This window comes from Lysobacter capsici (genome assembly GCF_018732085.1).
In the GTDB taxonomy this organism is placed as follows: Bacteria; Pseudomonadota; Gammaproteobacteria; order Xanthomonadales; family Xanthomonadaceae; genus Lysobacter; species Lysobacter capsici_A.
The window spans coordinates 4,878,370-4,993,712 of the sequence record NZ_CP076103.1 but is presented as its reverse complement, the minus strand read 5'-3'; the positions used below and the strand labels follow the sequence as shown (position 1 = coordinate 4,993,712).

Annotated in this window: 98 protein-coding genes, 1 tRNA gene and 3 pseudogenes (2 of these 102 only partly in view); 66 read left to right on the top strand and 36 right to left on the bottom strand. The window is 66.7% G+C overall.

Going from position 1 to position 115,343, the window contains the following annotated elements; all coding sequences use genetic code 11:
• Positions 1-292, top strand: the final stretch of a protein-coding gene (locus KME82_RS20800) for a haloacid dehalogenase-like hydrolase (protein WP_215495693.1). 467 nt of this gene lie to the left of the window's left edge; 292 of the gene's 759 nt are visible here — the last part of the coding sequence; the start codon falls outside the window, past its left edge; its stop codon occupies positions 290-292.
• Between the two features lie 603 nt (positions 293-895).
• Here KME82_RS20800 and KME82_RS20795 read toward each other — a convergent pair.
• Both KME82_RS20795 and crp read right to left on the bottom strand, forming a co-directional pair.
• Positions 896-1,357, bottom strand: a complete 462-nt coding sequence (locus tag KME82_RS20795; protein WP_215495692.1) for a global regulator CLP-associated N-acetyltransferase — start codon at positions 1,355-1,357, stop codon at positions 896-898.
• A gap of 6 nt (positions 1,358-1,363) precedes the next feature.
• Positions 1,364-2,029 carry a cAMP-activated global transcriptional regulator CRP gene (gene crp, locus KME82_RS20790; protein WP_056106010.1) on the bottom strand — a complete coding sequence of 222 codons (666 nt, stop codon included), beginning with the start codon at positions 2,027-2,029 and terminating at the stop codon, positions 1,364-1,366.
• 241 nt (positions 2,030-2,270) lie between these two features.
• Here crp and speD point away from each other — a divergent pair, with 241 nt between their 5' ends.
• Positions 2,271-3,065, top strand: a complete 795-nt coding sequence (gene speD, locus KME82_RS20785; protein ID WP_036104904.1) for an adenosylmethionine decarboxylase — start codon at positions 2,271-2,273, stop codon at positions 3,063-3,065.
• A 586-nt stretch (positions 3,066-3,651) separates the two neighbouring features.
• On the opposite strand, the gene coq7 is transcribed toward speD, so the two are convergent.
• Positions 3,652-4,293, bottom strand: coding sequence for a 2-polyprenyl-3-methyl-6-methoxy-1,4-benzoquinone monooxygenase (gene coq7 / locus KME82_RS20780; protein WP_046657872.1), 642 nt, complete (start codon positions 4,291-4,293; stop codon positions 3,652-3,654).
• Positions 4,294-4,512: 219 nt separating this feature from the next.
• A complete protein-coding gene (locus KME82_RS20775) occupies positions 4,513-5,685 on the bottom strand; it encodes a (Fe-S)-binding protein (protein ID WP_215495691.1) in 1,173 nt (390 codons plus the stop codon).
• A 180-nt stretch (positions 5,686-5,865) separates the two neighbouring features.
• Between KME82_RS20775 and rplM the strand changes: the two genes are divergently transcribed.
• From rplM to KME82_RS20760, 3 genes are all read left to right on the top strand, one after another.
• Complete coding sequence (gene rplM, locus KME82_RS20770) at positions 5,866-6,294, top strand: 50S ribosomal protein L13 (protein ID WP_215495690.1); 429 nt, start codon at positions 5,866-5,868, stop codon at positions 6,292-6,294.
• A gap of 9 nt (positions 6,295-6,303) precedes the next feature.
• Positions 6,304-6,696, top strand: a complete 393-nt coding sequence (rpsI, locus tag KME82_RS20765; protein ID WP_036104896.1) for a 30S ribosomal protein S9 — start codon at positions 6,304-6,306, stop codon at positions 6,694-6,696.
• A 66-nt stretch (positions 6,697-6,762) separates the two neighbouring features.
• Positions 6,763-6,837 (top strand) — tRNA-Gln (locus KME82_RS20760).
• A gap of 407 nt (positions 6,838-7,244) precedes the next feature.
• On the opposite strand, the gene KME82_RS20755 is transcribed toward KME82_RS20760, so the two are convergent.
• Entirely contained in the window at positions 7,245-7,739 is a 495-nt protein-coding gene (locus KME82_RS20755; protein ID WP_215495689.1) for a GNAT family N-acetyltransferase, read from the bottom strand.
• 350 nt (positions 7,740-8,089) lie between these two features.
• On the opposite strand from KME82_RS20755, the gene KME82_RS20750 reads away from it, so the two are divergent.
• Together KME82_RS20750 and KME82_RS20745 are read left to right on the top strand one after the other, a co-directional pair.
• A complete protein-coding gene (locus KME82_RS20750) occupies positions 8,090-8,641 on the top strand; it encodes an ECF-type sigma factor (RefSeq protein ID WP_215495688.1) in 552 nt (183 codons plus the stop codon).
• Positions 8,642-8,689: 48 nt separating this feature from the next.
• Entirely contained in the window at positions 8,690-11,473 is a 2,784-nt protein-coding gene (locus KME82_RS20745) for a protein kinase domain-containing protein (protein ID WP_215495687.1), read from the top strand.
• A 503-nt stretch (positions 11,474-11,976) separates the two neighbouring features.
• On the opposite strand, the gene KME82_RS20740 is transcribed toward KME82_RS20745, so the two are convergent.
• Positions 11,977-13,944 (bottom strand): peptidoglycan DD-metalloendopeptidase family protein, encoded by a 1,968-nt coding sequence (locus KME82_RS20740; RefSeq protein WP_215495686.1) that lies wholly within the window; start codon positions 13,942-13,944, stop codon positions 11,977-11,979.
• Between the two features lie 480 nt (positions 13,945-14,424).
• Between KME82_RS20740 and KME82_RS20735 the strand changes: the two genes are divergently transcribed.
• Positions 14,425-15,411, top strand: coding sequence for a fumarylacetoacetate hydrolase family protein (locus KME82_RS20735; RefSeq protein ID WP_215495685.1), 987 nt, complete (start codon positions 14,425-14,427; stop codon positions 15,409-15,411).
• Positions 15,412-15,505: 94 nt separating this feature from the next.
• A complete protein-coding gene (maiA, locus tag KME82_RS20730) occupies positions 15,506-16,168 on the top strand; it encodes a maleylacetoacetate isomerase (protein WP_215495684.1) in 663 nt (220 codons plus the stop codon).
• Between the two features lie 240 nt (positions 16,169-16,408).
• Here maiA and KME82_RS20725 read toward each other — a convergent pair whose 3' ends face one another.
• Positions 16,409-17,524 (bottom strand): PilT/PilU family type 4a pilus ATPase, encoded by a 1,116-nt coding sequence (locus KME82_RS20725; protein ID WP_036104874.1) that lies wholly within the window; start codon positions 17,522-17,524, stop codon positions 16,409-16,411.
• Positions 17,525-17,622: 98 nt separating this feature from the next.
• Here KME82_RS20725 and KME82_RS20720 point away from each other — a divergent pair, with 98 nt between their 5' ends.
• The 19 genes from KME82_RS20720 to KME82_RS20630 all read left to right on the top strand — a co-directional run bounded on the left by KME82_RS20720 (position 17,623) and on the right by KME82_RS20630 (position 40,431).
• Positions 17,623-18,003 carry a DUF4398 domain-containing protein gene (locus KME82_RS20720; protein ID WP_215495683.1) on the top strand — a complete coding sequence of 127 codons (381 nt, stop codon included), beginning with the start codon at positions 17,623-17,625 and terminating at the stop codon, positions 18,001-18,003.
• The gene (locus KME82_RS20715) at positions 18,000-18,647 is read left to right on the top strand and encodes a hypothetical protein (RefSeq protein WP_215495682.1); all 648 of its coding nucleotides are present in this window, start codon (positions 18,000-18,002) and stop codon (positions 18,645-18,647) included. The genes KME82_RS20720 and KME82_RS20715 overlap by 4 nt, the downstream gene beginning before the upstream one ends.
• An 815-nt stretch (positions 18,648-19,462) precedes the next feature.
• Positions 19,463-19,678, top strand: a complete 216-nt coding sequence (locus KME82_RS20710; RefSeq protein WP_031371506.1) for a YdcH family protein — start codon at positions 19,463-19,465, stop codon at positions 19,676-19,678.
• Between the two features lie 603 nt (positions 19,679-20,281).
• Positions 20,282-21,652 carry a pyridoxal-phosphate dependent enzyme gene (locus KME82_RS20705; protein ID WP_215495681.1) on the top strand — a complete coding sequence of 457 codons (1,371 nt, stop codon included), beginning with the start codon at positions 20,282-20,284 and terminating at the stop codon, positions 21,650-21,652.
• Positions 21,653-22,195: 543 nt separating this feature from the next.
• Positions 22,196-23,383 carry a cystathionine gamma-synthase gene (locus KME82_RS20700; protein ID WP_215495680.1) on the top strand — a complete coding sequence of 396 codons (1,188 nt, stop codon included), beginning with the start codon at positions 22,196-22,198 and terminating at the stop codon, positions 23,381-23,383.
• A gap of 48 nt (positions 23,384-23,431) precedes the next feature.
• Complete coding sequence (locus KME82_RS20695) at positions 23,432-24,796, top strand: glycosyltransferase family 4 protein (RefSeq protein WP_252255449.1); 1,365 nt, start codon at positions 23,432-23,434, stop codon at positions 24,794-24,796.
• Positions 24,797-24,839: 43 nt separating this feature from the next.
• Complete coding sequence (locus KME82_RS20690) at positions 24,840-25,634, top strand: ABC transporter permease (protein ID WP_215495679.1); 795 nt, start codon at positions 24,840-24,842, stop codon at positions 25,632-25,634.
• Positions 25,631-26,887: an ABC transporter ATP-binding protein gene (locus KME82_RS20685; protein WP_215495678.1), complete on the top strand. Its 1,257-nt coding sequence runs from the start codon at positions 25,631-25,633 to the stop codon at positions 26,885-26,887. Before KME82_RS20690 ends, KME82_RS20685 begins: the two co-directional genes overlap by 4 nt.
• A gap of 40 nt (positions 26,888-26,927) precedes the next feature.
• Positions 26,928-28,346 (top strand): methyltransferase domain-containing protein, encoded by a 1,419-nt coding sequence (locus KME82_RS20680; RefSeq protein WP_215495677.1) that lies wholly within the window; start codon positions 26,928-26,930, stop codon positions 28,344-28,346.
• Positions 28,343-29,245, top strand: a complete 903-nt coding sequence (locus KME82_RS20675) for a GDP-mannose 4,6-dehydratase (protein ID WP_215495676.1) — start codon at positions 28,343-28,345, stop codon at positions 29,243-29,245. Before KME82_RS20680 ends, KME82_RS20675 begins: the two co-directional genes overlap by 4 nt.
• A gap of 3 nt (positions 29,246-29,248) precedes the next feature.
• Entirely contained in the window at positions 29,249-30,223 is a 975-nt protein-coding gene (locus KME82_RS20670) for a GDP-mannose 4,6-dehydratase (protein WP_215495675.1), read from the top strand.
• 70 nt (positions 30,224-30,293) lie between these two features.
• Positions 30,294-32,588, top strand: a complete 2,295-nt coding sequence (locus KME82_RS20665; protein ID WP_215495674.1) for an ArnT family glycosyltransferase — start codon at positions 30,294-30,296, stop codon at positions 32,586-32,588.
• Positions 32,578-35,679 carry a glycosyltransferase gene (locus KME82_RS20660; RefSeq protein WP_215495673.1) on the top strand — a complete coding sequence of 1,034 codons (3,102 nt, stop codon included), beginning with the start codon at positions 32,578-32,580 and terminating at the stop codon, positions 35,677-35,679. The genes KME82_RS20665 and KME82_RS20660 overlap by 11 nt, the downstream gene beginning before the upstream one ends.
• The gene (locus KME82_RS20655; RefSeq protein ID WP_215495672.1) at positions 35,676-36,206 is read left to right on the top strand and encodes a hypothetical protein; all 531 of its coding nucleotides are present in this window, start codon (positions 35,676-35,678) and stop codon (positions 36,204-36,206) included. The genes KME82_RS20660 and KME82_RS20655 overlap by 4 nt, the downstream gene beginning before the upstream one ends.
• A 131-nt stretch (positions 36,207-36,337) precedes the next feature.
• Positions 36,338-37,540 (top strand): glycosyltransferase family 2 protein, encoded by a 1,203-nt coding sequence (locus tag KME82_RS20650; protein ID WP_430538747.1) that lies wholly within the window; start codon positions 36,338-36,340, stop codon positions 37,538-37,540.
• The gene (locus KME82_RS20645) at positions 37,533-37,895 is read left to right on the top strand and encodes an EamA family transporter (protein ID WP_215495671.1); all 363 of its coding nucleotides are present in this window, start codon (positions 37,533-37,535) and stop codon (positions 37,893-37,895) included. The genes KME82_RS20650 and KME82_RS20645 overlap by 8 nt, the downstream gene beginning before the upstream one ends.
• Before the next feature lie 18 nt (positions 37,896-37,913).
• Complete coding sequence (locus tag KME82_RS20640) at positions 37,914-38,777, top strand: class I SAM-dependent methyltransferase (protein ID WP_252255853.1); 864 nt, start codon at positions 37,914-37,916, stop codon at positions 38,775-38,777.
• 36 nt (positions 38,778-38,813) lie between these two features.
• Entirely contained in the window at positions 38,814-39,671 is an 858-nt protein-coding gene (locus KME82_RS20635; RefSeq protein WP_215495669.1) for a GNAT family N-acetyltransferase, read from the top strand.
• A gap of 25 nt (positions 39,672-39,696) precedes the next feature.
• Entirely contained in the window at positions 39,697-40,431 is a 735-nt protein-coding gene (locus tag KME82_RS20630; protein ID WP_252255852.1) for a PIG-L deacetylase family protein, read from the top strand.
• Positions 40,432-40,544: 113 nt separating this feature from the next.
• Here the strand turns inward: KME82_RS20630 and KME82_RS20625 are convergent, their stop codons facing one another.
• Positions 40,545-41,486, bottom strand: a complete 942-nt coding sequence (locus KME82_RS20625) for an electron transfer flavoprotein subunit alpha/FixB family protein (protein ID WP_215495667.1) — start codon at positions 41,484-41,486, stop codon at positions 40,545-40,547.
• Complete coding sequence (locus tag KME82_RS20620; protein ID WP_056105948.1) at positions 41,486-42,232, bottom strand: electron transfer flavoprotein subunit beta/FixA family protein; 747 nt, start codon at positions 42,230-42,232, stop codon at positions 41,486-41,488. Before KME82_RS20620 ends, KME82_RS20625 begins: the two co-directional genes overlap by 1 nt.
• Before the next feature lie 437 nt (positions 42,233-42,669).
• On the opposite strand from KME82_RS20620, the gene KME82_RS20615 reads away from it, so the two are divergent.
• Positions 42,670-43,266: a hypothetical protein gene (locus KME82_RS20615; RefSeq protein ID WP_215495666.1), complete on the top strand. Its 597-nt coding sequence runs from the start codon at positions 42,670-42,672 to the stop codon at positions 43,264-43,266.
• 35 nt (positions 43,267-43,301) lie between these two features.
• On the opposite strand, the gene KME82_RS20610 is transcribed toward KME82_RS20615, so the two are convergent.
• The gene (locus KME82_RS20610; RefSeq protein WP_215495665.1) at positions 43,302-44,129 is read right to left on the bottom strand and encodes a D-hexose-6-phosphate mutarotase; all 828 of its coding nucleotides are present in this window, start codon (positions 44,127-44,129) and stop codon (positions 43,302-43,304) included.
• A gap of 150 nt (positions 44,130-44,279) precedes the next feature.
• Between KME82_RS20610 and KME82_RS20605 the strand changes: the two genes are divergently transcribed.
• Complete coding sequence (locus KME82_RS20605) at positions 44,280-45,692, top strand: mannose-1-phosphate guanylyltransferase/mannose-6-phosphate isomerase (RefSeq protein ID WP_215495664.1); 1,413 nt, start codon at positions 44,280-44,282, stop codon at positions 45,690-45,692.
• A 393-nt stretch (positions 45,693-46,085) separates the two neighbouring features.
• Here KME82_RS20605 and KME82_RS20600 read toward each other — a convergent pair whose 3' ends face one another.
• Complete coding sequence (locus KME82_RS20600; protein ID WP_215495663.1) at positions 46,086-46,997, bottom strand: ATP-grasp domain-containing protein; 912 nt, start codon at positions 46,995-46,997, stop codon at positions 46,086-46,088.
• The gene (locus KME82_RS20595) at positions 46,948-47,526 is read right to left on the bottom strand and encodes a hypothetical protein (RefSeq protein ID WP_215495662.1); all 579 of its coding nucleotides are present in this window, start codon (positions 47,524-47,526) and stop codon (positions 46,948-46,950) included. The genes KME82_RS20600 and KME82_RS20595 overlap by 50 nt, the downstream gene beginning before the upstream one ends.
• Before the next feature lie 117 nt (positions 47,527-47,643).
• On the opposite strand from KME82_RS20595, the gene KME82_RS20590 reads away from it, so the two are divergent.
• Together KME82_RS20590 and KME82_RS20585 are read left to right on the top strand one after the other, a co-directional pair.
• Entirely contained in the window at positions 47,644-48,381 is a 738-nt protein-coding gene (locus KME82_RS20590) for a CoA transferase subunit A (protein ID WP_215495661.1), read from the top strand.
• Between the two features lie 183 nt (positions 48,382-48,564).
• Positions 48,565-49,197: a CoA transferase subunit B gene (locus KME82_RS20585; protein ID WP_215495660.1), complete on the top strand. Its 633-nt coding sequence runs from the start codon at positions 48,565-48,567 to the stop codon at positions 49,195-49,197.
• A gap of 188 nt (positions 49,198-49,385) precedes the next feature.
• Here KME82_RS20585 and KME82_RS20580 read toward each other — a convergent pair.
• A pseudogene (locus tag KME82_RS20580) lies at positions 49,386-50,798 on the bottom strand (electron transfer flavoprotein-ubiquinone oxidoreductase); the annotation flags it as partial.
• A 115-nt stretch (positions 50,799-50,913) separates the two neighbouring features.
• A pseudogene (locus KME82_RS20575) lies at positions 50,914-51,153 on the bottom strand (NAD(P)/FAD-dependent oxidoreductase); the annotation flags it as partial.
• A gap of 240 nt (positions 51,154-51,393) precedes the next feature.
• Here KME82_RS20575 and KME82_RS20570 point away from each other — a divergent pair.
• Entirely contained in the window at positions 51,394-51,984 is a 591-nt protein-coding gene (locus tag KME82_RS20570) for an alpha-ketoglutarate-dependent dioxygenase AlkB family protein (protein ID WP_215495658.1), read from the top strand.
• An 18-nt stretch (positions 51,985-52,002) separates the two neighbouring features.
• Here the strand turns inward: KME82_RS20570 and KME82_RS27225 are convergent, their stop codons facing one another.
• From KME82_RS27225 to KME82_RS20540, 7 genes are all read right to left on the bottom strand, one after another.
• Complete coding sequence (locus tag KME82_RS27225) at positions 52,003-52,320, bottom strand: DUF6053 domain-containing protein (protein ID WP_430538859.1); 318 nt, start codon at positions 52,318-52,320, stop codon at positions 52,003-52,005.
• A 150-nt stretch (positions 52,321-52,470) separates the two neighbouring features.
• Entirely contained in the window at positions 52,471-53,658 is a 1,188-nt protein-coding gene (locus KME82_RS20565; protein WP_215495657.1) for a glycoside hydrolase family 16 protein, read from the bottom strand.
• 195 nt (positions 53,659-53,853) lie between these two features.
• Positions 53,854-54,561: an ABC-type transport auxiliary lipoprotein family protein gene (locus KME82_RS20560; protein ID WP_215495656.1), complete on the bottom strand. Its 708-nt coding sequence runs from the start codon at positions 54,559-54,561 to the stop codon at positions 53,854-53,856.
• Positions 54,562-54,632: 71 nt separating this feature from the next.
• Positions 54,633-55,562 carry an MlaD family protein gene (locus KME82_RS20555; RefSeq protein WP_215495655.1) on the bottom strand — a complete coding sequence of 310 codons (930 nt, stop codon included), beginning with the start codon at positions 55,560-55,562 and terminating at the stop codon, positions 54,633-54,635.
• A 34-nt stretch (positions 55,563-55,596) separates the two neighbouring features.
• Positions 55,597-56,481, bottom strand: coding sequence for a CPBP family intramembrane glutamic endopeptidase (locus KME82_RS20550; RefSeq protein ID WP_215495654.1), 885 nt, complete (start codon positions 56,479-56,481; stop codon positions 55,597-55,599).
• Positions 56,478-57,347 carry an ABC transporter ATP-binding protein gene (locus tag KME82_RS20545; protein WP_215495653.1) on the bottom strand — a complete coding sequence of 290 codons (870 nt, stop codon included), beginning with the start codon at positions 57,345-57,347 and terminating at the stop codon, positions 56,478-56,480. The genes KME82_RS20550 and KME82_RS20545 overlap by 4 nt, the downstream gene beginning before the upstream one ends.
• 85 nt (positions 57,348-57,432) lie before the next feature.
• A complete protein-coding gene (locus tag KME82_RS20540; RefSeq protein WP_215495652.1) occupies positions 57,433-58,554 on the bottom strand; it encodes an ABC transporter permease in 1,122 nt (373 codons plus the stop codon).
• A gap of 186 nt (positions 58,555-58,740) precedes the next feature.
• Between KME82_RS20540 and KME82_RS20535 the strand changes: the two genes are divergently transcribed.
• A complete protein-coding gene (locus KME82_RS20535) occupies positions 58,741-59,991 on the top strand; it encodes a threonine/serine ThrE exporter family protein (RefSeq protein WP_215495651.1) in 1,251 nt (416 codons plus the stop codon).
• Positions 59,992-60,156: 165 nt separating this feature from the next.
• On the opposite strand, the gene KME82_RS20530 is transcribed toward KME82_RS20535, so the two are convergent.
• The 3 genes from KME82_RS20530 to KME82_RS20520 form a co-directional block, all read right to left on the bottom strand.
• Entirely contained in the window at positions 60,157-60,543 is a 387-nt protein-coding gene (locus tag KME82_RS20530) for an H-NS family nucleoid-associated regulatory protein (RefSeq protein WP_215495650.1), read from the bottom strand.
• 501 nt (positions 60,544-61,044) lie between these two features.
• Positions 61,045-62,766, bottom strand: coding sequence for a proline--tRNA ligase (locus tag KME82_RS20525; protein ID WP_215495649.1), 1,722 nt, complete (start codon positions 62,764-62,766; stop codon positions 61,045-61,047).
• A 243-nt stretch (positions 62,767-63,009) separates the two neighbouring features.
• The gene (locus KME82_RS20520; protein WP_215495648.1) at positions 63,010-63,528 is read right to left on the bottom strand and encodes a DUF4124 domain-containing protein; all 519 of its coding nucleotides are present in this window, start codon (positions 63,526-63,528) and stop codon (positions 63,010-63,012) included.
• Between the two features lie 110 nt (positions 63,529-63,638).
• Here KME82_RS20520 and pssA point away from each other — a divergent pair, with 110 nt between their 5' ends.
• From pssA to KME82_RS20495, 5 genes are all read left to right on the top strand, one after another.
• Entirely contained in the window at positions 63,639-64,430 is a 792-nt protein-coding gene (pssA, locus tag KME82_RS20515; protein ID WP_046657840.1) for a CDP-diacylglycerol--serine O-phosphatidyltransferase, read from the top strand.
• On the top strand, positions 64,427-64,858 hold the full coding sequence (locus KME82_RS20510; protein WP_215495647.1) for a hypothetical protein: 432 nt from the start codon (positions 64,427-64,429) through the stop codon (positions 64,856-64,858). The genes pssA and KME82_RS20510 overlap by 4 nt, the downstream gene beginning before the upstream one ends.
• A complete protein-coding gene (rimI, locus tag KME82_RS20505; protein WP_215495646.1) occupies positions 64,855-65,346 on the top strand; it encodes a ribosomal protein S18-alanine N-acetyltransferase in 492 nt (163 codons plus the stop codon). The genes KME82_RS20510 and rimI overlap by 4 nt, the downstream gene beginning before the upstream one ends.
• 219 nt (positions 65,347-65,565) lie before the next feature.
• The gene (locus KME82_RS20500) at positions 65,566-67,080 is read left to right on the top strand and encodes a catalase (RefSeq protein WP_430538858.1); all 1,515 of its coding nucleotides are present in this window, start codon (positions 65,566-65,568) and stop codon (positions 67,078-67,080) included.
• 466 nt (positions 67,081-67,546) lie between these two features.
• Positions 67,547-68,095 carry an ankyrin repeat domain-containing protein gene (locus KME82_RS20495; protein ID WP_252255446.1) on the top strand — a complete coding sequence of 183 codons (549 nt, stop codon included), beginning with the start codon at positions 67,547-67,549 and terminating at the stop codon, positions 68,093-68,095.
• A 493-nt stretch (positions 68,096-68,588) separates the two neighbouring features.
• Here KME82_RS20495 and KME82_RS20490 read toward each other — a convergent pair whose 3' ends face one another.
• The 4 genes from KME82_RS20490 to KME82_RS20475 form a co-directional block, all read right to left on the bottom strand.
• Entirely contained in the window at positions 68,589-68,858 is a 270-nt protein-coding gene (locus KME82_RS20490; RefSeq protein WP_215495644.1) for a hypothetical protein, read from the bottom strand.
• 1,430 nt (positions 68,859-70,288) lie between these two features.
• Positions 70,289-73,051, bottom strand: coding sequence for a valine--tRNA ligase (locus KME82_RS20485; RefSeq protein ID WP_215495643.1), 2,763 nt, complete (start codon positions 73,049-73,051; stop codon positions 70,289-70,291).
• Positions 73,052-73,248: 197 nt separating this feature from the next.
• Positions 73,249-73,674 carry a DNA polymerase III subunit chi gene (locus KME82_RS20480; RefSeq protein WP_215495642.1) on the bottom strand — a complete coding sequence of 142 codons (426 nt, stop codon included), beginning with the start codon at positions 73,672-73,674 and terminating at the stop codon, positions 73,249-73,251.
• Between the two features lie 200 nt (positions 73,675-73,874).
• Positions 73,875-75,347 (bottom strand): leucyl aminopeptidase, encoded by a 1,473-nt coding sequence (locus KME82_RS20475; RefSeq protein ID WP_096415671.1) that lies wholly within the window; start codon positions 75,345-75,347, stop codon positions 73,875-73,877.
• A gap of 304 nt (positions 75,348-75,651) precedes the next feature.
• Here KME82_RS20475 and lptF point away from each other — a divergent pair, with 304 nt between their 5' ends.
• Together lptF and lptG are read left to right on the top strand one after the other, a co-directional pair.
• A complete protein-coding gene (gene lptF / locus KME82_RS20470; protein WP_215495641.1) occupies positions 75,652-76,734 on the top strand; it encodes an LPS export ABC transporter permease LptF in 1,083 nt (360 codons plus the stop codon).
• Positions 76,731-77,831 (top strand): LPS export ABC transporter permease LptG, encoded by a 1,101-nt coding sequence (gene lptG, locus KME82_RS20465; RefSeq protein WP_215495640.1) that lies wholly within the window; start codon positions 76,731-76,733, stop codon positions 77,829-77,831. Before lptF ends, lptG begins: the two co-directional genes overlap by 4 nt.
• A gap of 228 nt (positions 77,832-78,059) precedes the next feature.
• On the opposite strand, the gene KME82_RS20460 is transcribed toward lptG, so the two are convergent.
• Positions 78,060-78,554: an RDD family protein gene (locus KME82_RS20460; RefSeq protein WP_215495639.1), complete on the bottom strand. Its 495-nt coding sequence runs from the start codon at positions 78,552-78,554 to the stop codon at positions 78,060-78,062.
• A 143-nt stretch (positions 78,555-78,697) separates the two neighbouring features.
• On the opposite strand from KME82_RS20460, the gene xerD reads away from it, so the two are divergent.
• From xerD to KME82_RS20365, 19 genes and pseudogenes are all read left to right on the top strand, one after another.
• Positions 78,698-79,645: a site-specific tyrosine recombinase XerD gene (gene xerD, locus KME82_RS20455; protein ID WP_215495638.1), complete on the top strand. Its 948-nt coding sequence runs from the start codon at positions 78,698-78,700 to the stop codon at positions 79,643-79,645.
• 202 nt (positions 79,646-79,847) lie between these two features.
• Positions 79,848-80,738, top strand: a complete 891-nt coding sequence (locus KME82_RS20450) for a DsbC family protein (protein WP_215495637.1) — start codon at positions 79,848-79,850, stop codon at positions 80,736-80,738.
• Positions 80,739-80,892: 154 nt separating this feature from the next.
• Positions 80,893-81,771, top strand: a complete 879-nt coding sequence (locus KME82_RS20445) for a DsbC family protein (protein WP_215495636.1) — start codon at positions 80,893-80,895, stop codon at positions 81,769-81,771.
• Between the two features lie 171 nt (positions 81,772-81,942).
• Positions 81,943-82,410, top strand: a complete 468-nt coding sequence (locus tag KME82_RS20440) for a hypothetical protein (RefSeq protein WP_215495635.1) — start codon at positions 81,943-81,945, stop codon at positions 82,408-82,410.
• Positions 82,411-83,570: 1,160 nt separating this feature from the next.
• Positions 83,571-87,417 (top strand): annotated as a pseudogene (gene purL / locus KME82_RS20435) (phosphoribosylformylglycinamidine synthase).
• 146 nt (positions 87,418-87,563) lie between these two features.
• Complete coding sequence (locus tag KME82_RS20430) at positions 87,564-89,807, top strand: hypothetical protein (protein WP_215495634.1); 2,244 nt, start codon at positions 87,564-87,566, stop codon at positions 89,805-89,807.
• Between the two features lie 494 nt (positions 89,808-90,301).
• Positions 90,302-91,984 carry a type II secretion system ATPase GspE gene (gene gspE / locus KME82_RS20425; RefSeq protein WP_215499153.1) on the top strand — a complete coding sequence of 561 codons (1,683 nt, stop codon included), beginning with the start codon at positions 90,302-90,304 and terminating at the stop codon, positions 91,982-91,984.
• A gap of 116 nt (positions 91,985-92,100) precedes the next feature.
• Positions 92,101-93,318, top strand: a complete 1,218-nt coding sequence (gene xpsF, locus KME82_RS20420; RefSeq protein ID WP_215495633.1) for a type II secretion system protein XpsF — start codon at positions 92,101-92,103, stop codon at positions 93,316-93,318.
• A gap of 326 nt (positions 93,319-93,644) precedes the next feature.
• Entirely contained in the window at positions 93,645-94,091 is a 447-nt protein-coding gene (gspG, locus tag KME82_RS20415; protein WP_215495632.1) for a type II secretion system major pseudopilin GspG, read from the top strand.
• 115 nt (positions 94,092-94,206) lie between these two features.
• Entirely contained in the window at positions 94,207-94,680 is a 474-nt protein-coding gene (gene xpsH / locus KME82_RS20410; protein WP_252255444.1) for a type II secretion system protein XpsH, read from the top strand.
• 56 nt (positions 94,681-94,736) lie between these two features.
• Positions 94,737-95,168: a type II secretion system protein XpsI gene (gene xpsI / locus KME82_RS20405; RefSeq protein ID WP_215495630.1), complete on the top strand. Its 432-nt coding sequence runs from the start codon at positions 94,737-94,739 to the stop codon at positions 95,166-95,168.
• Positions 95,165-95,863 carry a prepilin-type N-terminal cleavage/methylation domain-containing protein gene (locus KME82_RS20400; protein ID WP_430538746.1) on the top strand — a complete coding sequence of 233 codons (699 nt, stop codon included), beginning with the start codon at positions 95,165-95,167 and terminating at the stop codon, positions 95,861-95,863. The genes xpsI and KME82_RS20400 overlap by 4 nt, the downstream gene beginning before the upstream one ends.
• On the top strand, positions 95,863-96,786 hold the full coding sequence (locus KME82_RS20395; RefSeq protein ID WP_215495629.1) for a general secretion pathway protein GspK: 924 nt from the start codon (positions 95,863-95,865) through the stop codon (positions 96,784-96,786). Before KME82_RS20400 ends, KME82_RS20395 begins: the two co-directional genes overlap by 1 nt.
• Entirely contained in the window at positions 96,783-97,967 is a 1,185-nt protein-coding gene (locus tag KME82_RS20390) for a PilN domain-containing protein (protein WP_215495628.1), read from the top strand. Before KME82_RS20395 ends, KME82_RS20390 begins: the two co-directional genes overlap by 4 nt.
• A gap of 25 nt (positions 97,968-97,992) precedes the next feature.
• The gene (gspM, locus tag KME82_RS20385; RefSeq protein ID WP_215499151.1) at positions 97,993-98,691 is read left to right on the top strand and encodes a type II secretion system protein GspM; all 699 of its coding nucleotides are present in this window, start codon (positions 97,993-97,995) and stop codon (positions 98,689-98,691) included.
• Positions 98,681-99,490 carry a general secretion pathway protein GspN gene (locus KME82_RS20380; protein ID WP_215495627.1) on the top strand — a complete coding sequence of 270 codons (810 nt, stop codon included), beginning with the start codon at positions 98,681-98,683 and terminating at the stop codon, positions 99,488-99,490. Before gspM ends, KME82_RS20380 begins: the two co-directional genes overlap by 11 nt.
• 9 nt (positions 99,491-99,499) lie before the next feature.
• Positions 99,500-101,737, top strand: coding sequence for a type II secretion system secretin GspD (gspD, locus tag KME82_RS20375; protein WP_215495626.1), 2,238 nt, complete (start codon positions 99,500-99,502; stop codon positions 101,735-101,737).
• Between the two features lie 437 nt (positions 101,738-102,174).
• Complete coding sequence (locus tag KME82_RS20370; protein WP_215495625.1) at positions 102,175-103,014, top strand: glycosyltransferase; 840 nt, start codon at positions 102,175-102,177, stop codon at positions 103,012-103,014.
• A complete protein-coding gene (locus KME82_RS20365; RefSeq protein ID WP_252255442.1) occupies positions 102,998-103,885 on the top strand; it encodes a glycosyltransferase family 2 protein in 888 nt (295 codons plus the stop codon). The genes KME82_RS20370 and KME82_RS20365 overlap by 17 nt, the downstream gene beginning before the upstream one ends.
• A gap of 456 nt (positions 103,886-104,341) precedes the next feature.
• Here the strand turns inward: KME82_RS20365 and KME82_RS20360 are convergent, their stop codons facing one another.
• On the bottom strand, positions 104,342-105,313 hold the full coding sequence (locus KME82_RS20360) for an MBL fold metallo-hydrolase (protein ID WP_215495624.1): 972 nt from the start codon (positions 105,311-105,313) through the stop codon (positions 104,342-104,344).
• A 102-nt stretch (positions 105,314-105,415) separates the two neighbouring features.
• Here KME82_RS20360 and KME82_RS20355 point away from each other — a divergent pair, with 102 nt between their 5' ends.
• A complete protein-coding gene (locus KME82_RS20355) occupies positions 105,416-106,285 on the top strand; it encodes a hypothetical protein (protein ID WP_215495623.1) in 870 nt (289 codons plus the stop codon).
• Positions 106,286-106,343: 58 nt separating this feature from the next.
• Here the strand turns inward: KME82_RS20355 and KME82_RS20350 are convergent, their stop codons facing one another.
• The 6 genes from KME82_RS20350 to lpxO form a co-directional block, all read right to left on the bottom strand.
• Positions 106,344-106,613, bottom strand: coding sequence for a hypothetical protein (locus tag KME82_RS20350; protein WP_215495622.1), 270 nt, complete (start codon positions 106,611-106,613; stop codon positions 106,344-106,346).
• Positions 106,613-107,425 (bottom strand): orotidine-5'-phosphate decarboxylase, encoded by an 813-nt coding sequence (gene pyrF / locus KME82_RS20345; protein WP_215495621.1) that lies wholly within the window; start codon positions 107,423-107,425, stop codon positions 106,613-106,615. Before pyrF ends, KME82_RS20350 begins: the two co-directional genes overlap by 1 nt.
• 160 nt (positions 107,426-107,585) lie before the next feature.
• On the bottom strand, positions 107,586-108,323 hold the full coding sequence (gene map / locus KME82_RS20340) for a type I methionyl aminopeptidase (RefSeq protein ID WP_215495620.1): 738 nt from the start codon (positions 108,321-108,323) through the stop codon (positions 107,586-107,588).
• Between the two features lie 76 nt (positions 108,324-108,399).
• Positions 108,400-108,594 carry a YqaE/Pmp3 family membrane protein gene (locus KME82_RS20335; RefSeq protein WP_215495619.1) on the bottom strand — a complete coding sequence of 65 codons (195 nt, stop codon included), beginning with the start codon at positions 108,592-108,594 and terminating at the stop codon, positions 108,400-108,402.
• A gap of 111 nt (positions 108,595-108,705) precedes the next feature.
• Entirely contained in the window at positions 108,706-110,367 is a 1,662-nt protein-coding gene (ettA, locus tag KME82_RS20330) for an energy-dependent translational throttle protein EttA (protein WP_056105863.1), read from the bottom strand.
• 616 nt (positions 110,368-110,983) lie between these two features.
• Positions 110,984-111,886, bottom strand: a complete 903-nt coding sequence (lpxO, locus tag KME82_RS20325) for a lipid A hydroxylase LpxO (RefSeq protein WP_215495618.1) — start codon at positions 111,884-111,886, stop codon at positions 110,984-110,986.
• Positions 111,887-112,181: 295 nt separating this feature from the next.
• Here lpxO and glyA point away from each other — a divergent pair, with 295 nt between their 5' ends.
• The 5 genes from glyA to KME82_RS20300 form a co-directional block, all read left to right on the top strand.
• The gene (gene glyA, locus KME82_RS20320) at positions 112,182-113,435 is read left to right on the top strand and encodes a serine hydroxymethyltransferase (protein WP_215495617.1); all 1,254 of its coding nucleotides are present in this window, start codon (positions 112,182-112,184) and stop codon (positions 113,433-113,435) included.
• A 46-nt stretch (positions 113,436-113,481) separates the two neighbouring features.
• Complete coding sequence (locus KME82_RS20315) at positions 113,482-114,087, top strand: TonB family protein (protein ID WP_252255849.1); 606 nt, start codon at positions 113,482-113,484, stop codon at positions 114,085-114,087.
• Positions 114,088-114,139: 52 nt separating this feature from the next.
• Positions 114,140-114,658, top strand: coding sequence for a transcriptional regulator NrdR (nrdR, locus tag KME82_RS20310; RefSeq protein WP_036104695.1), 519 nt, complete (start codon positions 114,140-114,142; stop codon positions 114,656-114,658).
• Between the two features lie 94 nt (positions 114,659-114,752).
• Complete coding sequence (locus KME82_RS20305) at positions 114,753-115,154, top strand: hypothetical protein (protein WP_215495615.1); 402 nt, start codon at positions 114,753-114,755, stop codon at positions 115,152-115,154.
• Positions 115,145-115,343, top strand: partial view of a hypothetical protein gene (locus tag KME82_RS20300; protein ID WP_215495614.1) — the beginning only. Its footprint extends 623 nt past the window's final position; the window shows 199 of its 822 coding nt (coding positions 1-199); its start codon is at positions 115,145-115,147; its stop codon lies beyond the right edge, outside the window. Before KME82_RS20305 ends, KME82_RS20300 begins: the two co-directional genes overlap by 10 nt.

Below are 115,343 nucleotides of genomic sequence, written 5' to 3'. Positions count from 1 at the left end.
GGTCGGCACCCTGGTCGGCCCGCGCCTGGGCGCGCTGGGCGCCCGCCGCCACTGCCACTCGTACATGAAGATGACGATGCTGCGCGAAGCCGGTTTCACCGCACCGGTCGAGATCGCGTATTCCGACAGCAGCGCCGACCTGCCGCTGCTGCACGCCGCGCTCAAGCCGGTGGTGGTCAACCCCAAGCGCAAGCGGGTCGAGATGTTCCGGCGCGTGCTGCCGGCCGGCACACCGATCCTCAACTGGGGATGCCCGGGGCGGGGTGGGGATGCGGTGGGGTCGGCGCAGTAGATTCGTTGGCGCCGACACCGGCACCGGTGCTGGCGCTGGCGCTGGCTGATGCTGCTCGCTGGCGAGGCCACGATGGCGCCGCCGCGCAGCGATACCCCGAAGACGGCAGCGCCTACGGCGCGCGCTGAGTTGCCGTTCGCGCGACCATCGGCCTGTTTGCGCAGGCCGCGGAGTCTTTTGTGGGAGGGGCTTGAGCCCCGACGCTCTCGGCTCAGATCGCGACGAGCCTCGGGTTTAGCGGGCGCTGCCCGCGATCCGCGAGCTTTAGGCGATCGGACCGGAAAGCGTCGGGGCTGAACCCCCTCCCACAAAAGACCTCGCAGATTCGCGGCGAAGCGATCCCACCCGATCGCATCGTTCTCGCCCGGGCAACCCCTGTAGGAGCGGCGCAAGCCGCGACGCGGCCAATCGGCAGCCGAGGCACCCTCATCCGGGCGCAGCGCCGCCCGTAGCTCGTTCTACGGCGAGGTTCGCAATGGTCGAATTGGCGCGGTCGCGGCTTGCGCCGCTCCTACAGGGGCTTCGGGACGCGGCGTGGCGGGATCGGGCAAGTTGCGACCAGGGGCTTCGGGACGCGGCGTAGCGGCCCGGGCAAGGCGCGACTCAGTCGCCCAGCGTCTTCACGAACTTCAGCGACCCGTCCGAATACCCGCAGCGCCGATAGAACTCGTGCGCATCCAGGCGGCTGACGTTGCTGGTGACCTCGATCCGGCTGACTCCGTCGCGGCGCGCGCGGCGCTCGACCTCGCGCAGCAGTTGCCGGCCGATGCCCTGGCGGTGGCACGACGGCGCGACCACCAGCGCGGTGATCCGGGTCAGATCGGAGCCGTGGGTCAGCGAATAGCGGGTGTGGCTGGCGATCAGGCCGCAGGCGTGGCCGTCGATTTCGGCCAGCAGCAGGTAATGCCGCGCATCGTCCTGCAGGGTGATGATCCGCTCGAAGGCTTCGTCGCGGGTGCACGGATAGCCGAGGTGGCCGAGCAGACCGGCCACGTCGCTGGCGTCGCCCAACTCCGCCAGCCGCACCGAGGGTGCGGTCTGGACGGACGGGGCGATGCGTCCCATCGGGGCTTAGCGGGTCCCGTAGAGGACGACGGTCTTGCCGCGGGCGTGCAGCTTGCCGTCGGCCTGGAGCTTCTTGAGCACGCGACCGGCCATTTCACGCGAGCAGCCGACCAGGCGCGAAAGCTCCTGGCGCGACACCCGCAGCTGAGTGCCCTGCGGATGGCTCATGGCCTCGGGTTCCTTGGCCAGATCGTGCAGGGCGCGCACGATGCGGTCGGTCACGTCGAGGAAGGCCAGGCGGCCGGCCTTGCGGCTGGTGTCGAGCAGGCGCCGGGAAATCTGTGCGCCGATCGCATACAGCAGCTTGGGCGCGTCCAGCGACAGCCGGGTCAGCAGCAGGTCGTACAGGCGTTCGTGGCCGATTTCGGCCAGCTCGCAGGTGGCGCGGGTGCGCAGGATGACTTCGCGATGGTCGCTTTCGATGAATAGGCCGAGTTCGCCTACGAACTCGCCGGGGCCGAAATAGCCCAGGACCAATTCGCGGCCGTCTTCTTCTTCGGTAATGATGCTTACCGAGCCGGAGACGACATAATAGAGCGTGCTGGCCGGGTCGCCGGGGCGGAACACGTCCGTACGGGACGGGTAACGACGACGGTGGCAATGGGCCAGGAAGCGTTCGATCGTTGCGCCATCCGGCAGCAACGGGCTGTTGGTTCGGCGCAGAGCAGTCAAGGGAGCTACCGGGTTGGCGGACATTGGGATTCGGCTTTGGCAGTCGACCGAGCTTAGGGCGATACGGCCTGTGGAAGCAAATCCTGACGTTGAAACTCGGACTTCGATACAGAGCGATGATGGAAGTTCAGCGACGGTCACGCTTTTGTCACCAACGAAGCCCAAAAACACCATGCGTTTCCCCCCGGGGCGGTTTGCCTCATAATCGCGGCCCTCGCCGTCCGACTGGAATCTTCCTACAGTGGTCAAGCCGTTGCCGCGCCTGCGGTTGCAGGGTTTCAACAACCTCACCAAGGCCCTCTCGTTCAATATTTACGATGTTTGCTTCGCGGCCTCCGAAGACGAGCGCCGTCGGTATATCGAATACATCGACGAGGCTTACAACGCCGACCGCCTCACCCAGATCCTCACGGATGTGGCTGAGATCATCGGCGCGAATATCCTCAATATCGCCCGCCAGGATTACGACCCCCAGGGCGCGTCGGTGACGATCCTGATCTCGGAAGAGCCGGTGATCGACAAGAAGGCGGCCGGCAAGGACGTCATCTCCGATGCCGTGGTCGCGCACATGGACAAGTCGCACATCACCGTCCATACCTACCCGGAAACCCACCCAGACAGCGGCATCGCGACCTTCCGCGCCGATATCGACGTGGCCACCTGCGGGGTGATTTCGCCGCTCAAGGCCTTGAATTACCTGATCGAAAGCCTCGAGTCGGACATCGTGATCATGGACTACCGCGTCCGTGGCTTCACCCGCGACATCAAGGGCCGCAAGCACTACATCGATCACAAGATCAACTCGATCCAGGACTACCTGGCCAAGAACGTGAAGTCGCGCTACGAGATGCTCGACGTCAACGTCTACCAGGAAAATATCTTCCACACGAAGATGCACCTGAAGGAATTCGACCTCGACACCTACCTGTTCGAGGAGAAGGCCAAGAACCTCTCGTTCAAGGAGCGCATGAAGATCGAAGCGCGGCTGCGTCGGGAGATCGAGGAGCTGTATCACGGGCGCAATCTGGCTGATTGAGGCCGGGATTGGGGATTCGGGCGCTGGGATTGGCTTGAGTTCGAGCCGGTTCCGATCACGGTCCGCTGAATGGTTAAGGAAAAAGGCCGGCGCAAGCCGGCCTTTTTCGTTGTGCTGAGGGCGGCGCAGGCGTGGGGTCGGGCGCTGCGGCGCAGCAGGGGATTGGGCGCGGGCCTGACTGATTTCATGCAGCCGCAGCGCGGCGCGGGTCGCCCCCAGCTACCGCGCCGATCGTCTCCCTCTCCCGCTTGCGGGAGAGGGTCGGGGTGAGGGCGCCGCAGGCGCGGTTTAATCCGATGTCCCGTCGCTCTGCCGCAGGCCCTCACCCCAGCCCTCTCCCGCAAGCGGGAGAGGGAGCGGATCGCGGCAGGCGTGTCCGCGGCGCTTGATGGCGAGGACGTCTGGGCGCGACACCCGGCCGCGGGCGGAACTGCCTGGGCGCGGAACAGCCCGCCGCCGGCGTGCTCTCTAAAAGCAAAAGCCCGCCAATGGCGGGCTTTTGCGCTCATGCTGTTCCCGGTTCCCGGTTCCCGGTTCCCGGTTCCCGGTTCCCGGTTCCCGGTTCCCGGTTCCCGGTTCCCAGCCCTCAAACCCGATAAGCCACCGTCTTCATCAACTTCGACGCCGCCGCCATGATCGTCGGCACCGGCATCGGCAGAATCCGCGCGCCGGCCGCTTCGGCGTTCTGGGCGTGGCGGGCCTCGTCGGCCTTCATCGTGCGCAGGATCGCGCGGCTGCGCTGGTCGCCTTCGGGCAGCGATTCCAGGTGCTCGTCGATATGCGCTTCGACCTGGCGCTCGGTTTCGACCACGAAGCCCAGGTTCCAGCCGTCGCCGCGCAGGCCGGCCAGCACGCCGATGGTGAAGCTGCCCGCGTACCACAGCGGGTTGAGCAGGCTGGGGCGACTGTCGAGTTCGCGCAGGCGGTCGGCGCACCAGGCCAGGTGGTCGGTCTCTTCCTGCGCGGCTTCGAGCAGGTGTTCGCGGGTGGACTCGTCGCGGGCGACCGCGGCCTGGCCGCAGTACAGCGCCTGGGCGCAGACCTCGCCGACGTGGTTGATCCGCATCAGCCCGGCCGAATGGCGCTTCTCGGCCGGTTCCAGGACCAGCTCGGCGGTGCTGCCGGCCGGGTTCGGGCGCTCGGCGCCGGGGGCGCCGAATACCGTGTCGAGGGCGCGCTGGGCTTCGCTGAGCACGCGGTCCAGGGGATTGAGAGTGCGAGCGTTCATGCCGCCGATTCTACGGCGCGGGCGGCGTAGAAGTCGGTTAAGCGGGGTGGACAAATCGTCCGTGGCCGCGTGGCCGCACCATGCGGCATGAAGATCGCGACGCCGCCGAAATCCAAAGCCGCGAAGCCCCAAGACTTTTGTGGGAGGGGCTCAGCCCCGACGCTTTTCGCTCCGGCCTGATCGAAAAGCGTCGGGGCTGAGCCGCTCCTGCAACAGCGTTCACACGGCGGGCGGCGTTTCTTCCAGGCACTCGGCCAGAAACTCCAGCGGATGCTGCACCCGCCGTGGCGTGCCGTTGCCCAGATGCAGCCGGCAGCCGATATTCGCGCTGAGCAACCGCTCCGCTCCGCTGCGTTCGAACTGCTCGATCAGCGGCGCCCGATACTCCGCCGCGCGCTGCGGATCGGCGAACATCTGCGTACCCGACGCGCCGCAACAGCCGTAGCCGCTGTCCAGTTCGATCACCTGCAGCCCCGGCACCGCGGCCAGCAGCCGGCGCAGCGCCGGCACCGACTTGACCACGTTGCGCTGGGTGCAGGGCAGGTGCAGGGCGACGCGCTGCGCGCTAGCCCGAAACCGCAGCCGCTCGGCGCGATCGGCGAGGTAGACGATCGCATCGACCGCGCGGCTGCCGTCGGCCAGGGCCTGATCGAGGCTGTCGTGGCAGCCGCTGGCCAGGGTCAGCACGGTCGCGTGGCCGGCGAAGGCGTCGCGGTTGCTCGCGGCCAGTGCCTGCGCATGGGCGGCATCGCCCGAATGCGCGTGCAGCGCGCCGCAGCAGGTCTGCCGAGCAACCGGGTCGAGGACCACGCCCAGCGCGCCGCACAGCCGCGCCAGAGCCGCGCGCAGCGGGCTTTCGTAGCGATCGGCGACGCAGCCCACGAACAGGCCGACCCGGTCCGAAGTGGGGGCGGTCGATCCGGCCGACAGCGGCATCGCCACCGCCCGGGGCGGTCTCGGCAGCGGCCGCCAGGCCGCCGGCAGCCAGGGGTAGGCCAGGCGATACAGGCCCAGCCCTGCGCGCAGCCAGCGCGGCCGCGCCGCCAGCGCCTCGATCAGGCGCTGGCGCCAGGCCGCCGGGCGGCGCTCGCGCTGGCGCCGGCGCGCCAGGGTCAGCAAGGTCCCATACTCCACGCCCGCCGGGCACACCGCTTCGCAGCTGCGACAGCCCAGGCAATGGTCGAGGTGGGTGTCGGCGATCGCGCTCGGGGCGATGGTGTCCAGCGCCCAGGCCCGGGTCAGCGCGATCCGGCCGCGCGGCGATTCGGCCTCGAGCCGCTCGCGCCCGTAGGTCGGGCAGGCCGGCAGGCACAGGCCGCACTGGACGCAGCGGTCGGCCAGCGCCACCAGCGGATCGGTGGGATCGGCGGAAATCCGGGGCGCGGCAGGCATGTTCAGAATGCTAGCATGGGGGTCGGGTCGACTTGCGGCGGCTGAATAAGCCCGCTATCATCTCGCCTCTTCACGTTCCGCCTTTACAACGCGCGGCGAAGTTCCCGGGTCGAATCTCTCCTCGCGAGGGCCGGTCCAGCGGAATCAGCCCGACCATCTGCACCCACTAAAAGAGTTTTCATGAAGACTTTCTCCGCCAAGAACGAGACCGTCCAGCGCGACTGGTACATCGTCGACGCGTCGGGCAAAACGCTCGGCCGCTTGTGCACCGAACTCGCGCGCCGTCTGCGCGGCAAGCACAAGCCCGTCTACACCCCGCATATCGATACCGGCGATTACCTGGTGGTGATCAACGCCGAAAAGATCGTGGTCACCGGCAAGAAGCTGCAGGACAAGATGTACTACCGGTTCACCGGTTACGTCGGCAACCTGAAGAGCGAGTCGCTGGGTCAGGCACTTGACCGTCATCCCGAGCGCGTCATCGAGATCGCCGTCAAGGGCATGCTGCCGAAGAACACCCTCGGCCGCGCCATGTACCGCAAGCTCAAGGTCTACAAGGGCTCCGAGCACCCGCACGCCGCGCAGCAGCCGCAGCCCCTGGACTTCTAAGGTACGAACATGGCTATCCAACAGAATTACGGCACCGGTCGCCGCAAGTCCTCCACCGCTCGCGTGTTCCTGCGCAAGGGCGAGGGCAAGATCACCATCAACCAGCGCACGATCGAAGAGTTCTTCGGCCGTGAGACGGCGCGCATGATCGTGCGCCAGCCGCTCGAGCTGACCCAGTCGACCGACAAGTTCGACGTCAACGTCACCGTCGCCGGCGGCGGCATCACCGGCCAGGCCGGTGCGATCCGCCTGGGCATCGCCCGCGCGCTGGTCGAGTACGACGAATCGTTGAAGAGCGAGCTGCGCAAGGCCGGTTTCATGACCCGCGACGCCCGTGAAGTCGAGCGTAAGAAGGTCGGTCTGCACAAAGCCCGTCGCGCCACCCAGTTCTCCAAGCGCTAATCGTTCGACGGCTGCATCGGTTTTTGCTTTTGCAGCCGCGAATTTTTGCGTTAGACTGTGTTTTATAGCCCCGTCGCCAAGCGGTAAGGCACCTGACTCTGACTCAGGCATTCGGTGGTTCGAATCCATCCGGGGCTGCCAAACAAGATCGCCACCGCCGCAAGGCGGATGGCTTCACAAAAAACCCGCCGAGAGGCGGGTTTTTTGTTGTTCACGAGAAAAGCTCCCGCCGACCGGTTTTTGTCGCTCACAAGCAAAGCACGCGGACGTGATCGGTTGATTGCGTGGTGCGCGGTGGCTTGTGGGAAGAGCAAATCCCCCTAGCCCCCTTTTTCAAAGGGCGGAAGCGGTAGGTGGTGGCGCGGTGATGGGTGTGACGGTTCGAAGTTGTTCCCCCCTTTGAAAAAGGGGGCTAGGGGGATTTGCTCTTAGCTTCCGCCAGCAGGTGAATTTTTGTTGCCTGCGAGAAAACACGCGAGATCAGGCGAGTTTTCTATCTCTGCGAGTACGCATCCCTCGCGTACCAATCGCCGCGGCGCTTGGGTCGCTCACCCCAACTCGCGCACCAGGCTGATCTCGTCGCGCAGCGGAATGCCGTGGTGGCCGAGCAAGGGAATCTCCGGATCGGCCTCGCGCTCGCGGTCGATCGCGCCCGGCGTCAGCCGCCACAGACGAAAATCGCGGCGCTGATAGAAACGCAGCGCGTCGAGGTTGTCGTTGGTGGTGCGCGCCAGCAGCCGGGTCAGGCCCAGCGAGCGCGCGCGGATCGCGGCGAGTTCAAGCAGGCGCGTGCCCGTGCCGATGCCCGAGGCCAGCACGTCCAGGACCACGATTTCCGAATGCCCGGCTTCGTCGAGCAGCACGATCAAGCCGGCGAGGCTGCCGTCGTCGTGGTCGGCGACGAAGCCCGGCAGCACCGCGGCGTCGATCGCGCGGCCGTCGAGTTGGACGATCGGCGTGCCCCAGCGTTGCTCCAGCCAGGCACGCAACGCGGCGCGATCGTCGTCGCGGATGGGGCGCAGTGGTAGCGGTAACGGCAGCATCGCGTCGGATTCGGTGGAGTGCGGCCACGGTATCAGCCTTCGCCGCCGGCGCGGATGCCGCGATCGGCCGGCTGGCCTGCGCCGGTGCGGGCTTGCGTTGTTTGCAGGCTGGGCGATGCGCTCGGATCGCCGATGGCGGCCGGAAGCGAAAGCGGCCTCATGCCGCGCCGACTGCCGGGTGCGCGCGTTGTCATGAGGCGAACGCCACGCGCGACAGGCAAACACCCAAACCGTGCAGGCGGTCGCGGCCGCGATGCTCGCCGGTTCGCATCCTGTGCCATGGCGACGAGGCTCGGCTACCATCCGCGCGCAGGGGGATCGATGCGATACGACGGCGTCGGGGGACGCGCATGAGCGAGGAGCTGACTCGATTGCTGCACGACTGGCGTGGCGGCGATGTCGCCGCGCGCGACCGTCTGTTCGCGCAGGTCTACGAGACCCTGCGCGCGATGGCCGCCGCGCGGCTCGGCGCGCGTTCGTCCAATCGCACCTTGCAGGCGACGTCCTTGGTGCACGAGGCGCTGATCCGGCTGATCGGCAGCGAGGTCGACTGGCAGGATCGCGCGCATTTCTACGCGCTGGCCTCGTTGAAGATGCGCTCGGTGCTGGTCGACGAGGCGCGCGCGCAGGCCGCGTCCAAGCGCGGCGCCAACCCGGTGCTGTTGACCTTGTCGCACGCCGATCTGCAGGGCGGGCAGACGGTCGGTTTCGACGTGCTGGCGCTGCACGACGCGCTCGACCGCCTGGCCGCGCGCGACCCGCGCTCGGCGCGCGCGGTGGAGATGGCGTACTTCGGCGGCATGGAGCAACGCGAGATCGCCTGCGTACTTGAGGTGTCGATTCCCACCGTCGAGCGCGACCTGCGCTTCGCCCGCGCCTGGTTGAGTCAGCAGTTGGGCTGACCCGACCGAACACACGCAACGCCGTCGCACCACCGCTCGGGAGTCCCCATGCAAACGCAACGCTGGCAGCAACTGCGCGCCTTGTTCGATGCGGTCTGCGACCTGCCGGCCGATCGTTGGCGCGACGAACTGCAACGGCTCAGCGACGATCCGGAGCTGATCGACGAGGCCCTGGACCTGTTGCAGGCGCAGACCGCGAGCTTCGACCAGGCACTCAAGCCGTTGGGCGAGTTGATGGCGAACCGGCCCGACAGCGAATTGCGCGCGGGCGAACGCCTGGGCGCGTGGATGCTGGTCGAGCGGCTGGCGAGCGGCGGCATGGGCACGGTGTTCATCGCCGAACGCGCCGACGGCCTGTTCCGCCAGCAGGTCGCGATCAAGCTGCTGCGCGGCAGCGGAGTCAATCAGGCCGAATTCGCCCAGCGCCTGGCGGCGGAGCGGCAGTTGCTGGCCGAATTGCAGCATCCCAACATCGCGCGGTTGTACGACGGCGGCACCACGCCGAACGGCGAGCCGTATCTGGTGATGGAGTACGTGCCCGGCCGCGCGCTCGACGACTACTGCGAGCAACGCCAGCCCGGACTGCGCGAACGCCTGCGCCTGTTCCAGCGCATCTGCGGCGCGGTGCAGAGCGCGCATCAGCGCTTGATCGTGCATTGCGATCTCAAGCCCGGCAACGTGCTGGTGCTCGACGACGGCGAGCCGGTGTTGCTGGATTTCGGCATCGCCCAGGTACTGGACCGGCAGCACGGCGACGGCGAACGCGGCAACGATTTCTGCACCCCGGCCTATGCCAGTCCCGAATTGCTCGGCGGCGCGCGGGTCAGCGTGGTCAGCGACGTATTCGCGCTGGGCGTGTTGTTGACCGAGTTGCTGGCGTGCCGGGCGATCGGTCGCGGCATCGGCGAGCGCGACACGCCAGTGCCGCTGTCCAGCGCCTGGGCCGGCGCGGCGTGTCCCTGGCGCGGCGCGTTGCGCGGCGACCTCGATGCGATCGCTGCGCGCGCCTGCGCGCTCGATCCGCGCAAACGCTATTCCTCGGTCGAGGCGTTGTCGCTGGATATCGATCGGCATCTGGCCTGGCGTCCGGTCACGGCGCGCGCGCCGACCTGGCGTTATCGATTCGGCCGTTATCTGCGTCGGCATTGGCGCGAGAGCGCGGCCAGCGCGATCGTGTTGCTGCTCGTCGGCGGTTTCGTCTGGCGGGTCATCGCCGAACGCGCGAATGCGCAGCGCGAGGCGGCGGTGGCCGAACAGGTCAGCGAGTTTCTGGTATCGGCTTTCGACGCCGCCGACCCGCGCATGCGCGGCGCGCGTCCGGATCAGGAAGTCAGCGCGCGTCAGGTGCTCGACAGTTCGGCCGAACGGATCGAACGCGGGCTCGACGAAACCCCGGCGATCCGCGCGCGCCTGCGCGCGGTGCTCGGCCGCGCGTATCGCAACCTGGGTCAGCCGCAACGCGCCGAGGCCTTGCTCGAACAAGCGGCCAAGGAGTTTCTCGACCCGGCCGTGGCGCGTCCCGACCAGGCCGCGCAAGCCCTGGAAGAACTGTCGCGTTCAATGAGCACGCGCCAGTACGGCCGCCAGGCGGTCGCGATCGCACGCCGCGCGCTGGCGCTGCGCGAGCGCGACGGTGAGCCGCGTGCGCTGGCCGATGCCTACGACACACTGGGTCTGGCCCAGGTCGCCAACAGCGAATACCCACAAGCCGAGCGCTCGTTCGCGCAATCGCAGGAGCTGCGGCGCAGGCACGCCATGCGCGAGTCGCCCGAGGAGCGCGCGGGCATGCTCGGCCGTCTGGCCGAGCTGTACCTGCGCCGCGGCGAACTCAAGCGCGCCGAGCAGACCTTCCGCGATGCGTTGGCGATCACCCGCGCGAGCGGCCCGAACACCGTCGCCACCCAGCTCAATCAATTCGGCCTGGCGCGCTCGTTGTTCGGCCAGGGACGGGTCGACGACACCCGGCGCGAATTGCTCGACAACCTGATTCTCGCCCGCGAGCTGTACGGCGAGCAGAGCGACATGGTCGCCAATATTCATTCCGACCTGGCCAACACCTCGCAGGATATCGGCGACTTCCGCCAGGCCGACGATCACTACCGCGCCGCGCTGGCGATCATGGCGACCGTCGCCGGCGAACGCAGCCTGGATTACGCGCGCGTGCTCAACAACTGGGCGGTGCTGGCCGACGAGCGCGGCGATGTGGCCGAGGCCGAGCGGCGCTGGAGCCTGGCGCTGTCGATCCGGCGGCAGCATCTGGACCCGGAGGAACGGCGCGTGCTGCGCATCGAAAGCGCGCTCGGCCGATTGCTGGCGCGGGCCGGTCGCGGCGAGCGGGCGCAGCCGCTGATCGAGCATTCCACGCGGGTCTGGAATACGCGTTATGGCGAGGACTATCCGGGGCGGTTAATGGTGGCGTTAAGCCGGATCGAATGGTTATTGAGCGCCGATCGTCTCGATGAGGCGGCCGCGGGGTTGAACGCGCTGGATCTGGATCGCGGCGAGTACAACGCCTTGATGCTCGCGCGCATTCCCGGTCTGCGCGCCGAGCTGGCGCAGCGACGCGGCGATTGGGCCGCGGCCGAGCGGGCGTGGGCGGCGATCGTGGCCGACAGCGCGCAGCAGTTGGGTGCTGCGCAGGTCAAGACGGCCAAGGCGCGGATTCCGTATGCCGAGGTGTTGCGCGCGCGCGGGGATGCGCAGGGGGCGGCGGAGCAGGTACGGTTGGCCGAGCCGGCGTTGCGGCGCGAGTTGTATGCCGAGTCGGATTTGCTCCAGCGGCTGGATGCGCTCAAGCGCGGGTCGCCGGGGTTGCGGGTGGTGTCGCGCTAGCTGCGGCGCATGGCTTCTGCAGAAGCTTCAAGCAGGATCAAAAGCTTCCGCCACTAAAGCGGCGGGTCACTTTCTTTTGTCTAAAGCGACAAAAGAAAAGTAACCAAAGAAAAACGCTTTTCTTTGAATCAAATGCCCGCGAGTGCGGAGCTTGCGCGGGCATGCGCCACACGGGACATCCATGTCCCGGTGGCGCACGGCGTGCATCCTGCACGCCGCCCTACGGGTGTCCTCTTGTTCTCGCGAGCAACAAGCCTCGCAGCGCTGGAAATGAAATCTGACTTCAGGCGAAAGCCACATGGCCTCCCTGTAGGAGCGGCGCAAGCCGCGACCGCGCCACTCAAACGACGACGCAACTCCAATCGACAACGAAAATCCACGTGCGACGGATCATTCGCACACCGAAACACCGCCAAACAAGAACGCCGCCCTCGCAGGCGGCGTTCCCGTTAACGTCGAACTTGTCGATCAGCGACGCTCAAACCGCGCCGCAAACCCGACCCTCACTCGATCGCCTGCACATCGACCAGACGCAATCCCTTGATCGCATACTTCTCGGCCGACTGATACAACCCCTGCCAACCCTTGACCGCTTCCAGCGCTTTGCCGCCGCTGCCGGCGCGGAACACGCCGACGTAGTTGCGCACGCCGGCATCGACGTAGGTGTCGACATCGATCAGGCGGTAGCCGTCGTCGGACAACTCGGCCCACTTCGCGGTGAAGCCGCCCCACGAGGTCGAGCGCCACAACGCGGTGGCGTCGCTGCCGGCGCGGTACACGCCGATGAACTGGCGCTGGCCGTCGCCGATGTCGAAGCTCTCCATGTCGATCAGGCGCAGGCCCTGGTCCTTGGCGGTTTCGCGCTGGGCGGCGAAGGCCGAGAAACCGGTGTGGCTCCACAGGCCGGCGTTGCCGGTGCCGGGACGGAACACCCCGACGTAGTGACGGGTGGTTCCGCTCAGGTAGGTGGTCATGTCGACCAGGCGCTGACCGTCGTCGCTGAGCTGCTGCCACACCGCGGTGAAGTCGGCCCAGCTGCTGGCGTTGTACAGCGCGCCGGCGCCGGTGCCGCGCTTGTACACGCCGACGAAGTGGCGGTCGCCGTTCTCGACGTAGGTGTCGATCTGTTCCAGACGGAAGTCGTCGGCGACCAGTTCGGCGCGCTTCTGGGTGAAGGCGGTCCAGCTGGGCTTGTTGACCCGGATTTCGATCTCGTTGCTCGCGCGCCACACGCCGAGGAAGGTCTTGTTGTCGGTTTCGGCGGCATCGAACGGGTACGGCGTGCTGGCCGGATAGAGCAGGCTGAACGGATGCGGCGCGGAATGATTGCTCAGCGCGGTCCAGTCGGTCGGGTCCATGTTGTTGGCGCCGGCCATCGCGGTGGCTTCGCCGCGGGTCAGGCTCTGCAACTGGGCGAAGCTCATCGGGCGCGGACGCACGGCGTTGCCTTCGCACGAGCCCGGCGAGGTTTCCTGGCTGACATGCACGTGCACGTGCGGGCCGCTGGACTGGCCGGTGTAGCCGACCTTGCCCAGGTACTGGCCCTGCTTGACCACCGCGCCGGGCACCAGCAGTTCGGCCGGGATCGAACCGGGCTGCATGTGCGCGTACAACGCCACTTCATTGCCGGCCTGGATCTTGAGGAAGTTGCCGCCGGCCGAATACTGACCGGTGCTCGGCGCGATCGGCTCGGGTTCGATTTCCTTCGACACGCGCGGATAGTTCTTCCACTCCGGCAGGTCGTTGAGGCCTTCGCAGACGATGCCGTCGGCCATCGCGTACAGCGGCAGGCCGTAGGCGCGGCGGCCTTCGGGCTTGGTCGGATCGGCGCCGGGACGCTTGTCGTCCCACGAGTCGCCGTCCCAGCCGGTCACGCTGTTGTCCAGGCCGAAGGCCTGGCTGCCGCCGACGTGGTTGCTCGAGGTCTGCCAGGCTTCGTTGGGGCGCAGGTCGCTGGCCTTGCCCGGATAGCGCAGCGGGCCGTTGTCGTTGGTCGCGGCGGTGAACGGCAGGTTCTTGATCACCGGCGCCGAGAAGCCCTGCACGTACACCGCGACCTTGACCGTGGTCGGGTACGGCGCGCTGATGATGATCGGATACGAGGCCGGCACGTCCGGCGCGTTCGGGTCCGGGTTGGAATAGTCGCAATTGCAGTTCTGGAACGCGTACTGGGTGCCCGGCGCGATTTCGACCGGCGCCAGGAAGTTGGAGGCGAGCTGATTGAGGATCTCGACCTTGGTGATCTTCAACGGCGTGGCGCCGTCGTTGCGGATCCCCATGCGCAGCGACACGCGGCCTTGCTTGGCGCCGCCGACCTGGGCCGGGCCGATCGCTTCGAACACGACCTTGCCGTCCTTGATCGGGTTGACCACGTCGATGGTGAGAGCCTGGGCATTGACGCCCGCGCTGACGCACAGGGCGAGCGCGGCCGGCAGGGCGCGCAGGAGCAGGGTAGAGGTTTGGGTTTTCATGATGGACTCCATAGGCATGATTGGGAAAATCACGCGGTCGCAGAGGGACGAGCCCTCAACTCGGTGAAGCCGGGGTTGGGGATTGGAGATTCGGGACGCCAAGCGCTTTGCCGCTTTGCTTTTTCCGAATCCCAAATCCCGAATCCCCAATCCCGGCCTCCCGTGGCTGGGTCTGTCCCGGCGAACCCGGGCGTGACCACGCCGCGCTTACTCAACAAACCGGGGAAGGGCGGCCGGACCCATCAAGAAATTTCAAAGTTTTTTTCGGGCCGGCCCGGAAGGCGGCAAAATGGCGGCCGGAGCGAGCGGTGGCGGGGCCGCAAACGCAGCGCTGGCGGGGCCCGGCGCTGGCTACGGCAGGTTCCCGGACCGGCCGATCTCATTAAGCGGCGTCCCGAGCCCACGGCTGCCAATGGCGCCGCGAGTGGTTACAATTGAAACCATAGCGCCGCGGCGCCCTGAATCGATAGCGAGGTCTGGATGAAGCTTGGATCCCTGAAGGAAGGCGGCCGCGACGGCACGCTGATCGTCGTCTCGCGCGACCTGAGCCGCGCCGTGCGCGCGACCGGCATCGCCGACACCTTGCAGCGCGCGCTGGAGGACTGGTCGAACACCGCGCCGCGGCTCAACGCGCTGTCGGACGATCTCAACGCCGGCACCGCCGCCGATGCCTTCGAGGTCGACTTCGCCGCGCTCGCCGCGCCCTTGCCGCGCGCCTACGAATTCGTCGACGGCAGCGCCTACCTGCCGCACGTGGAGCGCGTGCGCCGAGCGCGCGGCGCCGAAGTGCCGGAAAGCTTCTACACCGACCCGCTGATGTACCAGGCGGTCAGCGCCGGCTTCTACGGCCCGCGCGATCCGGTCCGCGTGGTCAGCGAGGACTACGGCATCGACCTGGAAGCCGAAGTGGTGATCGTGACCGACGACGTGCCGATGGCGGTCAGCGCCGAAGACGCGGCCGGCCACATCCAGCTCATCGGCCTGATCAACGACGTCTCGCTGCGCAATCTGATTCCCAACGAACTGGCCAAGGGCTTCGGCTTCCTGCAGTCCAAGCCGCGTTCGGCGCTGAGCCCGGTGTTCGTCACGCCCGACGAACTCGGCCCGGCCTGGATCGACAGCAAGGTGCATCGCCCGCTGCTCACGCACATCAACGGCGAGTGGTTCGGCGCGCCGGAAGCGGGCATCGACATGCAGTTCAACTTCGCCCAACTGGTCGCGCACGCGGCCAAGACCCGGCCGCTGTCGGCCGGCACGATCGTGGGTTCGGGCACGGTCGCCAACGAAGACACCTCGCTGGGCGCTTCGTGCTTCGCCGAGAAGCGCACGGTCGAGACGCTGGAGCACGGCAAGCCGTCGACGCCGTTCATGAAGTTCGGTGACACCGTGCGCATCGAAATGCTCGACGCCGACGGCAGCAGCCTGTTCGGCGCGATCGAACAGCGCATGGAACGGCCTTCCGCCTGACGGCGTCAGGCGCGGGACGAGAGGTCGACTCCGGCGCGGCGCAACCGGTAAGGTTCGCCGTGCAGGGGTGCAGCGACAACCAGGTGGAGCCCGGGTGAGCGAGCAATTGCGGTTGTATTCGTATTGGCGCTCCAGCGCCTCGTATCGCGTGCGTATCGGTTTGAACCTCAAGGGGCTCGAGTACGAGATCGTGCCGGTGCACCTGGTTCGCGGCGGCGGCGAGCAGCATCTGCCGGCGTACCGCGAACTCAATCCGCAGGGGCTGGTGCCGGTGTTGCAGCACGGCGGGCGCACCCTGAGCCAGTCGATCGCGATCCTGGAATACCTCGACGAAACCTGGCCGCGGCCGAACCTGCTGCCGGTCACCGCGCGCGATCGCCATCGCGTGCGCGCGATCGCCCAGACCATCGCCTGCGAAATCCATCCGCTCAACAACCTGCGGGTGCTGCAGTACCTCGACGGCACCTGGAACGTCCCGCAGCCCGAACGCGACGGCTGGATCGCGCACTGGATCCACGAAGGCTTCACCGCGGTCGAGGCGATGCTCGCCGATCATCCGGCCACCGGTACTTATTGCGAAGGCGACAGCCCCGGTCTGGCCGACTGCTGCCTGATCCCGCAGTTGTACAACGCGCGCCGTTTCGGCGTGCCGCTGGAACCGTTCCCGACCTTGCTGCGGATCGAACAGGCCTGTCTGGAACTGCCCGAGTTCGACCGGGCGCGGCCGGAGAATCAGCCGGATCGGCCGCCGGGTTGAGGGTTTCGTTGAGCGCTTATGCGTTCGTGGCGACGTAGCGTGAGCCCGCTTGTGGGTTGGTCCTGGGCTGAGAGGAAAGCGTCGGGGCTCAAGCCCCTCCCACAAAAGACCTCGCAAGCTTCGTGAGTTTTTGTAGGAGGGGCTTCAGCCCCGACGCCTTTCGATCAGCGGCTTCGCAACCACCCAAAAAAATCGGCCGCTGAATCAGCGGCCGATCATCGAACTGCCTAACCGCCGGCCTCAGTGCGCCGCGGTTGCGTCATACATATCCGCATACGGATCGTGCTCGCCGGTGCCGCCCTCGGACAGGCGGAACTTCAGCGCCAGGCCGTCGCGCGAGTCGGCCGCCTTGAGCGCCTCCTCCATCTCGATCCGGCCTTCCTTGTACAGACGGAACAGGCACTGGTCGAACGACTCCATGCCGTCTTCCAGCGATTCTTCCATCGCCTGCTTGATCTCGTGCACCTGCCCGCGGCGCATGAGGTCGCGCACGTGCGGGGTGTTGATGAGGATTTCGGCCGCCGGCAGGCGCCGCCCGTCGACACCGACCACCAGGCGCTGCGACACCACCGCCTTGAGGTTCAAGGCCAGGTTCATCAGCACGTTCTTGTGCGCCGACTCGTTGAAGAAGTTGAGGATGCGTTCCAGGGTCTGGTCGGCGTTGTTGGAGTGCAGAGTCGCCAGGCACAGGTGACCGGTTTCGGCGAACGCGATCGCCGCTTCCATGGTCGTCGCATCGAGGATTTCGCCGATCAGGATCACGTCGGGCGCTTCGCGCATCGCGTTCTTGAGCGCGTTGTGGAAGGCGTGGGTGTCCAGGCCGACCTCGCGCTGGTTGACGATCGACTTCTTGTGCTTGTGCAGGTACTCGATCGGGTCCTCGATGGTGAGGATATGGCCGGCGGTGTTGGTGTTGCGGTGGTCGATCATCGACGCCAGCGTGGTCGACTTGCCCGAGCCGGTCGAACCGACGATCAGGACCAGCCCGCGCGGCGCCATGATGATGTCCTTGAGCACCTGCGGCAGCTGCAACTCCTCGATGCTCGGGATGATGCTGCGGATGGCGCGGATCACCATGCCGACTTCGCCGCGCTGCTTGAACACGTTGATGCGGAAACGCCCGGCGTCGGGCAGGGCGAGGGCCATGTTCAGTTCGAGATCACGCTCGAACAGCGGCACCTGGCCTTCGTCCATCAAGGAATAGGCGATCTTCTTGACCATGCCGGGCGGCAGGCCGGTGTTGCCGAGCGGGTAAAGACGCCCCTCGACCTTGATGTACACAGGCGCGCCGGTCGTCAGGAACATGTCCGACGCGTTCTTTTCCGTCATCAGCTTCAGGAAATAGCCGATGTCCATGCATTCATACCCCTTGTTGACGGCGCGCGCCGTTGCAAGCACGCTGCCGGCCTGACGACAATGTCCGTGCGTCATCCCTTCCGCACAGCGCTCCCCTAATGACCGCAAGCTTCGCACAATTTCGTTTGCCGCTGCTGGCCGCAGTTCTCGCTTCCGCCCTGGCCGGCTGCGCCTCCACGCCTCCGCCCACGGGCGAGCTGTCCGCCGCGCAGCAGGCGGTGATGCGCGCCGACGATGCCGACGCCGACCAGTACGCGCCGCAGGACCTCAACGCCGCGCGCAGCGCGCTGAGCGCGGCCCAGGGCGCGCTGTCGCAGGGCAAGGACGAGGACGCCCGGCGCCTGGCCCTGACCGCCACGGCCGAAGCCGACCTGGCCCTGGCCCGCAGCCGCGAGGCCAAGACCGGCGCCGAACTCAACCAGCGCCGCGCCGAGATCGCCGAATTGCGCCGTCGCCTGCAGACCGGAGCCGGCCAATGAGCGCGTTCGCCGATTTCCGCCGCGGCCTCGTCCTGCGCACGCTCGCCGCCACGGCGTTGTCCCTGGCCTGCGCCGCGGCCTTCGCCGCGCCGCCCGACGATCCCGACCTCGCCCGCCTGAACCAGCGGGTGATCGTGATCGAGTCCAATCCCGACGCCGCCCAGTTCGGCGCCTTCGAGCGCCTGCGCGCGCGTCAGGCCATCGACGCGGTGCGCACCGCGCGCAGCCGCGACCGCGCCTGGGCGCTGCGGATCGCCGATCGCCGGGTCGAAACCGCCGAAATCGTGACCCGCACCCAGTTGGCCCAGCGCGAGGTCGATCGCCTCGACCGCGAGCGCAGCGAACTGCTGGTCGAAGCCAGCCGCCGCGACGCCGACCGCGCCCGCGCCGAGACCGAGCGCCTGCGCGTGCAGGCCCAGATCCAGGCCGAAGAGGCCGAGCGTCTGCGTCTGGCCGCCGACCAGGAAGCCCAGGCCCGCGCCGAGGCCGAGGGCCTGCTCGACAACGTCGCCGGCCAGCAGGCCGCCAAACTGCGCGCCGCGCGCGAGCGCGATGCCGAACTGGCGCGCAAGGAAGCCGAGCTGATGGGCGAAACCGGTACCCCGCCCAAGCCGGCGCCCAAGCCCAAGCCGAAGAAGAAGTAAGCCGGGCGGGCGCTGGGGCGCAGCGCAAGGATGCAGCGAAAACGAGCCGGCTTGTCCGGCTCGTTTGGTTTGGCGTGCGGACAGGGGGGCCGTGGCTTTGCCCGTCCTGCCGGCCGTGTCGGCTCCGCTCGGATCGCCAGATCGCCAAATCGCGCACCGCCGAAACGTCGGTCGGTCAGTCGGGGCGCCGGCTTGTTGGATGGTCGGGTTGTCGGGCGGCGTGAGGCAGGTCCGCGAGGTCTTTTGTGGGAGGGGCTTGAGCCCCGACGCCTTTCGATCAGATCGCCGGAAGGCCTCCCGGCGGAACGGAAAGCGTCGGGGCTCAAGTCCCTCCCACAAAAAAGTCGGCCCTGCGCCGCCTTGGCCGTGGCTGCGTCAAATAACGGAGCCACGCCGCACGATCGCCCCTCCACCCGACGAACGGCCGTGTAGAGCAAAGCCTCATTGCAGGTGGCATTCGCCTCGCCATCCTGACACTGGGGTTGTGCCGGTTAACCTAAAAATATCAATGGCTTAACTATAGTTTCCCGGCCTCGCGCCCGATCATGGCTCGAACCTGAAACCGTTTGCAGTCCACTCTTGCCGGATCCGGATCGCAGGAGTAGGGTCGATTATCCGAGCGGTTCTACCGCCGCTTGGCGAAGAGTCAGGCCGATGAGCGATACGCCCTTTCCGCAGGATCCCGCCGCCGCACATCCGCGCGCGGCCGGCCTGTGCGAAGCCGGCGCCGCACCGAGCCCGACGCACCTTACGGTCCCCCGCAACGCCCTGGTCTCGCGGCCGGGGCGTTTGCATTCGTGCTGAAGGAGGCTTTCATGTTCGAAGAACAACCGCAGCCTGAAATCGACGCGCTGATCAAGAGCAACCCGGAGTTCAAACAGCTCTACCAGCGCCACAAGGATCTCGACAAGAAGGTCATGGACGCCGAACTCGGCGTGCTGCCGATCGACGACACCACCTTGGGTCAGATGAAACGCGAGAAATTGGCTGCGAAGGATCGGCTGATCCAGCTCTACGATCAGCAACATTGAAGCCCATCGCCTGCGTGCGGCCCACCGACGGGTGAGGCGGCCGCGCATGCAGCGCAGCCGGCGCGATGCCGGTTGCGCACCGGCCGGGCGCGAAGGCTCCGGCTCAGTCCAAACGGACCCGACCCGCCCGCGGTCGCGGCTCCAGGCTTAGCGCGGGCGGCGGCGGTCATCCTCGTCGATCGCCGCCGCCCGCGGCTACCACTCGCTCCTGGCGATGATCTGAGCGCTGGACGGAGCAGGCTCTTGTTGTGACTTTCGAACCCGATCGGTTTCCGACGACCGTCTCTCCTTGCGGCCACGACTGACGCGGTCACTGCGAGGTCTTTTGTGGGAGGGGCTTCAGCCCCGACGCTCTTGTCTCAGTTCGCTTCGAATTCCCGAAGTCCCGATGGATCTCCAAGTCCTGATCGAACAGCGTCGGGGCTGAAGCCCCTCCCACAAAAGACGCCGCAGCGGCGCCACGATCCACCCGCCCTAAGCCCGCAGCCGAGCTACTCGACGGTCCCGCGCACGCTGCGTTCCAGCCTCTCAAGCAGGCGCGACCCACGGCCCGGCGGCTAGAATGCTCCGATTCGCCGCACGGTAGCGGCTGGCAGGAGCCGCATGGCCATTCACTCCTCGGTACTCGAACTCATTGGCAACACCCCGATCGTCAAGGCCCAGCGCCTGGACACCGGGGTGTGCGAGCTGTATCTCAAGCTCGAATCGCAGAACCCCGGCGGTTCGATCAAGGACCGCATCGGCCTGTCGATGATCGAAGCGGCCGAAAAGGCCGGCAAGATCAAGCCCGGCGACACGCTGGTCGAAGGCACCGCCGGCAACACCGGCATCGGCCTGGCCCTGGTCGCGCAGCAGAAGGGCTACAAGCTGCTGCTGGTCGTGCCCGACAAGATGAGCCGCGAGAAGATCTTCAACCTCAAGGCGATGGGCGCGCAGGTGGTGCTGACCCGTTCGGACGTGGCCAAGGGCCATCCGGATTACTACCAGGACCTCGCCGAGCGCATCGCCGGCGAAACCCCCGGCGCCTATTTCATCAACCAGTTCGGCAACCCCGACAACCCGGCCGCGCACGAGTTCGGCACCGCGCCGGAAATCCTCGAGCAGATGGGCGGCGAGCTCGACGCCATCGTGTTCGGCTGCGGCAGCTCCGGCACCATGACCGGCCTGTCGCGCGCGTTCGCCAGGCTGTCGCCCGCCACCGAGTTGATCCTGGCCGATCCGGTCGGTTCGATCCTCGAGGAATACATCAACCGCGGCACCTTGTCGGACAAGTCGGCCAGCTGGATGGTCGAAGGCATCGGCGAGGATTTCCTGCCGCCGATCTCCGACTTCACCCGGGTCAAGAAGGCCTACGCGATCAACGACAAGGAAAGCTTCCTGACCGCGCGCGAGCTGCTGGAAAAGGAAGGCATCCTCGGCGGTTCCTCGACCGGCACCCTGCTGGCCGCGGCGCTGAAGTACTGCCGCGAACAGACCACGCCGAAGAAGGTGCTGGTGTTCGTCTGCGACACCGGCAACAAGTACCTGTCGAAGATGTACAACGACTACTGGATGCTCGACAACGGCTTCATCCAGCGCGAGCAGCACGGCGATCTGCGCGATCTGATCCTGCGTCCGTATTCGCAGCGCGACACGGTGGTGGTCGGGCCGAACGATCTGCTGGTCACCGCCTACCAGCGAATGAAGTTGTACGACGTGTCGCAGCTGCCGGTGATGGACGGCGAACACATCGTCGGCATCGTCGACGAAAGCGACGTGCTGCTGCACGTGTACGGCGACGAATCGCGCTTCCGCGATCCGGTCTCCACCGCGATGGTCAGCAAGCTCGACAAGATCCCGGTCGCCGACCCGATCGAATCGCTGCTGCCGGTGTTCGACCGCGGCCATGTCGCCATCGTCATGGACGGCGACAAGTTCCTTGGGCTGATCACCCGCATCGACCTGCTGAACTTCCTGCGCCGACGCGTGCAGTAAAGCGGCCGGCCCAGGGCGCCGCGGCGCCCTGAACCCGGTGCCGATTCCCGGGAGCCACCAGTGAGCCCTTCTCCCGCTTGCGGGAGAAGGTGCCCGAAGGGCGGATGAGGGCAAGCGCGCCCTCACCCCAACCCCTCTCCCGCACGCGGGAGAGGGGCTTGAAGCCGCGCAGAGGCAAACGCCGCGCCTTTCGCAGGCCTGGACCCTGGTCCGATCCTGATTCCGTCCACACCTCATGGGCTCCCGAGCTCATGGGCCGGGCGATCACGTTCCTTGCCCGCGAGGCCATTGGCGGACGCGGCCATTGGCGGATCGCTCGCCGAAGCGGCAGCCAATCCGCCGCCCCAGCCAAGCCCTTCAAGTCCGCGCATTCAGCCAAGCCGCGCCTCCCAGCGTGACCGGCTGCCCATAGCCCCGTGACCTGCATACCCCGCCTGCACGCCGCCTGAAGTCCGGGCCGGCGCGAACAGGCGCTCACAACGGGAATGTTAAACTTCGCGGTTGCGCCAACAGGCGGATTACGCCGTCCATGGGAACCATCCAATGAGCCAACAGCCGCCTGAAGGCGACGCCCGCAAGTACGGTATGGGCACCCTCGCGATCCACGCCGGACAATCGCCCGACCCGAGCACGGGCGCGGTGATGCCGCCAATCTACGCCACCTCGACCTACGCCCAGAGCAGCCCCGGCCAGCACCAGGGCTTCGAATACTCGCGCAGCCACAACCCGACCCGCTTCGCTTACGAGCGCTGCATCGCCGGCCTGGAAGGCGGCACCCAGGGCTACGCCTTCGCCTCCGGCCTGGCCGCGACCTCGACCATCCTGGAGCTGTTCGACGCCGGCAGCCACGTGATCGCGATGGACGATGTCTACGGCGGCACCTACCGCCTGTTCGAGCGCGTGCGCCGCCGCAGCGCCGGCCTGGACTTCAGCTGGGTCGACCTGAGCGACACCGCCGCGTTCGAAGCCGCGATCCGCCCCGAGACCAAGCTGGTCTGGATCGAGACCCCGACCAACCCGCTGCTCAAGCTGGTCGACATCGCCGCCATCGCCGCGATCGCGCGTAAGCGCGGCCTGGTGGTGGTGGTCGACAACACCTTCTCCTCGCCGATCCTGCAGCGCCCGCTCGAACTGGGCGCGCACATCGTCATGCACTCGGCGACCAAGTACCTCAACGGCCACTCCGACATCGTCGGCGGCATCGCCGTGGTCGGCGACGACGCGGACCTCGCCGAACGCATGACCTTCCTGCAGAACGCGGTCGGCGGCATCCAGGGCCCGTTCGACAGCTTCCTCGCCCTGCGCGGCCTGAAGACCCTGCATCTGCGCATGAAGGCGCATTGCGAGAACGCGCAGGCGTTGGCCGAATGGCTGGAAACTCATCCTTCCGTCGAAAAAGTCATCTATCCCGGCCTGAAATCGCATCCGCAGCACGAACTGGCCAAGCGCCAGATGCACGGCTTCGGCGGCATGGTCAGCATCTACGTCAAGGGCGGCATGGACGGCGCGCGCCGGATGATGGAGCGCTGCGAACTGTTCACCATCGCCGAATCGCTCGGCGGCGTGGAAAGCCTGGTCAATCACCCGGCGGTGATGACGCACGCCTCAATCCCGCCCGATCGCCGCGCGGCGCTGGGCATTACCGACAATCTGGTGCGGCTGAGCGTGGGCGTGGAGGACGTGGCGGATTTGCGCGCTGAGCTTGAACATGCGCTGGGGGCCGTGCAGTGACAGACGCGATCGGCGCCTCGCTTGGGTGCATAGCGCGAGATCCGTTGGGTGACTAGCGGACGCGATCTTGGCCGGAGCATCAATGCGGCGGTGACGCAGGCCGGCGGATGGGCGGGGCGGCAGTCATGGCTGTTGGCCTTGTATCGCGCGATGCCGGACGATCTGCGCCGCCGCGTGGCGTCGGTGTTCAATTCCCGCATGAGCAGAAGTCTGAGTTTCGAACGCAGCAGCCGTTGGGACGAGGCCGCGGGTTCCGAAGTTCCGGATGCCGGCGCGCGGGCGACGACCGATCGGCATGAACGCGCGGCCGAGGGTGTCAATCTGCTCGGTTATTTTCGCGGCCAGTTCGGTCTGGCGGAAAGCGCCCGAGCCTACGCGGCGGCGTTGCTGAGGGCGGGCTATCCGGTGGCTCTTCGCGACGCCGATATCGACGTCCCCCACGGAATGAACGATCGCAGCATGGAGCCCTGGCTCGGCCGCGAGCTTCCGTACGGGTCGACGCTCGTTTTTGTGAATCCGGACCATTTCGAGAGCGCGCTCGACCAGGCCGACGTGGCCGCCCGCGATGGCCGCTACGTGATCGGCTTCTGGTTCTGGGAACTGGCGAAGGTGCCGATCGAGTGGCTTCCGGCGATCGCGCGGGTCGACGAAATCATGGTGGCGACGGATTTCGTCGCCGAGGCGTTCCGGGCGATTACCGACAAGCCGGTCACCAAGGTGGGGTTCCCGCTGTTTGAAATCGAGTACAGCCAGTTGCAGCGCGCGGACTTCGGCATGCCCGCGAACGCCTTTTCGTTTCTGTGCACCTTCGATTTCAATTCGTCCATCGAACGCAAGAACCCGCTTGCGGTGATCCGGGCCTTTCGCCAGGCCTTCGCCGAGGATCGGCGCGACGTGTTTTTGATGGTCAAGTCGAGCAACGGGCACCGCAATCCGGCCGCGTTGAGGCAGTTGCTCGAGGCCATCGGCGGCGATACGCGCATCGCGCTCAAGGACGACATCATCGACACCCGGCACCTGCGCGCGCTGCAGCGCTGCAGCGACGCCTACGTTTCGCTGCACAGAGCCGAAGGGCTGGGCCTGGGAATGGCCGAGAGCATGAAGCTCGGCAAGCCGGTAATCGCCACCGGCTGGTCGGGAAACATGGAGTTCATGACCGAGGAGAACAGTCTCCTGGTCGATAGCCGCCTCATCGCGGTCAAGCCCGGAGAGTATCCGTTGGCGGAAGGACTGCAATGGGCCGAGCCCGATATCGCGCATGCCGCGTCGCTGATGCGACGAGTCGCCGACGACAAGGCCCTGGCCGAGCGTATCGGCCGCCGCGCGATGGCGGACGTGAGTCGAACCCTTTCTCCGGACCGTACCGCCCGTTCCTTGACGGACAGGCTGTCGGGCCTGAGCGCAAAACACTGAGGCCTGGCCGTCGGCCAGGTTGTTTCCAAGAAGCCATGGATCAATGAAACAATTACTTCGCGCAATATGGGCTTATCGGTTCTTTATCCTTTCGTCGATAAAGAACGACCTGCGTGCTCGCTTCACCCGAAGCAAGCTCGGTGGGCTGTGGATGATCATTCATCCGCTCACGCAGGTGCTGATCTTCGCCTTGATCCTGTCGGAGGTGCTGTCGGCGAAACTGCCGGGCGTCAACAGCAAGTACGCCTATGCGCTGTATCTGATGGCGGGCATGCTGTTCTGGACGCTGTTCGCCGAAACCATCACCAAATGCCTGACGTTGTTCATCGACAACGGCAACTTGATGAAGAAGATGGCGTTCCCGCGGATCTGCTTGCCCATCATCGCCGCCGGCACGATGCTGGTGAACAATATCCTGCTGTCGCTGGCCATCTTCGCCGTGTTCGCCGCGCTCGGACATTTTCCCGGCGTGCAGGCGCTGTGGCTGCCCGTCCTGGTCGGGCTGACCTTGTTGCTGGCGATGGCGCTGGGGATATTTCTCGGGGTCATCAACGTGTTCATGCGCGACGTCGGGCAGGTCGTCCCGGTGATCCTTTCCGCGCTGTTCTGGCTGACGCCGATCGTCTACAACCTGGGCGTGCTGCCGCCGCGCTTCCAGTTCTGGTTCGGCATGAATCCGTTGTACGTGCTGGTCACCAGTTACCAGAACGTCCTCGTCTATGAAAAGCCGCCGCTATGGAGCGGATTGACGAGCCTGACGATCTGCATCGTCGTGCTGTCGTTGATGGCGTTCTTCGTCTTTAGAAAATCCAACGCCGAAATGGTGGACTCGCTATGACGGCGCGGCTGCAAGTCCGGGAATTGAGCAAATGCTATTCGCGCTGGTCCAGCGAATGGCTTCGGGTGCTGTCGTGGTTCGGCCTGCGCACTCGGCCGGCCGAAGAGCATTGGGTGTTGCGCGACATCAGTTTTTCGGTCGGACCGGGCGAATGCGTGGGCATCGTCGGCCAGAACGGCGCGGGCAAGAGCACGCTTTTGAAGCTGATCACCGGCACGTCGCGGCCCACCACCGGCGGCGTCACCCGCAGCGGCAGCATCGCGGCGATTCTCGAGCTGGGCATGGGTTTCAATCCCGACCTCACCGGCCGCCAGAACGTCTTTCACGCGGCCGGACTGATGGGCTTCGGGCAGGCCCAGATCGAAGGGGCCATCGCCGATATCGAAGCCTTCGCGGAGATCGGCGAATACTTCAATGAGCCGGTGCGGACCTATTCCAGCGGCATGCAGATGCGCGTCGCATTCAGCGTGGCGACCGCGTTCCGCCCCGATCTGTTGATCGTGGATGAGGCGCTCTCGGTCGGCGACGCGTATTTCGTCCATAAGTGCTTCGATCGGATCCGCGAATTCCGCGAACAGGGCACCAGCCTGCTGTTCGTTTCGCACGATCCGACCGCCGTCCAGGCGTTGTGCGATCGCGCAATCCTGATCGAGTCCGGTCGCCTGATTCTGGATGCGGCGCCGCAACAAGTGATCGACTACTACAATGCGTTGATCGCCAAGAAGGAGCAGGCGGTCATCAGCCTGTCCAAGCGCGACGACGGCGCGGTCCTGGTCGAATCGGGCAGCTACGAGGCGTCGCTGGAGAGCGTGAACTTGTTGAATGCCTCGGGCGAAGCGACCGAGTACGTGGAAGTCGGCGATCAGGTGACCCTGAACGTCCGCGTGCGCGCTCATTCGGCGCTGGATCAGCTGATTTTCGGGTACATGATCCGCGATCGCTTGGGACAGCCGATGTTCGGGACCAACACGTACCATACCCATCAGCGCTTGTCGGCGGTCGCCGAAGGCCAGGAACTCGTGTTTCAAGCTCGCTTCGTCGCGGCGCTGGGACCAGGGAGCTACTCGATATCGGTGTCCCTCACCGATTCTCAGGACCATCTGAGCCGCAATTACCAATGGAAAGACATGGCGCTGATGTTCACGGTCGTCAATGCCAGTCGCGATTATTTCATCGGCAGCTCGTGGCTGCCGCCTGAAATCTCGATCGGACTGGTCGCCGACGAGCGCCGCGGCGCCGAAACAAATCCGTAAATCCCTTTCATCTACTAATCGAATATTTGGGGAGTGCTAGATGGCGTCCGGCCAAGAGCATTTGATATCGGCGGAAGAAGTGATGCGCCGCGTGCGCAGCAAGCTCGGTGTCGAAAGACTGACGGCGACGGTGGGAACGACGACGGCCTCCGAATTCGGCGGCATCGCCCAAACCGGCGCTTCGGGCAGCGACTTCACGCGCAAGTCGCAGTACTTGCTCGGCGATCTGGTTCGTTACGACGATGCCGAGTTCGTCGCGAACGTCTATCGCGCCGTCCTGATGCGCGAGCCCGACGGCGCCGCGTTCGACTACCTGCGCGCATTGCGCTCCGGTGCGCTGAGCAAGGTGGAACTGCTCGGCCGGATTCGCTGGTCGGAGGAAGGCGTCGCGCGAGCGGTGCATATCGACGGGCTGATGATTCCGTACAAGCTGCGCACCTGGCGTCGGATTCCCGTGCTCGGCCCGGCCCTGGCATGGGTCATCGACGTCACGCGTCTGTCGACCTTGCTGGATCGTTCCGATACCCACGTGGGCGTCGTCAGCGGCGATTTGCAGCAATTGCGCGAGCACATGGCGCAAGTGGTCGGCACGCACCGGGCCAAGATCGCGTCGATCGAGGAGGCCCTGGTCCGGCAGCCGAGCATCGAACTGATCGACGCGCTCAACACGCGTATCGATGCGCTGGCCGAACGCCTCACCATCGAATTGGGCCGGCAGGAAAAACGCGCCGCGGACGGTGGAGCGCGAACGTCCAGCACGTTCAAGAATCTCGACTCGCTGTATGCGGACTTCGAGGATCAGTTCCGCGGATCGCAGGAACAGATCCGGCAGCGCTTGCAGCCCTATCTGAAGTTCGTCTCCGATCTGGGCGCGGGAACCGAATCCGCGCCGGTGCTGGATCTGGGTTGCGGGCGCGGCGAGTGGCTGGAAATGCTCATGGAGCGCGGCCTGGTCGCGTCGGGCGTGGATCTGAACCAGGTCTTCGTGAACGCGTGCAAGAGCAAGCATCTCAATGTTTCCAACGAGGACGCGATCGAGAAACTGAGCTCGCTGCCCGATCAATCGCTCGGCCTGATCTCGTTGTTCCATCTGGCGGAGCATCTTCCGTTCGAGGTCATGATCGAGCTGTTCGATCAAGCCCTGCGCGTGCTGGTGCCCGGCGGCGGCATGATCGTTGAAACGCCCAACGCCGAGAACGCATTGGTCGCGCAATGGGGCTTCTACATGGATCCCACGCATCGCAATCCGCTTCCGCCGGAGATGCTGCGCTGGATGATCCAGTCGCGCGGCTTCGCGCAGGCGGACATCCTTCGCCTGTTCGAAGCGCGTCCGGAACCCGGCATCGCGTTCGTCGCAGACGATGTCGCCGGCGCCTGCTCGATCAATGCATTGATCGAGCCGACCCGGGCTGCGTTCGATTACGCGATCGTTGCGCGCAAGTCGGTGTCGGTGCAATGAGCCGTCGTTTGCTGCTGACCGGCGCGACCGGCTTCGTCGGACGGTACGTGATGGAGGCCGTGGAAAACCACGGCTTCCCGGCCGACGAAACGATCGTTTTCCCGCCCAGCCACGATCTGCGCGACGGTGCGGCGACGCAGGCGTTCGTAGCGGAAAACAAGCCTGATCTGGTCGTCCACCTGGCGGCGCAGAGTTTCATTCCAAGATCCATATCGGACCCGGAAGAAACCTATGCCGTGAACGTGATGGGCACCTTGCATCTGTTGGAGGCGTTGTCGTCGGCGGGCTTCGACGGTCGCTTCCTGTACGTGAGTTCCGGCGACGTGTACGGGCGCGTGAGCGACGAAAGTCTGCCGGTGAACGGCGCCACCGTCGCTTCGCCTGCCAATCCCTACGCGTCGAGCAAATTGGCGGCCGAGGAACTGTGCCTGCAGTGGGGTCGCCGTCTGGGGCGCGATGTGTTGATCGCGCGGCCGTTCAATCACATCGGGCCGTTTCAGAGTGATCGCTTCGTCGTGCCTTCGCTGGCCTCCCAGATCGTGGCCATCAAGGCCGGAGCGCAGGCCCCTGTCCTGGACGTGGGCGATATCGAAAGCACCCGCGACTTCACCGATGTCCGCGACGTGGTCGACGCCTACGCCAAGATTCTCGAATTCGGCCAGCCGGGCAAGCGCTATATCGTCGCGTCGGGCATAGAGCGCAAGGTCAGCGAGATACTCGCCGAGCTGTTGCGCCTGGCCGATGTGGAAGCCGAAGTCCGGCGCGATCCGGCCCGGTTTCGTCCCGCCGAGCAGCGGCGGATGGCGGCCGACGCGGCCGAGACGACGCGCGATACCGGCTGGGTTCGCAAGATCGAATTCACGCAGACACTTAACGACATATTGAAGGCAGTGAGGTAAACGATGAACAGTGGGAAATCGGCGTTGATCACGGGCGTCACCGGGCAAGACGGTGCGTATCTGTCCAAGCTGCTGCTGGAAAAGGGTTATCGCGTATCCGGCGTGCTGGCTCGGCGCAGCACCGACACGCTTTGGAGGCTGCGTGAGCTCGGAATAGACAAGGACGTCAATCTGATCGATGGCGATATCACCGATATCTCCTCGCTGATCCGGGCGCTGCAGATCTCCGGAGCCGACGAGGTCTATAACCTCGGCGCGCAGAGCTTCGTCGGCAGTTCCTGGCAGCAGCCGGTATTGACCGCTCAGATCGATGGCGTGGGCGTCGTCAACATTCTCGAAGCGGTGCGTATCGTGAACCCCGCCGCGCGCTTCTACCAGGCGTCGACCAGCGAGATGTTCGGCCTGATTCAAGCCGAAATGCAGGACGAGAAAACCCCGTTCTATCCGCGCAGCCCGTATGGCGTTGCCAAGTTGATGGGGCATTGGGCGACGGTGAACTATCGCGAAAGCCATGGCATGCATGCCTCGAGCGGCATCTTGTTCAACCACGAGTCGCCGCTGCGCGGTATCGAGTTCGTGACCCGCAAGGTCACCGATTCGGTCGCGCGCATCAAGCTCGGCCTGGCGTCCAAATTGCATCTGGGCAACATCGACGCCAAGCGCGACTGGGGCTTCGCCGGCGATTACGTCGAGGCCATGTGGCTGATGCTGCAGCAAGAGGTCGCCGACGACTATGTGATCGCGACGGGCGTGACCACGACCGTGCGCGACATGTGCCAGATCGCCTTTTCCCACGTCGGCTTGAACTACCACGACCATGTGGTCATCGACGAGAAGTTCATGCGTCCGGCCGAAGTCGATGTCCTGCTCGGCAATCCGGCCAAGGCCGAAAGCGCGCTGGGCTGGAAGCCCAAGACCAGCCTGGATCAGCTGATCTCGATGATGGTCGAGGCGGATCTGCGACGCCTGCGAGGCTGATCGGGACGACGGTTCGAGTCGGCGCCTTCGCGCTGCCGACTCGTCCTGCCGCGCTTTAATGCTCATAACGATGATTTCGAAGATGTTCGCCCATTTGGTGAAGCGCGGTTTCGGCTCCGTCCCCCTGTCGCTCGTGTTCCTCGCGCTGGTCGCGATGGCGTTCCTCGGGCTGCGCGCGTTCAACGGCGATCCCCGTCATTCGCGCGCGATCATGGCTCAGGACGTGCAGTTGAGCGGGTTCGCCGGGGTGGGGCGCGACGGTTTTCGCGCCGTCGCGGGACCGGCCGGGCATGTCATCAGCGGCAAGATCAAGATTCGACCCAGCTATCGCTACGCCTTCTCATTGAAGTTGCAGCCGGCCGATTCGGACACGGCCAGCCTCACCATCGATCTGTTCAGGCCCGGCTACGACAATGCCAGGCAGGAACGCAGTTTCGTCGTCTACCGCAGCGGCACTCCGGTGGTGTTGCGCGAAAGCGTCGACAGCGGACGCCATGCGCCCGGCGAAGTCGAGTTCCGCATTTTCTATGGCGGAGAGCCCGGAGCGGTGGTGCGGGATATCCGAATCTCCGAGCTGCCGGTCTGGCGGGTCTGGGCCCAGAGCCTGCTGGCGGCCTTGCTGGCGGTGGCGGTGGCCATGTTCCTGTTAGCGCTCGGACGTTGGAGTACGCAGTCCGACAGTGCGCAGAGCACAGCGCGCGGTCCGCTGCCGACGCTGACCACGCTGTTTCTCGCGGTGTCGATTCTCCGGTTCGTGGCCTCGCTGCTCTTGCCGTACTGGTCGGGCGACGAATACATCTACAAGGCGATCGCGGCCGGTTTATGGGCCGGCGGCCGGGACGGGATTCCATCTCCCGATCAGGTGCTGCATGCGACCAACCTGCCGAACATGCTGTACCCGTATGTGATAGCGCCGGCGTTCCTGTTCGGCGAGAACTTCTATATCGGCATACGTCTTTTCAATGCGCTGCTCATGAGCAGCGCGGTGTTCCCCGTGTTCTTCATCGCCAGGCGCATCCTCGGCGAACGTGCGTCCTTGCTGACGGCGGCGTTCTCCGTGGCGCTGCCGTCGGTGTTCATAGCGGCTTACGCCGTTACTGAAGTCCTGTATTTCCCGGTGTTCCTGTGGTGCGCGCTGGCCGGATTGCGGCTGCTGGACCGGCCCGAAGCCTGGACCCGCAGCGTCGCCCTCGGTATCGCGATCGGCACGCTGCTGAATGTGCGACTCAACGCGATCGTGGTGCTGCCGGCGGTATTCATCGCGTTGTTCGTCATCGCATGGCGCGAGCCGCAACGTCGTAACAGGTTCGCGCTGCTGGTTCCGTTGCTTGCCCCGGTCGTCGCGTTCGCTACCTACGAGGCGATCAAATCGTTGATCGCGGTGCCCGACACGTCGGGGCTGGGCCTGTACGAAAACCGTTCGGGGGGCTGGATCAGGACCGCCGTATCGGCGGCGTGGGCAGACCCGGCCGGCGTCGGCAAACTCTTGCTGGGCCACCTGACCATTCTTGCCTTGCCGTTCGCCCTGGGCATCTCCGCCGCCGCGGGCCTGCTGGCGGCGCGGCCGCGCACCGAGCAGGGGGCCGCGCTCTGGCTCGACACGGTCCTGATCTCCGTGCTGTGCATCGCGTCGATTTCACTCGCGATCGTTTTTACTCTGGGGACCTCCCCCTACGATCTGGGCGGGTTGGGTCGTTGGCATAGCCGTTATTATTTTTCGGTTTTCCCGTTGCTTTTGATTATGTGCATGGCGCCACGGAATGATTGTGACCAGGGCGCTTTCAGTAAATGGCTGGGTTGGATCTCGCAGTTTGTGTTGCTGGGCTCGGTGATTGCGTTCGTATTCGTATTCAAGTTCAGTTCCGATCCGTGGTTCGGTGCCACCGTCGACAGCATGGAGGCGCACTGGTATCGAATGTCGCATCGCTGGTTGTTGCTGGTGTTGTGCGTCGGCCTGCTGGCGTTTTATGTCGATACGGTCCGGCGGTCGAAGGTTTGGGCGGTGGTGGCGATCGGATTATGGTTGTCGCTTTCGAACATCGGCGCCTGGAAGATTCTCCACGACGCCAGCCCCGGCGGAGACGACGCCCATTGCGGGGCGCTGGCGTACCAGGTGATGTTCAGGGATCCGGGCACGGTCGCGGTGGTCGCCAGCAGCAGAGACACGTTGGTGGATAATGTTTTCTGGCTTCCGTATCTGCCGGAAACGGCAAGAATGGTCCAGCCCAAAGGCGAGTTGAGCGCGCATGAACTCGGAAAGGTCCGCTACATACTGGCGGACAGCGAGGTGGTCGTGAAAGACGCTAGACTTTTGCCGAATACCGGGGTTTGCAGGATTTATAAGGTAGATGCAAATGAGCTTTAATCAAATGGACAACCTGTCGGTCAGCGATGCCGAGGCATCGATGGCCCCGGTGTCGGTCGTCATCCTGACCTGGAACGGGCTCGAGTTCACCAAACCCTGTTTGGACAGCGTTCTCAAACACACCGACCTTTCGAAGGTGGATGTGATCGTGGTCGACAACGGCAGTACCGACGGTACGGTCGAATACCTCTCCGAGGTCCCCGGGATCGTCACAATCTTCAACGGCGACAATCTGGGCTTCGTGCGCGGCAATAATGAGGCCCTGCGCAGGATCGACGCCTCTCATGACGTGATCTTGCTCAACAACGACACCGAGATCGACGACCCACGGTGGATCGAGAAATTGCGGGGCAGCGCTTATTCGGGTGGCAACGTCGGCGTGGTCGGTTGCCGGATCCGCCGCCTGACCGGAGGCATGCTTCAGCACGCCGGCACCTATATTCCGGATCGCAGCTACTGGGGCCAGCAACTGGGCGCGGGCGAAAAGGACATCAATCAGTATCCATACGACCGCGAAGTCGAAGGCGTGGTGTTCGCATGCGTTTACATCCGTCGCGCGCTGATGGATGAGATCGGTTACCTCGACGAGGATTTCTTTTCCTACTACGAGGATTCGGATTATTGCTTCAAGGCGCGCCGCGCCGGTTACCGGGTGGTCAATTGCGGCTCGTTGACGGTGCGTCATCGCGAGCACGGCTCCACCTCGGTGAACAAGGTCAGCCACAGCGACATGTTCCTCAAGTCGCAGGAAACCTTCCTGGGCAAGTGGAAGACCGTGCTGGACGCGCGTTATTCGCAGCGCCTGCACCTGCGCTCCACTTTCTTCCAGCCGGTCGGCTATGCGATGACCGCGCGGCAGATCGCGCTGGGCCTCGACGAGCAGGGCGTTTCGATTTCGTACGAATACCTCTACGGTCCCGGTACCGTGTTCCCGGTCGCCGAAAGCGCCGAGCAGAGCACCGGGGTTTATTCGCTGGAGATCATCCGCCAGCGCGCGGCGCCCGAGGCGCCGACGCCGACCTTGATTTATGGCCAGGCCGATTCGTTCAATACCGTCAAGGGCGGCTACCGCATCGGCTACACGATGCTGGAGACCACCGGGGTTCCGACCGACTGGGTGGAGGGCTGCAACGGCCTCGACGAATTGTGGGTGCCGACCGAGTTCAACAAATGGACGTTCAGTCGTAGCGGCGTGACGGTGCCGATCAAGGTCATGCCGCTCGGCCTGGTGGACACGAATTACTTCAACCCGGAAATAGCGGGGCTGAAGATCGAGGGTGTGTTCTCGTTTTTGTCCATCTTCGAGTGGGGCGAGAGGAAGTCGCCGGAAATACTGATTCGCGCGTTCAACCGCGCGTTCCGCAGCACCGATCCGGTGGTGCTGATCTGCAAGTACACCAATCGCGACCCGGGCGTGCGGCCCGACGAGATCATCCGTTCGCTGAAACTCGACCCGGACGGCGGTCGGATCGTCTATTCGGAAAACGAATCCGTCCCCTACTACCAGGTGGCGCAGCTGTACCGCTCGTCCGATTGCTTCGTGTTGCCCACGCGCGGTGAAGGCTGGGGCATGCCCATTCTGGAGGCGATGGCCTGCGGCATCCCGGTGATCGCGAGTTACTGGAGTGCGCAGCAGTCGTTCCTGGATAACGACAACAGTTATCCGCTGCAGGTGTCGCTGGTCGATGCTGAGGCGAAGTGTCCTTACTACCTGGGATTCAAATGGGCCTTGCCGGATGAGGACCACCTGATCCGGTTGTTCCGCCATGTGTTCGAAAATCAGGAACAAGCGCGCGCAAAGGGCCGCCAGGCCGCCATCGACGTGGCCGAGCACTGGTCGTTGACCCGTAGCTCGCAACGGATGAAGCAGCGCATCGTCGAGATATCGAAAAGCGCGTCCAACGACGAAGGCGAGTCCGCCGCCGATTCGGCGACGCTGCGCGACGGCGCGATCCGCCCGCGCATCGGCTTCGACGTTTCGCGCGCGATCGGCAGCGAGTTGTCGGGCGTCGGCCGCTACACCGCCTCGCTGGTCAAGGGCCTGTCGCATTGGCAGTCCGAGCACGGGCGCGAGGTCGATTATCTGATGCTGCCGGGGTTCGCCGATTTCGTGCATCCTGCTTACGTCGCCGGCGAAGAAAGTGATTTTTCGGTCAAGGCCGGCAGCGGCATGACGATGTACCGCGGCCCTTTGCCGGCCTTCAAGGACGCCGATCGCGCCGTGCCGGGCCTGGATGCGCTGTATTGCACCGGCAATGCGTTCCCGGCTGGTTTCAACGGCAAGGCGGCGATGGTGGTCTACGACACCACGTTCCTGTCGCATCCTCAGTTCCATACTGAGGAAAACATCGCGCTATGCACCTCGAATTTCGACCGCGCGGTCGCTTCGGGCGCTCATTTTGTCGCGATATCGGAAAATACGAAACGCGATTTCATCAAGTACTACCGGGTCGAGCCGTCGCGCGTCACCACCATTGCCTGCGGCGTCGACCTGAGTCTGTTCAAGCCGGCCTCGGCGGTGCGCCAGCACAGCGTTCGCCAGCGGCATAACTTGCCGGACAAGTATTTCCTCTACGTCGGCAGCATCGAGCCGCGCAAGAACCTGCGCAGCTTGCTCAAGGCGATGAAGAGCTACCGCGGCGAGGAGTCTCTGGTCGTCGTCGGCGCTTCGGGCTGGCTCAACGACGACGTCAAGAAATTGATGGTCGCCGCGGGCGGGCGAGTGAAGATGCTGGGTTACGTGCCGCTCGACGACATGCCGGCGCTGTATTCGATGGCGACCGCCTTCGTCTATCCGTCCCTGTACGAAGGGTTCGGTCTGCCGGTGGTGGAAGCGATGGCGTGCGGCGTGCCCGTCATCACCTCGCGCAACAGTTCCTTGCTCGAGATTGGCGAAGGCGCGTCGCTGCTGCTCGACAATCCGGAGGATTCCGACGAAATCGCCCGCGGGTTGCAGCGGATCGCCGAGGATCCGGCGTTCGCGCAAGGTCTGCGCGAAAGCGGAAGCGCGCGAGCGCTGAACTTCTCGCTGGACGTACAGGTGCGGCGTCACGTCGAATTCTTCAGAAATTTCATCGCGGGGGAGTCATGAACTTGAATCGTATTGGGTTGGTTTGCGTGGTGTCGTTGCTGGCCGCATGCGGCCAGAATGGGGCCGGGCCGAGTCTGGCTCCGGCGGCCTGGGGCGAACCGCCACAAAAGGATCCGCCCGCGTGGATCGTGCAGGCGGCGGCCGATCCCGCGTTGGCCTGTTTTGTGGACACGATCGAAGGCGCCAAGCGAAGCGACGCGAATTGGCAGGCGGAAAAGAGCGCGCCGATCCGTGTGTCCGGCTGGTCGGTCGACTCGAAGTCCGTCGATCCTATCCAGCGCGATGTGGTCGCGGTGCTGTCCGGCGGCGGTCAGCGCTTCGTGTTCAAAGGCGTGCGCTCGGATCGGCCCGACGTGAGGGCGGCAGCGCAATTTGCGCAGCTCGGGCCGCAGCAGGCCGGCGTCACCGTGGAAATGAACTTGAATTCGCTGGCACCCGGGAAATACGAGTTGTCCTACGTGGTCGGCGACGAGGCGAAAGCGGCGAGTTGCGATCTCGGGGCCGCGCACGCGATCGAAGTGCGCTGACCCCGGCGGTTGGGTCTTACGGGGGCTGGCGGCGTCGGATCGACGGGCTCGGTGCCCGGGTCGGTCGCCTTGCAGCGGTTGTCAGTCGGCAGCGTTTCGTCCACGCTCCGCCGGGATTGCGTCGATCCTGGATGAGCGGTGAGCCTGTCAGCGCGGCGCCGGTCGTCCTGGGGCGGCAGGGGCCTGCGCGGCTCCCGTTTTCCGCATTGCCGGCGCCGCCGTCGGGTGTCGCCGGGAGGTTCAAAGTCCTTGCGAGCGCATGCAGGTCGCGGCCAAGGAGTGTCTTGCTATTTTCAGATAGGTCCGCGATGACGCACGAAAATCTCTCCGCTCCCGCATGGACCACCGGTATCGCCGTGGTCATACCGAGCTACAAAGTGACCCGCCATATCATGGGCGTCCTGGCCGCCATCGGCCCGGAAGTGGATGCGGTGTACTGCGTCGACGACGCATGTCCGGACGGCAGCGGCGATTTCATCGAAAGCAACGTCGTCGATCCGCGTGTCCGCGTGCTGCGCAACCCGCAGAACCAGGGCGTGGGCGGCGCGATGATCACCGGCTATCGCCAGGCCGTCGCCGATGGCGCGCTGGTGATCGTCAAGATCGACGGCGACGGCCAGATGGATCCGACCCTGCTGCCGGCGTTCGTGGCTCCGATCCTCGAGGGCGAGGCCGACTACGCCAAGGGCAACCGCTTCTGGGATCTGAGTCAGATCCGGCAGATGCCCGCGCTGCGCCGCATCGGCAACCTCGGGCTGAGCTTCATGGCCAAGGCCTCGACGGGCTATTGGGACATTTTCGATCCGACCAACGGCTATACCGCGATCCATGCGCGAGTCGCGGCGAATCTGCCGTTCGACAGTATCAGTCGTCGTTATTTCTTCGAGACCGACATGCTGTTCCGGCTCAACACCATCCGTGCGGTGGTGATCGATGTTCCGATGGATGCGCGCTACGGCGACGAGACCAGCGGGCTGAAAGCCTCGAAGATCTTCTTCGAGTTCTTGTTCAAGCACGTGCGCAATCTCGGCAAGCGCATCGTCTACAACTATTTCCTGCGCGATCTTTCGCTCGCTTCGCTGGAGTTGTTGGCGGCGGTCGGATTGCTGGTGTTCGGCGTGTGTTTCGGAGGCTGGCACTGGTTGCAGTCGATTCGCTTCTCCACCGGCGCGCCGCTGGGGACGGTGATGATCGCGACCGTTTCGGTGGTGTCGGGGTTGCAGTTTCTGCTGGCCTTCCTTGGCTACGACATCGCATCCATTCCGCGACGGCCGCTCGCCCGGGTGCTGGCCAAACATCGCACCTTGATCAATCGGACTTCCAACCATGAATGACCACGCCGGCCTCAATGTCACGACCATCGCGATGATCGTGGGCACGATCGCGATGCTCGCCGCTGGGCAAGTGCTGTTCAAGTACGCGGCGGGTTCGCTGGATTTCGCCAACCTGCGCAGCTTGATTTCCTTGCCGCTGTTCGCCGCCCTGTGCGTTTACGCGCTGGCGACCTTGGCCTGGCTGGCCGTGCTGGCGCGCGTGCCCTTGTCGGAAGCATTTCCTTTCTACGGGCTGGGCTTCCTGCTCGTGCCGATGCTGTCGGTGCTGATCCTCGGCGAGAAGTTTCGCTACTCGACACTGGTCGGTGGCAGCATCATCATTGTCGGCATCATCGTCAGCACCAGGGATTGGTAAATGAGCGCAGTCTTGCCGGTGTGCGATTCTTGTGGCGGCGCAAAGCGCAGGGGGCTTACGCCCTGGCACGCGACCTGCCTGGCGTGCGGTCTGGAAACGGCGACTTTCAGCGTCCACATCGATCAGCGCGATGGGCCCGACATCGACGAGGACGAGCGCGAACTGGCCTTGCGGCCGATTCGCGAAGCGAACTTCGCCTCCTTGCTGACGTGGCTGCTGGGCCGGCCCGATCTGCCCGCGGGTGGCGCGACGAAGCCGCGGCTGCTGGACGTGGGCTGCGCGCACGGCTGGTTCCTGGAGCGCGCAGCGGAACATTTCGAAGTGTTCGGCATCGAGCCCGACCCGGAGGTCGCGCGACGCACCATGGCGCGCGGCCTGCCGGTGAGGCGCGGGTACTTTCCGGATGCGCTCGCGGACGACGAGGTTTTCGACGTGATCGTATTCAACGATGTCCTGGAGCACATACCCGATGTGGTCGAGGTCCTGCGTAAGTGCCACGAGCGCCTGCGGCCCGGCGGGATTATCGTGGTGAACGCGCCCGATCGCCGAGGTGCGCTGTATCGGCTTGCCAGCGTACTGGTGCGATTCGGTATGAGCGGTCCGTTCGATCGCTTGTGGCAGAAAGGTCTGCCGTCGCCGCATTTGTATTATTTCGATTCGCGTTCGTTGCTGGTCGCCGCGCGCAACGCGGGGCTGGACATGACCGCCAGTCGGCGCTTGCCGACCTTGCTCGCGCGCGGTCTGTACTCGCGGATTCGTTGTTCCGGCGAAGTCTCCAGGATCAAGGCCTTGTTCTTGAGCATGGGCATTTTGCCGTTGGTGCCCGCGCTGAAGATATTGCCTGCCGACATCACGGTCTGGATCCTCGCTCGAAAAGGATAAGGGCCGGATCGGTTTTTCTTTGTCAGGAGTCCACCTGTGGAAATTCGCGCAGTAAGCACCGACGCCGCCGCGCTGGCGAGCTACGAGCAGCTGTTCCAGCATTGTTTCCCGGGCGCGTCGCATTTGAACGCGACTTACCTGGACTGGCTGTATGCGCGCAACCCCGCCGGACAGGTGATCGGCTGCGATGCGTGGGAAGGCGACACGCTCGCCGCTCACTATGTTTGCGTGCCGGTGCAGGCGGTGGTCGCCGGCCGGCCGCTGCGGGTCATGCTCTCGCTCAATACGGCGACTCATCCGGATTTCCAGGGCAAGGGCTTGTTCACCCGTTTGGCCGACGCGACGTATCAGGCCGGCGCGGCGGCCGGCGTCGGCGCGGTGTACGGCGTCGCCAATGCCAATTCGACACCGGGTTTCATCCGCAAGCTCGGCTTCACCTTGGTTCGGCCGCTCGACGCGCAGATCGGTTTGGGTCGTATCGACGATCGCGATGCGCAAGCGGCGCGCGAGCAGGCCGAATTCCGACGAGACTGGTCGCAAGCCGCATTGGCGTGGCGAGTCGCCAATCCGCAGCGATCTTACGCGCTGGTTCGTGCCGCCGACGGCGTGGTTGGCGCGCAGGCGAGCACCGGCAAGCCGGGTTTGCGCGCGTGGGACGAAGTGCCGCTGCCGTCGGGCATGAGCGCGCCGTCCGCCTCGCCGTCGTTCGGGATGCATCTGCATCTGGGCTTGCGTCCACGCGGGGGCGATCGAAAAAGCGCCATGTGGTTCGACATCCCGCAACGTTTCCGACCCAGTCCGCTCAATATGATTTTCCGTCCGCTTGGCGAAGGCGTGCTTGTGCCGTCGGCCGATTCGGTGCGGCTCGGACAGCTCGATTTCGATGCGTTCTGATCACCTCTCATCGAAGCCGTTGCTGGTGGTGTTCGCGCACCCGGACGACGAGTTCGCGGTGTTTCCCTGGCTGACGCGCGCGGTCGCGGCCGGCCGTCGGGTCGAAACGGTGTGGTTGACCGATGGCGGCTGGGGCGGCCAGGACACGGCACGCCGGCGCGGCGAGAGCATCGCCGTGTTGACCGGGTTGGGCCTGGACCCGGCGGACATGCATTTCCTCGGTGAGGAGTGGTCGGTTCCCGACGGTGGTCTTCACCTCCGGCTGGGCGACGTAGTGCCGCGCCTGCTCGAGCGTCTGGGCGCAGCGGACGCCGCTGGCGAGGTGTTGATGCCGGCTTGGGAGGGAGGGCATCACGATCACGATGCCAGCCATCTGGCCGGGATCCACCTGGCTCGCGCGCGTGGCGCGCAGATGAGCCAGTACTCGCTGTACCACGGCCAGGGCCTGACCGGCCCGTGGTTCAAGGTATTGTCGCCGCTGCCCGCCAACGGTGCGGTCGAGGCGCTGCCGACCACATTGGCCGAGCGTTTGCGTTGCGCGGCGCTATGCCTGCGCTATCGCTCGCAATGGAAGAGTTTCGTAGGGCTGTTGCCGTTCTATCTGTGGCGGATGCGTCGCGCGGACGCATTCTGGCGGCAGTCGGTCGAGCCGCGGCGAACCGCGCAGCGACCGCATCCCGATCCGATGCTGTACGAGCGTCGTGGCGGTCCGCAGTGGAGCGAATTCGCGGCGGCGACGGCGCCCTATCGTCACGTTTGAAGTTGCTGGATGGCGCTTGTGCGCGCCATGCCGCTCGGTTGCCGAAGCCGACCTGCGGTATCCGGCCGATGCGAGGCTTGCCTGCATCGACCGGATTCCGGTGAGCGGCGTGGTTATGCCAACGCCGCTTCCAACTCCGGCAGCAACTTGAACAAATCCCCCACCAGGCCGATATCGGCGATCTCGAAGATCGGCGCTTCGCCGTCCTTGTTGATCGCGACGATCGTGCCGGCGTCCTTGATGCCGGTCAGATGCTGGATCGCGCCGCTGATGCCGACGGCGACGTACAGCTCCGGGGCGATGATCTTGCCGGTCTGGCCGACCTGCAGTTCGTTCGGGACGTAGCCGGCGTCGACCGCGGCGCGCGAGGCGCCCACGGCGGCGCCGAGCTTGTCGGCGAAGTCGTAGATGATCTTGAAGTTCTCGGCCGAACCCACGCCGCGGCCGCCGGAGACCACGCGCTTGGCGCTCTGCAGGTCGGGACGGTCGGACTTGCCGGCGGCCAGGCCGACGTAGCGGGTGTGGGTCGGCAGGGTCGCTTCGACCGAAGTCGCTTCGACCGTCGCGCTGCCGCCCTTCGCCGCTTCCGGCCACGACGCCGCGCGCACGGTGGCGACGACGGTGTGGTCGCTCGGCGCTTCGACGGTGACGATGGCGTTGCCGGCGTAGATCGGGCGCTTGAAGGTGTGGCTGCCTTCGACCGCCATCACGTCGGAGACCTGGGCCACGCCCAGCAGGGCCGCGACGCAGGGCATCAGGTCCTTGCCGAAGGTGGTCGAGGGGCCGAACACATGGCTGTAGCCCTGGGCCAGCGCGGCGATCTGCGGCGCGAGCACCTGCGCGATCGGCTGGGCGTTGGCGGCGTTGGTCACGCTCAGCACCTTGGCGACGCCGGCGATCTGCGCGGCATCGGCGGCGACGGCGGCCGGGTCGGCGGCCAGCACCACGATGTCGATCGATTCGGGCTTGAGCGCCTGCGCGGCGGACACGCACTTGGCGGTGGCGGCATTGAGCTTGCCGTCCAGATGTTCGGCGACGATCAGAACCTTGCTCATCACAGCAACCCCTTCTGCTTCAGTGCGGCGACCAGTTCGGCCGCGTCCTTGACCATCACGCCCTTGCTGCGCTTCGGCGGCGGTGCGTAATGGGTGGTCTTGAGCGTGTCGCCGGTGTCCACGCCGAGGTCGGCGAACTGGATCGTCTCCAGCGGCTTGCTCTTGGCCTTCATGATGTCGGGCAGCTTGATGAAGCGCGGCTCGTTGAGGCGCAGGTCGGTGGTGACCACCGCCGGCAGGTCGACTTCCAGCGTTTCCAGGCCGGCGTCGACTTCGCGCGTGACCGTGGCCTTGCCGTCGGCGACTTCCAGCTTGGAAGCGAACGTCGCCTGCGGGCGGCCCCACAGGGTGGCGAGCATCTGGCCGGTCTGGCTGGCGTCGTCGTCGATCGCCTGCTTGCCCAGGATCACGATGTCGGGCTGTTCCTTTTCGATCAGCTTGAGCAGCGCGCGCGCGGCGGTCAGCGACTGGATCGGCTGGTCGCAGACGATATGCACGGCGCGGTTGGCGCCCATCGCCAGGCCGTTGCGCAGATGCGGCTGAGCGTCGGCGGGGGCGATCGTGGCGACCACGACCTCGGTGGCGATGCCCTTGTCGCGCAGGCGCAGGGCCTCTTCCAGGGCGATTTCGTCGAACGGATTGGCCGACAGCTTGACGCCGTCGGTGACCACGCCGGAGCCATCCGGCTTGACCTGAATGCGGACGTTGTAGTCCACCACGCGCTTGTAGCCGACGAGGATCTTCATCGTGCGGGGATTCCTTGTGGGGGTGTCCGGCCGGGAGCGGCCAAGAGCCGCCAATTCTAACGGAGACGGCCGGCGGGCGCAGGTTGCCGGGTCGCCGGCCGGGCGCGGTGTCGGCGGGCGGGGGACTGCGCGCTGCGCGGGCCGATGGCCGCCGCGGCGGGCGCACTGCGTGTTGTGGAGGGGCGGGCGCGGCACGCATCCGGCGGCTTCGGGGTCGGACGGCTGGACGGCGAGTCGCTGAACGCCGCATTCAGGATAAATCGCGACTGCGTTCACGGCTTGGGCATGGCTTGGGCCGAGGCATGCCATCGACGTCACCTCGGGCGCTGATATGGTGTCGCCGCGGCGCAATGGATCCGCCGCTACGCACGCAACGTGATCAAACCGATGATGGTCGAACCGATTCAGGCTTGGATGGCGATGGAGAGGCTGCGCGCATGAAATATCTCAAGGCATTGTTGGCCACGTTCGCATTCGTGCTCGTGCTGCTGGGGGTGTATGCCCTGCATGTGCGCTACGGCAAGGTCAACGTGGTGTTGTACAGCGCGATCCTGGATGCCGGCATCGCCGCGGCCGTGGTCGGGATCGGGGTGTTCCTGCTCAAGGCCTTTCGCGACTTCAACCGCTTCGAGAAAGTGCAGTTGATCTGCATGTGGATGCTCGGCGGCTACGCCTTCGCGATCTCGGTTCCGACCGTGATCGACCGTTCGCTGTCGTTCTATATCCTGGAAAAGATCCAGCAACGCGGCGGCGGCATCCATGCCGATCATCTGCACGACGTGCTGGCCAAGGAATACATGATCGAACACCGACTGGTCGACGTGCGCCTGACCGAGCAACTGCAGTCGGGCACGATCGTGATCGACGAACGCTGCGTGCGCCTGACCGGGCGCGGCCACAACCTGGCCCGTTTCAGCCGGTTTTTCCGCGGCAATCTGCTGCCCAAGCAGCGCCTGCTGATGGGCGAGTATTCCGACGATCTGACCGATCCGTTCCGCAACAGCGTCAGCGAAGTGAACTACCGCTGCGGTTGACAGCCAGATACGCGCGAACCGCAAGGCGCGGCTCGTCAGCGCAGCGTCTCTCCGACGATCAGGTGTTGCGCGCCGGTCCAGCCGGTGCCCGGTTCCAGGCGGACCGGTTCGAGAATCCGCGCCGCTTCCACGCAGACGAAATGGCGGTGTTCGCCCGGGCCCAGGTCGGCCAGGCCGGCGGCCAGTTCGGCGCCGGGATTCCACACCACGGTATCGGCGAAACCCTCGCTTTCCACGCGCAGCATCTGCTCACCGTCGGTCACCCGCAGGACTCGGCGTGTACCGGGATAAATGCGATCGACCTCGCCCTCGAAGCGCACCGGCGCATCGGTCGCTTCGACGTGCTTGCCGTCGCGCGCGGAATCGAAGTACGGACGATCCTCCAGCCCATGCACCAAGGTGCCGGCGATGTCGGCCACGCGCAGGTAGGTGTGCAGCGCGGCGGTGAATTCGAACGCGGCGTCATCGAGATTGCGCACGGTGAGGGCGATGCGCAGCCGGTTGTCGCTCGGCTCCAGGGCCAGTTCGGCTTCGAAGCGGTGCGGCCAATGCAGGCGGGTGTGTTCGTTATCGCGCAGGCGGAAGGCCAGGCGCGGCGCGCTCGAGCCCAGGCCATCCAGCGGTTCCCAGGCCGAGATGCGGGCGAACCCGTGGCGCGGTCCGCCGCCGCGTTCGCCGAACTGCGGAAAGACCACCGGAACGCCGCCGCGGATCGCCTTGCCTTCGCCGAAGCTGGCGCGCGGACTCAGGTACAGGCGCTCGCGGCCCTGACAGCGCCAGGACAGAGCGTGGGCGCCGAAAGGACTGGCTTCGATCCGGTCGTCGTCGCCGACGTTCAGCTGCAGCGGTGGGGCGAGGGTCATGGCTTCCGTCCTTGGAGGGCGTGCGGGGCGCCGGGTGGGCGTATTTTATCGGTCTCGCGGCGGATAACGCCGGTTAAGTGCCGTGAAGCTGGCCGCACGGGCCTTCGGCTATCCTTGCGTCCCTTTTCCGTTCCGATATCTGGAGCCAGGATGCTTCATCCCGTCGTTCTCAGTGGCGGCAGTGGTTCACGCTTGTGGCCGCTCTCGCGTCAGAATCAGCCCAAGCAGTTCCTTTCGCTGATCGGCGACCACTCGCTGTTCCAGGAAACCATTCTGCGCGCCAGCGCGCTACCCGATACCGGGGCGCCGGTCACGGTCTGCGCCGACGACCACCGTTTCATGGTCGGCGAGCAGTTGCAGGCCATCGGCGTGGCCAACGGCGCGATTCTGCTCGAACCGGTCGCGCGCAACACCGCGCCGGCGATCGCGCTGGCGGCGTTGCATCTGGTCGCGAGCGAACCCGACGCGACCATGCTGGTGCTGCCGGCCGACCATCTGATCGAAGACGTCGAAGCCTTCCGCGACGCGGTCGCGCGCGCGGCGGTGCTGGCCGATCAGGATTGGCTGGTGACCTTCGGCATCCATCCGGACTATCCGGAAACCGGCTATGGCTACATCGACCGCGGCGCCGCCCTGGGCGACGGCGGCTACAAGGTCGGCCGCTTCGTCGAGAAGCCCGATCTGGCCACCGCGGAAGGTTACCTTGCCGCCGGCACCTACGCCTGGAACTCGGGCATGTTCCTGTTCAAGGCCCAGCGTTACCTCGACGAACTGGGGCAACTGGCGCCGAAGATCCTCGAATCCGCGCGCGCCGCGTATGCGCAGGCCAGCACCGACCTGGACTTCATCCGTCTGGGCAAGGACGCCTTCGCCGCCAGCCCGAACGATTCGATCGACTATGCGGTGATGGAGAAAACCGATCGCGCCGCGGTGGTGCCGGTCAGCTGCGGATGGAGCGATATCGGCTCGTGGTCGTCGCTGTGGGCGGTGGCCGAGCGCGACGACGACGACAACCGCTACGAAGGCGACGTGATCTCGGTCGACACCCGCGGCAGCCTGGTGCGCGCGTCCGATCGGCGCATGATCGCGACGATCGGCGTGGAGGATCTGGTGATCATCGACACGCCCGATGCGACCCTGGTCGCACGCAAGGATCGCGTGCAGGACGTCAAGATGATCGTCGACAAGCTCAAGCAGGCCGGCCGTCAGGAGCATCTGTTCCACCGCAAGGTCTATCGGCCGTGGGGCAATTACGATTCGATCGACATGGGCGATCGTTTCCAGGTCAAGCGCATCGTGGTCAAGCCCGGTGGCGTGCTGAGCCTGCAAAAGCACCACAAGCGCGCCGAGCACTGGATCGTGGTGTCCGGCGTGGCCGAGGTGACCTGCGACGACAAGGTGTTCGATCTGCACGAAAACCAGAGCACCTATATCCCGCTGGGCAGCGTGCATCGGCTGCGCAACAACGGCAGCGAACCGGTCGAGTTGATCGAAGTGCAGTCGGGCAGTTACCTGGGCGAGGACGATATCGTTCGGCTGGAAGATGTGTACGGGCGTTCGTAAGTTGTTCGTGTCGTGATGCGCGCGACAATCAAAAAGACCGGCCATGGGCCGGTTTTTTTTTGTGCCGTCGTCGCTGCGGATCGAAAGGCGTCGGGGCTCAAGCCCCTCCCACAAAAGACTTCGTGGGATCGCAGCTGAGACTGTTGCTGTAACAGACCTCGTGGCATCGCAGGTGAAGTTCTTGATGCAACGGACTTTGTGGCACCGGAGCGGAGTTCTTGCCGCAACGGACTCCATGGGGTGAGCGTCGAAGCTCTTGCTGCGACCTGCTTCATGGCAGCGCAACCGACGTATGGCCAAAACAAGCTTCGCGATCGCGAGGTCTTTTGTGGGAGGGGCTTGAGCCCCGACGCTGTTCGATCCGAAGCCCACGCCGCCCCATGCGCGCGCGACTCAATCCGAAGCGTCAACCGCCAACAGTTCCACCAACACCTGCGCAAACCGATCCGCACTGCCCGGCGCATGCTCGAAAAACAGCGAAGGCTCGCACAACTCCAGCTCCAGCAATTGCGGCCGGCCATCGCCATCGCGGATCAGATCCACCCGCGCATACGGCAACGGTTCTTCCAGATCCAGCCGCGCGGTCATCGCGGTCAACGCATGCAGGGCGACGGTGCGTTCGTCGTCGCCGGCTTCGCGCGGGTTGATGCGCTCGATCGCGCGCAGGTTCAACGCATCCTCGCGCTGCAGCATCGCGCCCTTGCGGATCGCATGGCTGAACACGCCGTTGAAATGGATCAGCGCGGTTTCGCCGTCGCGATCGACCGAGGCCAGGTACGGCTGCAGCATCGCGCTGCGGCCTTCGTCGAGCAGGCGCGCGATGTGGTTGGCGGCGGCGAACTCCTGCACCCGCGCGTAACGCAGGGTGTCGCGCGAACCCGCGCTCACCGCCGGCTTGACCACGAACTCCTCGGCCTGCGGATAGGCGAGCAGGAACTCCTGCAGCGCCGGCATCGCGTCCATGTCCGGTTCGACGAAGGCGGTCGGCACCACCGGCACGCCGCGCGCGGCCAGGTCGGCCAGGTAATGTTTGTCGGTATTCCAGCGCAATACCGGCCAGGGGTTGAGCAGGCGGCTGGCGGCGTCGACGCGTTCGCACCAGGCCAGGAATTCGTCGAGGCGCTCGGTGTAGTCCCAGGGCGAGCGCAGCAATACGGCGTCGTATCGCGTCCAGGCCACGCTGGGGTCGTCCCAGGCGCGGATTTCGGCGCGCAGGCCGTGCGCGGTGCAGGCGGCGAGCAGCGGCGACAGGTCGTCATCCTGTCCGGCGGCGGCGATGGCGGTGACCAGGGCGATTGAACTCATGGTGACAGTCTAGCGTCGGCACACAATCAAGGCATTGTCGCGGTATTGCCCGAAAGTCCGCTACGTCCCGGGCCGGCCGCAGGCTAAACTGCGCGCATCCCGAAAAGGAGTTGTCCCATGGCCCAGGCCATCGCCGCGACGCCCACCGGCGCCGCGAAGAGCAAGCTGTACCCCAGTGCGAAAGACGCGTTGCAAGGCGTGAGGCGGTCGGCACCACCGGCACGCCGCGCGCGGCCAGGTCGGCCAGGTAATGTTTGTCGGTATTCCAGCGCAATACCGGCCAGGGGTTGAGCAGGCGGCTGGCGGCGTCGACGCGTTCGCACCAGGCCAGGAATTCGTCGAGGCGCTCGGTGTAGTCCCAGGGCGAGCGCAGCAATACGGCGTCGTATCGCGTCCAGGCCACGCTGGGGTCGTCCCAGGCGCGGATTTCGGCGCGCAGGCCGTGCGCGGTGCAGGCGGCGAGCAGCGGCGACAGGTCGTCATCCTGTCCGGCGGCGGCGATGGCGGTGACCAGGGCGATTGAACTCATGGTGACAGTCTAGCGTCGGCACACAATCAAGGCATTGTCGCGGTATTGCCCGAAAGTCCGCTACGTCCCGGGCCGGCCGCAGGCTAAACTGCGCGCATCCCGAAAAGGAGTTGTCCCATGGCCCAGGCCATCGCCGCGACGCCCACCGGCGCCGCGAAGAGCAAGCTGTACCCCAGTGCGAAAGACGCGTTGCAAGGCGTGGTGGCGGACGGGCAGACCCTGGCCGTCGGCGGTTTCGGCCTGTGCGGCATTCCCGAGGCCCTGATCGGCGCGCTGCGCGACAGCGGCGTCAAGGGCCTGACGGCGATCTCCAACAACGCCGGCGTCGACGGTTTCGGCCTGGGCCTGCTGCTGGAAACGCGCCAGATCAAGAAAATGATTTCGTCCTACGTGGGCGAGAACAAGGAATTCGAGCGCCAGTTCCTGTCGGGCGAGCTCGAACTCGAGTTCAACCCGCAAGGCACCCTGGCCGAGCGCCTGCGCGCCGGCGGCGCCGGCATCCCGGCGTTCTTCACCCGCACCGGTTACGGCACGGTCGTGGCCGAGGGCAAGGAGACGCGCGAGTTCGACGGCCATCATTACGTGATGGAGACCGCGCTCAAGGCCGACGTGTCGCTGGTCAAGGCGTGGAAGGCCGACACCGCCGGCAACCTGGTGTTCCGCAAGACCGCGCGCAATTTCAATCCGGCCTGCGCGATGGCCGGCAAGACCTGCGTGGTCGAAGTCGAGGAACTGGTCGAGGTCGGCGCGATCGATCCCGATCACGTGCATCTGCCGGGCATCTATGTCGACCGCATCGTGGTCAATGCCACGCCGGAGAAGCGCATCGAGCAGCGGACGGTGCGGGCTGGGTAAGTGGGGCGGGGTGGGGGCTTGATCGTTTTGATCTCTTGCTTGCGGTGGTTGTCGCCGCGCTGAAGTCGAAACGTTCGTTGCTGCGCTCCCCATCGCCTTGCTGAAGTCAGATCCCTCGTTGTTGCCGACTCTCGTTCTCGTGGTTGCCTTGGCGGCCACTTTCAAATCAAAGGAACCACTCTCATGCCTTGGACCCGCGACGAAATGGCGCAACGCGCCGCGCAGGAACTCACCGACGGCGCTTACGTGAACCTCGGTATCGGCCTGCCGACCCTGGTGGCCAATTTCATTCCCGACGGCATCGACGTGTGGCTGCAGTCCGAAAACGGCCTGCTCGGCATCGGTCCGTTCCCGACCGAGGACGAAGTCGACGCTGACCTGATCAACGCCGGCAAGCAGACCGTGACCGCGCGTTCGGGCGCCAGCTACTTCGGCAGCCACGACAGCTTCGCGATGATCCGCGGCGGGCATATCGACCTGGCGATCCTCGGCGCCATGCAGGTCACCGACAAGGGCGACCTGGCCAACTGGATGGTGCCCGGCAAGATGGTCAAGGGCATGGGCGGCGCGATGGACCTGGTCGCCGGGGTCAAGCGCGTGGTCGTGCTGATGGAGCACAGCGCCAAGAACGGCGAACACAAGATCCTGCCCGAATGCACCTTGCCGCTGACCGGCCTGGGCGTGGTCAATCGCATCATCACCGAACTGGCGGTGATGGACGTGACCGAGCAGGGGCTGGTGCTGGTCGAAACCGCGCCGGGCGTCAGCGAGGATGAGCTGCGCGAAAAGACCGGCGTGCCGTTCACGCGCAACTGAGCGAGCGTTCGCCGAGTCCCGAAAAGCCGCCGAAAGGCGGCTTTTCGTTTTTCGCCGGAATACGACCCGAGTTCGCAGGCCACCGAAGCCGGGCCGCATGCGACTGCTTTCGCGCCGCGCAGGTTCAAATGCAGCGAAACAAAAAGGCCGCCTTCCGGGCGGCCTTTTCGCGAACGGGCGGATGCAGCTTACAGATTCTGGTAATTCGGCCCCGCGCCGCCTTCCGGGGTGACCCAGTTGATGATCTCGTACGGGTCCTTGATGTCGCAGGTCTTGCAGTGGACGCAGTTGGCCGAGTTGATCTGCAGGCGCTTGGCGCCTTCTTCCTCGACGATCTCGTACACGCCGGCCGGGCAGAAACGGGTGCAGGGGTTGCCGTATTCCTCGGCGCACTGGGTGATGCAGATGTTGGTGTCGGCGACCTTGAGATGCACCGGCTGGTCTTCGTCGTGCTCGGTCGCGGCGAAGTACACCGAGGCCAGGCGATCGCGCGGCGCCAGGGTGCGGTCGAGGTAATCGCGCTTGGGCTTTTCGGCCTCGCCGAGTTTCTGCAGCGAGGACCAGTCCGGCTTGTTCTTCAAGGTCCACGGCGACAGCCCGCCGGTGACGGTTTCCCAGGCGGCGTTGAGCATGCCGAACCATAGGCCCTTCTTGAACGCGGGCTTGATGTTGCGGACCTTCTTGAGTTCGGCCATCGCGTCCGACGCGCGCAGCTTGGCGTCGAAGCCTTCCGCCGCGAGTTCGGCCGCGACCAGGTGCTCGGCGGCGAGCATGCCGCTGCGGATCGCCTGGTGGGTGCCCTTGACCTTGGGCACGTTGAGCAGGCCGGCGGTGTCGCCGATCAGCAGCGCGCCGGGCATTTCGACCTTGGGCAGCGACTGGTAACCGCCGGTGACGATCGCGCGCGCGCCGGCCGAGACCAGGTTGCCGCCTTCCAGCAGCGGCTTGACCATCGGGTGGTTCTTCCATTGCTGGAAGGCCTCCCACGGCTTGTAGTCCGGGTCGCGGTAATCCAGGCCGCTGACGTAGCCCAGGGCGATGCGGCCCTTGTCCAGGTGATACAGGAAGCTGCCGCCGTAGGTGTGGCTGTCGGCCGGCCAGCCGAAGCTGTGGACGATCTTGCCGGGGCTGACGCGGTCCTCGGGCACCTGCCACAGCTCCTTGATGCCGATCGAATACCCCTGCGGGTCGCTGTCGGCGTCGAGCTTGAAACGCTTGATCAGGCGCTTGGTCAGATGCCCGCGCGCGCCTTCGGCGAACACGGTGACCTTGGCGCGGATGTCGATGCCGGCGGTGAAGCCGTCCTTCGGGGTGCCGTCCTTGGAGATGCCCATGTCGCCGATGCGCACGCCGACGACGCGGCCGTCGGGGTCGTGCAGGGTTTCGGCGGCGGCGAAGCCCGGGTAGATCTCCACGCCCAGCGCCTCGGCCTGCGGCGCCAGCCACGCGCACATCGCGCCGAGGCTGACGATCACGTTGCCGTGGTTGTTCATGCCCGGCGGCACCGGCAGCTTGCGCCCGCCGGTCTTGGTCAGCAGCCAGAACTCGTCGTCGGTGGCCGGCACGCAGATCGGCGGCGGGTTGTCGCGCCAGTTCGGCAACACGCGTGTGGGGGTCGGTGTGTGTGTGTCACCCCACCGGGGGGGGGGGGGGGGGGGGGTGGGGGGGGGGGGGGGGGGGGGGGGGGGGGGGGGTGGGGGGGGGGGCGTGGGACAACAACGCGTCGAGCGGGCCGGTCTCGATCACCGCGCCGGACAGGATGTGGGCGCCGATGGTGCTGGACTTCTCGATCACGCAGACCGAGATCTCCGGATTGAGCTGCTTGAGCCGAATCGCGAACGACAGGCCGGCCGGACCCGCGCCGACGGTGACGACGTCGTATTCCATGACGTCGCGTTCGATCTCGATGGCTGGCGTGTCGGACGGCTGGACCGTATCGATCGGCTGTTCGCTCATGCTGGCGGTACTCGTGCGTGCAATCCGGTCATTGTCGCGGGTTTGCGCGGGCGGCGCCATTTCAAACGCCGGCACGGTGAACGATTGAACTGTTTTAAACGGACCGCGGCCGGTGTTTTGTGCCGGAAGTGGGCCGTCGGCGGCCGGGGTTCGGCCGGATCCCGCGCCGTCGACGGCCCCCGCGGCCGGCGCAGGAATCGGATCGCGGCGCGCGCCGGACGCGTGCTAGCGTCCTCGCCCATGCCCTGGACCCGACTGCCGCTGGAAGACGCCGAGCTGGCCTACGACCCGCATTGGCTGGACCGCGAGGCCGCCGACGCGCTGTATGCGGCCTTGTTGCAGCAGGTGCCGTGGGAGGTGCATCGCATCCGCCTGTTCGGGCGCGAGCACGATTCGCCGCGGCTGAGCAGCTGGATCGGCGACGCGGACGCGCATTACCGCTATTCGGGCGCCGACTTCCAGCCGCATCCGTGGCCGCCGGCGCTGCGCCCGGTGCGGCAGCGGCTGGCCGAGGAACTGGGCGCGGCGTTCAACAGCGTGCTGGCCAATCGCTACCGCGACGGCCGCGATGCGATGGGCTGGCACAGCGACGACGAGCCCGAACTCGGGCGGACGCCGTTGATCGCCTCGTTGAGCCTGGGCGCGACCCGGCGCTTCACCTTCAAGCATCGCCGCCGCGAGGGCCTCAAGGGCGAACTGGCGCTTAGCCACGGCAGTGTGCTGCTGATGTCGGGGCCGACCCAGGCCAATTACCGGCATGCCCTGCCGCGCACGGCCAAGCCGGTGGGGGAGCGGATCAACCTGACGTTTCGGGTGATCGGGCGGCGGTAAAGGGGGCGGTTGCACTTCTTAAGCCGACGCACCCGAATCTTCCAGTCCGTCATTCCCGCGAAGGCGGGAATCCAGGGCTTCACCGAGGAATGACTCTGAAGTCTCTGGATTCCCGCCTTCGCGGGAATGACGAGCTGAGAGCGCACGAGCACTCGGGATTAATAGCCCTCCCACAAAAGATTGCGATGCAACGAAGTCTTTTGTGGGAGGGGCTTCAGCCCCGACGCTGTTCGCTCGGATCGCGCCGAACTCATCGCAGATGCCCGAGTTTTCCAGCTTGATCGGACTTGCGCCGACACCTGTATTTCGCAGTCGGGGTTGAAACCCCTCCCACAAAAGATTGCGATGCAACGAGGTCTTTTGTGGGAGGGCTTCAGCCCCGACGCTGTTCGCTCACGTCGCGTCGAACTCATCGAACTGAATGCACAGGCATCGGGCCTGAAACGTCCCGCAAAACGAACTTCCGCTACTGCCAGCGAATCCGACTCAAGGCCGCTTCCACGCCCGAATGTAATCCACCTGCGTGATCGCCGACTGCGTGCTCGCGGCAGGCGGTTTTCCCGCGTAGACGAAATGATCGACCAGGATCGAGCTGTCGATCTGGCTGACGTTGGCGGTGGTGCGCACCAGTTTGCCGTCGACGTAAAACCGCGTCGCGTCGGGCGCGATGTCGGCGCCGTACACGTGATAACCGGCGCTGGGATCGAAGCCGATGGTGAGGATGTAGCTGTCCAATTGCTCGGCGCCGTTGTTGATGACGTACTGGTTCAAGTACAGCCGGCTCTTGTTGTCGGAGTAGTACTCGAACACATCGGTTTCGTTCCACTGCTGCGCCCCGGGTGCCTGGAAGGTCCAGAACGCGGGCCAGAAACCGGCCGCCGCCGGCAGTTTCATGCGCGCTTCGATGAAGCCGTACCGGAAGTTGTAGCGCTTGTGCGAGGACAACAGGCACGAGGTCCAGTCGTAGCTGCGGCCCGACGGCGAACGCACGCGTTCGCGCTTGGCGGTCAGGGTCAGCACGCCCGCGGCGACCGCGCAGTTCTTGCCCTGATTCCATTCCAGCTGTTGATTGCCGGGGTTGCCGCGGCCGTTGTCGGATTCGGCCGAGGAGGTGTCGGCCCACTTGTTCCAATCCACCGCGGCGCCGTCGAACTCGTCGCCGAAGGTGTAGACCCAGTTGCTGCCCGCGCCGAGCGGCCGCGTCGAGGCCGGGTCGCCGGTCGGCGCGGCGTCGACGCTGAAACTGCGTTCCGGCGCGAGACTGGTCCATTGGCCGTTGAGGTAATACGACAACCAGTACCGGTACTGACCCGGCGGGAACGTGGCGCTGGCGGTGAGTTCGCGCACGCTCGCGTCCACGCGGTAAGCGCTTTGGTGGCCCAGGTCGAAATTGGCGTCGTTGGCATCGCGCACGGCGAAGACGATCTGCTCGTAGGTCGTCGGAGTGGGGCTCGACAGCCGCGCGCCGAACAGCAGCGCGGTATTTGCATCGGGCGCGACGATGTCGCGGCCGATCGCGCGCAGCGGCGTGGCGTCGACGGTTTCGTAGTCGATCGTGCCCGGCGGCGTGGCCTGGGCCAGGCCGATGCAGGCGATCAGTTCGGCGCCCAGTGCGAGGGCGAGCAGGGTGCGTCGCGCCGATGCGCGGCGGCGTTGCGGGAACGGGACGGTCATGCAGCCTCCTTCAGGCGCGCCAAGGGGTTGGGCGCGCAGTCTAGGAGCGCGGCGCGGGGCCGCTTGTGTTGTCGGTCAAGCTAATACAACGCTGTCGCTAACCTGTCATGCAGGTCTTGAAGCGCGCGACGCCGTAGTCGTGGTGTCGACGGGGCAGGGCGCACGGGGATTGTTCATGCGCGCGCCCACATGCACTCAGCGCTTGTGCGTCTTCTCGTGCACGTCGCCCGAGGTCAACGTCCATCCGGCGATCTCGCCGGTGATCGTTTCCAGCGCGCGTCCGAACGCGTTGACCACGTCCGGCACCGCGGTGGTCGCGGCCGGCTGCGCCTGCAGGAAGGTGCGCGAGGCGACGACCTTCTGGTCCGCGTTATGCATCAGCTTGGCATTGATCTCGATCGTCGCCGACGGCAATGCCGCGCCCTGGCCGTAGTCGGATTCGAACCGGCGCAGGTCGAGCACGAGCTTGTAGTCCGCGCCGATGCCGCTGCCCTGGCGCGCGACCGCGGCGATCTTGCCGGAGTCCTCGAGCGTGCGCAGCAGCGAATCCTCGATCATGCTGCTGGGCAGCTTGGCCCAGGCCGCGCCCTTGTACACCTGGATCTCGTTGCCGCTCGGACGCACCGCGATGCGCAGGCTGTCGATCATGCGCGCGGCGTTGGGCGCGCTCAGCGACAACTGCCAGCTCGCGCTCGGCCAGCTCGGGTCGGCCGGCACGCGCGGATCGGGCGCGTACTGCACGGTCGGCGCCTTGGGTTTTTCGCCGAGGATCGACGAGCAGCCGCTCAGCGCCAGCGCGGCCAGCAGGGCGGCGGATAGCCACCCGAAGTTACGTAAGCGAGCGGAATTCTGAGAAGCGAAACCGCCCCCAGCCAAAAGCCCACCATCCAGATTCTGGTTCATATCCATCATGCCGATAACCATGTCGTGGCTATTGCCGTGAGCCGCGCCCACCGATAAGTCGATAACCCGCTTCATTTAGGCTCGAACTCCTTGGTCGCATCGCGTCCCAGCAGATACCGCGTCGGGTTGCTGTCCAGGCGGTCGCTGATCCTGCGCAGATCGCGCACCAGCGAACGTAGTTCGCTCAAGGTCGGGCCGAGCTGGGCCAGGCCGTCGTTGGCGAAGCTGCCGATCGCGGCGCGGTTGTCGTTGAGGATGCCGTTGGCGCCGGTGGCGGCCGAGTCGAGCTTGGTCAGGGTGCTGTCGAGCTTGTTGATGATGCCCGGCAGCTTGCCGGCGAGTTCGCGGTCGACCGTCTCCACCGCCTTGTTGGTGGTGGCCAGGGTCTGGCTGAGCTGTTCGCTGGACTTCTTCGCGTTGGCGATCAACTCGCGCAGGTCGCCGCGCTGATCGGCGATCGAACTGGTCAGCGATTCGATGTTGGCCAGGGTGTTGGACACGTGCTTGACGTTGTCGTCGCTGAGCACCTGATCCAGGCGCGCGACCAGGCGGTTGGCGGTGTCGGCGATGTTCTGCAGCGCCGAGGCTTCGGTCTGGATGATCGGGATGTCGCTGCTGCGCTCGGCGTCGGCCAGCGCCGGGCTGTTGGGGCTGCCGCCGGTGAGCTGGATGATCGGGCTGCCGGTGATGCCGGTGAGCGACAGCTTGGCGCGGGTGTCGGTCTTGATCGGCGCGTCGGCCTGCAGGCGCAGTTTGGCGATGACGCGGCGCGGGTCGTCCGGCGCCAGGCTCAGCTGCTGCACGGTGCCCACGCCGATGCCGTTGTACTGCACGGTGCTGCCTTCGGTCAGGCCGGTGACCGGCTCGTTGAAGATCACCGCGTATTCGCGCCAGCTCTTCTCCGAGGAGTACTTGGCCGCCCACAGCGCGAACAGCAGCAGGAACAGCGTCACGATGATCGTGAACGCACCGATGAGGACGTAATTGGCCTTGGTTTCCATCAGGCACCTTCGAGCGCTAAAGCGGCAGCCGGCATCATGCCAGCATGGGGTAGGTAAACGCGGTGAAATGAATCAGGTTGAGGCCGAAATGGGCGAGCACCGCGCCGAGCAGGCCGCCCTTGCGATAGGCCCAGCCGTAGACCAATCCGGCCAGGGTGGCCATCAATACCCAGCGCCAGCCGCCGCCGGCATGCACCAGGCCGAATGCGAGCGCGGCCACGAAGGTCGCGTAGACCGGGCCGTGCCGGACCTCGCTCCAGCGCTGCTGCAAGGCTTGTTGCAGATAGCCGCGGAACATCGCTTCTTCGGTCAGCGCCACCAGCAGCAGATTGTTGAGCGCCCACAGCGCGCCGAACGCCGGCCATTTCGGTGCCCATGCGACCGCGTTCAGCGCCAGGGCCAGACTCAGGCACACAACCGCGACGAGAATCGCGCCGATCAGTCCGGCGGCCAGCGAGGCCGCGACTGGCTGCGCGCCCTCGCCAAAACGACGCAGCAGCGGCCAGCACAGCAGCAGCCAGAACCCGGCCAGCGGCTTGTCGAAATTCAGGTACAGCGACATCGGCGCCGCGTCGGGCGTCAGCCGCAGCTCGCTGATCAGTTGCGGATTGTTGAAGCCGGGCATCAGATGCAGCCCCAGCGCGAACGCGACCAGCACGAACAGGCCATGGCCGGCGATGCGCGCGCCCTTGGGCCGCGCCGGCAACACCAGCCAGGCGGCCAGGCCGAGCAGGGCGAACGACAGCAGCGCCGGCGGATCGAACAGGCCGCGGATCAATCCCGCGACGGCGACCGCGCCGAGCAGCAGGTACACCGCCGAACGCGCTTTGGGCCACCACAACAGCGCCGCGGCCAGGCACAGCACCGCCCAGATCGACACGCTCCACAGCGCATCGGGATGGGCGAACACGGCGTTCATCGCGCCGGCGCATCGGGCGGTGCGGCCGCGTGGCCCGCCACGTTCTTGTCGCGCGCGACTTGCGCGGCGCGCGCGCGCGGGCCGTGGAAGTATTCCTGCACCCACGGATGATCGAGTTTCTCGACCTCCTCGATCGACGCGCAGGCGATGACTTTCTTGTCGGCGAGCACCGCGATGCGATCGCAGATCGCGTACAGCGTGTCCAGGTCGTGGGTGATCAGGAACACGGTCAGGCCCAGCGCCTGCTGCAGGGTGCGGATCAAGCGGTCGAACGCGGCCGCGCCGATCGGGTCGAGGCCGGCGGTAGGCTCGTCGAGGAACAGCAGCGGCGGGTCCAGCGCCAGCGCGCGCGCCAGGCCGGCGCGCTTGCGCATGCCGCCGGACAACTGCGAGGGCAGCTTGTTGATCGCATCGGCCGGCAGGCCCGACAGCTTGACCTTGAGCAATGCCAGTTCGTAGCGCAGCGAATCGGGCAGGTCGCCGTGGTACTCCTTGAGCGGCACCTGCACGTTCTCGCCGACGGTCAACGACGAGAACAAGGCGCCGTCCTGGAACAGCACGCCGGTGTTGCGTTCGATCTCGCGGCGCATGCGCGGATCGGGATTGCGCGCGTCGATGCCGAGCACTTCGATCTCGCCGGCGTTGGGCTTACGCAGGCCCAGGATCGACCGCATCATCACCGACTTGCCGGTGCCCGAGCCGCCGACCACGCCGATGATCTCGCCGCGCTTCACGTCCAGGTCGAGCCCGTCGTGGACGACTTGATCGCCGAAGTGATTGACCAGGCCGCGGATGCGGATGATCAGGTCGTCGCCGTTGGCGTCGCCCTCATCGGGAATCGGGAGTCGGGAATCGGGAGTCGTCAAAGCGGTTTCCCCGCGAACTTGGCGGCCACCAGCGCAGACCGCTTTTCAGCGATTCCCGATTCCCGATTCCCGATTCCCGTAGCGATCACCAGCCCATCTCCATGAACCAGATCGCGAAGAACGCATCGAGCACGATCACCAGCGAGATCGACTGGACCACGCTGGAGGTGGTGCGCTCGCCGACCGACTGCGCGGTGCCCTTGACCTGCAGGCCTTCCAGACAGCCGATCAGGCTGATCAGCAGGGCGAAGATCGGCGCCTTGGACATGCCGACCAGGAAATGGCGCAACTGCATGGTCTCGTGCATGCGCGCGAGGTATTGCTGCGGCGGGATATCCAGGCCGTAGGCGCCGACGGTCAGGCCGCCGAGCAGGCCGGCGATCATCGCCACGAACGTAAGCAGCGGCAGCATCACCAGCAGCGCCAGCACGCGCGGGATCACCAGCAAGTCGATCGGGTCCATGCCCAGGGTGCGGATCGCGTCGACTTCCTCGCGGCTGACCATCGCGCCGATCTGCGCGGTGAACGCGCTGGCGGTGCGGCCGGCGAGCACGATCGCGGTCAGCAGCACGCCGAATTCGCGCAGGAAGGCGATGCTGACCAGTTCGACCACGAAGATGGTCGCGCCGAAATCCTTGAGGATGGTCGAGCCCAGGAACGCCACCACCGCGCCGACCAGGTAGCACAGCAGCGCGATCAGCGGCACCGCGTCGAGGCCGACCTGTTCCATGTGATGCACGGTCGCGGTCGGACGGAAGCGGCCCGGGTTCTTGAACAGCCGCAGCATCTTGACCAGGGTTTCGCCGAAGAAGGCGACCAGGGCCAGCACTTCCTTCCAGTTGTCGGTGACCGCGTAGCCCAGGCGCGCCAGCGCGGCCTGGAAGCCGTACTCGCGTTTCTTCTTGGGCCGCTCGTCGGCCACGTCCTCGATCGCGCTGACCAGCGCGCGGTGGCTTTCGTGGAAGTTGAACGCGGCGTCGAAATCCAGATCGTGGCGACGCGCATAGCGCATCAGCTGCAGCACGCCGACCGAATCCAGGCGCTCGACCCCGCTCGCGTCGATTTCCTCGGCGCCCTCGGGCGCCTGCTTGAGCACCTCGCCGATGGCGACCGCGTGCTCGAGGGTCCAGCAGCCGGAAAGGCGTAGCCGCGAAGGCGTGGAGCCATCGGCGGCGAGTTCCGGTGCGTGCGTGGTCGATAGGGTCATAGAGCCTCGGCGGGAGGATACAGGCTAGGGATGACGAGGTGAGCGTTGCGTCACTTAGGTGCGGGAGTCGGGAATGGGGAATCGGGAATCGGTAAAGCGGGCGATCGACACGGCGAGGGCCTTTCCGATTCCCCATTCCCGATTCCCGATTCCCGGCAACTCAAACGCGTGCCATGCTTTCCGACTATGTCGACCCCGCATCCGCTCAGCGCCGCCAGTTACGCCGCCCGCATCGCGTTCGTGGTCGAGCTGGCCGAGCGTCTGCACAGCTACGGCACCACCGCGCAGCGGCTGGAGGGCGCGGTGAGCGCGGTGGCGCAGAAACTGCGCCTGGAGTGCGAGCCGTGGTCGAACCCGACCGGCCTGATCCTCACCTTCAGTGATCCCAACCGGCCGCTCGGCGACAGCGACACCACCCGGGTGATCCGGCTGCCGCCCGGCGAGAACGACCTGTACCGGCTCAGCGAAACCGACCGCATCGCCGAGGAGGTGATGGCCGGCCGGCTCGATCTGGCCGCCGGCCACGCCGCGCTGGAGACGCTCGACCGCCCGCGCAGCCTGCGCTGGCGCTCGATGCAGGTGCTCGCCTACGGCCTGGCCGCGGGCGCGGTCGCCAGCCTGCTGCGGCTGCCGTGGCTGGACATCGGCGTGGCCTCGATCAACGGCCTGATGATCGGCCTGCTGGTCGACATCTCCGGCCGCCGGCCGCGGCTGCGCGAGGCGCTGGAGGCGATTGCCGGCATGTTCGCCGCGCTGACCGTGCTGCTGGTGGCCAATTTCATCGCCCCGCTGAACCAGAACACGGTGATCATCGCCTCGCTGATCGTGTTGCTGCCCGGGTTGGCGCTGACCAACGCGGTCAACGAGCTGACCAGCCAGCATTTGGTGTCGGGCACGGCGCGCTTCGCCGGCGCGGTGACCACGGTGGTGAAACTCGCGGTCGGCACGGTGATCGGCCTGTACCTGGCCGATCTGGTCGGACTGGAGCCGGTGGTGCGCGCGTCGCGCCCGCAGGCGGCCTGGGTCGAATGGGGCGGGCTGGCGGTGGCGTCGTACGCCTTCGCGGTGCTGTTCCGCGCCCACCGCGGCGATTACCTCAAGGTCATGGCCGCGGCCGCGAGCGGTTATCTGATTTCGCGTTTCGTCGGCCTGGCCTGGGGCAGTCCGGCCGGGATCTTCCTCGCCGCGCTGGTCATGACCGCGCTCGGCAACGCCTACGCGCGCTGGGGCAACCGGCCCGGGGCGATCATCCGCGTGCCCGGGATCATTCTGCTGGTGCCCGGCAGCGTCAGCCTGCGCGGGCTGCTGACGATGATTCAGCAGCAGGACGTCAACGTCGGCCAGGACGCGGTGCTGGCGGTGCTCAATATCCTGCTGGCGCTGATCGCGGGGCTGATATTCGGGAATTTGTTGCTGCCGGCTCGGCGGAATTTGTGAGAGGCCGGGATTGGGGATTGGCAAGAGCGGGGGCGTCGCAGGTTGATGGGCTCTGCCTTTGACTTGGCTTTTTCGAATCCCGAATCCCGTTTCCCGAATCCCGGCTTTCAAATGAAAACGCCGGCTCAAGGCCGGCGGTTTCGGTGATTTTGGTTTTCAGTCCCGTTACTTGATCAGGAAATCTTCCAGCTTCTTGCCCTGCGCGGTGTAGGCGGCCAGCCAGCGCGGCTGCTTGCCGCGGCCGGTCCAGGTTTCGCCGGTGTTGGCCGGGTTGCGGTATTTCGGCGCGACCTTGCCCAGCGGCTTGCGCGCCTTGCGCGCGGCGGGAGCGGCCTTGGTGGCGGCCTTGCTCGCCTTCGGGCCGCGGGTCGCCGGAGCGGCGTTGCCGAACAGCTCTTCCAGGGTGTAACCCTCGGTCTTGAGCAGGGCGCTGATTCTCTTGCGCACGGCCGCCAGCGGCTTGCGCTTGTTCAACGTGGTCTTGCGCTTCTTGGCCTGGCTGATCAGGGATTCGAGTTCTTTCGCGGACAACGTGGAGAGATCGATCGACATGTAGCCTCCGGGGAGTATGGTCGGGAATGACGGCCAGTCCCTGGCGCGCGGCAGCATAGTAAGGGCAGTGAAGTCTGCCGTAAATGCGCCGGAAGATATACACGAATATCGACCGCCAAAGCCAGTGGCGCGAACGCGGAGGTTTGTCGGCGTGTAAACGGTTTAAACAAATGCGTGCGGCGACGCCGTCGCGACGGCCGCGCAAAGCTTGCGCGGCGCGGGTTTGCATCGATTCCATGGGCGGGCCGTCGTGGCGGTGAGGACAGGCCGCCGCGTCGCGGCCGATTACGGGCGCTGTTTGAAACGGGTTATCGACACACCGGTTATCGAGCCGGGCCGGCGGAGGTATCGGGCCGAATACGGAGGTTTTTCGAACCAGGCACGAAACGTGCTTGGGACGGTGCGAAACCGGGGCCGTCGCGATTACCCCGCCGCGATCGGCGGGGTAATCGGATCGTATCGCGACGATGCTCGAAGGCGGTATCGAAACCGCCGCCGGGCTTACTGGGACAGCCCGGCGATCCGGGCCAGCACCGCGGCGCGGTCGAGATTCTCCGCCTCGCTGGCGCGGCGGTGGCGGTACTCGAAACTGCCCGCGGCCAGGCCGCGTTCGGACACCACCACGCGGTGCGGCACGCCGATCAGTTCGATGTCGGCGAACATCGCGCCCGGGCGCAGGCCGCGGTCGTCGAGCGCGGCGTCGACGCCGGCCTTGACCAGGTCCTGGTACAGCGCCAGCGCGGCCTCGGCCACGGCCGGGTCGTTCTTGGGATTGATCACGCACACCACCGCCTGCCACGGCGCCATCGCCTCGGGCCAGGCGATGCCGGCGTCGTCGTGGTTCTGCTCGATCGCCGCGGCGACGATGCGCGACACGCCGATGCCGTAGCAGCCCATCGCCGGGGTGGTGGCCTTGCCGGTGTCGTCGAGCACGGTCAGCTTCATCGCCTCGGCGTATTTGCGGCCGAGCTGGAACACGTGGCCGACCTCGATCCCGCGCGCGATGCCCAGGCGGCCCTGGCCGTCGGGCGAGGGGTCGCCGGCGACCGCGTTGCGGATGTCGGCGACCTCGTCGGCTTCGGCCAGATCGCGGCCCCAGTTGACGCCGGCCAGGTGGTAGCCGTTTTCGTTGGCGCCGACCACGAAGTCGGCCATCGCCGCGACGCTGCGGTCGGCGATCACGCGGATCGCCTTGACCGGCTTGACCGGACCCAGGAAGCCCGGCTGCGCGCCGAGGTGTTCGACGATCTCGGCCTCGGTGGCGAGGCGATACTCGGCCAGCCCGGCGAGCTTGGACAGCTTGATCTCGTTGACCGCGTGGTCGCCGCGGACCAGGGCCAGCGCGAACTGCGGCTTGCCGTCGGCGTCGCTGCCGACGATCGCGATCGACTTGACCGTGCGGGTCAGCGCGATGCCCATCAGCGCGGCGACGTCCTCGCAGGTCTTCTGGGTCGGCGTATCGACCTTGCGCAGGTTCTCGCCCGCGGCCGCTCGCGGGCCCGGCGACACCGCTTCGGCCAGCTCGACGTTGGCGGCGTAATCGGAGCCGTCGGAGAACGCGATCGCGTCCTCGCCCGAATCGGCGAGCACGTGGAACTCGTGCGAGGCGCTGCCGCCGATCGCGCCGGTGTCGGCGAACACGGCGCGGAACTTCAATCCCAGACGGGTGAAGATGCGGCCGTAGGTGTCGTACATGTTCTGGTATTCGCGGCCCAGGTCCTCGTCGGTGACGTGGAAGGAGTAGGCGTCCTTCATCAGGAACTCGCGCGCGCGCATCACCCCGAACCGCGGGCGGATTTCATCGCGGAACTTGGTCTGGATCTGGTAGAAATTGACCGGCAGCTGCTTGTAGCTGGCCAGTTCGTTGCGGGCGAAGTCGGTGATGACTTCCTCGTGGGTCGGCCCGAAGCAGTACCAGGCTTCCTTGCGATCCTTGATCTTGAGCAGCTGGCCGCCGAATTTCTCCCAGCGCCCGGTTTCCTCCCACAGCTCCTTGGGCTGCACCGCCGGCATCAGCACCTCGATCGCGCCCGCGGCGTTCATCTCCTCGCGCACCGCGCGCTCGACCTTGCGCAGCACGCGCAGGCCCAGCGGCGACCAGGTGTACAGGCCGGCGGCGAGCTTGCGGATCATGCCGGCCTTGAGCATCAGCTTGTGGCTGATGATCTCGGCGTCGGCGGGGGTTTCCTTGCTGGTGTGGAGATGGAAGTGCGACAGGCGCATCGGCAGGGGTTCGCGGATGGGGAAAGCGAACAGTTTGCCATGGCGGGAAACGGGAATCGGGAATGGGGAATCGGCGCGGCGGCTCGGACCGGCGTAGTCGGTCGTGACTATGGCCTCGCTCATAAGCAAACGCCGGACCGCCCGTGAGGGCGGCCCGGCGTTCAGGCATCAGGTCAATCCAGCAGATCGCGAGCGCAAGCCGCTCTTACGACTCCCTATTCCCGATTCCCCATTCCCGGCTTCTCAGCTATCGGCCTGCTTCTGCGGCGTAGTGCGCGACGACGGCGGCGAGGAGCTGGCCGCCGGGGCGGAGGCGGGCGCGGTCGGGGCCGCGGCGGTGCAGTTGACCCGGATCTGGGCCTCGGCGAGCTGGACCTGGGCGGCGCGCTGCTGCGCATCGAGCACGCCGTCGGCCTTGCCGTCGCCGTTGCTGTCCATGCCGACCGAGGCCGCGCTCTGCAGTTGCTTGAGGTTGGCGCGCGCGCCGGTGCATTGCGCGTTCTCGCTCGGCGCGGCGGCGCTGGCGGTCTGGGCCGGGGTGCCGGTGCGGTTCTGGATCACCCGGTTCTTGACCCCGGCCTGGCCCTGTTCGGGCGGCGGCGAGTCGGAGTAATGGGTAACGCCCTTGGCGTCCTTCCATTGGTACAGCTCGGTGGCGGCGGCCGGCGCGGCGGCCAGCAGGACCAGCAAAGCGGTCGGGGCGGCGCGCAAGCCCAGCGCCGACAAGGCGCGGCGGGCGGAATAACGGGAGGTGCAGGACATGGCGAGGCTCCGGAGCGGGGCAGGCGGAACGAGCGGAAACTACGGTACAGCGGGGGAGGCGAGATTGCAGCATCCTGCTCGGGCGCAGGCAAGCGCTACACTTCCCAGTTATGGAACCTCAACCCACGCCCCGCCCGCGCGGACGCGGCATCTATTTGCTGCCTAATTTGTTCACCACCGGCGGCCTGTTCGCCGGTTTCTACGCGATCATCGCCGCCACCCAGGGCCGTTTCGACGAGGCCTGCATGGCGATCTTCATCGCCGCGATCCTCGACGGCGTCGACGGCCGGGTCGCCCGGCTGACCAACACCCAGAGCGAATTCGGGGTCCAGTACGACTCGCTGGCCGACCTGATCAGCTTCGGCCTGGCGCCGGCCATGGTCATGTACCACTGGGCGCTGATCTCGACCAAGCTCGACGGGGTGATCCCCGGCAAGATCGGCTGGGTCGGCGCGTTCGTGTACGCCGCCTGCGCCGCGTTGCGCCTGGCGCGCTTCAATTCCCAGGTCGGCCAGGTCGACAAGCGCTGGTTCATCGGCCTGGCCAGCCCGGCCGCGGCCGGACTGGTCGCCAGTTTCGTGTGGACCTGCCACAGCTTCGACCTGGACGGCGAGCAATTGCGCTACGCCGCGCTGGCCCTGACCGTGATCGCCGGGCTGCTGATGGTGAGCCGGCTGCGCTATGTCAGCTTCAAGGGCAGCGGCCCGCGCAACGACCGGGTGCCGTTCCTGGCGGTGCTGATCGTGGTGGTGGTGGTGGTCGCGATCGCGATCGATCCGCCGCGCGTGTTGCTGGCGATCTTCGCGCCGTACGCCTTGTCCGGCCCGGTCCAGGCGCTGTGGCGCCGCATGCGTCGCACGCCGCAGGAGCCGCCGCCGCCCAGCCAGACCGGTGCGCCATGAGCGGGCTGTGGAGCGCGCAGCAGCGCGAATGGCTGCAGGCGATGGGGCATACGGTGATGAGCCTGGCCGGCAGCGAGCCGCCGGCCGAGGCGCCGATTGCGAATGCCGCGTCCGCCGACGCGAACCGAAGCGCCGAGCCACCCGCGCCCGCGCGTGCATCGCAGCCGACGCGCGAGCGCGCTGGGTCCGAATCCGCCACCTCCGAACGCATCGCCTCCGAACGTACCGCGCCCGCGCCGCGCGCCGCCGCTCCCGGCGACGACGTGCCGCCGTTGCTGCGCAACCTGCTGCGCGCCGCGCGCCGCGCCGCCGGCGATGCGCAGGTGCTGGCGCTGTTCGATGCGTCCGCCTTGCGCGGCAATGCCGCGGCCAAGCGCGCGCTGTGGCCGCAGCTGCGCAAGCTGCGACGCACGGGTCAGCGCGGATGAGCGCGCAGGCGTCGCAGTTCGATCCTGCCGCCGCGCCGCGCGCGTTGCGGCCGATGCGCGAGGACGACCTCGAACTCGTCCACGCCATCGAGATCCGCGCCTACGAATTCCCCTGGACCCCGGGCATCTTCCGCGACTGCCTGCGCGCCGATTACCCGGCCTGGGTGTTGACCGAAAACGAGCGCATCGTCGGTTACTTCCTGATGAGCCTGGCCGCCGGCGAAGCGCACGTGCTCAACGTGTGCGTCGCGCCCGAAGCGCACGGCCACGGCTTCGGCCGCAAGCTGCTGCGCGCGCTGCTGCACGTGGCGCGCGGCCGTGGCGCCGAGCGCGTGTTCCTGGAAGTGCGCCCGTCCAATCCCGGCGCGATCGCGCTGTACCACAGCGAAGGCTTCAACGAGATCGGCCGCCGCCCGCGCTACTACCCGGCGCGGGGCGGACGCGAAGACGCTTTGGTGATGGCGATCGAACTATTGCCCGGCGAGTGAGCCGGTTCGATTCGCGCTCGAACGTGCGCGTGGTCATGCTTCGATCCGTGCGGTGAAGGCCGATGACGCGCGAACGGTGATCGGTTTAGCGCAATCAGGCATGGCGAATAGCCGATGGCTATCGCTGCCATCCAAACAAACGATTTTTCCTGATCGCATGCCTGTAGGACGCTGCCGCGCAGTCCCCACAGAGCCATGCCCATGCCCCATCGCAGTTTGATCGCGGCCTTCGTTTCCGCGCAGTTGCTTCTCTCCGGCGCCGCCTTCGCCCAGGCCGCGCCGCCCCTGACGCGCGACAACGGCGCGGTGGTCGGCGACAACCAGAACTCGCAGACCGCCGGCGCCGACGGCCCGGTCCTGCTGCAGGACGTGCATCTGATCCAGAAGCTGCAGCGCTTCGACCGCGAGCGCATCCCCGAGCGCGTGGTGCATGCGCGCGGTACCGGCGCGCACGGCAGCTTCGTGGTCACCGGCGACATCTCGCGCTACACCCGCGCGAAAGTGTTCCAGCCCGGCACCACCACGCCGGTGTTCGTGCGTTTCTCCACCGTGATCCACGGCAACCACTCGCCGGAAACCCTGCGCGATCCGCGCGGCTTCGCCACCAAGTTCTACACCAGCGAAGGCAATTGGGACCTGGTCGGCAACAACCTGCCGGTGTTCTTCATCCGCGACGCGATCAAGTTCCCGGACATGGTGCATTCGCTCAAGCCCAGCCCCGACACCAATGTGCAGGACCCGGCGCGGGTGTTCGATTTCTTCTCGCACGTGCCCGAAGCCACGCAGATGCTGACCCGGGTGTATTCCGACTACGGCACCCCGCGCAGCTATCGCGAGATGGACGGCAACGGCGTGCATGCCTACAAGCTGGTCGACGACCAGGGCGGCTACGTCTACGTCAAGTTCCACTGGGACAGCCGCCAGGGCGAGCACAATCTGTCCGGCGCGCAGATCGCCTCGGTGCAGGGACGCGATTTCAATCATCTGTCCAACGACCTGATGAAAGCGATCGAGCGCGGCGACTATCCCAAGTGGGACCTGTACGTGCAGATCCTCAAGCCCGATCAGCTCGACCAGTTCGCGTTCAATCCGCTCGATGCGACCAAGGTCTGGACCGGCGTGCCCGAGGTCAAGGTCGGCACGATGACGTTGGACCGCAATCCGGCCAATATCTTCCAGGAAACCGAGCAGGCCGCGTTCGCGCCGGCCAATCTGGTGCCAGGTATCGAGCCGTCGGAGGATCGTCTGCTGCAAGGGCGCATGTTCTCTTACGCCGACACCCAGTTGTATCGCGTCGGCACCAACGTCAATCAGCTGCCGATCAACGCGCCGAAGGTCGCGGTCAACAGCAACAACCAGGACGGCGAACACAACAGCGGCGCGCGCATCGGCAAGGTCAACTACGAGCCCTCGCGCATCCAGCCCAAGCCGCAATCCGACGCCGCGCGTTACAGCGCGTTGCCGCTGAGCGGTTCGACCCAGCAGGCGCGCATCGCCAAGACCTTGAACTTCCGCCAGGCCGGCGAGTTCTACCGCTCGCTGTCGGCCGAAGAACGCAAGAGCCTGATCGCGAACCTGGCCGGCGATCTGGGGCAGGTGCGCGACGAGACCACGATGTACACGATGCTCTCGTACTTCCACAAGGCCGATGCCGACTACGGCACGCGTCTGGCGCAGGCGCTCAAGCACGATGTGGCCAGAGTGAAGGGTTTGTCGGATGCGTTGAGCGACTGATGCGGCGCCGTTGCGGCATTGCACGGATCGGGTCGTCGCGTATGACCCGGTTCGTCGTGCGGCTCGCGGTCGCATGCGCATGACCTATGCGCGCGATGCATGGGCGCGACCCATGCGTCGGGTTGGCGGCGCGCGTTTCGACCTGGTCGGATCGACTCGGATGTTGTTTCGCGGCGCGGCGACTGTGGATGGCAACGGTCGCGGATCGATGGCCGATCGGTGTCGCGGCCTTGCATCGCATCGAAGCTGCAATTTTGGATGGCCTGGAGACTCCATGAATTATTCGTTTTCGAGATTTTCGTTCGGTGCGCTGCTCGTGTTTGGCTTCGCGGCGATGCCTGCGTACGCGCACGATCCGGCGGGGCGGGGACCGGCCGCGAATACCGGTACCGGTAACGAACAGCATGTCCATGCGAACCCTCACGCGAGCCCGCATGCCGCGGTGCAGCCGGATCGTGGGCGCGCCGTGTCCGCGGCTGATCCCGCGGTGGCGAACCAGTCTTCCGCGCTCGTGGGTCAGGACCTGAGTCGCTACTTGTTCGACGCTGCGCGTGCCGGCGATGTCGGCGTACTCGAGTCGCTGCTGGCGCGCGGCGTGCAAGTCGACGCGCGCGACGAACGCGGCTCCACCGCGCTGATCCTCGCCGCGTACTACGGCAAGAGCGATGCGGTGCAAGCCTTGTTGGCCGCCGGCGCCTCGCCGAACCTGGGCGACAGCGCGCGCGGCAATACCGCACTGATGGGCGCGCTGTTCAAGGGCGAGATCGAAAGCGCCCGGCGCTTGCTGGCCGACCCGCGCACCGACGTGAACGCGCGCAACGCCGCCGGCCAGACCGCGGCGATGTTCGCGGCCTTGTTCGGCCGCGCCGATCTGATCGAAGCCTTGGCCGCGCGCCAGGCCGACTTCGCCCTTACCGATGCCAGCGGCGCCACCGCCGAAACGCTGGCGCGCACGCAGGGCAATGCGGCGCTGGCGGATCGCTTGGCGGTGTTGAGTCGAAGGCGGCCGGGCTGAGAATCCGGGAATCGGGAATCGGGAATCGGGAATCGGGAGTCGGGAATCGGGAGTCGGGAGTCGGGAGTCGGTGGTGGTAGCGAGCGCTCGGCTCCCGATTTAGAAGCGAAGCCACGAGGTCTTTTGTGGGAGGGGCTTCAGCCCCGATGCTGTTCGTTCCGATCGCCGGCATCTGTTCGAAAGCGGTAGCGGGAGGCCGGTGCTCGGCTAAGAGGCGAAGCCGCGAGGTTTTTTGTGGGAGGGGCTTCAGCCCCGACGCTGTTCGATCCGACGCGGCGACCTGAGACAAAAGCGTCGGGGCTGAAGCCCCTCCCACAAAAGACCTCGCAGGTTCGACTCGTTTTTGCAGCGAATTGGGCGGAATGCCGCGTGCTGGCGGCGACAGCGCAACATGCCGCTTATGCCCGCCGATGGCTTATGGCCGAGGCGCGAGGCGCGAGGCGTCGCCGCGCAGATATTCGAGCCGATAGTCCGAGCCGACAATTCGAGTCGATCAGTCGGAATAAAGCTCAGCCGGAATGCCGTTGAACGCCGGTCCCCCCATCGAGCCCCCTTCAAGCGAGTCGACCTGATCGAGCGCCTGGCTGACCGCATTGACGATCGACGCACGCGAGGCGATGGCGCGGAAACGATCGCGTGGGCCATCGTGGTACATGCGCGTCGCCGCGACCGCGGCCAGAGCGAACAGCGGCTCGCGTTCGCACGGAATCGAGCGCCACTCGCCGTCGGCGGTTCGAGCCGAAAAGGTGTTCGGCAATGCCATGCCGGCGCAGGCCGGGGGACGGTCGCGATCTTATGCGCCGCAATCGCGCGACCACGACACCTGCGAAGGCCTGCGGGATTTGCCTAACGCGAGACGTAGTTGCGCGCGTCGAGTCTTAACGTCGCCCACCCCCCCCAACCCTCTCCCCCCCCCCCACCCGTTGGCAGCGATCGGGACCGCCCTCGCGGCTGATCCTCCCCACAAACGATATGCCCTGAGCCATACACCCCCGGGGTAGAGATGGGCCTGGTGATATAGATGATGACACGCCCGGCGACTAGGAGAAGCGCCCCCCCCACACCCCGCGACGCCCCCCCACCCACCCCCCTTCACCACCCGAAGCGGTCCCCCCCCCACCCCCGAACCCCACACCCCCGCGGGTGTCCCCCGCACCCCCCCCCCCACCCGCACCACCAAACCCCCCCCCCCCCCACGGCAAACGCTCCCCCCCCCCCGCCAACGTTCGATCGTGTTATTGGCGGCGAGAAGCGGAGGAATCAGGGGCGATCCAAATCGGAATGTAAGCGGATGTCCGGCGCCAGTGCGTGGCTAGCGCTGCGAGCACACGACGGCGGGGACCGATTTCCTTCCAATTGCGGTGATTTCTTGTGCCAGAGCTTGGCGATCCGAGTTCTCACGTCGCCGCCCGACGCCGGTAGGCCGACGGCTCGGCGGTGAGGCTTGAGGGGACGGGGGTTACGGTCCGCGCCGGCGGGGCTTCAGCGCAGACAGGCCTCCAGCGCCCGACTCGAGACAACTTGTGGGGCTGAGTGCCGGCCTAGCCCCGACTCGTTGGAGTTGCGGCCGCGACGCCGCGATGAAGCGGAAACCCCTAAGCCGAGCTTTTAGCGTGCCGCACGCCGGCCTCGCCTCGACGGGCCGCCCTCCGAGCGCGACCCTTTTTCGCGAGCGGATAAAAGCAGACCCCCGAGACCCCCTGCCCGAGCCGAGCGCTGAGCTGACCCCATGCGACCCAGCGCAAAGATACTATTGGACGCGCGATTCGGCCGGCGCGGACCCGGGCCCGCGCCCTCGCCCGCACGCGGAGGCCGACGTGAGCTGCATCAGCAGAGCTTGTTCGAGCGTGAGCAATGCGAGGCAGTCTAGGAGCGAAGCCGTGATGCAGCGCGCGACCAGGCAATCCGCGACAGTAGCACGTCCGCACGACCGCGTATAAAGTTCCACCCGACCGGGCGAGCGCGCGGCCGCGCCGTTGCGTTGAGCCGCGAGAGCGCCTGCGTCGCCTGTGAAAGAGCGACGTCCAGCAAAGCGAGTAGCTGAAACTCTCAGCGCCGCGCAACGAGTTGTGGGCGCATAGCGCAAAGCCCAGTGCGCCGCCAGCAGTGCCGCCGCCGCTTTTTGCGGCAAGGCGGTCGCACGCGCCGCTCAGTCCAGCTTCGCGCGCTCGCGCCGCTGCCGCGCGTGCGTGGTCAGCCCTCGAAGCTGCACTGTTCGACGTTCCAGTCGACCAGACGCTTGCGCTCCTGTTCGACCACCGCCGCCGGTGCGTTCTGCACGAAGGTCTCGCTGGACAGCTTGCCGCGGCTCTTGCCGATCTCGCCGTCGACGCGCTTGATTTCCTTGTCCAGGCGCACGCGCTCGGCATCGAGCTTGTCGGCCGGCAGCGGCACCAGCAGGGTCAGCTCGCCGACCACTGCGGGCGCGGCCGGCGGCGCCGACGCCGCGTCGTCGACGAACTCGATGCGGTCGAGCTTGTTGAGGAACTTGAGTTCCGAGGCGAACCGTTCGCAACGCGCGCGATCGCGGGCGTCGCCCTTGGTCAGCAGCAGCGTCACCAGGTCCGACGGCTTGACGTTCAACTCGCTGCGCACCTTGCGCAGCGCCGACACCATCGCCTTGAGCCATTCGATGTCGCTTTCGGCCTGGGCGTAATCGCCGTCGAACTGCGACGCCTGCGGGTACGGACGCAGCATCACCGTGGTCTCGCTGATGCCGAGCTTCGGCGCGACCTGCTGCCACAGCTCCTCGGTCACGAACGGGATCAGCGGATGCAGCAGCGACAGCAGGCGCTCGAGCACGTACAGCAGGGTGTGGCGGGTGCTGTCGGCGGCCGCGGCGTCTTCGCCCTGCAGCGCCGGCTTGGACAGTTCGACGAACCAGTCGCAGAACGCGTTCCAGGCGAATTCGTACAGCGACTGCGAGAGCAGGTCGAAGCGATACGCGGCAAAATGCGTTTCCGCTTCGGCCGCGGTCTTGGCCAGCTGCGCCAGGATCCAGCGCTCGGCATCGGTCCTGGGCTGCGGCGCGCCGTTGAAGCTCGCGCCTTCGGTGTTCATCAGCACGAAGCGCGTGGCGTTCCACAGCTTGTTGCAGAAATTCTTGTAGCCCTCGGCGCGGCTCAGATCGAACTTGATGTCGCGGCCATGCGTCGCCAGCGCGGCGATGGTGAAGCGCAGCGCGTCGGCGCCGAAGGCGGGAATGCCTTCGGGGAATTCCTTGCGCGTGGCTTTCTCGATCTTCTCGGCCTGCTTGGGGTTCATCAGGCCGGTGGTGCGCTTGTCGACCAGCGCTTCCAGGGTGATGCCGTCGACCAGGTCGATCGGATCGAGCACGTTGCCCTTGGATTTGGACATCTTCTGGCCGAACTGATCGCGCACCAGCCCGGTGATGTACACGTCCTTGAACGGAATCTGCCCGGTGAAGTGGTCGGTCAGCATGATCATGCGGGCGACCCAGAAGAAGATGATGTCGAAGCCGGTCACGAGCACCGACGACGGCACGAAACGCTCGAACCCGCGCGCGCCCATCGTCGCCGCATCCGGCCAGCCCATCGTGCTGAACGGCCACAGGCCCGAGGAGAACCAGGTCTCCAGCACATCGTGGTCCTGATCCAGGGCGACGTCCGCGCCGATGCCGCCGCGCGCGCGCGCATCGGCTTCGTCGCGGCCGACGTAGATCTTGCCGTCGGCGTCGTACCACGCCGGAATGCGATGGCCCCACCACAGCTGGCGGCTGATGCACCAGTCCTGGATGTTCTCCATCCAGTGGCGATAGGTGTTGATCCAGTTCGGCGGGACGAAACGGATAGCGCCCGGCTTTCCATCGGAATGTTCGACCAGTTCCAGGCCACGCTTGGCCAGCGAGTCCATCTGCACGAACCACTGGTCGGTCAGGTACGGCTCGATCACCTGGTTGGTGCGGTCGCCGCGCGGCACCTGCAGCTTGTGCGGCTTGGTCTCGACGAGGAGGCCTTCGGCTTCCAGGTCGGCGAGCACGACCTTGCGCGCTTCGTAACGATCCAGGCCGACATACTTCGCCGGCGCGTTGTCGTTGACCGCCGCGTCGGGGGTGAAGATGTTGATCATCGGCAGGCCGTGGCGCTGGCCGACCGCATAGTCGTTGAAGTCGTGCGCGGGCGTGACCTTGACCACGCCGGTGCCGAATTCGCGGTCGACGTAGCTGTCGGCGATGATCGGAATCTCGCGCGCGCTCAGCGGCAGCGTGACGGTCTTGCCGATCAGGTGCGCGTAGCGCTCATCGTCGGGATGGACCATGACCGCGGTGTCGCCGAGCATGGTTTCCGGGCGCGTGGTGGCGACCACGAGGGTGGCGCTGCCGTCGCTGAGCGGGTAGGCGATCGACCACAGGAAGCCGTCTTCTTCTTCGTTGATGACTTCCAGGTCGGAGATTGCGGTCTTCAGCACCGGGTCCCAGTTGACCAGGCGCTGGCCGCGGTAGATCAGGCCCTGCTCGTGCATGCGCACGAAGGCTTCGATCACCGCGTTCGATGCGATCGGGTCCATGGTGAACATCGAGCGCGACCAGTCGCCGGAGGTGCCCAGGCGACGCATCTGCCGTTCGATGGTGTCGCCGGACTGGCCCTTCCACTCCCACACTTTTTCGATGAAGCCGTCGCGGCCCAGACCGTCGCGGGTCAGGCCGTCGGCGCCGAGATTGCGCGCCACCACCATCTCAGTGGCGATGCCGGCGTGATCGGTGCCCATCTGCCACAGCGTGTCGTAGCCGCGCATGCGGTGGTAGCGGATCAGCGCGTCCTGCAGGGTGTGCTGGAACGCATGGCCCATGTGCAGGGTGCCGGTGACGTTCGGCGGCGGCAGCAGGATGGAATAGGGCTCGCCCTCGCCGCGGGGCTTGAATACGCCGCTGCTTTCCCACTGTTCGTACAGGCGGGTTTCGAACTGTTTGGGGTCGTAGCTGGGGGCGAGGGACATGGGCGGGAATCGGGAATGGGGAATGGGGAATCGAGAAGCGGGAGACGGGAGACGGGAGACGGGAAACGGGAAACGGGAATCGGGAATCGGGAATCGGGAATCGGTAAAGCAACGGCGGCGACGATCTGACGGGTGAGCGTCGAAGGGTGGGTGGAGGGCCTTTACGACTCCCGATTCCCCATTCCCGATTCCCGCCCTTACATATCGTGCTTGTTCAAAGTCAGCCCGCGCGCCTGGTACTGCTTCCAGCGCTCGCGCAGCGGGCCGCGCGCGGAGTCGTCGGCGGGGACCACTTCGAGCACGCGCTCGAAGCCGTCGGCGACCGCGGCGTCGCGCAGGTTGATGACCAGCGCGCGCAATGCGGCCTGCGAGTCGGGCGTGGCGATCAGCACGTCGGCTTCGTCCTCGTCCTCGTCCATGCCGGCGATCTGGTGCGGGATGTAGGCGTCCTCGCCCATGTCCCACAGCATGTCGTCGAGCTGTTCGGCCTGCTCGGCGCTGCGCGCCAGGATCAGCGTGGACAGCCCGGCGTCGTGCGCCTTGCGCGTCAGCTCGCAGACCAACCGAAGCGGTTCTTGTTTGAAGCGCGGCGATTGGATCAGGTAGAAGTCAGCGCGGGGCATAGGGGCCGGGAATCGGGAATGGGGAGTGGGGAATCGGTTGAAGCGAAAAGCGAGGAGCGGAAAGCGAGAAGCGGGAAGTGGGAAGTAAGAAACGGGAACCGGTCGCGACGCAAACGCTTCGCCGATTCCCGACTCCCGATTCCCGGCTCTTGGGAACCGGTCGCGACGCAAGCGCTTTACCGATTCCCGACTCCCGATTCTCAATTCCCGTTTCTTTCCAGCAACCACTGGCTCAACAAGCCCACCGGCCGGCCGGTCGCCAGGCCGCGCTTGCCTTCTTCGTTGGATACGCCGGCGATGTCCAGATGCGCCCAGCGCTGGCCTTCGGTGAAGCGCGCGAGGAAGCAGCCGGCGGTGATCGCGCCGGCCCAGCGGCCGCCGATGTTGTAGACGTCGGCGAAGGCCGATTCGAGCTGGGTCTGGTATTCGTCCCACAGCGGCAGGCGCCAGGCGCGGTCGAACACTTCCTCGCCGGCGCTGAGCAGTTCGGCCGACAGGTCGTCGTCCTTGCTCATCAGGCCGGTGGCGAACTTGCCCAGCGCGACCACGCAGGCGCCGGTCAGGGTCGCCACGTCGAGCAGCGCCTGCGGTTCGAACCGCTGCGCGTAGGTCAGCGCGTCGCACAGGATCAGGCGGCCTTCGGCGTCGGTGTTGCCGACTTCGATGGTCTTGCCGGACATGCTGGTGAGCACGTCGGAGGGGCGGTAGGCGTCGGCGTCGGGCATGTTCTCGACCGCCGGCACGATCACCACCAGGTTGATCGGCAACTGCATGCCGACCGCCGACACGAACGCGCCCATCACGCTGGCGGCGCCGCACATGTCGAACTTCATTTCCTCGATGCCGCCCTGGACCTTGAGGTTGATGCCGCCGGTGTCGAAGGTGATGCCCTTGCCAACCATCACGTACGGCTTGGCGTCGCCGCCGTTGCTGTACTTGAGCACGATCAGCTTGGGCGGATTGGCCGAGCCGCGCGCGACCGCGAGCAACGAGCCCATGCCCAGTTCCTGCATCTGCTCGCGATCGAGCACTTCGCAGTCGGTGCTGTCGAAGCGGGCGGCGAACTCCTGCGCCTGCTGGGCCAGGTAGGCCGGGTTGCACACGTTCGGCGGCAGGTTGCCCAGTTCTCGCGCGAACTGCACGCCGGCGGCGATCGCCTGGCCCTGGGCCAGCGCGGTCGCGTCCGAGCCGCTGATCGACAGCGTGCGCAGGCCGGGTTCGTCTTTCTTCTTGCCCAGGGTGGCGGTGTAGCGGTAGCAAGCGTGATCGGCGGCGATCGCGGCCTGGCGGATCGCCCAGGCGGCGTCGCGGCCGGCGACCGGCTCTTCGCTGATGGTGAAGATCGCGTGCGCGACCGGACCGGCCTTGAGCGCGCGGGCGGCGTCGCCGACCGCCTTGAGGTACTGGGCGACGCCGAACTTGCCGGCCTCGCCCAGGCCGACCACCAGCACGCGCGGCGAGGCCACGCCGGGCAGGTCGTGCAGCAGCGAGGTCTTGCCGGTCTTGCCGCTGATGTCGCCGCGCTCCAGCAGCGCGGTCAGGCGTCCGCCGCTGGCTTCATCCAGCGTTCGCGCGGTAGCCGTCAGGGTCTTGTCGGCAAAGGCGCCTACCACGACGCAGTCGGTTTGAGCGGCGGCGGACGCGTCGCGGTTCAGGTCGAATTCGAGGGTCATCCAACAGATTCCCGAGCAGATAAGAGGTTGTGTACGTACAATCGATCGGCTTTGCGCAATGCGATGAACCGGGGCGGAGGCCGCGGAACCTGCATTGCCCATATCGCACCGGTGATGGCGTCGGAGGTGGATCGCCCGTGGTGAATCACCATTGGCAACTCCGACACCAGCGCTGAATCTGGGGCCTGTGCCGCGCAACCCCAACCGGGGCGATCGCGGGACGGCCGGCCGTCGAACGAACTCCCGAGTTTAAAGCAAGCCCGCCCGATGCCGAAGCCCAACCCGAAGCGCGCCTTCCTACCCGATGCTCAAGCTTGACCGATACCTCTCCGGCGAATTCGCCCAAGCGATCTTCGCCACCCTGGTGGTGCTGCTGATCGTAAGCGTCGGCGGCGCCTTCACCGACGTGCTCGAGGACATCGCCAAGGGCAAGGTCCCGGCCGGGATGATGCTGATCCAGCTGGGCCTGGTGCTGATCAAGTGGTTGCCGCTGATCCTGCCGCTGGCGCTGATGCTGGGGCTGATGCTCGGCATCGGCCGGCTCTATCGCGATTCGGAAATGCCGGTGATCTCCTCGATCGGCGTCGGCCCGCGCCGGCTGCTCAAGCCGCTGCTGCTGGTCGCCGGGCCGATCGTCCTGCTGGTCGGCGCCTGCTCGCTGTGGCTGGGCCCCTGGGCCGACCGGGCCTCGCGGCAGATGATCAACGAGGCCAATCGCAGCCTGGTCGTGGCCGGCCTGGAGCCGGGCGCCTTCACCGGCCTGCCCAACGACAACGGCGTGATCTACGTGGGCGCGATGTCCAACGACGGCACCCGATTCGAGCGCATCTTCATCTACCGCAACAAGCCCGGCCGCCAGGACGTCACCACCTCCAAGAGCGGCCGGCTGACCGTGGACGCCAACGGCGACCGCTACCTGACCCTCGACGACGGTTTCGAAGTCGAAGGCCCGGTCGACGGCAGCCTGAATTTCCGCCTGATGCGCTACGTCAGCAACGATGTGCTGCTGCCGGCCAGCGAGGACCGCTACGACCCCAAGTCGCCGGAAATGCTCAACACCGTCCAGCTGATCGGCGATCCGCGCCCCGAGGCCGCGGCCCAGCTGCATTACCGGATCGCGCCGCCGCTGCTGGCGCTGGCGTTCGCGCTGCTGGCGGTGCCGCTGGCGCGCAGCACGCCGCGCCAGGCCCGGTACGGGACCATGCTGATCGGCTTCCTCGCCTATCTGATCGGCAACAATTTCATGGTCATGGGCACCGGCTGGATCGAGGACGGCAAGACCCCGGTCGCGCTGGGCCTGTGGTGGCTGACCTTGCCGATGCTGGCGGTGACGTCGTGGATGTATTTCCGTGACGGCCGGGTCGGCCGGCGCAGGGCGATCGTATGAAGCCGTTTCCGAAGATCCACGACATTTATGTCGGCAAGGTCGTGCTCAGCACGGTGCTGCTGACCTGGGCGGTGCTGCTGGGCCTGGATTTCATGCTCAGCTTCGTCAGCGAGTTCGGCGATGTCGGCAAGGGCCGCTACGGCGTGGTCCAGGCGCTGGCCTACATGCTGCTGACCGTGCCGCGGCGTGCCTATGCGCTGTTTCCCTACGCCTCGGTGGTCGGTTCGCTGATGGCGCTGGGCCAGTTGGCCTCGACCTCCGAGTTGACCGTGCTGCGCGCGATCGGCCTGTCGCGTCGACGCCTGAGCATCGCGGTGGCCGGCGCGCTGGCGATCCTGACCGCGCTGATGGTGATCAACGGCGAGACCATCGCGCCCGAAGCGCAGCGTCGCGCCGAATCGCTCAAGGCCGCGGCCAAGTCCAACAATCAAGTGGTGGCCGAGTACTCCGGGCTGTGGGCGCGCGAGGGCGATGTGATCCTCAGCGCGAGCCAGGGCCAGGAACGCAGCGCCGGCAACGACAGTTGGCTGGAACTGCGCAACGTCAGCCTGTACCAGTTCGGCGCCGACGGCCGCCTGGTCTCGATCGCGGTCGCCGGCATCGCCGAGCACCGCCCGGGCGGCTGGCTGCTGCGCAACGTCACCCGCACCACCTTCCATGCCAAGTCGGCCGAGAAGGTGCAGATTCCCGAGGAACGCTGGGAGTCCAAGCTCGACAGTTCGGCCTTGATGAGCGGCACCAACCGGCCGCGTTACCTGACCGCCAAGGCGCTGCACAAGGCGATCGAGGACCGTCAGCGCAACCAGCTCGATGCCGGCGAATTCGAAGCGCATTACTGGGGCCGCTGGTTCTATCCGATCAATGTGCTGGCGCTGTGCCTGGCGGCGGTGCCGTTCGCGTTCGGCAGCCTGCGCAGCGGCGGCATGGGCAAGCGCTTGTTCATCGGCATCGTGTTCGCGCTGGTGTTCTGGCTGCTGCAGACCCAGTTCGTCGAGCTGGCCAAGGTGTTCCGCTTCGACTTCCGCCTGGCCTATCTGGCGCCGACGGCGGTGATGCTGGCGGTGTCGGCGCTGTTGTTCAGGCGAAGGTCGGGTTAGCGCGGGCGGGCCGGCGGGAGCGGCCGCAACTGCGGCCGGCGGGTCGAGATTGCGTTGCCGCGAAGTCTGCGTGGGAGGGGCTTTCAGCCCCGACGCTTTTCTATCAGCTCACCATTTTGCTTCGGCTAGTGAAGCGCAAGCAGTGCGCAGCGAGCTGAGAGAAAAGCCTCGGGGCTGAAAGCCCCTCCTGCAAAAGACCTCGGCGCTCGCGTTGGTGGGTGGTGGCGCTTACTTCTTGTGCTTGGGTAGGCGAATCGTGCCGGTCCCGCTGATGCGGTCGTGCCAGGTCAGCCGATCGCGGTCGAACCAGGCCCACCAGAACCCCAGTCCCGCCGCGGCCAGCGACAGCGTGCCGACGGCGTAACGCAGCCACAGCGCTTTCCAGCCGGGTGCCTGCTCGCCCGTGCCGGTCACTTTCAGGCGCCACGGACGCATGCCCAGGGTCTGGCCGCCGCGGCGCCAGCTCACCGTCGTATAGGCGCCGGCGAGCAGCCAGCACACCGACCACTGCAGCGACCACCACCAGGTGTAGGGGCGGATGTTCTCGTGGGTGTCGTGCCCGGCCAGGGTGAACGCCAGCACGAACGCGGCGCCGGCCAGCATCCACAAGGCCAGCACCGGCCAGAAGTCGTAGAACATCGACAGCAGCCGCCAGCCGATCAGGGCGGCGGGGCGGGCGGGCGCGGTGTCGGGGTCGGAGTCGGTCGGGTCGGGCGAAGTCATCGCATCAGGATAAGCGAGGCCGGGTCGCGAGCCACCTGCACCAGGATGCGGCGCAGGCGATGGATGCGCTGCCGCGGCGGCGCGCCATCTGTTCGGACCGGCCCGGCTTTGCCATTCGACGGTCGCGGCCCGATCATGCCGGCATGAGCTCCACCACCCCCGCCGAACGCCGCGTCCAGGCGATGTCGCTGCCGCCGCTGGACGAGGCCGACGCCACCGCCATCACCGGTTTCCTCGACACGATCTGGGCCGAGAACGGACTGGCGCAACAAACGCTCGACAGCTACCGCCGCGACCTGGAAGGCCTGGCGCGCTGGCGCGACGGCGCCGGCCTGGCCGATGCCGATCGCTCGGCGTTGTACGACTACCTGGCCTGGCGCACCCGCGAAGGCTATTCGCCGCGCAGCAACGCCCGCCTGCTGTCGGCCTTGCGCGCGTTCTACGCGTTCCGGGTGCGGCGCGGCCAGCGCCACGACGATCCCACCGCGCTGCTGACGCCGCCGAAACTGCCGCGCTCGCTGCCCAAGGCGCTGGCCGAAAGCCAGATCGACGCGCTGTTGAACACGCCCGACCTGGACACCCCGCTGGGCCTGCGCGACCGCGCCATGCTCGAGCTGATGTACGCCGCCGGCCTGCGCGTGAGCGAACTGGTCAACCTGCCGGCGACCGCGCTCAACCTGCGCCAGGGCGTGCTGCGGGTGATGGGCAAGGGCAGCAAGGAGCGGCTGGTGCCGCTGGGCGAGGAGGCCCAGCACTGGCTGGAGCGCTACCTCGCCCAATCGCGGCCGCAACTGGCCGGCAAGCGCGCGCTGGCGCCGTTGTTCATCGAGGCCAGCGGCAACGCCCCGACCCGGCAGGCGTTCTGGCATCTGGTCAAGCGCTACGCCGTGCTGGCCGGGATCGACCCGGCCAAGATCAGCCCGCACGGCCTGCGCCACAGTTTCGCCACCCACCTGCTCAACCACGGCGCCGACCTGCGCGCGCTGCAGATGTTGCTGGGGCACAGCTCTCTGTCGACCACCCAGATTTACACCCTGGTCGCGCGCGAACAGCTCAAGCGCCTGCACGCTCTGCACCATCCGCGTGGCTAAACGGCACTGATCGCATGCATGCATCGACGGCCTGTCCGGGTCGGCTCCCGCAGCGGCGATGTCTATCGCGAAGCGACCTTGGTTGTGATCTATGTGACCCAGGTCGCGGAACACGACCGGCAGCGCCTCGCGCGCCACCGGCCGTCGAACCTAGTGCTCGCCGAGCGGTCGATTCGCTCACCCGACCAAGGACCCGCAGCAGATGAAGCGCATCCTCTTTACCGTGTTCGGCGCCGCCATCAGCCTGTCGGCCTGCGCCCAGGCGCCCCAGGGCGCCGCGGCGGCCAGGAGCGATCCGGCCCGGGACGGCTCGGCGACCCAGCCGGCGAAGCCGGCCGGCACTGCGCCCAAGGTCGCCGCCGGCAGCGCCGATGCGCGCGCCATCGAGGCGATGCGCGCCCTCAACCCCAGCGTCGCGATCGACAAGGTCGGCCCGGCGCCGATGCCCGGCCTGCGCGAGGTGCTGGTCCAGGGCCAGGTGGTCTATGTCAGCGACGACGGCGGCTATGTGTTCCTGCCGGGCACCGGCGGCGCGCTGTTCAACGTCAAGGCCAAGCGCAACGTCACCGAAGACAGCCTGGCCGGCATGCGCCGCGACCTGGTCAAGACCATTCCGGCCAGCGAACGCATCGTGTTCGCGCCGGCCAACCCCAAGCACACCGTCACCGTGTTCACCGACGCGGAATGCGGCTACTGCCGCAAGCTGCACAGCCAGATCGCCGAGTACAACCGCCAGGGCATCGCGGTGGAGTACCTGGCGTACCCGCGCATGGGCCTGGGCAGCGAGGACTACAAGAAGATGGTGTCGGTGTGGTGCGCGGCCGACCGGCGCGAGGCGCTGACCGCGGTCAAGTCCGATCGCGCCGTGCAGGCCCGGGAGTGCAAGAACCCGGTCGCCCGCCAGTATGAGATCGGCCAGCGTGCCGGCGTCGGCGCGACCGGCACGCCGACGATCCTCAACGCCGACGGTTTCCATGTCGGCGGCTACGTCCCGCCGGCGCAACTGCGCGAGCGGCTGGACAAGCTGGCCGCCGAATCCGCCGGCGCGTCCAGGCCGGCCGCGGCGGCGGCCGCACCGGCCGGCGGCGTGTAAGCCGCTGTCTTTCGCCCCCTGGGCGAGCGCCGCGGCCGGCGCGACCCATGTCGCAGAACACGAATTGCAAACCCGCTCCATGCCACAATCGGCTGAACCTGATGTCCCACGGGCGGTCGAACGCCCACTCGCTCCCGCCAAGGATCCACAGCAAATGAAGCGCATCCTCCTCGTCCTGCTAGGCGCCATCAGCCTGTCCGCCTGCGCCCAGGCGCCGCAGGCCGCAGCCGCCAAGACCGATCCGGCCAAGCCCGCCGCGCAAGCGTCGAAGGGCTCCGCGCCGAAGGTCGACGCCGGCAGCGCCGACGCGCGCGCGGTCGACGCCATCCGCACCCTCAACCCCAACGTCACCATCGACAAGGTCGGTCCGGCGCCGATGCCGGGCTTCCGCGAAGCGCTGGCCCAGGGTCAGGTCGTGTACGTCAGCGACGACGGCCGTTACCTGTTCCTGCCCGGTTCCGGCGGCGCGCTGTTCGACACCCAGGTCAAGAAGAACCTCAGCGAAGACAGCCTGGCGGCGATGCGCAAGGATCTGGTCAAGACCATCCCGGCGAGCGAGCGCATCGTGTTCGCGCCGGCCAATCCCAAGCACACCGTCACCGTGTTCACCGACGTGGAATGCGGCTACTGCCGCAAGCTGCACAGCGAGATCGCCGAATACAACCGCCAGGGCATCGCGATCGAATACCTGGCGTTCCCGCGCATGGGCATCGGCAGCGAGGACTACAAGAAGATGGTCTCGGTGTGGTGCGCTCCGGACCGCCGCAAGGCGCTGACCGACGCCAAGAGCGATCACGGTTCGGTCGCCAGCAAGGACTGCAAGAACACCGTGACCGAGCAGTACAACGTCGGCCAGCGCGCCGGCCTGACCGGCACCCCGATGATCCTGACCGCCGACGGCGTGCAGCTCGGCGGCTACGTCCCGCCGGCGCAGCTGCGCGAGGCGCTGGACAAGCTGGCGGCCGAGTCGAAGAAGCCGGCCGGCGCGGCCAAGCCGACCGCGGCGGTGGCCGCTCCGGTGGGCGGGCTGTAAGCCGACCGCTGCTTTAAGCCGGAACGATCCGGTGGGTGCCGCGAAAAGGCCGCGCATTGCGCGGCCTTTTCGTTTGCGCTGGCGGGCCTGAGCGTCGGCGAGCGATGCTCGCAGCGAGCACCGGATTGGCATAACGAGATGACGCGAGCGATCTCGCGCCGGGAGTTCGAAGTGAGCACGGAACTCAGAAACCGATTCGATCAGACCCTGCAAACCGCGCTGCACGACCTGTCGTTCGACGGCCTGGCCTTGAAAGCCGGCAAACGCAAGCTGCGGGTGTCGGCGCAGGGCGAGGCGGTCGCCGAGCTGAGCTTCGTCCATCTGGCTCGCGCCGACGGCGTGCATCTGCTGGCCCGGGTGTTCGACGGCGCCACCTGCCGCGCGCTCAAGGCCCTGGACCTGTCGCCGCTGAACATCGTCCTGTGGGACCCAACCGCCCTCCGCCCTGTCAGCCCCGATCCACGCTTCTGTCGGAAGCACGGCCAACAGACACACAGCGAGCGCCGCCGAATGGCCTCACCCGACGCACAAACGGCGCTTCCCCTGCTCCGCCAAGCCGGCCCACGCCGCGATGAGACCGCAGGCATCCGCACACAGCATCGGCGCTCCCCCGGACAAAGCACTTTCGCCAGGCAATGACTCTGCGACCGGAGCTCGACGCCGATGCCTCGCACCTCGGCACCACTGATCCTCGACCGCCCCCCCGGTTGCCATCGCAACGCGCAGGCGGGCCCATAACCGGCCAGACCGCGCACCCGCTCGGCTCCTCGCGGTCGCATCCGACCGCCGCTACGCGTTAAGAAGCTCCCGGCGCCGACCGCGCGCCATTAGTGCCGGGACCGGATCGTCGCAACGCGGCGATGCCGCATCGAGCACCGGGCGGGTGACGTGCGTGACGAGCGACTCTCGCTTCGAAGATCCAGGCCGCAAAACGAACGATGAGCGACCCCGGCCCCCCGCTCCGAAGCCACGAGATGGCAGTCAAACCGCCTACCCCTCACGCGCTGCACGCCGCCAGGGCGTGCCAGAGCGGCCCAACCCGATCCACTGAGCCTCATCTCCCCCGACGTCCCGTGATCAGACGGCGCCCGCGAGCACACAACGCGCGAGCATCTACCCCCCCTGGCCTGTCCAGGAGGCCGAAAAGACTGGAATCCCAGCCTGTCCAGAGCAGTGAGCGTGATCAGGAGCTCGCTGCCAATCGCCTGGCAAAGAAGCTGGCAAACGGCACCTGACAGACCCCTGCGCGGACAAGTTCACCGCGATCTGAGCATCCGGCCGGTTCTCTCACGCTCTTCCTCACCCCCGCGGTTCCCTGAGCGTCTGCTCTCCACAACCCGCCCCCCACCGCGGCGACCGCGCCGCTATCGCGTTCAAGGCGCGACCGTCCCCCAGCCTCGGGGCCGCGACGGCCCACCCGAATCGATTTTGGCACCTCGAGTTTCCAGCTCGATACGAAACAGCTCCCCCCTCCCCCCGATCGAACACCGGCTCCCCCCTGCACCTCGCTCCTCCCCGCACTGGCCCCGTGCCGACCTGCCCGCCACCCGCTTTCCTCGATGGCTCCGGGCCCAGCGAGCGCCCGCCCGGCGATGTACTCGAGCCCTTGCCCTCTGTTCGATTTTTCCGCGTCCGAGGCGAGCGCCAAGCCCTCTCTGGCCGCACTGCTCAGGCTACACGCCCTCTCCCCAGGGCGCGCGCGGCCCGTTACTGGGTCGAACACGGCGCCCGCCCCGACGAGCGACCCCTGTCGCCGCGCAAGCTCACTCCCCCCGACCGCCGCAGCGCGCCTTCGCGCTATGCCCACCCCGCAAACCCGGGCACCGGCCACTCAAAAGCGGCACCCGCTCAGCGCAAATCCACGGGCTCGCTCCCATGTGGAAGCCTCCGCCCTGAGCAAGAACACCTGCACATGCACCCACTTGGACCCAGTCGCTCACCGACACCACAGCGACGACGCGGCCGCGCTGTTTTCGGTGCCGGCGCGCGGCGAGCTCGAACGCATCGCCCTGGACGATCTGGAATCGGCCAATACCCGCCTGGGCCTGGCCCTGGCCGAGGACGAAATCGGCTACCTGCGCGAACGCTACACCGCGCTGGGCCGGATGCCGTCCGACGTCGAACTGATGATGTTCGCGCAGGCCAATTCCGAGCATTGCCGGCACAAGATCTTCAACGCCTCGTGGACCCTCGACGGTCGCGAACAGCAGTACTCGCTGTTCAAGATGATCAAGCACACCCACGCGCAGACCCCGGAAAACACCTTGTCGGCGTACAGCGACAACGCCGCGGTGGTGGAAGGCTATCCCGCGCGCCGGTTCCGGCCGCAGCCGCGGCGCCTCTCGGGCCCCAACACACCGCCGAGTGCCGCAGGCCTCCCCGTCGGCGTGTCTGCACCAATCCAGAAGGTCAAACCCACAACCCGGCGACCGCGATCATCGCCCGCCGTCCCCGGCGCAACACCGGCACTCATGGCGGCGAAATCCGCGACGAAGGCGCGACCGGCCGCGGCGGACGGCCCAAGGCCGGCCTGTGCGGTTTCGCTGATGCGCAATATCTGCCGCATTCGACCTTGTGCCGCATCGCAGCCGAGGGAAAGGCGACGCCCTCGCTCAGACCCCCGCATCGCGCTGCTCGGCCCCGTTGGAAATCATGCTCGACGGCCCGATCGGCGCGGCCGCGTTCAACAACGAATTCGGCCGGCCGAACCTGGTCGGTTATTTCCGCAGCTTCGAATTGTCCGAAGGCGAAACCGCCAACGCCACGCTGACTCGCGCCTACGACAAGCCGATCATGCTCGCCGGCGGCCTGGGCGCGATCGATCGCGTGCAGGTGGCCAAGCTGGGTTTGAAGCCCGGCCATGCGGTGATCGTGCTCGGCGGCCCGGCGATGCTGATCGGCCTGGGCGGCGGCGCGGCCAGTTCGGTCGCCTCCGGCGACAGCGCCGAAGCGCTGGATTTCGCCAGCGTGCAGCGCGACAACCCGGAGATGGAACGCCGCTGCCAGGAAGTGATCGACCGCTGCGTTGCGCTCGGTGCCGACAACCCGATCGACAGCGCCCACGACGTCGGCGCCGGCGGTCTGTCCAACGCGATTCCCGAACTGCTGCACGACTCTAGCCTGGGCGGTGTGATCGATCTGGCGAAGGTGCCCAGCGACGATCCCTCGCTGTCGCCGATGCAGCTGTGGTGCAACGAATCGCAGGAACGCTACGTGCTGGGCCTGCCGGCCGATCGCGTTGCCGATTTCGCCGCGATCTGCGAGCGCGAGCGTTGCCCGTTCGCTGTGGTCGGTTATGCGACCGCGGAGGAACGCCTTGTCGTCGGTTACGGTGCGACGATTGAATCGGTTTACGGCGCGCACGGCCCCGAATCCCAAATCCCAAATCCCGAATCTCCGCTCCACCCCATCGATTTCCCCATGGACGTGCTGTTCGGCAAACCGCCGAAGATGCACCGCGACACCCGCCACCCCGCCGCCGCGCCGTGGCCGGCGCTGGACTGGAACGGCCTGGACCTGCGCGAAGCCGGCCTGCGCGTGCTCGCGCATCCGACCGTCGCGGCGAAGAACTTCCTCATCACCATCGGCGACCGTACCGTCGGCGGCCTGGTCGCGCGCGACCAGATGATCGGCCCGTGGCAGTTGCCGATGGCCGATTGCGCGATCACTTTGAGCGACTTCGACGGCTTCGTCGGCGAAGCGATGGCGGTCGGCGAACGCACCCCGCTGGCGCTGCTCGACGCGGCCGCGGCCGCGCGCATGGCGGTCGGCGAAGCGATCACCAACCTGTGCGCCGCGCCGGTCGAATCGCTCAACCGGATCAAGCTGTCGGCGAACTGGATGGCGGCGGCCTCGCATCCGGGCGAAGACGCGCTGCTGTTCGACGCGGTCAAGGCGGTCGGGCTGGAGCTGTGTCCGGAACTCGAACTGAGCATCCCGGTCGGCAAGGATTCGTTGTCGATGCAGGCGCAGTGGAGCGGGAATCGGGAATCGGGAATTGGGAGTCGGGAAAGCGGGGCTGCGCAGGCTGGCAGTGACGTTGGCTCCGAATCGCCAAGCGCGAAGCCTATCGCGCATAAATCCGTATCGCCGGTTTCGCTGATCGTCAGCGCATTCGCGCCGGTGGTCGACGTGCGTCAACAGCTCACGCCGCTGTTGTCGCGCGAAGGCGACACCGAGTTGTGGCTGATCGGGCTGGGTGCGGGCAAGCAGCGTTTGGGCGGTTCGGTGCTGGCGCAGGTGCATCCGCAGGCGGTCGGCAAGCATGCGACGAACGGCTTGCCGGCATTCGCCGGTCAGACCGGCGACGGCGCGCGGCATGAAAGCGGCGTGCCCGATCTCGACAGCCCGCAGCGTCTGCGCGATTTCTTCGAACTCATCCGCGATGCGCGCGAAGCCGGTCTGCTGCTGGCCTATCACGACCGCAGCGACGGCGGCGCGTTCGCGACCCTGGCGGAAATGGCGTTCTGCTCGCGCCTGGGCCTGGACATCAGCCTCGACGGCTGGGGCGAAGACCCGTTCCGCACCTTGTTCAACGAAGAACTCGGCGCGATCGTGCAGATCCACAACGACGACCGTGCCGAATTCGCCGACCTGATCTCGCGTCACGGCCTGATCGATTGCGCGCAGCGCATCGCCAAGCCGACCACCGCGCCGTCGGTCCGGGTCAAGGACGACGGCAAGGTGCTGATGGAATGGCGCTGGGACGAATTGTTCGACGCGTGGTGGTCGACCAGCCATGCCTTGCAGAAGCTGCGCGACAACCCCGACTGCGCCGACGAGGAGCGCGCGATCGCACGCGATTTCGCCGCGCCGGGCCTGAAGCCGAAGTTGAACTTCGACCCGAACGACGATGTCGCCGCGCCGTTCATCAACACCGGCGCGCGGCCGAAGGTCGCGATCCTGCGCGAGCAGGGCGTCAACGGCCAGATCGAAATGGCCGCGGCGTTCGATCGCGCCGGCTTCGAAGCCTTCGACGTGCATATGAGCGACCTGATCAACGGCCGCTTCGCACTGGAAGATTTCAAGGGCTTCGCCGCCTGCGGCGGCTTCAGCTACGGCGACGTGCTCGGTGCCGGCCGCGGCTGGGCCACCAGCATTCTCGAGCGCAGCGCGTTGCGCGATGCCTTCGCCGCGTTCTTCGCCCGCGACGACAGCTTCTCGCTGGGCGTGTGCAATGGTTGCCAGATGCTCGCCCAACTCAAGCCGATCGTGCCGGGCGCCGAGCATTGGCCGGTGTTCCTGCGCAATCGCAGCGAGCAGTTCGAAGCGCGTCTTGGATTGCTGGAAGTGGTCGAATCGCCGTCGCTGTTCCTGCGCGGCATGGCCGGCTCGCGCATCCCGGTCGCGGTCGCCCACGGCGAAGGCCGCGCCAGCTTCGCCAACAACCTCGACCAAAGCGCCGCCGACATCGCGCTGCGCTACATCGACGGCGAAGGCCGGGTGGCCGAGCGTTACCCGCTCAACCCGAACGGTTCGCCCGACGGCATCGCCGGCCTGACCAGCCGCGACGGCCGCGCGACCTTGCTGATGCCGCATCCCGAACGCACCCTGCGCAGCGCCAATTTCAGCTGGTCGCCGAAGGACTGGGCCGGCGACTCGCCGTGGCTGCGGATGTTCCGCAATGCGCGGGTTTGGGTGGGGTGATTTGCTCGCCGGATCAGACGGATTGAATCATCGCGCCCTTCGGGGCGTGGTGAGTTCGTCGCGCGAAGCATCGGCCGACGGCCGACGCAGGAATTGAGAATCGGCCGATGCATACTATGGCCGCCTTCTTGATATGGACGTCGACGATGAAACATCCCAACTGCATCTGGTTGATGGTACTGGCGCTGTTGATGCCCCTGCAGTCGCTGGCGGCAAGCCAGTGGTCGAAGGAGGCCGAAATCGTCGCGGGCGGCCAGGTGGTTGCCGATGAGGACGCCAGCAACGCGCAAGCGGTCACCCGCGCCGATGCCGGCATCTATACCTGGTGGACGCTCGATGCCGCGGAGCTGAGTCACGGGCGTTACGCGATTTATGTGCGTGCTCGCTCGCTGGACGGCCAGCCGCGCTCGTTCTCCGAGAACGTCAAGATCGATGGGCAGTTGCTCGACACCTTGTCGGCGACCGTCGACCATCGCGCCTATCGCTGGTATCGACTGGGTTTCTTCGATTTCGCCGCTGGCCAGACTGTGCTGTTGGCGGACTGGTCGAGCCCGTCGCTGCAAGTGGACAAGCTCATCATCGAGCCGATCGTCTCCGCCGCCGGCGCCGAGATCGCCGGCGGAAACCTGGTCGCCGATTCCAGCGCCAGTACCGGGCAGGCGATCGTCAGACAGGCTGCCGGGCCTTACACCTGGTATGTGCATTCGGTGTCCCCGCCACACGGGTATTACTCGGTGTATGTGCGGGCGCGCGCGTTGGGTGCGGCGACCACGTTCACCCAGCACGTCGTGGTCAACGGCAAGACCGTTGCGGTGAAGGCCACGCAGATCGGCGATTCGAATTACCGCTGGGTACGCGCGGCGGACTTCGAATACACCGGCTCGAATCTGCGGTTGTCGGACTATTCCTCGCCAGGGCTGGCGGTGGATCGGGTCGCCCTGGTCCAGTCCAAGCCGAAGGACGAGACCTTGGGCCTGTATCACCTGTGGTACGGCAATGCCCATCTGGCCGGCATCCACACCCAGCAGGCCGAAGCGGTGGCGGGCGGTTCGGTGTTCGACGACGAACTCGCCGACGATGCGCGCGCGGTATCGCGCGATTCGGTCGGCATCTATACCTATTGGACGCCGGCGGCGTCGCAACTGGTGGCCGGCCAGAGCTATACCGTCGACGTGCGCGCGCGCTCGCTGGACGGCGCGGCGCGCAGTTTCGGCATGATCGTCAAATCCGGCAACACGGTCCTGAGCAACAAGTCCACCTCCGTCGCGGGCTCGGCCTACAAGTGGTACTCGTCGACGGATTCGTTCGTCGCCGACGGCGGCCCCATGACCGTGAGCGACTGGTCCGACCCGGGTCTGGCGATCGATTCGATCCGGTTGGTACGCACCAGCGTGGATACCCAGAGCGATGGCTACCGGCGCATCGGCTTTTTCGCCCAAGGCAATCCCTCCGTGCCGGGCAACAGCGAGACGGCCGGGCGCGTGTCGATCGTTCCGGTGAACGCGCAGTCCACCTATGCGTATTTCCGAGACCGGGTCAGCACCGATCCCAAGCGTCTGAAGCTCATGGTCGGCACATCGACGGACGGTGGACTGAACTTCGAAGTGCGCACCCAGCCCGCGATCGATAGCACGGTGGCGTTCAATGTCCCCGGTGCTGGCTTGATCGATCAGGCCTACGATCCATCGGTGGTCCGCACCGGCAGTGGCTATCAGATGGTGTTCGAAGGACTCGGCCCGCAGACGCGCGTGTCGTCGTTCCTGGCCGACTCGGCCGACGGACTCACCGGCTGGACCGTGCGCGGACCGGTGGTCAAGTCCGATCACGCCGAAGGCAGCGCCAGCACCCCGACGTTGATCCCGCACGCCGACACCGGTGAATTGCATCTGCAATGGGTCAACGTGCATGAATTCTCGGAGCTGACCAGCCGGCATCAGGCGTCGTTGAGTCATCTCAAGTCCTGGAATCCCGGCGCGGTTTGGCCGCAGCCGGCAGCCGTGTTCACCGACACCGACTACGGCCGTTTGCCGCAGGGCGGAGCTGGCTCCTGGGACGACAAGAACTTCGGCGCCGGCAGCGTGCTGTTCGAGGACGGCGTCTATTACCTGGCTCACGAAGGCGCCAACTACTTCGGGTGCGGCGGCGACTGGGCGCTCGGCATGGCCCGCAATCAAGAAGCGACGTTCACCGATCCCTCGGCCTGGGAAAAATCCGCGCTCAGCCCTTGGATGAAGGCGTCCAACACCGGTAGTTGCTGGATTTCCTATCCTTATCTGAGCAAGCTCAACGGACGGTATTACGTGTATTACCAGCAGCCTGAAATCGAATGGGTGCCGGAGCATCAGACCAACGATATCTATCGTCGGCGGGTTGTGATCGGGGCTGAATAAGGCGTCGCATCGCCAGAGCACGCGCGCGGGCGCGCCATCATCGCCCCGACTTCAGCTCGATGGGGTTGATCAGGCCGGGTGACCCGCGTTTGTCTCGGGTTTGTGCAAGCGGGCGTCCGAGAGGGCGCCCGTTTGCATATGAGCGTCCGGGGCATTCCGGGTTTGCGATCCCGGCAGGCGCATTCGTCGTCGTGGAGCGAAATGTGACGACTCCTGCAGTCCTTCGTCGGTCCAGACCTGAATCCGATCTTGCCAGACGCCTCGTTCGCAGAATCGCTGAAGTTTCGGCGCGCCAGGCGCTTGACGGGGAACCGAGTCCGTCCGCCAAGGTCTGGTAGAGACCCCGAATGAAACTGCTAAAGTCCGGGGTTCACGCGCAGGAGGATGACGTGAACGCAGTACCCCAGGTTTCCGGCGACACATCCAGCGAATCCAGCACTGCGACCGGCCCGGCGCCGGGCGCGACGGGTTCTTTCGATTCCGGCCAGGCCGCGATGGACGCACGCATCGTCGATGCGCTGGTAGCCAAGGGCCGCCTCAAGGAACCCGATCTGTCGCGGGCGCGGCGGTTGCAGGAGGAAACCGGCGGCAGCCTGCTGGCCTTGCTGGCGCGGCTGGGCCTGGTGTCCGAGCGCGACCACGCCGAGACCGTCGCGACCGCGCTGGACCTGCCGCTGGTCAGCATCAAGGACGCGCCCGAGCTGCCGCCCGAAGGCGTGGCGCTGACCCTCAAGTTCATGAAGCAGTTCGCGATCTGCCCGGTCGGCGAAGGCGAAAGCCACGTCGAGGTGCTGATGGCCGATCCGCAGGACGCCTATCAGGTCGACGCGCTGCGTCTGGCCACCCAGCGCGAGGTCCGCCCGTTCGTGGCGCTGCGTTCGGAGATCGGCGACCTGATCGAGCGCTGGCACGGCCAGGGCCGCAGCGCGATGGGCGCGATCGTGGAAACCGCCGAAGGCGAGGGCGCGGGCGATCTTGACGACGTCGAGCATCTGCGCGACCTGGCCTCCGAGGCGCCGGTGATCCGGCTGGTGAACCTGGTGATCCAGCGCGCGGTCGAACTGCGCGCCTCCGACATCCATATCGAACCGTTCGAAAACCGCCTGAAGGTGCGCTACCGCATCGACGGCGTGCTGACCGAGGGCGAAAGCCCGCCGGCCAACCTCACCGCCGCGGTGATCAGCCGCATCAAGATCATGGCCAAGCTCAACATCGCCGAGCGTCGCCTGCCGCAGGACGGCCGGATCATGCTGCGGGTGCAGGGCAAGGAACTCGACCTGCGCGTGAGCACGGTGCCGACCGCGCACGGCGAGTCGGTGGTGATGCGCCTGCTCGATCGCGAAACGGTGGTGTTCGACTTCTACAAGCTCGGCTTCACCGACGAATTCCTGCCGCAGTTCCAGAAGGTGCTCGACCAGCCGCACGGGATCATGCTGGTGACCGGTCCGACCGGCTCGGGCAAGACCACCACGCTGTACACCGCGCTGAGCAAGCTCAACACCAGCGACGTCAAGATCATCACCGTCGAGGACCCGGTCGAATACCAGATCGAGGGCATCAACCAGATCCAGGCCAAGCCGCAGATCGGCCTGGACTTCTCCCACGCCCTGCGCTCGATCGTGCGCCAGGACCCGGACATCATCATGATCGGCGAAATGCGCGATCTGGAGACGTGCAAGATCGCGATCCAGTCCGCGCTCACCGGTCATCTGGTGCTCAGCACCCTGCACACCAACAACGCCGCCGGCGGCATCACCCGCCTACTCGACATGGGCGTGGAAGATTACCTGCTGACCTCGACCATCAACGGCATCCTGGCCCAGCGCCTGGTGCGCAAGCTCGAGCCGACCCACGCCGAGCGTTATCCCGCCTCGCCGGAGGAAATCGAGAAGTTCAACCTGCGCCGCTATCAGCCCGAAGGCGAGATCTGCCTGTATCGGCCGAAGCCGTCGGCGCTGGCGCCGAGCGGTTATCACGGCCGCACCACGATCATGGAATTCCTGGTCATGAACGACGACCTGCGCCGCGCGGTGATGCGTCACGCCGGCATGGGCGAGATCGAACAGATCGCGCGCGAGAGCGCCGGCATGCGCACCATGTACGAGGACGGCATCATCAAGGCGATGGCCGGCCAGACCACGATCGAGGAAGTGCTGCGGGTGACCGAGGATGCGTGATGCCGGGAATCGGAAATGGGGAATCGGGAATCGTGGTCGTCCCGACTCGCCGCCATCCCGCACGCTGACGCTTTCGCTCTGACCGATTCCCGACTCTCCATTCCCGATTCCCGTCTATGCCTCTGTTCCACTACAAAGCCCTGAACGCGCGCGGCGAAATGCTGGACGGCCAGATGGAGGCCGCCAGCAGCGTCGAGGTCGTGCAGCGCCTGCAGGAACAGGGGCACCTGCCGGTCGAGGCCAAGCTCGCGTCCGAGGCCGGCGCGTCGTCGTCGTGGAAGGGGCTGTTCAAGCCCAAGCCGTTCACCGGCGCGCGGCTGGTGCAGTTCACCCAGCAGCTGTCGACCCTGCTCGGCGCGGGCCAGCCGCTGGATCGCGCGCTGACCATCCTGCTCGACCTGCCCGAGGACGAGGCGGCCAAGAGCACGGTCGCCGACATTCGCGACGCGGTGCGCGGCGGCACCTCGCTGTCGGTGGCGCTCGAACGCCAGCACGGCACCTTCTCGCGCCTGTACATCAACATGGTCCGGGCCGGCGAGGCCGGCGGCAATCTGCACGAAACCCTGTCCCGGCTCGACGATTACCTCGAGCGCAGCCGGGTCATGCAGGGCCGGGTCATCAATGCGCTGATCTATCCGGCGATCCTGCTGTGCATGGTCGGCGCCAGCCTGATGTTTTTGCTCGGCTACGTGGTGCCGCAGTTCGGCCAGATGTACGAAAGCCTCGACGCCGAGCTGCCGATGTTCACCCAGGTGATCCTGTGGCTGGGCCTGTTCGTGCGCAATTGGTGGATCGTGCTGATCGCGGTGCCGGCGCTGGCGGTGCTGTGGTTCGACCGCAAGCGCCGCGACCCGGCGTTCCGCGAGGCGCTCGACGGCTGGCTGCTCAAGCGCAAGTTCGTCGGCGCGCTGATCGGCAAGATCGAGACCGCGCGCCTGACCCGCACCCTGGGCACGCTGGTGCGCAACGGCGTGCCGCTGATGACCGCGATCGGCATCGGCCGCAACGTGCTCAACAACCGGGTGCTGGCCGCCGACGTCGACGCGGCCGCCGAAGAGGTCAAGAACGGCGTGTCGCTGTCGACCGCGCTGTCCAAGGGCAAGCGGTTCCCGCGGCTGGCGCTGCAGATGATCCAGGTCGGCGAGGAATCCGGCGCGCTCGACGCGATGCTGATGAAGACCGCCGAGACCTTCGAGCAGGACACCGGCATGGCCCTGGACCGCATGCTCGCGGCGCTGGTGCCGATCGTGACCGTGGTCCTGGCCGGCATCGTCGGCACGGTGGTGATGGCGGTGCTGCTGCCGCTGTACGACCTCACCAACTCGATCGGTTGACCATGACCGACTCGCGCCCTGACGCCCTCTCCGCGAAACACCGCCAGCGCCCGCGTGCGCATTGCGAAGTTGAGCGCCGGCTCGCCGCGACAGTGTCCGAAAGTCTGCGTGCCCGTCATGCAAAGGTCGCTACCGGTCACGCTTCGCCGCCTGTTCATGTGCCGGCGTTGAACGCAGGCTGTACCGGCGCGACCGCGTGGCGGTGGCCGGTGAACTTTGCAAATCGTCGCGGAACAGAATCCTTGAGCAAGGCTCAACCCCGTCCGCGCCCGCGAGACGTTACCAGTCCAGCATTAGCCCGAATCCCCTCCTAACGGATGACCGACATGCGCAAATCCCGTTCGAACAGCCGCCGCCTCACCCGTTCCCCGTCTCCGGCCGGCCAGCGCGGCATGAGCCTGATCGAGATCATCATCGTGATCGTGCTGATCGGCGCGGTGCTGGCCTTCGTCGGCAATCGCGTGCTCGGCGGCAAGGACCGCGGCGACTACAACCTCGCCAAGGGTCAGGTGCAGACGCTGGCCGGCAAGATCGATTCGTTCCAGATGGACACCGGCCGCCTGCCGTCCTCGCTCGAGGAACTGGTCAAGGCCCCGGCCGACGCCAACGGCTGGCTCGGTCCGTACGCGAAGGAAGCCGAGCTCAAGGACCCGTGGGGCCATCCGATCGAATACCGCGCGCCGGGCGAAAGCGGCCCCTACGATCTGGTCAGCTTCGGCAAGGACGGCAAGGCCGGCGGCACCAGCGTCGACGGCGACATCAAGAACAACTGAGTAGCCAGCGACCGCGCATCCAATGAGCATCCGCCTGCGGCACAGTCCCTCCGCCCGAGGAGGGCGAGGGGACCCGGCCGCGGCGCGCAGCGCACGCGCGGGTCCGCGCGCGCGCATGCCGATGGCGACGCGCGCGGGTCGTGACCAACGCGGCATGTCGCTGCTGGAAATGCTGCTGGTGATCGCGTTGATCGCCGGCATCGGCGTGCTGACCATCGGCATGATGAACGGCGGCATGGCCGGCATGCAGCTGCGTTCGGCGTCCAAGGAAATCGCCTCGCAACTGCGCTACACGCGCAGCCAGGCGATCGCCACCGGGCGTTCGCAGAAATTCACCATCGATCCGACCGCCCACACCTGGACCGCACCCAACGGGCGCAGCGGCGATATTCCCAAGACCCTCGGCATCGTCTTCACCGGCGCGCGCGAAGTCCAGCCGCGCCGCGGCGAAGGCGCGATCATGTTCTTCTCCGACGGCGCGTCCACCGGCGGCCGGGTCAAGCTCAGCGCCAAGCAGGCGGCGTGGAATGTCGACGTGGCCTGGCTGACCGGCGAAGTCAAACTCAAACGCGGCGAGGCGCCGCGATGAACGCGCGGCGGTCGTCGTCGCCCGGTTCGGCGCGATCTTCGCGACCCGCGCGGGCCATGCAGCGCGCATCGTCGTTGCGCCAGCGCGGCTACACCCTGCTCGAAGTGATCGTCGCGTTCGCCTTGCTGGCGATGGCGCTGACCTTGCTGCTGGGCACCTTGTCGGGCGCGGCCAAGCAGGTGCGCTGGTCCAGCGACGCCGGCCGCGCCGCGTTGTACGCGCAGTCGCTGATGGATCAGGTCGGGGTCGGGCAGCCGCTCAAGCCGGGCCAGCGCAGCGGCGATTTCGAAAACGGCCGTTATCGCTGGACCCTGGGCGTCGCCCAATGGCGCGACCCGCTGCCGGCCTCGTCGCAACCGATCGATCCCAATGCGCCGCGCCTGTTCGAAGTGCAGCTCGCGGTGGAGTGGGGCGACGGCGGCGCGGGCCGGCGATTGTTCCTGCGTTCGTTGCGCAGCAGCGCGGCGTCAAGCGAGGTGTCGCTGTGAGACGCGTGCAGGCGACGAGGTTCGCGCGAGCACGGCCGCGACCGCGGCCGTCGGCGCATTCGCGCGGCTTCACCCTGATCGAAGTGCTGCTGGCGATGGTGTTGCTGGTCGCCGGCCTGACCCTGGCCTTCGCGACCTTGTCGGCGGCGACCAAGACCGCCACCCGCGGCGAAGTGCTGGCCCAGCGCAGCGAGCGCGAGCGCGCGGTCGAAGGTTTCCTGCGCAAGCGCATCGCCGCGACCCGGCCGATTCCGTTCGCGTTCGACCAGAGCACCGCGGTGCCGCAGCGTTTCGTCGGCGAACCCGATCGCCTGCGTTTCGTTGCCGACCTGCCCGATTACCTCGGCCAGGGCGGCCCGTACCTGCACGATTTCGCGATCGAGAACGACGGCGACCAGACCCGCATGGTGCTGTCGCTGTCGATGGTGCTGGCCGGCGAGACGATCAAGGAATCGCGCGAACGTCCGCCGGAGTTGCTGGTCGATGGGCTGAAGTCGGCGCGTTTTCGTTATCGCGCGATCGATCCGCAGCGCGGCCAGCTGGGCGAATGGCAGGAACGCTGGCAGACCCCGGATCAGCTGCCGTTGTTCGTCGAAGTCACGCTTACCGATCGCGATGGCCGCGATTGGCCGCCGCTGATCGTGTCGCTGCCGCTGGCCACCGCCTCGGCCGGCGGTTTCGTGCCGGAGCTGTGATGCGTCCGCGCGCCCTCGTCGTAGCCTCTCTCGCAGCCCGCCGCAGCGCGCGCGGCGCGGCGTTGCTGCTGGTGATGTGGATGATCGCGCTGCTGACCGCGCTGATCGGCGCATTCGCGCTGAGCGCGCGCACCGAAAACCTGCAGGGCCGGGTGATGGTGCGCGGCCTGGTCGCGCAGAACGCGTCGCGCGCCGGGCTGGAATACGCGATGACCCGGGTGGCGATGACCGACCAGAAACTGCAGTGGCAACCCGACGGGCGCCCGCATCGCTGGACATATGGCGATGCCAAGCTGGAGATCACCATCGTCGACGAGAACGGCAAGATCGATCTCAACCAGGCCGACGCGGCCTTGCTGACCGCGTTGCTCCAGGGCGCGGGCAAGCTCGAGCAATCCGAAGCGGCGCGACTGGCCGCGGCGATCATCGACTGGCGCGATGCCGATACGCTGACGCAACCGGCCGGTGGCGCGGAAGATGCCGACTACGCATCGGCGGGACGACCTTATGGGGCCAAGGATGCCGAATTCGAAAGCGTGGCCGAACTCGAACAGGTGCTGGGCTTCACGCCGGCGCTGTTTGCCAGGATCGAGCCGCACGTCACGGTTTACAGCGGACGTACCCGGCCCGAGCCTGCGTTCGCATCGGTCGAAGTGCTCAATGCTATGGGGATGAATGGCGCCCAGCTCGTCGAGCAGCGGCGCAGAACGCAGCCCGGATCACAGTTGCCGGGTGCGGGGGCCGGTGGCGAACTCGCCGGTCTCGTCGGCGAACGCAGCGGAACCTATAGTATCGACAGCCGTGCACGGCTGGCGGATGGCCGCGAATCGGTGTTGCGGGTGGTCGTGCGAGCGGGGGGGAGTCCCTTACCGGGAATGACCTACACACCGCTGCGTTGGGAGGAGGGAGCTTCAACACGATGAACTCGCAAGTTGCCGAAAGCCGGTTGGGCGCCAACCGGTTGAGAAGTCTGAGCGCGCGGCTTGCACCGGGAGCGGGCGGCTTTTTCTCGTGGTGGGGACGCACCCTCGCCTCGTGGCTGCCGCTGCGCGCGCGTCAGGCGCTGGGCGTGGATCGCGGTCGCCTGCTGTTGCAGGTCGACGGCGACAGCGTGCATCTGCGCCTGCAGCAGGGCGGCGAAGTGCGCGATCTGGCGGTGCTGCCGAGCCTGGCCGATCTCAATGCGCCGGCCGAAGCCAATACCGGCACGGTCGCCGCCGACCCGCTGGCGCCGTTGCTGCCGCCGCGCATCGGCGATCTGCCGCGCTGGTTGTTGCTGCCGCCCGCCGCCAGTTTGCGTCGCCGGCTGACCTTGCCGGCGGCAGCGGCCGATCGGCTGCGCGATGTGGTCGGTTTCGAAATCGACCGGCAGACCCCGTTCACCGCCGACGCGGTCGCCTACGACGCGCGCGTGCTTGCGCGCCGCGACGGCGACGGCCAGCTCGACGCCGAACTGGTCGCGGTGCCGCGCCAGGCGCTCGACCCGCAACTGGCCAAGATCGGCCCGCTGGCCTCGACCCTGTCGGGCATCGAAGTGGCCGGCGCCGACGGCGTGCCGCTCGGCGTCAACCTGTTGCCGCCGTCGCAGCGGCGCACCCGCAGCGACCCGTTCCGTTTCTGGAACCTGGCCCTGGCCGCGGTGGCGCTGTTCGCGCTCGCCGCGGCGATGTGGCAGGTGCTGGAAAACCGCCGCGCCGCGATCGACGACCTGCAGCAGACCATCGCCAAGAACGCCGCCGCCGCGCGCCAGGCCTCGACTCAGCGCCAGCAGCTGGTCGATCTGATCGAAGGCCAGGCCTTCCTCGACCGCACCCGCGCCGCGCGCCCGAGCACCGTGGAAATCATCGACGAACTCAGCCGGCGCATGCCCGACACCACGTATCTGGAAAAACTCGCGATCGAAGACGAGAGCCTGCTGATGATCGGCCTCAGCCGCGAGGCGTCCTCGCTGATCGGCAAGCTGCAGGGCACCAAGCTGTGGCGCTCGCCGGCGTTGACCGGCGCGGTCCAGCCCGACCCTGCGACCAACCGCGACCGCTTTACCCTGACCGCCGAGATCGGTCCGCCGAAACCGCAGACGCCGGAGGCCGCGCGTGGCCCCTAAGTCGAGCGTGGCCGCCGCTTCGGGCATGAACCGTCTGCGCGCATTGACCGCCGATCGCGACCGCTGGCTGGCCCTGGGCCTGCTGCTCGGCGCACTCGCCATCGCCTATGCGGTGCTGATCCACCCGTGGTGGACGGTGCCGATGATGGAAGCCGGCGATTCGCTCGAAAGCCTGCGCGAACGCGAACTGCGCCAGCGCATGGAGCTCAAGCAGGCGCCGCAGATCAAGCAACGCCTGGAACTGGTGCGCAAGCAGCAGGAAACCCGCCCGGGCTTCCTGCCCGAGGCGACCGCCGAACTGGCCACCGCCGGCCTGGTCCAGCGCCTGGAAACCGTGGTGCTGCAGGCCAGTCCCGGCAATCGCAGCTGCGGCATCGTCAACCGCTCGCCCCTGGCCGAACCGCGCCGCGACCGCTACGCGCGCGTGGTCGTGCAGGTGCGCCTGCGCTGCGGCGCGCCGGAAACCGCGGCGGTGCTGCATTCGCTGGAAAGCGGCTCGCCGCGGCTGTTCGTCGGCAATCTCAACCTGCTGTCGACGCGCGGCTATTTCGTGCCCGGCACCGCCGGGCCGGCCAACGATGGCGGCCTGGACGTGAGCTTCGATCTGTACGGCTACCTGCGTCCGACCCCGGCGCCCGCGCCGGCCGCCGCGGCGGCCGCGGGCGCAGGCGCGAGCGACGCCGATCGTCCCGAATCCGCCGCCGGAGCCAACGATGCGCCTTGACGACGCCAGCCCGCGCACCTGGTTGCTGGCCACCGCGGCCGGCTGGGCCTTGCTGACTTGGGTATTGGCCCTGGCCGGCATGGGGCGCCAGGTCGATCCGCTGGCCGAAGATCCGACCCTGGTCAAACCCTTGCCGCAGGTGCAGAAGAGCCAGGCCGACACGCTCGGTCCGCTGAGCCAGTACGGCGAGATCGCCTCGCGTCCGTTGTTCGTCGACGACCGCCGGCCCAAGCCGTTCTTCATGCAGGGCAAGGGCGAGGGCGAGAACCAGGCGGCGACGTTCGACTACCTGCTGACCAGCGTGCTGATCACCCCGCAGTTGTCGATGGCGTTTTTGCAGCCGGCCGACGGCAGCGAGTCGGTGCGGGTCAAGCTCGGCGAAGTGCCCGAGTCGCATCCGGCCTGGCGCCTGACTTCGTTGGAGCCGCGCCGGGCGGTGTTCGAAGGCCCCGAGGGCCGGCGCGAACTCGACCTGCGCATCTTCAACGGCCAGGGCGGGCAGCCGCCGACCGCGGTCACTTCGCCGCCGCCGGGCAGCCCGGGCGCGCAGCCGGTCGGACGCACCGTGCCGCCGGCCGGGCCGATCGCGCCGCCGCAACCCAATCGCTCGCCGCAGGTGTCGCAGACTCCGCCGCCGTCGCAACCCTCACCGTCACCGAATGCAGCACCGACCGACAGCAACACCTCCGCGCCGCTCACCGAGCAGGCGCAGATGGAAGCCATCCGCAAGCGGATCGAGGCGCGACGCGCGCAATTGCGGCAGCAGCAAGCCGCTCAACCCCCGGCCAACACGCCGTAGAGTGAACGCATGAAGCTACGTTCTCAGCAATACGCCACCCATGCCCTGGTCGCGGCGATCATCGCCACGCAGTTGGCCTCCTGCGCCAGCGTGGTGTCGCCGCGCGTGCAGCGCGACGGCGATCCCGCCGCGCTCAAGGGGCCGCAGACCGAGCAGGCGGGCGCGCGCCTGGTCCACAACGGCGTCGAGCAGGAGCCATTGCAAGGCACGACCGACGAGGACGGCCCCAAGGCGCAGATCCGTCGCGGCACCGGCCAGACCATCAACCGCGGCGCGGCCTCGCGGCCGCCGCCGGGCTTGCCGGCGACCACCGGCACGGCCAGCTTCAACTTCGAAGGCGAGTCGGTCCACGCGGTGGTCAAGGCCATCCTCGGCGACATGCTCGGCCAGAACTACGTGATCGCGCCGGGCGTGCAGGGCACCGTCACCCTGGCCACGCCGAAGGAAGTCAGCTCGGCCGAAGCGCTGAACCTGCTGGAGATGGTGCTGAGCTGGAACAACGCGCGCCTGGTCTACACCGGCGGCCGCTACAACGTCGTGCCGGCCGATCAGGCGCTGGCCGGCAACGTCGCGCCGAGCACCAATTCGGCGGCGTCGGCGCGCGGCTTCGAAGTGCGCACCGTGCCGCTGAAGTTCATCTCGGCCACCGAGATGGAAAAGATCCTCAAGCCGTACGCGCGTCCGAATGCGATCGTCAACGTCGACAACTCGCGCAACATCATCACCGTCGGCGGCACCCGCGCCGAGCTCGAGAACTACCTGCGCACGGTCGAGGTGTTCGACGTCGACTGGCTGTCGGGCATGTCGGTCGGCGTGTTCCCGCTGCAGTCGGGCAAGGCGACCAAGGTCGTGGCCGACCTGGAAAAAGTGTTCGGCGAACAGAGCAAGTCGCCGGTCTCGGGCATGTTCCGCTTCATGCCGCTCGACGGCGCCAACGCGGTGATGGTGATCACCCCGCAGGCCGATTACCTCGACGACATCAAGGACTGGCTCGACCGCATCGACAGCGCCGGCGACAACATCCAGCTGTACACGCTGGAACTCAAGTACATCAAGGCCAAGGACCTGGCCGATCGTCTGTCGGAAGTGTTCGGCGGACGCGGCGGCAGCGGCAGTTCCGGCGGCGAAGGCGCGCCGTCGCTGATGCCGGGCCTGGAATCGACCGAAGTGCGCGACAACGGCAGCGGCACGTCCACCGCCGACATCGGCAAGAGCAGCGACGGCAGTTCCGATTCCAGCGGCGGCGGCGGCCTGGGCGGCGGCGCGTCGCTGGGTTCGCGCCAGTCGGGCAACGGCGCGGTCACCCTCGAGGTCGACGGCAGCAAGGTCGGCGTGGCCGCGGTCGAGGAAACCAATTCGATCCTGGTGCGCAGCAGCCCGCAGGCGTGGAAGTCGATCCGCAACGTGATCGAGAAGCTCGACGTGATGCCGATGCAGGTCCACATCGAAGCGCAGGTGGCCGAGGTCGAACTCACCAACGGCCTGGAATACGGCGTGCAGTGGTTCCTCGAACGCGCCACCATCGACAACGGCTTCGGCGATCTCAACCGCAGCACCAATCCGCTGGTGCCGGCGAAGTGGAGCACCATCGCCGGCAGCATCGGCGGCAAGAGCGGCGACGGCCTGGCCTGGTCGTTGATCAAGAACAACGCCGCCGCGGTGCTCACGGCCCTGGACAAGGTCACCGACATCCACATCCTTCAATCGCCGTCGGTGTTCGTGCGCAACAACGCCGAAGCCACGCTCAACGTCGGCACGCGCATTCCGATCGAATCGGTCTCGGTCAACACCGGCACCGGCAACAACAATACCTACAGCCAGGTGCAGTACCTCGACACCGGCGTGATCCTCAAGGTGCGTCCGCGCGTGAGCCGCGACGGCATGGTGTTCATGGACATCGTGCAGGAAGTCAGCTCGGCGGGTAACGCGATCAACGGCAGCACCAACGTCACCATCAACACCAAGAAGCTCAAGACCGAGGCCGCGGTGCAGAGCGGCGAGACGGTGCTGCTGGCCGGCCTGATCTCCGACACCACCACGCGCGGCTCCAACGGCTTCCCCGGGCTGAGCCGGATTCCGGTGCTCGGCGGCCTGTTCGGCAAGCAGAACACCAGCACCACGCGCCGCGAAACCATCATCCTGCTGACCCCGACCCTGGTGCGCAATCCGCAGGAATCGCGCGACCTGACCGACGAATACAGCCGTCGTTTCCGCGCGATGGAACCGTTGAATCCGAAGAAGAAATAAGCCCCTCGCCGTGGAGGTTTCCACGGCGGCGGATCGAACGGGGCCGGCATCGCCGGCCCCGTTTGCGTTGGATTGCCCCGTTCGGCGTCGACCGGAAACGCCTCTCAAGACGGAGCCTATTGCCGGGGGCTTTTGTGGGAGGGAGCTTCAGCCCCGAAGCTTTTCGTTCCGGCAAGGTGATCTGAAAGAAAAGCATCGGGGCCAAAGCTCCCTCCCACAAAAGCGCCCGTATCCGCCGCCCCGGCCCGTACCCGGCGCCCCGACACCGCCATCACCCGCACCCGTCCCCGATCGCGCACACTATGCGCGTCCCTTACGAACGCGCAGATGCCCGAACGTCAGCACCCGTCCGCGCTCCACCCCGCCGCGCCGCCGCCCGCGCGCGGCCCGGCCGGGATTGCGCCGCCCACCGCCCGCGTCATGCACGCGCAAGCGCCATGAGCGAACTGCCGATCGTGGTGGTGCCGGTCGGCGTCGACGACGACGCCCTCGACGCCTGCCTGGCCGCGCTGGAGTTGTGCACCCCGCCGGGTACGCGGGTGTGGCTGGCCGACGACGCCCAATCCGGGCCGCGCGGCTACGCCATCATCGAACGCTGGCTGCAGCGCACCGCGCTCAAGGCCGACTACAGCCGCCGCCAGCGTGGCATCGGCGAGGTCGCGCACCTGGACGAAGTGCTCAGCGCCTGCGGCGAGGCCGACGTGGCCGTGCTCGCCGCCGATGCGGTGCCCGCGCCGGGCTGGCTGTCGCGCCTGAGCGCGTGCCTGTCGGTCGATCGCGCGATCGCCTCGGCCACGCCGTGGTGCAACGCCGGCGAAGCCGCCGCGTGGCCGCGCATCGGCGAGATCGCGCCCTTGCCCGACGCCGACGACGCCGAACGCCTGGCCCGCGCGCTGGCGCAGATGCCGGCCGCACACCCGGAATTGCCGGCGGCGATCGGCCACGCCGTGCTGCTGCGCGGCAGCGCGCGCCGCCGCGCCGGCGGCCTGGACGCGGCCAGCTACGGCTCGTGGTACGCCGCGCTGACCGACCTGTCGCTGCGCCTGTCCGGCCTGGGCTGGCGCAACGTGCTGTGCGATACCGCCTACGTCGCGCGCCTGGGCGAAGGCCGCCCGAGCGACGGCGACATGGACGCGCTGGCCTCGCGCTGGCCCGACTGGCATGCGCGGCTGGCGAATTTCCTGATGCACGATCCCTTGCGCGAGCTGCGCCAACACCTCGCCGAACGCCTCGAACGCGTCGGCCCACCGGAACCGCAACGTGACCTCTTCCTCTGATCCGCGCCCCCTGCCGGCCTCGGCGGAATTCCAGGCGATCGTGGTCAGCTACCGCAGCGCCGCGACCATCGACGAATGCCTGGGCCGGCTGCGCGACTGCACCGGCGTCGCCGCGATCCGCGTCGTCGACAATCAATCCGACGACGGCACCCTGGAGATCGTGCAGCGCCACGCCTCGCTCGACCCGCGCCTGCGTTTCGTCGCCAATCCCGACAACCCCGGCTTCTCGGTCGGCTGCAACCAGGGCGTGGCCGACCTGGAACCGGCGCGCGCCGACGACTGGCTGGTGTTCGTCAATCCCGACTGCATGGTCGAACCCGACACCTTCGTGCGCCTGCATGCGCTGGCCGCGCCGCTCGGCGAGGCGCTGCTCAGCGCCGACCTGGTCAACGAGCACGACGAACGCGACGCCGCCGTGCGCCGGCGCGATCCGGACTTCGGCGCGATGCTGGCCGGCCTGCTGCGCCCGTGGGCCGCGCCGAAGATGGCGGTGGCGCCGGACGACCGCCAGGAGCTGCAAACGGTGGACGCGACCTCGGGCGCGTTGATGCTGATGCCGCGGCGTTTGTTCGCGCGCATCGGCGGTTTCGACGAAGGCTATCGCCTGCACGCCGAAGACCTCGACCTGTGCCGTCGCGTGCGAGAGAGCGACGCCACCGTCGCGGTCGCCAACCACGTGCGGGTGATGCACGTGCGCGGCGTGTCCAGCCGTTCGCGGCCGTTCTTCGTGGAATGGAACAAGCACCGCGGCCTGTGGCGTTACTTCAGCAAATTCGAAGCCCCGCGCCGCGGCGCGCTGGTGCGCGCGGGCGTGTTCGCGGCGATCTGGTTGCGGTTTCCGATCGCGGCATTGCGCGCGGCGTTTCGCTGAGCGTTCAGCACTGAGCGCGCCGAGCGGTGATCGTCGCGGCCACGAGGTCGTTTGTGGGAGGGGCTTCAGCCCCGACGCTTTTCGCTCAGCTCGCGGTGTCGCTTGAGGCCTCCAGGTTTTCGGCGATCTGAGACAAGAGCGTCGGGGCTGAAGCTCCTCCCACAAAAAACCTCGCGGCATCGCCGGCTTTTTTGACGTCGCACGCGCTCATCGATAGTTCGGAGCAAGCTGCATTGCGCGGCCAATCGATGGCATTACCCGACTGCGAGCGCCATTTCGCCGATGCCGCGCAACGAGCCCCTCTCCCGCAGCGCGGGAGAGGGGTTGGGGTGAGGGCGCGAGGCCTGTATCGACCTCACCATTCGCCGCACTCGCCCTCGTCCGCCCTTCGGGCACCTTCTCCCGCATCGCGGGAGAAGGGACACGGCGTATCTTTCCTCGCAGCTCCATCAGACCTCACAGCTCCATCAGATCCCGCCCGATCACCAATTCGCCCTTGAAATACGGCGCCACCGCTTCGCGCCAGACCTCGTCGGTCAGCGACGCATCCCCGCCGGGCACGAAATGGGTCAGCACCAAGGTCTTGACCCCGGCCTGAGTCGCCAACCGTCCGACCTGCTCGGTGGTGGTGTGGCTGTCGAGCAAGTGCTGGCGCAGCCGCGCGGCCTGCGCTTCGCTGGCGATCAATCGCTCCAGCGCCGGCAGGTACATCACCTCGTGCACCAGCACGTCGGCGCCGCGCGCCAGTTCGACCAGGGCCTCGCTGGGCCGGGTGTCGCCGGAAAACACGATCGAGCGATCCGGGCAGTCGAAGCGGTAGGCGAAGGCCGGAGCCATCGGCGGGTGATCGACCAGCGCCGCGGTGACCTTGACCCGATCGTCGTGCATCACCACGCCGCCGCGGCGCAGTTCGTGCGGCCGGATCAGCGGCGCCAGTGGCGGCCGGCCTTCGTCGGCGATGCGGGTGCGGATGTCGGTGTCGTTGAGCTGCAGGAACCGCCGGGTCATGCGCTGGAGCGGCGGCGGCCCCCAGGCGTCGACCGGGTGGCGCAGATCGGCGGCCCAGGCCAGCCACAGCAGGTTGCCGTAATCGGCGTTGTGATCGGAATGATGGTGGGTGATGAACACGTCGCGGACCGCGCCGAGCGACAGCCCGGCCAGCGCCATCTGCCGGGCCACGCCGTTGCCGCAGTCGACCACGTAGATCGCGTCGCCGACCACCACTGCGTTGGCGGGCGCGGCGCGCAGCGCCTTCGGCGTCGGCCCGCCGGCGGTGCCGAGCAGGATCAGGCGCGAACGCGAGGCCGGCGCGTTCGCGGCGACGCTCGCGGCGGCGACAGCGGGCAGCGCGCGGGTACCGAGCACGGCGCCGGCGGCGAGGGCGGTGGCGAGCAGGCGCCGGCGTGTGCGATCTGTGCGTGGGTCCATGAGCGCAGCCTAGCCGCTCGATGGGAATGTGACGATTGTGAGTACGGCCGCCCCGGGGCCGGGTCGTATAGTCGGCCGACCAACGACCACAGGGAACCGGTCATGTCCATTTTCAGCAAGTTGTTCGGCGGCAAGCGCGACCACGGCGGGCCCGCGCACCCGATGGATCTGCACAGCTTCGCCGACCGTTACGCGGCCGCGCTGCGCGCCGCCTGGCCCGAGGCGCAACTGAGCATCGCCCACGGCGCGCTGGTCTCCGATGCGCGCATCGACTGGTCGCTGCCCGACGGCTTCAAGGCCACTCATTTCCTCGGCAACAGCTACCAGCGCTACCTCGATGCGCCCGATTCGCTGGAGGCGGTGTTCGCCGACCAGATCGCCTCGGCGCGCGACGTGCAGCGCGGCCTGGACCGGCCCGCGGCGCTCGACGTGGCGACGATCCTGCCGGTGCTCAAGACCCGCGGCTGGCACGAGATCGCCTTGCAGCAGGCGCGCTCGACCGGCGCCGGCGACCGCATTCCCTTTATCGTCGAGCCGCTGGCCGGCGATCTGGTCCTGACCTATGTCGAAGACACCCCCGATTCGATGAGTTTCCTGTCGCCGGCCGACGCCGAACGCGGCGGTCTGGACGGCGAAGCCTTGCGCGCTCAGGCCCTGAGCAACCTGAGCCGGTTCCTGCCGGAGTTGAACGTGCAGGGCGCCGACGGCCGCTTCGTGGCGCGGCTGGACCGCAACTACGACGCCAGCATGGTGCTGTTGTTCGAGCATTGGGCCGAACGCATCCAGGTGCAGGGCGATCCGGTGTTCGCGATCGCCGCGCGCGACGAGGTGATGGTCTGCGGCAGCGAGGATCGCCAGAGTCTGGATTCGCTCAAGGACATCGCCGCGCAGATCGCGCAGTCCTCGGCCTACAACCTGTCGCACGCCTTGTTCGTGCATCGCGACGGCGAGCTGCAGGTGTTCGCGGACTGACGATGCGGTTCGGCGGGCGGCGAGCGCAATCCACGCATCGCGTCCGCGACCAGTCGGTTCATTGATCGGCCGCGGCCACCAGCGACGCGGCGATCGCATCGAGTTCGTCGTGCGAAAACGCGGCGACGGCCTGCAGCTGCGCGCCGTAGGCCAGGTCGTACTTCAGGTTGAAGCGGCGGCCCTGGTAGCGGCACGCGAACACTTCGGCCTCCGGCATCATGCCGCGATGGATCAGTTCGATCCGGCCCAGGTCGTACAGGCGCTGCACCGCGGATTCGATCTGCGCCAAGGACAACGCATCGAGCCCGGACTGCATCCGCGCGGCCATCATCGGTACCGGTTGATCTGATCGCGCAGCGACTTCGCCGCGCTCGCCGCGGCCTGCGCGTAATCCTCGCCGCTGGACGCGTACAGGATCGCGCGCGAGCTGCTGACCATCAGGCCGGTGCCGTCGGCGGTCTTGGCGTTGCTGACCACCGCCTCGACATCGCCGCCCTGCGCGCCGACGCCGGGCACCAGGAACGGCACCTCGCCGACGATCGCGCGCACTTCGCGCAGCTGCGCCGGCCAGGTCGCGCCGACCACCAGCGAACAATTGCCGTGGCCGTTCCACTCGCGCGCGACTTTTTCGGCGACGTGCTGGTACAGCGGACGCCCGTCGACCAGCAGGTCCTGCAGATCGCCGGCGCCGGGATTGGAGGTGCGGCACAGCACCACCACGCCGCGGTCGGCGCGATCGAGGAAGGGCTGCACCGAATCGCGGCCGAGGTAGGGATTGGCGGTGACCGCATCGGCCGCGTAGCGATCGAAGGCTTCGCTGGCGTAATGCTGCGCGGTGCTGCCGATGTCGCCGCGCTTGCTGTCGAGGATCACCGGGATGCCCGGATGATTCGCATGGATGTAGGCGATCAGGCGGGTCAGCGCATCTTCGGCGCCCAGCGCGGCGAAGTGGGCGATCTGCGGCTTGAACGCGCAGGCGTACGGCGCGGTGGCGTCGACGATGTCGCGATTGAACGCGAACACCGCGTCGGCATTGGCGGCGAAATGCGCCGGGAACTTGGCCGGCTCGGGATCCAGGCCGACGCAGATCAGGGTACCGGCCTGTTGCCAGCGGTCGCGCAGTGTCTGCATGAAGGTCATGAGGCTGGATCCTTTGTTCGGGAATCGGGAATCGGGAATCGGGAATCGGGAATCGGGAGTCGGGAATCGGGAGTCTGGAATCGGGAGTGGGAGTTGAGTTGGAACCGCTCAGCCTTTGCTTCTACCGATTCCCGATTCCCCATTCCCCATTCCCGCCCCATCAAGTAACGACGATAGGCTCCCCCGACGTCACCACCACCGTGTGCTCGAACTGAGCCGCGAAGCCGCGCCGGCAGCGCATCGCCCAGCCGTCGTCGCCTTCGTCGGTGTGGGTGCAATGGGTCGCCAGGAACGGTTCGACCGTGATCACCATGCCCTCGTGCAGGCGGCGGGTGTCGCGCGGGTCGTAGTAGCCGGGGATATTGCCCGGGGCTTCGTGCAGGGCGCGGCCGACGCCGTGGCTGCCGAGGTTGCGGATCACCCGCAGGCCGCGCCGCGCCGCGACCGTCTCGACCGTGCGGCCGATGCTGTTGAGCAGGTTGCCGGCGCGCAGTTGCGCGATCGCGCTATCGCGCGCTTCCAAGGTGGCGTCGAGCAGTTTTTGCTGGGCCGCGCTGGCCGCGCCGACCACGAAGCTGCCGCCGGTGTCGGCGAAGTAACCGTCGAGTTCGGCCGAGACGTCGATGTTCACCAGATCGCCGTCGCGCAACACGCTGGCGTCGGGGATGCCGTGGGCGGCGACCGAGTTGATGCTGATGCAGGTCGCGCCGGGGAAGTCGTAGGTCAGCTGCGGCGCCGAGCGCGCGCCGGCTTCGCGCAGCATCGCCGCGCCGATCGCGTCGAGATCGCGCGACACCGCGCCGGCGAAGGCGGCTTCGCGCATTGTGGTGAGGATGGTCGACACCAGCGAGCCGGCGCGGCGCAGTCCTTCGAGTTCGAATGCGTGCAATACGGTCATTGGAGCGTTCCTGTGTGGTCTTGAAGCTTGCGCCCGCTGCCCGGGGCGTATCGCGCCGTCGAACGCCGTCGTGCCTTCAGCGGCGCTCGGCCAGGGTCTTGCGGATTTTTTCGTCGGTCTTGTACTGGCTCAGCGCATACACCGCCCAGATCGCCGCGGGCAGCCAGCCGATCAGGGTGATCTGCAGAATCAGGCAGACGATGCCGGCGATGGGGCGGCCGATCGTGAAGAACGCCAGGAACGGAATCAGGATGGCAATGATCAGGCGCATGCGGGTAATGCCCTTATGACGCGTAGTTGAGAGGGAACCGGCCGATAGGTACCGCGTGCGTGGAGCCCGGACCCGGTCGCGTCCGTCCTGCGACGGACGCGGCCGGGGACATCACTTGAGCGCCTTGAAACGCAGACGATGCGGACGCGCGCCTTCCTCGCCGAGGCGGCGCTTCTTGTCGTCCTCGTACTCGCGGTAGTTGCCCTGGAAGAACTCGACGTGCGAGTCGCCTTCGAAGGCGAGGATGTGGGTGGCGATGCGGTCGAGGAACCAGCGGTCATGCGAGATGACCACCGCGCAGCCCGGGAACTCGAGCAGCGCGTCTTCGAGCGCGCGCAGGGTTTCCACGTCGAGGTCGTTGGACGGTTCGTCGAGCAGCAGCACGTTGCCGCCCTGCAGCAGGGTCTTGGCCAGATGCAGACGGCCGCGTTCGCCGCCCGACAGCGTGCCGACCATCTTCTGCTGGTCCTGGCCCTTGAAGTTGAAGCGGCCCAGGTAGGCGCGCGACTGGATCTCGACCCCGTTGATGTTGAGGATGTCGGCGCCGCCGGAGATTTCCTGGAACACGTTGTGGTTGCCGTCGAGCTTGTCGCGGCTCTGGTCCACATAAGCGATCTTGGTGCTCGGGCCCTTGACGATCTCGCCCTTGTCCGGGGTTTCCTGGCCGGTGACCATCTTGAACAGCGTGGATTTACCCGCGCCGTTCGGGCCGATGATGCCGACGATCGCGCCGGCCGGGATGATGAAGCTCAGGTCGTCGATCAGCAGGCGGTCGCCGAACGACTTGGACACGTTCTTGAACTCGATCACCGACGCGCCCAGGCGTTCGCCCGGCGGGATGAAGATCTCGTTGGTCTCGTTGCGGCGCTGGTACTCGACCGAGTTGAGCTCCTCGAAGCGCGCCATGCGCGCCTTGCCCTTGGTGCGGCCGCCCTTGGCGTTGCTGCGCACCCATTCGAGTTCCTTGGCCAGCGCCTTCTGGCGGGCCTTTTCGCCGGACTCTTCCTGCTTGAGGCGCTCGGACTTCTGCTCCAGCCACGCAGTGTAGTTGCCCTTCCACGGGATGCCCTTGCCGCGGTCGAGTTCGAGAATCCACTCGGCGGCGTTTTCGAGGAAGTAGCGATCGTGGGTGACGGCCACCACGGTGCCGGTGTAGCGGGTCAGGAACTGCTCCAGCCACTCGACCGATTCGGCGTCGAGGTGGTTGGTCGGTTCGTCGAGCAGCAGCATGTCGGGCTTTTGCAGCAGCAGCTGGCACAGCGCGACGCGGCGCTTCTCGCCGCCCGACAGCTTGCCGATGATCGCGTCCCACGGCGGCAGGCGCAGCGCGTCGGCGGCGACTTCCAGCTGGTGTTCCAGGGTGTGCGCATCGCCCGAGGCGAGGATCGCTTCCAGGCGCTGCTGTTCGGCGGCGAGCTTGTCGAAGTCGGCGCCTTCCTCGGCGTAGGCGTCGTAGATCTTGTCGAGCGCGGCCTGCGCGCTGAGCACGTCGCCGACGCCGACCTCGACCGCTTCGCGCACGGTGTGTTCGGGGTTGAGCTGCGGTTCCTGGGCCAGGTAACCGACCTTGATGCCGGTGGCCGGGCGCGCTTCGCCGGTGAAGTCCTGGTCCACGCCGGCCATGATCTTGAGCACGGTCGACTTGCCGGCGCCGTTGAGGCCGAGCAGGCCGATCTTGGCGCCCGGGAAGAACGACAGCGAGATGTCCTTGATGATCTGACGCTTCGGCGGCACGGTCTTGCTGACGCCGTTCATGGTGTAGATGTATTGCATGCGAACTCCGAAGCAGGGGCGTGCCGAGCCGGGCCGGGTAGGGCCGGAGTGGGCGGACGGGAAACGGGGATTATCCCGCAGGCGCTGGCTGGGTTCCAGCGCGGGGGATGGATGGATCAAACAGATGGTGGCAGCGGGGCGCGGATTCAAATGGCCCGGTGTGGGTGGTTCGGGGGTGATGGGGGTTGATTCGGCTGGGCAGGATGCGTGCGGAGCCGTCAGCGTGATCCTTCCCGGCCGTCATTCCCGCGAAGGCGGGCTCGGCTTTACTTCGGCGGAGCCGAACATCCAGAGGCTTCAGCGTCATCTCACCAGAACGTCATTCCCGCGAAGGCGGGAATCCAGAGACTTCAGCGTCATCTCACCAGAACGTCATTCCCGCGAACGCGGGAATCCAGTGACTTCAGGCGTTCTCGCACGAAAGGCACTGGATGCTCGGCTCCGCCGAAGTAAAGCCGAGCCCGCGTTCGCGGGAATGACGGTAGGGAAGGGCGTTAAGACGGGGAGTGCGCTGCTTCGGACAGTTTGCGCAACCGGCAGTGCTGGAGCTTTACGCTCTATCCGACTCCCGACTCCCGACTCCCGACTCCCGATTCCCGATTCCCGGCCCCATCCCTCAAAGCCAAACAATAAACGCCACCACCGCCACCACCGCCGCGTACTTGAAGAAGTAATACGTCCCCTTGCTGCGCTCCTTCAGCCCCTTGGCCTTCAAGCGCAGGCTGTAGAAGTACTTGAACGCCTTGTTGATCCCGCCGGTCTTGTCGCCTTCGTTGTTCGGCGAGGCGCCGGCCGCGATCAGGCGCTTGGCGATGAAACGGTTCAGGCCGCGCGCCCAGCCCCAGCGCATCGGCCGCTCGATGTCGCAGAACAGGATGATCCGGTTCTGCTCCGAGCCGTTCTGGGCCCAGTGGATATAGGTTTCGTCGAACATGGTCCATTCGCCGTCGCGCCAGCTGTAGCGCTGGCCGTCGACGTCGATGAAGCAGGCGTCGTCGTTGGGCGTGTCCAGGCCCAGGTGCAGGCGCAGCGAGCCGGCGTAGGGGTCGCGGTGCGGGCGCAGCTCGCCGCCGGGCGGCAGCTCGGTGAACATCGCCGCCTTGACGCTGGGCACTTCGCGCAACAGCTGGGTGGTGACCGGGCACAGCTCGGCGGCCGAGGGGTGGGCGTCGTCGTACCACTTCAGGTAGAAGCGCTTCCAGCCGCGGCGGAAGAACGAATTGAAGCCGACGTCGTTGTAGCCTTCGGCGGCCTTGATCTGCTGCAGTTCGCGCAGGTGCAGGGCCTCGGCGCGGATCTCGCGCCAGCGCGCGCGCAGCGGCTCGAGTTCGGGAAAATACTGGTCCGGGCTCAGGTACGGGCTGGTCGGCACCCGCGAGCAGGCGTACATCAGCACGTTGATCGGCGCCATGAAGGTCGAGTGGTCGAGCAACTGGCGGCCCAGGCGGTGGCGTACCCGGCCGCGGAAGTGGACGTAGACCGCGCTGGCGAGGAACAGGAAGACGAAGACCCATTTCATGGTCGCAATATCCGGAACTGAAGCTGTCATAGTCGGGGCCGCCGTGAGCCTGGCGGCCGGACCGGCCGGTGGGGGCGGGCCCTGAGGGTTGAGCGACGGTCATTGTCCGCCGGGTCGGGCGCCGGTGGCAGCCCTGCCTTGGCGGTTGGCCGCCATACGCCCCTAGGCTAACATTTCAAGTCTTGCGTCAAGCCACCCCCGCATTAACGGGGCGCGGCGGCCGCTTCTCGCCACCGCCCTGCCTGTCCCCGAGGTTCCTCCCCCCTCCGTCCGCTCTTTTTCCGAGGCTCCGCGAATGTTCCCCAGCCACACCCGTATTGCCGGATTCGACGACGAACTCGCCCAGGCCATCGCCGACGAGGCCCGCCGCCAGGAAGACCATGTCGAACTGATCGCCTCGGAAAACTACGCCAGCCCGCGCGTGCTCGAGGCCCAGGGCAGCGTGCTGACCAACAAGTACGCCGAAGGCTATCCGGGCAAGCGCTATTACGGCGGCTGCGAATACGTCGACATCGCCGAGCAGCTGGCGATCGACCGGGTCAAGGAACTGTTCGGCGCCGACTACGCCAACGTGCAGCCGCATTCGGGCTCGCAGGCCAACCAGGCGGTGTATTTCGCCCTGCTCGAACCGGGCGACACCATCCTGGGCATGAGCCTGGCCCATGGCGGCCACCTCACCCATGGCGCCAAGGTCAACGCCAGCGGCAAGTTGTTCAACGCGATCCAGTACGGCGTCAACGAGCAGGGCCTGATCGATTACGACGAAGTCGAACGCCTGGCCCTGGAGCACAAGCCGAAGATGGTCGTGGCCGGCTTCAGCGCCTACTCGCAAGTCGTCGACTGGGCGCGCTTTCGCGCCATCGCCGACAAGATCGGCGCCTACCTGTTCGTCGACATGGCCCACGTCGCCGGCCTGATCGCCGCCGGCGTGTACCCGACCCCGGTGCCGCACGCGCACGTGGTCACCTCGACCACCCACAAGACCCTGCGCGGCCCGCGCGGCGGCATCATCGTGGCGAAGGGCGCGTCCGAGGAGCTGGTCAAGAAGCTGCAGAGCATCGTGTTCCCGGGCATCCAGGGCGGTCCGCTGATGCACGTGATCGCGGCCAAGGCGGTCGCGTTCAAGGAAGCGCTGGAGCCCGAATTCAAGGACTACCAGGCCCAGGTCGTCAAGAACGCCCAGGCGATGGCCAAGACCATCATCGCGCGCGGCTACAAGATCGTTTCGGGCGGCACCGAAAACCACCTGATGCTGGTCGACATGATCGGCAAGGGCATCACCGGCAAGGACGCGGAAGCCGCGCTCGGTCGCGCCCACATCACCGTCAACAAGAACGCGGTGCCCAACGATCCGCAGAAGCCGTTCGTGACCTCGGGCCTGCGCATCGGCACTCCGGCCGTCACCACCCGCGGCTACAAGGAACCCGATTGCGTGGCCCTGGCCGAGTGGATCTGCGACGTGCTAGACAACCCGAAGGACGAGAACGTCATCGCCGGCGTGCGCGAGAACGTGACCAAGCAGTGCGCGCAGTTCCCGGTGTATGGCTAAGGCGCTTTTCCGGCTGGCGGCCGTCGGTTGGCTTGCATGCTTGAGCGTGCAGGCGGCCGAAGCTCCGCCGGCCGGAAAGTACGAACCGCCCGCGATCGAATACAAGACTCTGACCCCGGCCGAAGCGGCCGGGGCGACGCTGGTCGAAATGCCGGGGCCGCCGCCGAACGCACCCGACTTCAGCCAAGACATCGGCATGACCGAGACGTACTACATCCCGGCCTGTCAGGTGTACATGGAAGGCGCAAGAAAATACCGCGCCAACTGGCGCGAGATTTCCGACTTCCATGCGCGCAATCGGGTTCCTTGGCTGTCCGAACTCGATCGCCGCGATGCGCCGGACACGTATTCGCAACCCGGCAGCCGCGCGCCGGAACCCAACAACCGGCCCGAGGCGGTCTATCCCGTTGCCGCGGGCGCCAAGGTCGGCGAGGTGGTGGTGAAGGTCATCGTCGACGCCAAGGGCCGCACCCGCGACGCGATGGTGATCTGCAGCAACGACAGCGTGTTCGACGCGCCCGCGCTCGCATTCGCCAGGCAAGTCACCTACGAGCCCGCGCTTCGCGATGGCCGCGCGGTCGCCGACTATGGCAATGTGAGCATGCGTTTTTACCCGGACGGGCCGAAATACGGGTTCCGGCGGCACAAATGATCGGTTCCGGACGCTGCGGTTCCCAACTTCCGTCCCGACCTACGGTGTATTGATGCATTGTCCTTTCTGCCAGCACGTCGACACCCGGGTCATCGATTCGCGCGTGTCCGACGACGGCGCGACCATCCGCCGCCGCCGCGTCTGCGAGGCCTGCGGGGAACGTTTCAGCACGATCGAGACGATCGAACTCAAACTGCCGGTGATCATCAAGGGCGACGGCCGCCGCGAGGCCTTCGACGCGCGCAAGCTGCGCGGCGGTTTCGACCGTGCGCTGCAAAAGCGCCCGGTCTCGGAAGAACAGATCGAATCGGCGGTGCGCGCGGTCGTGCATCAGCTGCGCATGACCGCCGAACGCGAACTCGCCTCGCGCCGGGTCGGCGAATTCGTCATGGCCGAACTGCGCAAGCTCGACCACGTCGGCTACGTGCGTTTCGCCTCGGTGTATCGCTCGTTCGAGGACGTGGCCGATTTCCGCGAGGAACTCGACCGGCTCGAACGCGATATCCCCGGCGACGGACAGCTGACCTTGCTCGGCGACGACGAGCCGCGGCCGGACAAGAAGAAGCGCTGAGTTCGGCTCGATGGCCACCTCGCGAACGTTTCGTTATGCGCGCGCGCAGCTTCGGCGGGAGTGGTTCGGCCCGGCTTCGGTAACGCCCGTCGTCGTGGCGCTGATCGCTTTGCCGCTGTGGTTGGCCGGCGTGTTCGCCTGGGAATTCGCGCGCTGGTGCGTCGTGGGCGTGGCGGTGCTGATCGCCTTGAAGTATTGGCGAGAGCGTCGTCTGGAGACGCGTTACTGGCGCGAATACGAACGCATGCGGCTGTGGTTCGACGACGGATCGCTGTACTTCGCCACCGATGCCGAGCAGTCGAGCGAATCCTTGGCGAAGGTCGTGAGCGTGCATGCGTACACGCGGCGCGGCCGCCTGGTGCGGGTGGTGGTCAATCACCCGGACGGTTCGATCCAGCTATTCTCGGGATTGGACGACATGGACGCGTTCCTGGCCGAATTTCGCAGGCAGGCGCCGCAAGCCAAGCAAGAGCGGATGGGCAACCAATGGCTATGAATTCCAGCGGCGGCGCGGCGCGTTGTTCCCGGCGTGTGCGCTCGGCGATGGCCGGTTCGATCGTTTGCGTTTGCGTGCTCGCCGCCCCGGCCGCTTTCGCCTGCGAGCCCGCCGATGCAGCGTCGTCCGGCCGCTACGTTTCGGCGGCCGCGAAGCCGGCGGCGAGCCTGCAATTGAACCGCGACGGCA

What these genes read in the sequence shown, in the direction of transcription:
- KME82_RS20445 (WP_215495636.1), top strand. Translation starts at nt 80,893, where the DNA reads ATGAAGCGCATCCTCCTCGTCCTGCTAGGCGCCATCAGCCTGTCCGCC.
- KME82_RS20705 (WP_215495681.1), top strand. Translation starts at nt 20,282, where the DNA reads ATGGCCATTCACTCCTCGGTACTCGAACTCATTGGCAACACCCCGATC.
- KME82_RS20560 (WP_215495656.1), bottom strand. Translation starts at nt 54,561, where the DNA reads ATGAACCAGAATCTGGATGGTGGGCTTTTGGCTGGGGGCGGTTTCGCT.
- KME82_RS20520 (WP_215495648.1), bottom strand. Translation starts at nt 63,528, where the DNA reads ATGTCCTGCACCTCCCGTTATTCCGCCCGCCGCGCCTTGTCGGCGCTG.
- gspD (WP_215495626.1), top strand. Translation starts at nt 99,500, where the DNA reads ATGAAGCTACGTTCTCAGCAATACGCCACCCATGCCCTGGTCGCGGCG.
- KME82_RS20525 (WP_215495649.1), bottom strand. Translation starts at nt 62,766, where the DNA reads ATGCGCCTGTCGCACTTCCATCTCCACACCAGCAAGGAAACCCCCGCC.
- KME82_RS20475 (WP_096415671.1), bottom strand. Translation starts at nt 75,347, where the DNA reads ATGACCCTCGAATTCGACCTGAACCGCGACGCGTCCGCCGCCGCTCAA.
- KME82_RS20670 (WP_215495675.1), top strand. Translation starts at nt 29,249, where the DNA reads ATGAACAGTGGGAAATCGGCGTTGATCACGGGCGTCACCGGGCAAGAC.
- KME82_RS20600 (WP_215495663.1), bottom strand. Translation starts at nt 46,997, where the DNA reads ATGAGTTCAATCGCCCTGGTCACCGCCATCGCCGCCGCCGGACAGGAT.
- KME82_RS20750 (WP_215495688.1), top strand. Translation starts at nt 8,090, where the DNA reads ATGAGCGAGGAGCTGACTCGATTGCTGCACGACTGGCGTGGCGGCGAT.
- KME82_RS20665 (WP_215495674.1), top strand. Translation starts at nt 30,294, where the DNA reads ATGATTTCGAAGATGTTCGCCCATTTGGTGAAGCGCGGTTTCGGCTCC.
- lptF (WP_215495641.1), top strand. Translation starts at nt 75,652, where the DNA reads ATGCTCAAGCTTGACCGATACCTCTCCGGCGAATTCGCCCAAGCGATC.
- xpsF (WP_215495633.1), top strand. Translation starts at nt 92,101, where the DNA reads ATGCCTCTGTTCCACTACAAAGCCCTGAACGCGCGCGGCGAAATGCTG.
- KME82_RS20485 (WP_215495643.1), bottom strand. Translation starts at nt 73,051, where the DNA reads ATGTCCCTCGCCCCCAGCTACGACCCCAAACAGTTCGAAACCCGCCTG.
- nrdR (WP_036104695.1), top strand. Translation starts at nt 114,140, where the DNA reads ATGCATTGTCCTTTCTGCCAGCACGTCGACACCCGGGTCATCGATTCG.
- gspM (WP_215499151.1), top strand. Translation starts at nt 97,993, where the DNA reads ATGAACCGTCTGCGCGCATTGACCGCCGATCGCGACCGCTGGCTGGCC.
- KME82_RS20555 (WP_215495655.1), bottom strand. Translation starts at nt 55,562, where the DNA reads ATGGAAACCAAGGCCAATTACGTCCTCATCGGTGCGTTCACGATCATC.
- KME82_RS20795 (WP_215495692.1), bottom strand. Translation starts at nt 1,357, where the DNA reads ATGGGACGCATCGCCCCGTCCGTCCAGACCGCACCCTCGGTGCGGCTG.
- KME82_RS20615 (WP_215495666.1), top strand. Translation starts at nt 42,670, where the DNA reads ATGAAATATCTCAAGGCATTGTTGGCCACGTTCGCATTCGTGCTCGTG.
- pyrF (WP_215495621.1), bottom strand. Translation starts at nt 107,425, where the DNA reads ATGACCTTCATGCAGACACTGCGCGACCGCTGGCAACAGGCCGGTACC.
- KME82_RS20650 (WP_430538747.1), top strand. Translation starts at nt 36,338, where the DNA reads ATGAGCGGTGAGCCTGTCAGCGCGGCGCCGGTCGTCCTGGGGCGGCAG.
- KME82_RS20430 (WP_215495634.1), top strand. Translation starts at nt 87,564, where the DNA reads ATGAAACATCCCAACTGCATCTGGTTGATGGTACTGGCGCTGTTGATG.
- KME82_RS20335 (WP_215495619.1), bottom strand. Translation starts at nt 108,594, where the DNA reads ATGCGCCTGATCATTGCCATCCTGATTCCGTTCCTGGCGTTCTTCACG.
- map (WP_215495620.1), bottom strand. Translation starts at nt 108,323, where the DNA reads ATGACCGTATTGCACGCATTCGAACTCGAAGGACTGCGCCGCGCCGGC.
- KME82_RS20680 (WP_215495677.1), top strand. Translation starts at nt 26,928, where the DNA reads ATGGCGTCCGGCCAAGAGCATTTGATATCGGCGGAAGAAGTGATGCGC.
- KME82_RS20605 (WP_215495664.1), top strand. Translation starts at nt 44,280, where the DNA reads ATGCTTCATCCCGTCGTTCTCAGTGGCGGCAGTGGTTCACGCTTGTGG.
- KME82_RS20565 (WP_215495657.1), bottom strand. Translation starts at nt 53,658, where the DNA reads ATGACCGTCCCGTTCCCGCAACGCCGCCGCGCATCGGCGCGACGCACC.
- KME82_RS20595 (WP_215495662.1), bottom strand. Translation starts at nt 47,526, where the DNA reads ATGAGTTCAATCGCCCTGGTCACCGCCATCGCCGCCGCCGGACAGGAT.
- KME82_RS20645 (WP_215495671.1), top strand. Translation starts at nt 37,533, where the DNA reads ATGAATGACCACGCCGGCCTCAATGTCACGACCATCGCGATGATCGTG.
- lptG (WP_215495640.1), top strand. Translation starts at nt 76,731, where the DNA reads ATGAAGCCGTTTCCGAAGATCCACGACATTTATGTCGGCAAGGTCGTG.
- KME82_RS20685 (WP_215495678.1), top strand. Translation starts at nt 25,631, where the DNA reads ATGACGGCGCGGCTGCAAGTCCGGGAATTGAGCAAATGCTATTCGCGC.
- KME82_RS20745 (WP_215495687.1), top strand. Translation starts at nt 8,690, where the DNA reads ATGCAAACGCAACGCTGGCAGCAACTGCGCGCCTTGTTCGATGCGGTC.
- KME82_RS20755 (WP_215495689.1), bottom strand. Translation starts at nt 7,739, where the DNA reads ATGCTGCCGTTACCGCTACCACTGCGCCCCATCCGCGACGACGATCGC.
- KME82_RS20660 (WP_215495673.1), top strand. Translation starts at nt 32,578, where the DNA reads ATGAGCTTTAATCAAATGGACAACCTGTCGGTCAGCGATGCCGAGGCA.
- rplM (WP_215495690.1), top strand. Translation starts at nt 5,866, where the DNA reads ATGAAGACTTTCTCCGCCAAGAACGAGACCGTCCAGCGCGACTGGTAC.
- KME82_RS20550 (WP_215495654.1), bottom strand. Translation starts at nt 56,481, where the DNA reads ATGAACGCCGTGTTCGCCCATCCCGATGCGCTGTGGAGCGTGTCGATC.
- KME82_RS20480 (WP_215495642.1), bottom strand. Translation starts at nt 73,674, where the DNA reads ATGCCCCGCGCTGACTTCTACCTGATCCAATCGCCGCGCTTCAAACAA.
- KME82_RS20715 (WP_215495682.1), top strand. Translation starts at nt 18,000, where the DNA reads ATGAGCGCGTTCGCCGATTTCCGCCGCGGCCTCGTCCTGCGCACGCTC.
- KME82_RS20740 (WP_215495686.1), bottom strand. Translation starts at nt 13,944, where the DNA reads ATGAAAACCCAAACCTCTACCCTGCTCCTGCGCGCCCTGCCGGCCGCG.
- rpsI (WP_036104896.1), top strand. Translation starts at nt 6,304, where the DNA reads ATGGCTATCCAACAGAATTACGGCACCGGTCGCCGCAAGTCCTCCACC.
- KME82_RS20690 (WP_215495679.1), top strand. Translation starts at nt 24,840, where the DNA reads ATGAAACAATTACTTCGCGCAATATGGGCTTATCGGTTCTTTATCCTT.
- KME82_RS20395 (WP_215495629.1), top strand. Translation starts at nt 95,863, where the DNA reads ATGCGTCCGCGCGCCCTCGTCGTAGCCTCTCTCGCAGCCCGCCGCAGC.
- ettA (WP_056105863.1), bottom strand. Translation starts at nt 110,367, where the DNA reads ATGCAATACATCTACACCATGAACGGCGTCAGCAAGACCGTGCCGCCG.
- KME82_RS20380 (WP_215495627.1), top strand. Translation starts at nt 98,681, where the DNA reads ATGCGCCTTGACGACGCCAGCCCGCGCACCTGGTTGCTGGCCACCGCG.
- KME82_RS20620 (WP_056105948.1), bottom strand. Translation starts at nt 42,232, where the DNA reads ATGAAGATCCTCGTCGGCTACAAGCGCGTGGTGGACTACAACGTCCGC.
- xerD (WP_215495638.1), top strand. Translation starts at nt 78,698, where the DNA reads ATGAGCTCCACCACCCCCGCCGAACGCCGCGTCCAGGCGATGTCGCTG.
- KME82_RS20355 (WP_215495623.1), top strand. Translation starts at nt 105,416, where the DNA reads ATGTCCATTTTCAGCAAGTTGTTCGGCGGCAAGCGCGACCACGGCGGG.
- KME82_RS20725 (WP_036104874.1), bottom strand. Translation starts at nt 17,524, where the DNA reads ATGGACATCGGCTATTTCCTGAAGCTGATGACGGAAAAGAACGCGTCG.
- KME82_RS20490 (WP_215495644.1), bottom strand. Translation starts at nt 68,858, where the DNA reads ATGGCATTGCCGAACACCTTTTCGGCTCGAACCGCCGACGGCGAGTGG.
- KME82_RS20775 (WP_215495691.1), bottom strand. Translation starts at nt 5,685, where the DNA reads ATGCCTGCCGCGCCCCGGATTTCCGCCGATCCCACCGATCCGCTGGTG.
- KME82_RS20530 (WP_215495650.1), bottom strand. Translation starts at nt 60,543, where the DNA reads ATGTCGATCGATCTCTCCACGTTGTCCGCGAAAGAACTCGAATCCCTG.
- KME82_RS20610 (WP_215495665.1), bottom strand. Translation starts at nt 44,129, where the DNA reads ATGACCCTCGCCCCACCGCTGCAGCTGAACGTCGGCGACGACGACCGG.
- rimI (WP_215495646.1), top strand. Translation starts at nt 64,855, where the DNA reads ATGAGCGCGCAGGCGTCGCAGTTCGATCCTGCCGCCGCGCCGCGCGCG.
- KME82_RS20720 (WP_215495683.1), top strand. Translation starts at nt 17,623, where the DNA reads ATGACCGCAAGCTTCGCACAATTTCGTTTGCCGCTGCTGGCCGCAGTT.
- KME82_RS20510 (WP_215495647.1), top strand. Translation starts at nt 64,427, where the DNA reads ATGAGCGGGCTGTGGAGCGCGCAGCAGCGCGAATGGCTGCAGGCGATG.
- KME82_RS20585 (WP_215495660.1), top strand. Translation starts at nt 48,565, where the DNA reads ATGCCTTGGACCCGCGACGAAATGGCGCAACGCGCCGCGCAGGAACTC.
- KME82_RS20350 (WP_215495622.1), bottom strand. Translation starts at nt 106,613, where the DNA reads ATGGCCGCGCGGATGCAGTCCGGGCTCGATGCGTTGTCCTTGGCGCAG.
- KME82_RS20710 (WP_031371506.1), top strand. Translation starts at nt 19,463, where the DNA reads ATGTTCGAAGAACAACCGCAGCCTGAAATCGACGCGCTGATCAAGAGC.
- pssA (WP_046657840.1), top strand. Translation starts at nt 63,639, where the DNA reads ATGGAACCTCAACCCACGCCCCGCCCGCGCGGACGCGGCATCTATTTG.
- KME82_RS20390 (WP_215495628.1), top strand. Translation starts at nt 96,783, where the DNA reads ATGAACTCGCAAGTTGCCGAAAGCCGGTTGGGCGCCAACCGGTTGAGA.
- KME82_RS20370 (WP_215495625.1), top strand. Translation starts at nt 102,175, where the DNA reads ATGAGCGAACTGCCGATCGTGGTGGTGCCGGTCGGCGTCGACGACGAC.
- KME82_RS20655 (WP_215495672.1), top strand. Translation starts at nt 35,676, where the DNA reads ATGAACTTGAATCGTATTGGGTTGGTTTGCGTGGTGTCGTTGCTGGCC.
- KME82_RS20590 (WP_215495661.1), top strand. Translation starts at nt 47,644, where the DNA reads ATGGCCCAGGCCATCGCCGCGACGCCCACCGGCGCCGCGAAGAGCAAG.
- KME82_RS20540 (WP_215495652.1), bottom strand. Translation starts at nt 58,554, where the DNA reads ATGACCCTATCGACCACGCACGCACCGGAACTCGCCGCCGATGGCTCC.
- KME82_RS20360 (WP_215495624.1), bottom strand. Translation starts at nt 105,313, where the DNA reads ATGGACCCACGCACAGATCGCACACGCCGGCGCCTGCTCGCCACCGCC.
- KME82_RS20735 (WP_215495685.1), top strand. Translation starts at nt 14,425, where the DNA reads ATGAAGCTTGGATCCCTGAAGGAAGGCGGCCGCGACGGCACGCTGATC.
- gspG (WP_215495632.1), top strand. Translation starts at nt 93,645, where the DNA reads ATGCGCAAATCCCGTTCGAACAGCCGCCGCCTCACCCGTTCCCCGTCT.
- KME82_RS20675 (WP_215495676.1), top strand. Translation starts at nt 28,343, where the DNA reads ATGAGCCGTCGTTTGCTGCTGACCGGCGCGACCGGCTTCGTCGGACGG.
- xpsI (WP_215495630.1), top strand. Translation starts at nt 94,737, where the DNA reads ATGCAGCGCGCATCGTCGTTGCGCCAGCGCGGCTACACCCTGCTCGAA.
- coq7 (WP_046657872.1), bottom strand. Translation starts at nt 4,293, where the DNA reads ATGAACGCTCGCACTCTCAATCCCCTGGACCGCGTGCTCAGCGAAGCC.
- KME82_RS20535 (WP_215495651.1), top strand. Translation starts at nt 58,741, where the DNA reads ATGTCGACCCCGCATCCGCTCAGCGCCGCCAGTTACGCCGCCCGCATC.
- gspE (WP_215499153.1), top strand. Translation starts at nt 90,302, where the DNA reads ATGGACGCACGCATCGTCGATGCGCTGGTAGCCAAGGGCCGCCTCAAG.
- KME82_RS20460 (WP_215495639.1), bottom strand. Translation starts at nt 78,554, where the DNA reads ATGACTTCGCCCGACCCGACCGACTCCGACCCCGACACCGCGCCCGCC.
- lpxO (WP_215495618.1), bottom strand. Translation starts at nt 111,886, where the DNA reads ATGAAATGGGTCTTCGTCTTCCTGTTCCTCGCCAGCGCGGTCTACGTC.
- KME82_RS20450 (WP_215495637.1), top strand. Translation starts at nt 79,848, where the DNA reads ATGAAGCGCATCCTCTTTACCGTGTTCGGCGCCGCCATCAGCCTGTCG.
- xpsH (WP_252255444.1), top strand. Translation starts at nt 94,207, where the DNA reads ATGCCGATGGCGACGCGCGCGGGTCGTGACCAACGCGGCATGTCGCTG.
- KME82_RS20570 (WP_215495658.1), top strand. Translation starts at nt 51,394, where the DNA reads ATGCCCTGGACCCGACTGCCGCTGGAAGACGCCGAGCTGGCCTACGAC.
- glyA (WP_215495617.1), top strand. Translation starts at nt 112,182, where the DNA reads ATGTTCCCCAGCCACACCCGTATTGCCGGATTCGACGACGAACTCGCC.
- KME82_RS20625 (WP_215495667.1), bottom strand. Translation starts at nt 41,486, where the DNA reads ATGAGCAAGGTTCTGATCGTCGCCGAACATCTGGACGGCAAGCTCAAT.
- KME82_RS20700 (WP_215495680.1), top strand. Translation starts at nt 22,196, where the DNA reads ATGAGCCAACAGCCGCCTGAAGGCGACGCCCGCAAGTACGGTATGGGC.